This window comes from Neorhizobium sp. P12A, from assembly GCF_008365395.1.
In the GTDB taxonomy this organism is placed as follows: Bacteria; Pseudomonadota; Alphaproteobacteria; order Rhizobiales; family Rhizobiaceae; genus Rhizobium.
The window spans coordinates 115344-229771 of record NZ_QOVX01000004.1 but is presented as its reverse complement, the minus strand read 5'-3'; the positions used below and the strand labels follow the sequence as shown (position 1 = coordinate 229771).

Below are 114428 nucleotides of genomic sequence, written 5' to 3'. Positions count from 1 at the left end.
TCGCGGATGATACGGATCACCTCATCGATGTTGAGGTAGGCAATCAGCAAGCCACCGAGGATTTCCAGGCGCCTGTCGATGGCGGCAAGGCGGAAGCGGGAGCGGCGAACGAGGACTTCGCGCTGATGGTCCAGCCACTCCTTCAGCACATCGTTCAGCGCCATGACCTTAGGGATGCGCCCCATAGAAAGCACGTTCATGTTGAGCGGAAAGCGGCTTTCCAGCTCCGTCAGCTTGAACATGGATTCCATCAGGATGGTCGGATCGACGGTCCGGTTCTTCGGCACCAGAACGACGCGGACGTCCTCGGCAGATTCGTCTCGGACGTCTTCCAGCAGTGGCAGCTTGCGGGCAAGCAGCACCTCGGCGATCTTTTCGATCAGCCGCGACTTCTGCACCTGGAAGGGAATCTCGGTGACGATGATCTGATAGCCGCCGCGGCCAAGATCTTCGGTGTGCCACTTGGCGCGGGTGCGGAAGCCGCCGCGGCCGGTCTTGTAAGCCTCGATGATGCTTTCGCGGCTGTCGATGATGATACCGCCGGTCGGAAAATCCGGACCGGGAATGAAGTTTTCGACCAGCGTTTCGACCGTCGCATCCGGATGCTTGATCAGATGAAGCGCAGCGTCGCAAAGCTCATGCGCATTATGCGACGGAATAGAGGTCGCCATGCCGACGGCGATGCCGGACGAGCCGTTGGCGAGCAGGTTCGGAAACGCGCCCGGCAGAACGACGGGCTCGTCGTCTTCCTCGTTATAGGTCGGGCGGAAGTCGACGGCGTCCTGGTCGATGCCTTCGAGAAGCAGCGACGCGACCTCGGTCATGCGCGCTTCCGTGTAACGATAGGCGGCGGCGCTGTCGCCGTCGATATTGCCGAAATTGCCCTGCCCGTCGACGATCGGATATCGCTGCGAGAAGTCCTGCGCGAGACGCACCAGGGCGTCATAGACCGATTGGTCGCCATGCGGATGGAACTTACCGATGACGTCGCCGACGATACGGGCGCACTTCTTGAACGCGGAATTCGACCGGATGCCCATCTCGCTCATCGCGTGAATGATGCGGCGATGGACAGGCTTCAGGCCATCGCGGACGTCAGGCAGCGCGCGGTGCATGATGGTCGACAAGGCATAGGCGAGATAACGCTCTTCGAGCGCCGCCTTGAGGTCGACCGGATGAATACTATTGTCGTCTCCGCCAGAAGGCGGCAAAATCTCTTGTCCCATGGGCTATGTGACTAGCCGAGATGCGCCAAAACGGCAAGGAAACAAGGCTATGCGGCTGTGGATGACGCCATGCATTCGCCGCGTTAAGCGGGCAAAGCATGATTGAAACAATTGTAGGTCATTCTATTTTGCACTTTCATAAGACTTTTAGAAACGATCGAATATAAACCGCTCGACTATGAGCCAATCTCCGTTCAAATCTTTCGCCCCATACCAACGAGGAAACGCCATCATGAATTTTTACCGGACAACACGGCTGATGCTGTCGAGCGCCGCGATCCTGTCGTTCGCAAGCTCCGCTTTTGCGCTTGATGGCGTCGATCTTCTGAAGAAGATCAATGCTGCAAGCACTCTGCAGGGCAGCACGCTTGCAGCTGATGGCGTCGATGTCGAAGGCACCACTGTCACGCTCAAGGGCGCGACGATCAAGCCTGCCGCTACGCCCGATAAAGGCATCGCGCTCGGGAATGTGACGATGACCGGCGTCGCCGAGCAGAGCGATGGTGGCTACCACATCGACCAGGTGAGCTTTGCCGATACGGCCGTCACCGATGATGGCGTCAGCATCAGCGTTACCGACATGAAGCTTGGCGGCGTCAACGTTCCGGCCGATTCAACGAAGGGCGGGCTGGACTCCCTGCTGCTCTATCAGACCGCCCATATGGGTGCAGCGACGGTCACCAAGGACGGATCGCAGGTCTTTGCCATCAAGGAAATCAATGCCCACCTCAATCCGCGCGGCGATAAATCCGGCTTCGATTTCGATGCCGGCGTGACGGGCCTTATGGCAGACCTTTCCAAGGTCGACGATCCGAAGAGCAAGCAGGTCATCGAAGACATGAACCTGCAGCATCTCAACGGCAATATCAGCGTCAACGGCAACTGGGATCTCGGCCCGGGCACGATCAACGTCAAGCAATATGCCTTCGACTTCAAGGATATCGGCAAGCTCGATATCGCGCTGAGCATCTCCGGCTATACGCTGGACTTCATCAAATCGATCCAGGATGCCATCAAGGCTTCGGAAGCCAATCCGAACAAGGAAGAGGCGCAGCAAGCCATGGGTCTTGCCATGCTCGGCCTGATGCAGCAGCTGACGCTGAACAGCGCCCAGATCCGCTTCGACGATGCCTCGATCACGAAGCGCGCGCTCGACTATGCCGGCAAGCAGCAGGGTGTGACAGGGGAGCAGATGGCCAACACGCTGAAGGGCCTGACCCCGATCATGCTGGCGCAGCTCAACATTCCCGAGCTGCAGAATGCCGTGACCGCAGCCGTCAATACCTATCTCGACAGCCCGAAGAGCCTGACGGTCAGCGCTGCTCCGGACAAGCCGGTGCCGCTGCCGATGATCGTCGGCGCTGCGATGGGCGCCCCGAACACCATTCCGAAGGTCATTGGCCTCAAGGTCTCGGCAAACAACTGATCGCACTGGTTTTCCTGCTGAAAGGCCCGGCGGCCAAGCTGCCGGGCCTTTTCCATCTCCGTTAAATCGCTATAGTGCACGGCAAAGTTCAACTTCGATATTTTTCACTTATTACAGGCGGTTATCAGCACACGATGCTTTCATGGCTCGATCGCAAGACGGAGATCGTCGAAAGTCTCGACACCGGCCGCCGATTTTTCGAACCTGCCCATTCTGCATATTATAACGGAAAGCCAGGCCAGCCGATCCAGCTTCTGTTGCAGGCACGAAGTGACTTTCTTTCCATATGGCGGCGCGGCGACTATGTGGAAAAGATCACCGATTTCAAACTCTTGGGCCGGCAGCTTGTCGTCGTTAACTCACCTGAGGCGATCCGCTATGTCGTCGCCAAACGGCACCAGAATTTCGAGCGCAAGACGCCGCAGATGCGCCGAGCACTCGAACACCTCTTAGGCGACGGCCTGTTCATCTCCGATAAGGAAACGTGGAAACAGCGCCGTCCCCTCGTCTCCGACATCGTCCACAAAAACCGGGTGCCAGCCTTCGGCCCGGTCATGCAGAACACGACGAGCGAACTTGTCGGGCGCTGGCATGCACTGGGGGATGGCGCGAGTGTCAACGCGCTCCATGAAATGGCGGGACTGACGGCTGAAATCATTTCCCGCAGCATTTTCGGCAACCAGCTGGGCGAAGACGGCGCCAATGGCGTCACGGAAGGTTTCAGCAGCTATCAATCGCTGATTGATTCGATCAATATCGGCTATTTCCTCGGCTTTGACGAAGGCCTGCCTGTCCTGAAAACGCCGACGTTGCGGCGCTCGGTCAAACGCATCCATCGCATCATAGACAAGGTGATCGAGGATCATCTGGCCGGCAACGGCGATAACACCTCCATGCTTGATTTGCTGATCCGCCGCCAGCAGCGCAATCCGGAGCTGAAACTGGATGTCGTTGCGTTGCGCAACGAAGCGGCAACGATCTTCATGGCCGGCCATGAGACGACTGCAGCAACCCTGACCTGGGCCTGGTATCTGCTCTCAAAGGCCGCGTGGGTGGAAGAGGCAGTGCATGCGGAAATCGAAAGCGTCTGCGGCAGCAATGTACCAACCATAGATGACGTGCCTCGTCTCGACCGGTGTCGCGCCGTGATCGAGGAGACGCTGCGCCTCTATCCGCCCGTGCCGATCCTGGCGCGGCAGGCGACGGATGCCGACACGGTCGGCGGAGTTGACGTCAAGCCGGCGGCGTTGGTGCTGATCGTTCCATGGATACTGCACCGCACGGAATCGCTTTTCCCTAACCCGCATGAGTTCCGGCCAGAACGCTTCATGAGCGGCGATGGCCCGACGCCATACAGCTATATTCCCTTTGCCGCTGGGCCGCGCGTCTGCCCCGGACTGCAGTTCGGCCTGACAGAGGCGATCCTGTGCCTGGCAATACTCGCGCAACGTTTTCGCGTGCGCATTCCTGAGGGGCACAAGGTCGAGCCGCAATGCCGTCTCACGCTGCGCCCCAAAGGCGGCCTGCCGGCAACCATCCACCGACGTTGAGCCGAGACATGACTGAGCATCTCAGAAAACGGAAGGCTTGGACTTATGAGTCCCCTGTCGCGCCGCCATTCGCCGATTTTCGCGCCGGCGGAGAGCGGCGAAGGCTTTTCCTGAAATACTGGCTGCACGACAACATCGACAATGTTTTCGATATAGCAATGTTCTTCGCCCTGAAGCTGTTGCCGGCGCGCGACTGCTCGGATCTTGGTGCCTTTCTCGGCCGGTTCTCCGTTCCCCGCTGGCACAAGGCTCAGCAATCGCGCGCGAAGGAGAATTTGAAGGCGTTGCGGCCAGACGCGACCGAAGCTCAGATCGAGGCCCTGCTCCTTGCCTATGCCGAATCCCAGGGGCGGCAGATGACGGAATATTCCGTTGTCGACCGGCTGGCACGCAACGCATGCGGCATCCGTTTTCATGGCACGGAGAGATTCGCCGAACGCTGCGAACAGAGGCCGGTGATCTTGATCGCAGCGCATATCAGCAATTGGGAGGTTCTGACACACTGCCTCGTCAACCTGGGGCTTGTCGTCACGCTGAACTACGATCCGCCAAAACGCCGCGCCCGCCACTGGATCGTCAACCGTGTACGCAAGGGCGGAGGCCTTTGCCTCCTGAAGCCAGGCAGACATTCCGTGCGTCCCGCCCTGCGCGTTCTCGAAGAGAACGGCAATCTGCTTATCTTTTGCGACGAGGGTTTCAACGGGCGTATGCGTGCGCCCTTCTTCGGCAACCCGCTGCACCTCGAAGGGAACTACGCCTTGATCGCGCGCATGGCCAGAAAGACGGATGCCCTCATTTACCCCGTCTATCTCGAGCGCGATCATGGCGTGAACTTTTCGTTCCACGCGCTTGAGCCCTTTAAGTTGCCGCCGGAGGAGAAGCCCGGCGATCGGCTGGTCGATGACGTACTGCTTTTGAATTCCGTCATCGAGCCGATCGTCAGGAGCCATGCCGAGCAATGGTATTTCATCGACAATCGCATGCCGGACCGCCACAAGTCCTGACGTCGATCGCGGTGTTGATGCAGAAGGCGCAGGACCTCTTTGCACCCCGCCCGAAGGCATTCTATTGTCGGAAGGTTTTGACTGCTCTGGGAGTATTGAATGTTGTCACGGCCGCTCTCGAAATTCTCGATGTGGTTCTATGGAGCGGTGGCGGCAGTCGGGCTTTTGACGGTCGCAGCACTCACCGTGCCTGACATGGATGGGCAAACCAGGCTTGATCTGCGGGTTTTGCTCGTCGTCGTGTGGGCGATCTTTGTCCTGCAACTGATCCAGGCAATGGTCGTACCGCGGGCAAAAGGCGCTGAAGCCGGAATGCCCGTCATCGTGATCGACGTGCTTGCCGTCCTGGTTCCTCTCGCCGCATTCCTGTTCGTCAGCGGGGGTGATCAGAGCCTTTATTGCGCCGTCTGGCTGCTGAAACCGTTGCGCGATTCGATTTTTTTCCGGCTGCTTGGCAGGGTCGTGAAGAACGAAGCGCACAATCTCATCGGTGTCACCACGATCTTCGGCATCGTTCTCTTTGGTGCGGCGGTCGCGGCCTATGTCCTTGAGCGCGACGTTCAGCCCGATCAGTTCGGCAGCATACCCAAAGCGATGTGGTGGGCAGTGGTGACGCTGTCGACAACAGGCTATGGCGACGAGATCCCCCGAACCATTGCCGGACGCGTGCTTGCCGGACTGGTCATGATGAGCGGCATCGGCATATTTGGCCTCTGGGCCGGCCTGCTGGCCACCGGCTTTTACGAAGAGGTCCGGCGCCAGGATTTCGTGCGGAACTGGCAGCTGGTTGCGGCGGTGCCGCTGTTCCAGACGCTCGGTTCGGCCGCACTCGTCGAGATCGTGCGGGCGCTGAGGCCTCGCATCGTGCCAGCAGGCACGATCATCTGCCGCCAGGGCGAAAGCGGCGACCAGATGTATTTCATTGTCGAGGGCCGCGTCAGCGTCGCCACACCGAACCCCGTAGAGCTTGGGGCCGGCAGCTTTTTCGGCGAGATGGCCTTGATAACGGGAGAGCCACGCTCTGCTACGGTCAGCGCCGTCAGCGAAGTGTCGCTGCTCTCGCTCTTCTCCGTGGATTTCCAGATATTGTCGAGCAGCAACCCCGATATCGCCGACACCATCCGCAGGACCGCACTCGAGCGGCGTGGGGCAACGCCGAAGTCTTGAAGCCTTGCGGCGTTCAGCAAAACTGAAAGAAGTCCGTAAAATCCGGCATGAAAAACCGCCCGCAAAGTTCATTGCGGGCGGTTCAGCATTTCAGAATATCGGCCTTGGGCCGCGCCCCTGAGGCTAGCTCAATCCTTCTTGACCGGCGGGATCGGGCGGATCGCCAGTTCGCGCAGCTGCGTCGGGGTTGCCGGCGTCGGGGCGCCCATCAAGAGGTCCTGTGCCTGCTGGTTCATCGGGAACAGCGAGATTTCGCGCAGGTTCTTGGCGCCGACGAGCAGCATGACGATACGATCGATACCGAAGGCAGCGCCGCCGTGCGGAGGCGCGCCGTACTGGAAGGCGCGGTAGAGGCCACCGAACTGTTCTTCCACTTCCTGCGCCGACTTGCCGGTCAGCTCAAAGGCCTTGACCATGACTTCGGGAAGCTGGTTACGGATCGAGCCCGAGGCGATTTCGAAGCCGTTGCAGACAGCGTCGTACTGGAACGCCTTGATCGTCAGCGGATCCTGGTTCTGCAGCGCCTCAAGGCCACCCTGCGGCATCGAGAAGGGGTTATGCGCGAAGTCGATCTTCTTCTCGTCCTCCAGCCATTCGAAGAACGGGAAGTCGACGATCCAGCACAGCTCGAAACGGTCGCGGTCGACGAGGTTCAGTTCCTCGCCGGCGCGTGTGCGGGCTTCGCCTGCGAACTTGTAGAACTTGGCCGGCTCGCCGGCGACGAAGAAGCAGGCATCGCCAGCCTCAAGGCCGAGCTGCGTGCGGATCGCCTCGGTGCGCTCTTCGCCGATGTTCTTGGCGAGCGGGCCGGAGCCGGCGATCTTGCCGTCCTCTTCCTTCCAGAAGATATAGCCGAGGCCGGGCTGGCCGGTCGACTGCGCCCAGGCGTTCATGCGGTCGCAGAATGCGCGGGAGCCGCCGGTCTTGGCCGGGATCGCCCAGATTTCGACCTTCGGGTTGGAGGCGATCATGCCCGCAAACACCTTGAAGCCGGAACCGGCGAAATGCTCGGTCACGCCTTCCATGACGATCGGGTTGCGCAGATCGGGCTTGTCGGAGCCGTACTTGCGGATCGCCTCGTCATAGGGGATGCGCGGCCATTCCTTGGTGACCGGCTTGCCGTCGGCGAATTCTTCGAAGACCGAAGTCATCAGCGGACCCATCGTGTTCCAGACGTCTTCCTGGGTCACGAAGCTCATTTCGAGGTCGAGCTGGTAGAATTCGCCCGGCAGGCGGTCGGCGCGCGGGTCTTCGTCGCGAAAGCACGGCGCGATCTGGAAATAGCGGTCGAAGCCGGCGACCATCAACAGCTGCTTGTACTGCTGCGGCGCCTGCGGCAGGGCATAGAAATTGCCGGGGTGGATGCGCGACGGCACGAGGAAGTCGCGCGCGCCTTCCGGCGAGGACGCCGTCAGGATCGGCGTCGTATATTCCGTGAAGCCGGCAGAGCCCATCTCGCGGCGCATGGCCGAGATCACCTGCGTGCGCTTGACGATGTTCTTGTGCAGCGTCTCGCGGCGCAGGTCGAGGAAGCGATACTTGAGACGAACATCTTCCGGATAGTCCGGCTCGCCGAAGACGGGGAGCGGCAATTCCTTGGCAGCCGAGAGAACCTCGATTTCCTGGGCGTAGAGCTCGATCTCGCCCGTCGGCATCGTCTTGTTGACGGTGTCTTCGGTGCGGGCCTTGACCAGGCCGTCGATGCGGATGACCCACTCGCCGCGGACGGTCTCGGCCGCCTTGAAGGCCGGGCTATCGGGATCGGCGACGATCTGGGTGATGCCGTAGTGATCACGAAGATCGATGAACAGCACGCCGCCATGATCTCGGACGCGATGGACCCAGCCGGAGATGCGGACGGTCGAACCGACGTCGGACTTGCGCAGGGCGGCGCATGTGTGGCTGCGATAGCGATGCATAGTATCAATCCTGGGCTTGGCGGCCGGTGGCGAAAGCGCATAAAAGCACCTCGCCTGCCGACGATAAAATCCGGCGGAAAAGCGCATGACCCGCCTGATTTGTCAAGGCTTGAACGCGGTTGCGCACCGTAAGTCGCCTTTGGGCTTTCCGCTTCACAAATACGACAACGGCCTGGAATGCGGCAGTTTGGCGGCCCCGGGGCTATTGCTGAAAGTTCTGCTCAACTTTAAACAGGGGCGAATTCCTGACTGCCGGAGCGCCCAATGCCCATTCTCACCCGCCGCAACCTGCTGAAAGCTTCCGCCGTCGCCGGCGCCTATGGTGTTGGCCTCGGGCTTGCGGGCAGGTTTACCGCAGCGCAAGCGGCGCCCGAACCCATGGTGCTCAAGACGCAGAAGACCGAGGCCAAGATCATGGATGTCGGCCCCACGAAAAACATGCTGACCTGGGGCGAACACGGCATGCCGCCCGTTATCAGAATGAAGAAGGGCGAACCCTTTGCCGCGCGCCTCATCAACGGCATCGACGACCCGACGACGATCCACTGGCATGGGTTGCGCATTCCAAACAAGATGGACGGCGTGCCCTTCCTCACCCAGCCCTACGTCTATCTGAACGACGCGTTCGACTACGCCTTCACGCCGCCTGATGCCGGCACCTTCTGGTATCATCCGCATTGCAACACGATGACGCAGATGGGGCACGGCATGACCGGCGTGATCGTGGTGGAGAATCCGAAAGATCCGGTCTTCGACGCCGAGATCGTTCTCAATCTGCGCGACTGGCGCCTCGGCGGTGACGGGCAGTTCATCCAGCAGTTCAAGCCTCGCGACGCCGCCCGTGCCGGCACATTCGGCACAGTGCGCTCCGCCAACTGGCAGCAGCAGCCGCAATATGACGCACCGGCCGGTGGCCTCCTGCGACTGCGGCTGGCGATTACCGATGTCACGCGCATCTATTCCTTCAAGCTCGACGGTGCGGCCGGAACGGTCATCGCCATCGACGGCAATCCGGTGCCCGAGCGCTTCACGCTCGATACGCTCGATCTCGGGCCGGGCGAGCGGCTGGAGCTTGCCATCCGCATGCCCGACGACGAGGGCGCCATTGTCTCGCTCAGCGACATCCACAGCACCAACCCGGCCGTGCTCGCCACCTTCCGCGCCGTCGGCAATTCGCTGAAGCGCGACGTGCGCGATCTCGGACCGCTCGACGCCAATCCCGTCGCCAAGGCCGATCTTTCATCCGCCGAGCACATTCCGCTGCAGCTCAGCGCCTCGGCCGACAAGGGTCCGAGCGACAGCATCTGCGGCTCGCTCGGCTATACGTTCTGGGCGATCAACAAGGTGGCCTGGCAAGGCGATACGCCCGATCCGACGGCGCCGCTCGCCGAGCTCAAGTTGGGCAAAAGCTATGTCATCGACATGGAAAACCTGACGCCGCATCTGCACCCCATTCACCTGCACGGAATGAGCTTCACGACCGTCTCTTCCAATACCAAGCAGGTGATGCCCCTGGTGTCGGACACCTATCTGATCGAGCCGAACGAAAAGGTGCAGCTGAGCTTCGTTGCCGACAATCCGGGCGACTGGCTGCTGCATTGTCACATCATTGAGCACCAAAAAACTGGTATGACGAGCTATCTGCGCGTCGTTTAGCCAGATGAGGCTTGCTTCATATTGACATATCGGACCGAAAGAGGAAGGAAGGTTAATCGAACTGTTTTCCGATGAATGTGTTGAGATGATCGAAACTACCGCCGAATTGGAGGCGGCCTGCAAAGAGCTGGCCAAGTCAGAATTCATTACCATCGATACCGAGTTCCTTCGCGAGACCACTTTCTGGCCCGTGCTTTGCCTCATCCAGATGGCAAGCCCGACCACCGAAGTTCTCGTAGACCCCCTCGCCCCGGGCCTTGATCTTGCGCCCTTCTTCGAGTTGATGGGCAATTCTTCGGTGCTGAAGGTATTTCATGCTGCCCGGCAGGACATTGAAATCATCTTCAATCGCGGCAATCTCATCCCGCATCCAATATTCGACACGCAGGTCGCGGCCATGGTCTGCGGTTTCGGCGACAGCGTCTCCTACGATCAACTCGTCAGCCGCATCAAGAACGTTAATATCGACAAGTCGTCGCGTTTCACGGACTGGAGCCGCCGGCCGCTTTCGGAAAAGCAGCTCGACTATGCGCTGGCCGACGTCACGCATCTGCGCGACGTCTATCTGGCGCTGCAGGCGCAGCTCGACCGCGAAGGCCGCTCTTCCTGGCTTGCCGAGGAAATGGCGATCCTGGAATCGCGCGAGACCTATGATATGCATCCCGACGATGCCTGGCAGCGGCTGAAGATGCGGCTGCGCAAGCCGCAGGAGCTGGCGGTGCTGAAATATGTCGCCGCATGGCGTGAGCGCGAGGCGCGCAACCGCAACGTTCCCCGTTCACGCGTGCTCAAGGACGATGCAATCTATGAGATTGCCCAGCAGCAGCCGAAGGACAGCGAGGCGCTGAGTCGCCTGCGCACGATCCCCAAGGGCTGGGAACGGTCCGCCGCAGGCAATGCCGTGCTGGAAGCGATCAACGAGGCGCTTGCGCTGCCCAAGGCTGACATGCCGCATGTGCCGCGCCACACGCAGGCGCCCGAGGGAACCGCGGCAGCGGCCGAACTCCTGAAGGTGCTGCTGAAGCTCACGGCGGAGAAGCATGGCGTCGCGCCGAAGGTTATCGCCAACAGCGAGGATCTCGACAAGATCGCGGCGGAAGGCGAAAGCGCCGAAGTCGCGGCTCTGCACGGTTGGCGGCGCGATCTTTTCGGCGAAACGGCATTGCAACTGATCCAGGGACAGGTGGCGCTGCGCTTCGTCGGCAAGAAGGTTGAAACCGTCAGTCTCTGAGGGCTACAGGGAGCAGTTACTCCTTTTCGCCGAAATAGCGGAACAGAGTCTGCTTCCATTTTTCGTCATGGATGGCCTGAAGGATCGCGACGTCGATCGTGCGGCGGTAGTTGCTGTTCAGCGGCATCGCCATGGCATAGCTCTGAGGCTCGAAGACGCCGTCGAGCACACGCACGCTGCCTGAAAACTGCTGCTCCACCGTCCAGGCGAGCAGCGGCTTGTCATAGACGAAGGCGTCGAGCGCTCCTGATGTCAGCGCTCTCAGCCCATCCCGCACGGTGTTGAAATCGCGATGCTTGATGCGCTCCGCGTCAAGAAACCCTGTTGTCGCCGATCCCGCCAGCGCGCCAACCCGTACGGTCGGCAAATCTTCGACGCCGTTGACAAGCCCCCGGATCTGCCGTGTCGTCAGGGCCGAGGTAACGCTGGCGGTGAAAACAGCGATGGTGATGATGGACACGACCATCCAGATAATCGCAAGCGCCCGCCCGGCGATCGTCACCGGAGCCCGATGGCCGGTGCTTGCCTGGGTCATCGCTTCGGCCGACCACCAGATGCTCGCGCCCAGACCCTTGGCTGCAGTCCCGCCAAAATGTTCATTGTGACGACGCTCGAAGAGCCAGATCAGCGCGCCCACCAGAAGCGAAATGCCGATCAATGCGCCGGCCGCCTGCAGAAACCCGAAAGACGTCATCGTGCGGATGATCTCATGCCACACGGAAACGCTATCTGCCGGGACGGCGATGCCGAGACCCGTGTCGTAGAAGGGCTGCGAGAAATCGACCATTCGCGCACGCTCGGCCGTCACGGTGATTGCCGCGACCGACAGGTCGTAGTCTCCACGCGTGGTTGCCTCGACGAGGCTCTGTACGGTGGGTTCCTCTACGAGCCTGAACTTGACGCCGAGTGTTTGGGCAACCTGCGTCCAGAGATCGATGGAAATGCCGGTCCACGTTCCGTCGGGACCTTTCATCGCAAAGGGAGGAGCCTGTTTGGTGCCGATGACGAGTTCGCGATTTGGGAAGTTTTCCGCGCCTCCGGGATCTGATGGCGTCTTTCCTTGACCGAGGGCCGGCGTCGCGAGCGCGATTGCGACGAGAAAGAATGGCAGGAGGGCCGGGCACGACAGCAATGGCCGCCGACGCCCGCTCATTTGGCGCCCGCGACCTTCGTTGACATGATAGTCGACGGCCACGCCGAGACGACCGGAAAGACAGGTTGCCTGTCAGAAGTTATATGAGCGGATAGAGGGGAGAAGCTGATAAATCCGATTGCCGGTAGAGCGGAGCATATCGTTTTCACAACACGTCTTCCTTGTGGTTACGATTAACTCTACTCCGCGTATGTCCATGTCGCAACTCGGCAGTGCATCGTGCTGTCGACACGGCAATTCGGGTTTCAGGGTTTGGCGCGCCCCCTGCCCCTTGGATGTGTCCGAGAGCATTCACTATATGATACCCGAAAGACGGCCCGGTTCCGCCATATGCTCGCCACTTGACGATTGCATCACGATGGCAAGGATAGAATTGGCAGGCGGACCGGGATCGGTCGGCCAAGGGATCGGACAGCATGGGTAGAGTACCATCAGCATTCAGCTGGGTTTTCATTGCGGTCTTCATCGCGGCAACGGGGTTTGCCTATAATTTCATATTCGCAGGACCGGCTCATCCTGCCATCGCCGTCGTATACGCCCTCTTCTGCGGCATGCCGCTGGTCGCCTTCGAGCGCGGCGCCATTCTGCCGCGCCTTTACCACTGGATGCACCGGCTGCCGACGCCGGTCTACGTCATCGTCGCCCTCGTTCTGGATTTCATCCTGATCAGTGTCGGCTTTGCCGCTGCCGGAACGGTTTTGAAATCCGTCGGGCTGATGTCAGCGACCTGGTCGGAGGTTACGATGTTGCCCGCAAGGGTGCTCATCTACGCGCTGACGATGACTGCCATTCTCATTCTGGTGCTCAGGGTCCGCGAGCTTCTCGGCCGCGATATTTTCCTCAGCCTGCTGACGGCCCGTTATCGCAAGCCGGTTGCGGAGGAGCGCGTTTTCCTTTTCGTCGATCTCGTCGGATCGACATCCTTCGCGGAGGAATTCGGGGATATCAGGGCACAGCAATATCTGGCATCGCTGTTTTCGGATTTTGCAAGATCGGTTCGGCGCCACAAAGGCGCCATCGACGACTATGTCGGCGACGCGGCTATCATTACCTGGCCAATGGCACGCGGCGTAAAGGACGCCCGCTGCGTCCGCTGCATCTTCGACATATTTGACGATATCAAAACACATGAGGCCATGTGGCTTCAGACATACGGGCGCGTGCCGCAGCTTCGCGCCTCGCTGCATGGCGGCCCGATCATCACCGCGGAAATCGGCGTCGACCACCACAAGATCACCTATTTCGGCGACACGGTGAACACCGCAGCGCGGCTCGAGAGCCTTTGCAAGGTGCTGGACAAGCGCATCCTGATGTCGACAGATCTTGCCCGGCGGATGACGCTTCCCGGCAACGTGCTTGCCGAGGACTTGGGCGAACATGCCGTCAAAGGCCGGGACCAGACCGTTGGCGTAGTGGCGTTGCGAGGTCTCGGCGAAGAGACCAGTGTCGCTCCCCTTGGCCGAAACGAGCGTTTCCGCTCATCGGTCAGAACCGCCCCAGCCTGAGGTTGATCGACGCTTCGTAGGCCTTACCAACAGTCACTCAAGCTTCACCTAAGCGTTAATCGGCCGACACTACTCGCCTGTTAAGCGAGGAACGTTCATCATTCCTCATACACAGGTGACACGATGTCCAAATTCCTTTTTGCCTCCACGGCGCTCTTCATGCTGATTGCTGCTTCGGCCTCCGCCGAAGAGAAAGCCTTTCCCGCGACATTGACCTCGCAGGCCATCCTGCCGGCCAACACGATCGTTCCCGCACCGGCAGATGCGCCGGAATTCCTCAAGACCTCGGGCAAGTTCACGACACCGGACCGCAAGCGTACCGAAGCCCTCGGCACGATTCCCGGCATGGACGGCAATCGGCCGACCGGCCTTTCCCTGCCCTTCGCCGGCCAGGCCGTCCAAGGTTTTTCCGGCATCAAGACCATGCCTGACGGCACGTTCTGGACGCTGACGGACAACGGTTTCGGCTCCAAGGCCAACTCCAGCGACTCCGCGCTCTTCCTGCACAACATCAAGTTCGATTGGGACAAGGGCACGGTCGAGATCGTCAAGAACGTCTTCCTGTCGGATCCGAACAAGAAGGCTCCCTTCCCGATCGTTCTCGAAGGCGCCGAGAAGCGTTATCTGACCGGTGCCGATTTCGACATCGAATCCATCCAGCCGGTCGCCGACGGTTTCTGGATCGGCGACGAATTCGGACCCTACCTCCTGAAGGTCGATAGCGAAGGCCATCTGACCGACGTCATTTCGACCACGGTCGACAGCAAGCCCGTCATGTCGCCCGACAATGCCATCCTCAGCCTGCCCGGCAGCCCCACCGGCAAGATGCCTGCCTTCAACCTGCGTCGTTCCGGCGGCTTCGAAGGCCTTGCCATGTCCAAGGACCGTAAAAAGCTCTACGGCCTGCTCGAAGGCGCGCTCGTCAAGGACGACGGCACGCTGGAACAGGCTGACGGCCACACCGCGCTGCGCATCATCGAATTCGATATCGCCTCCAAGGCCTGGACCGGCCGCACCTGGTTCTACCCCTTCAGCGATCTCGGCGAATCCATCGGCGATTTCAACATGATGGACGACACGACCGCCCTCGTCATCGAGCGCGACAATGGCGAAGGCACCGCCGACAAGGCCTGCCCGGATCCGAAGAACCCGAAGCCGGATTGCTTTGCGACGCCTGCCAAGCACAAGAAGATCTACAAGATCGAAATGACCGACGCCAATGTCGGCAAGGCAGTGCGCAAGATCGGCTATATCGACCTGATGCACATCAGCGATCCTGACCACAAGCGTCGCCAGGGCGGCGGCGAAGGCTTCTACGACATGCCTTTCGTGACTATCGAGAATGTCGACCGCATCGACGCGACCCACATCATCGTCGGCAACGACAACAACCTGCCCTATTCCGCAGGCCGTGCCCTCGACAAGGCTGACGACAACGAGTTCAGCATCCTCGAAGTCGGTGAATTCCTGAACGCGAAGTAGGTCCCATAAGCGGAGGCGCCATTCTGCAGTTATTGCGGAACGGCGCCTCCGGCGTGATCCCGACCTGAAGACCATCATAGAATGCAGGCGCTTTCGGAAGCATTCAGTCACCTGTCAGGAGAAACAACTATCTCCGACCCGGGCTGAAGCTGGCAGAAAGGCCGATTAAATGATGAAATTATCGCATTATGTTCTGGCTACATTCACCATTCTTTCCCTCGCCGCACCAACGTGGGCGGCCGGCACCATCAAGGTGATGGAGGGAGGCGAAGGCGGCGGACCGATGACGCTGACGCTCGATCAGTCGACCGTCAAAGCCGGGGATACGATATTTCTCGTCCACAACGACGCTATGACTGAAAATCATGAGATGGTTCTTGTGAAGCTGAAGTCTTCCGACCAAAACATCCCGTTCATCAATACCAAGCATCGCGTCGACGAGAAGCAGTTGAAGAGCATCGGCGAGGTTTCTGATTTGAAGCCGGGCGCAGATGGCCAAATGAAGGCCAAGCTTGTGCCTGGTTCATATCTCCTGCTCTGCAACATCAAAGGCCATTACGAGGCCGGCATGCACGCGAAGCTGACGGTTACGGAATAGCGAGACCACTCAGGCCAGGGCTCGCGATCCAATGCGAGCCCTGGATCAACGGCGGCGGACTACTCGACCCGTCGAACGCAAATGCCGCTGTCGATCGGCATCAATCAGATCATAGGAGCCATCACTTTGGAATCCTTCTCCATCCCGCAGCGTATTCTGCACTGGCTCACAGCCGCGCTCGTCCTGTTCAATCTGTTGCTGCCAGATGGCATGAACGAATGGAAGCGCGCCATCAGGCACACAGGCACGGCAACGGCCGATCAGGTCGCAGGCGCCAATATTCATGCCTATGTCGGCATCGGAATCCTGCTTCTGGTGATTGTCCGTCTTCTGCTTCGCCACAAATCGGGCGTGCCGGACGCCCCGGCAGAAGAGCCGGCGATCTTTACCTTCGCCTCAAAGCTTGCCCACGCCATCCTCTATCTGCTGCTGATCGCCATGCCGCTGACGGGCATGGCGGCCTACTATCTCGGCTATAACAGCGCCGGCAATATTCATGCCGATGTCCTGAAGGTCATTCTTTGGGCGGTCATCGGTACCCATGTTCTCGGCGCATTGGTCCACCAGTTCTACTGGAAGACCAACGTCTTGCGTCGCATGACGATCGGTTGAAGCGGGCGGCGTCCCGTCAGGCGTCCGACATGGCCGAGAACGAGCCTTCTTCCTCCGGCTGCTGGAACTTGAAGGTGAGCCGGCGGTTGGTGAGCTTGGCGAGTTGCTGCAGGCGGCCCTCGATGCGCTCTCCGGCGAAATCGTGATATTCCGGCGGCACGACGAATTCGAGGTCGATATCCGGGTTCGCCGAACGCTGGAAGGTCAGGTTGCGGACGACGCCGGGCATCGAGGCGGAGAACAGGTAAACGACCCGCAGGAGCCCGCCAAGCAGCTTGGCCCGCTCGATCAACTGCGGAGTTGCGATCGTCGCTAGCGGTCCGGTGGCGCTGTCATCGCTCAGTCCCTCGAAGCGATAGTAGTTCGCAAGCGCAATGAAGGCGCGGCCGGCATGGGTGATGCCAACGAAGGACGTATGGGCGATGATATTCAGCGCCTGCAGCCCGCGGTAGTCAGGATGCGCGCGCCAGCTGATATCTGCCAGAAGGCACGCGGCCTGACGATAACGGCTTTCCTCTTCGGTTTCGGTGATGCCGAAGAAGGGCATCATCCGGCCGGTCCAATCCGCCAGCTCTCTCGCATGCTCCGGCGAGCGGGCGCGCAATATAGCAAGCTCGGCGGCTGCGGACAGAAGCGGATCACTGGCGCGTTCTGCCTCGCTCAAGAGCGAATAGAGATAGCCTTCGCGCACGCCTTGCGCCGAGAAGGAGACTACTGACGGCTTCATGGCCGTCAGCACTTCCCTCATTGCGACGGCGCCGAAGGGAAGCAGCGCACGCCGGTGCTTCGAGACCGACTGGAAGGCCGGCTCCTTGCTGTCCTTTGCCTGCTCGACCAGTTCGAGAAAGCGCAGCATCTCGTCGAGCGGCACTTCGTAGCCCTGCATCATGTGCAGCGGGTACTTGCGGATTTCCATGTGCAGCTTGGCGATGTTTCGCCATGTGCCGCCCACGGCGTAGAAAGTCCGGCCCTCGCCCTTTGCCAGCAGTTTTGCGGTCTTGACGTGCTTGCGGGCAAAACTGTGAGCCTTGCTGATGGAACCGCCGGCATATTCCGACAGCCGCAAACCGCCGAGCGGCAGGGTGATACCCTGGCCGATCTGCTTTCCCTTGATGTCGATGAGTTCCAGGGATCCGCCGCCCAGGTCGCCGGCGATGCCGTCGGCATTGAAAAAGCCGCTGACAATGCCGAGCGCGGAGAACAGGGCTTCCTCTTCGCCCGACAGAACACGAACCTTGCGTTGAAGGATCGTTTCGGCCTTGTGGATGAAGTCCGGCCCATTGCTCGCCTCGCGGGCAGCGGCTGTCGCCAGCACGTACATGGTGGCAGACCGCGCCTGGTCGGAGAGCGCCTTGAAGCGATGCAGGGCGCCGAGCGCGCGTGCGACGCTGTCCTCGTCCATCTTGCCCGTCAGCGCGATCCCCTTGCCGAGACCACACAGGACCTTTTCGTTGAACAGGATCGTCGGCGAGCGCGAATGGCCCTCGTAAACAACGAGACGGACAGAGTTCGAGCCGATGTCGACGACGGAGACAGGGGCGACACCGGGAAGACGCCCCTGGGCTTCGGATTCAACCATGCAGTTCCAGTTTTATAGCTTGCGGCCTGAAAGCAGGCCGGCGATGAGTTTCGGCGCGCTGGATTTCAAGGCCTCGCCGCGCCCCGAAAGGCTCGGATTGGTCATGAAATACTGCTGCGCGTTGAACGGTTCCTCTCCCTTGCGCACCTCCATGCGCCTGGATGTACCGTCGGGCAATATCTCGTAGCTTTGCTGGTTGTCAATGATGTTGCCGAGCATGATCTGGGACAAAACCTGCTCATGCACAGTCGGATTCGTCAGCGGAACGAGCGTTTCGACGCGCCGATCGAGGTTTCGAGGCATCATATCGGCCGAGCCGATATAGACCAGCGCCTTGTCGGACGGCAGGCCGTAACCATTGCCGAAGCAGAAGATGCGGCTGTGTTCGAGGAAGCGTCCGATGATCGATTTGACGCGGATATGCTCCGACAGGCCAGGCACTTGCGGGCGCAGGCAGCAGATGCCGCGCACGACAAGATCGATCTCGACGCCGGCCTGGCTGGCGCGATAGAGCGCGTCGATGATATCCGGGTCGACCAGCGAATTCATCTTCATCCAGATCGCGGCCGGCGCACCGTTCCCGGCGTGCTCGATTTCCTGCTCGATGTGCTTCAGGATGCGCGCGCGCAGCGTATAGGGCGAAACGGCGATCTTCATGCCCTTCTCTTCCGGCTCGCCATAGCCGGTGATGAAGTTGAAGATATTCGCCATATCATGGGCGATCTTCGGATCGCAAGTGAAGTAGGACAGGTCGGTGTAGATCTTTGCCGTGACCGGATGGTAGTTGCCGGTACCTAGGTGGCAATAAGTTCGCAGCTTGCCCTCTTCGCGGCGCACGACCATCGACATCTTGGCGTGTGTCTTGAGCTCGATGAAGCCGAAGACGACCTGCACGCCGGCTCGCTCCAGATCCCGCGCCCAGCGGATGTTAGCTTCTTCGTCGAAGCGAGCCTTCAGCTCGACCAGCGCCGTCACCGATTTGCCGAGGTCGGCAGCGTCGATCAGGGCGCGCACGATCGGGCTGTCGTTGGAGGTGCGGTACAGGGTCTGCTTTATCGCCAGAACGTCAGGATCGCGCGCAGCTTGGAGCAAAAACTGAACCACCACGTCGAACGATTCATATGGATGATGGACGACCATATCCTTTTCGCGAATGGCGGCGAGGCAGTCGCCGGCGTGCTCGCGGACACGTTCGGGAAATCGCGCATTGTAGGGTTCGAAGCGCAGGTCGTCGCGCGGCGCCTTGGCGATTTCCGAGAGGGTGTTGAGTGCCAGGAGGCCAGGGAGAACGGCCACGCGATTATCCGGAACGCCGAGTGCGGCAACGACGAAATGGCGCAGCGAGGCCGGCATTTCGGAATCAGTTTCGATGCGGATGACAGAACCGCGGCGGCGGCGCTTCAGCGCGGTCTCGAAGAACCGAACGAGATCTTCAGCCTCTTCCTCGACTTCGATATCGCTGTCTCGGATGATGCGGAAAGTACCTGAACCCTTCACTTCATAGCCGGGATAGAGCCGGTGGATGAAGATGTTCACTACGTCTTCCAGCGTGATGTAGCGAATGACGTTGGTTGAATCAGGCAGGCGGATGAAACGGTCAAGCGCCGGCGGCAGGCGCAAGAGCGCCGTCATCGGCTCACGGCCGTTCATGCTGGTGAGCTGCAGGGCGATCGAGAAGCCGAGATTGGGGATGAAGGGGAACGGGTGCGCCGGGTCGATGGAGAGCGGCGTCAGCACCGGGAAGATCGCGGCGTCGAACTCGCCGGCCAGCCACTGGCGATCGGTCTCCGACAGCGCGGCCGGACGGACGATCAGGATGTCTTCCTTGGCAAGATATTGCTGCAGAACGGCCAGCGATGCCTGCTGCTCCATCTGCAGATTGTCGATCTCGCGGAGGATGTCGTCGAGCTGTTCGGCCGGCGTCTTGCCGTCGGGGCTGCGAACGACGATCTTCTGGCGGACCTGGCCTTCGAGGCCGGCGACGCGCACCATGAAGAATTCGTCGAGGTTGGCGGCCGATATCGATAGGAAACGGATGCGCTCCAGGAGCGGGTGCGCCGTGTTCAGCGTTTCCTCGAGCACGCGACGATTGAACTGCAGCCAGGAGAATTCCCGGTTGATGAAACGCTGCGGACTGTTGAAAAGCTCGCTGACCGAGGGCTGAACCTCTGGCGCCAGAGCATTGGAGTCCTGATGTTCCGCGACTGTCGAGTCCATATTTCACCCACCTCCATTAGCTTCTCAGCGACCTATTACAGTTTGACGACGGAACTGTGACAGTCAATCCGAGGAGCCGGAATTTCCCAATTCATTCAATACTTCAGCGGCCAGCAGCCGCGTAATTCTCGTGCCGCGCGCCAAGGCCAGCCGATCGAGCCGCTCGACGATGGTCTGCGCGGCATTCAGGGACCGTTCCATCCTGTTGACAATGTAAAGTACAAGTTTGTCATCGATGTAAAGCTGGCGATCCGCAAAGAGCTTGACGATGACCTGCGCCAGCAGGTCCTCGTCCGGTTCGCCGATCTCGACGACGGTCGCAGCCTTCAGCCGCGAACGGAGATCGGGCAATGTCACCGTCCACGACATCGGCCAGAGACGGCTGGTCATCATCAGGCTCGTACCATTCTCCCGCACGCTGTTGATGACGTGGAAAAGCTCGGTGTCGTCGAAACCCTGCCGGTCCACATCCTCGAAAATGACGGGACTGTTGGCGGCAACGACGGCAGCACCAGAGCCGGCGTTCGGACGAATGTCCAAAGCGCCGCTTCTTTGACGCCAGATGCTGGCCAGATGCGACTTTCCTGAGCCAACCGGGCCGGTCAGGATGACGACCGGCGACGGCCAACTGGGCCAGGAATCGACGATTGTCACAGCCGCACTCAGGGGATCGGAGATCAGCAGGTCGTCCCTGCCGCTCGCGGGATCGTGGGTAAAGGCCAGGGGAAGCTGCTCGGCGCCCTTCCACCTTGATCCAGCGCTCTTCGGATCGTTCATATTATTTAGTCTCGGGATTGCGAGCCTTCGTCCTCTGGACGGGCTCTTCGGGCGTGCGTCCGTGATAAAGGTCGCTTTCAAGGTAACGCGAAATGGCAAACCGGACAAGGACGCCACAGGCAGCCGCTGCCGGCACCGCCACCAGAAGGCCGACGAAACCAAAGAGCGCGCCGAAGGCAAAGAGGGCAAACATCAGCCAGACAGGATGCAGTCCGACGCTTTCGCCCACCAGCTTCGGCTGCAGCACGTTGCCTTCCAGGAACTGGCCGGTGAAGAAGACAACGAGCACGAGGCCGACCCAGAGATATTCCGGCCAGAACTGCACCAGCGCGACGCTCAACGCCAGAACGAGGCCGACCATCGAGCCGACATAGGGGATGAAGCTGATCATACCGGCGAAGAGGCCGATCAGCAGGCCGAAATTGAGACCGACAAGCGACAGGCCGACGCCATAGTAGACGCCGAGGATTATGCAGAGCGAACCTTGGCCGCGAATAAAGCCGGCGATCGCCTGATCGACTTCGCTGGCGATCTGACGGACGGTCGCCACATGGTCGCGCGGAATCCAGGCGTCTACTTTGGCAATCATGCGGTCCCAGTCGAGCAGCATATAAAAGGCAACGACAGGGGTCACGATCAACAGCGAGATGATGTTGACCAGCGCCTTGCCCGAACTCCAGATCTGCGCAAACAGGCCGGCAATGAAGCTGAGGCCCTCCGACATGAGATTTGAGAAATTGTCCTTCAACGCACCGGCCTGGCTGCGGATCCATGGCGGCAGGAAAGAAGTCTGCGCGTGTTCGACGAATTGCTGCAGCTGCCGCACATATTCGGGCACATGCTGCACGAAATCATTGAACTGGCTGACGATGATCGGAATGAAGATGGTGAGTGCCAGCGCGAAGATCAGGATAAAGGCGATCAGGATCACGACCGTTGCCATCATGCGGCTGAGACCGAGCTTTTGCAGGCGGTCCGCCACCGGATCGAGGAAATAGGCAACCGCCATGCCGGCGATGAAGGGCAGCAGGATCGAGCTGAAAAGATAGAGAAAAACGATAAAGGCGGCGAGCACCAGCAGCCAGAAGACAACCTGCTGCTTTAGGCCCGAACCGCTGACCTTATGTTCCATCATCTTCCCCGATTGCCGTTCAGCCGAGGTTAAGCACATAGGATGGCGCCTTTATTATGGTCAAGCGAGTTTACGCGCCGTCAGCTACAGGACTTGGGGGTGGTCAGCTACGTCGAATGGCCGAGTTGCTACCATGCTGATCGAGCGTAAGATTTGCTTTACCTGGGGGACCAGGTAGCCGCCGAGATTCCGCGACGCCGCACCTCCTGCCAAAGTCTCGGCGGCTCCCTCCCCATCCTCGAAAGCGGGCTATTTCTCTTGCTCAGTTGCCGCGCTGATCGTTCGATGCGCAGTTTGAAGTATTCGTCGAGAACGCACCGCAGAAGCCGCGCCATAAAAATTTGAACACCGGCGGCGGCTTTGGCGATTGAGTACGGCCCGATACCTCTTAAAGGTGACCAGGCTTCCCAAAAGTTTCCCTACCAAAGCCGTGGCCATCCGCAATGATGGGTCAGCCGCACTCTCGCGGCGCAGGGCTCGTTGCGCGTCCCCACGCAATCCGTTCAAGCCGCGGATAGGCGAGCCCTGTCATTCCTGTTTGAGCCAACAGCAGCCGGTCAAAGCCGGTGAGCCCGACATGAGAGGAATGTGCGAAGGGAACGGAAAGCCTTCTCCGTACCCTTCGCGGTGTCAGATCAAGGCCAAGTTCGGGAGATGGTCAGGCTGCAGCGCTGAACCGAACTTCGCCGTCGTTCAGGAAGCACGTCTTGTTGAACAAGGTCAGATCCACCGGGTTCGGCAACCGGACGTCGTCCATATCGGGGCATGGTTTTTTCGACGGATCATAGGAACGGTCGATCTGGGAAATGAAGACCATGATCAGTCCCCTCTCCCGAGCAAAGGATTTCAGCGCGCAAACCTGAACCATCAATTCAGGATTTTCGCGCCTCTGATCGAGCAGCTGTAGATAATCCACGGCGACCAGCATGCCGCGGGGCGCCAAGGCCAATTGCTCCATCATGTAGCCGGCGCTGACCGCATCGGAATCATCGAACAAGAAGCGATCGGCAAAACGCGCCGGGTCGACCCCGATCGCGTTGAATCGGCTGAGGACATCTCCCTTTGTGTAATCAAGGGAGAAGAAGGCGCTGCGGTGGCCGGCCTTCATGGCTTCCACCGCCAGTTCGAGGCTCAGCAGGGTTTTGCCGTGCCCCGGCCGGGCGCCGACCAGCACCAGATCGCCCGGCGCAAGCCGCGGAAACAGCTTGCCGGCCGGTGCTGTCTCCGATGCTTTCGAGACCAATAGGCTCCAGCCTGCGAATCCTTCCTTGGCCGCAATGCGCTCAAGCGCCTCATGCAGCGGGATTTTTTCGTCACGGGACAGGAGTTTTGCTTTTCGCTTCAAATGATAGATAGGCGCAGACAGTTTCATCCAGAAACCTCCTATTGCGAGCCATGATCGCAACCCCTCCTTATGCATTGTGCTCGAACAGTCGGTTTGGAGATCGACCAGCCCTGCATGAATGATACTTTCCCGGACGGAGGGGGGAGGCGTGGGCAGCGCCAGAATCAGATGATAGCTGAAACCAGGTTCGTGGAACATCCGCGCAACTGATGGAGTTGAAAAAATCGAGCTGGCTGGACACTCTCTTTTCAACCTGTCTTCCGCCCGGAACGCACGTTGACAAGCCGGCATGAATGGACGACGACCGCAAGCGGAAGGTTGGCCAGCGTCGCTTCAGGTTACCTCCGATCATAACGAGAGCCCCGCCCCTGGACATGCATATCCCTCCTGCCCACAACGCCGCCCGTCTACCTCTCCTCGCAGAGACCATGCGATGAGCACGACGGCCACGGACAGAATAATGCATGATATCGCCGCTGTCGGCGAACTGACGCGGTTGGCCGCCGAGCGCTATGACGGGGTCTACGTTTCTCTGCGCGCGGCGATGATGGAAGCGCTTTCGCGGGCCGCCGATCTCGGCGACGGCGCGCGTGCCGTCATGGACATGGCGGATGCCGCCGCCGGCGCCATCATGGAGCATTATCCCAACCAGCCCGCGCGTGCCTGTCGCGCCGGCTGCGATGCCTGCTGCCACCTCTATGTCATGATCCCGCCGGGCATTGCCGAGGCGATCGCCGCCTATCTGACGGAGCGGTTGGAGCCGGAAGCCCTTTTGAAGCTGCGGGGCGAATTGCAGAAAGCGGCGGATGCGGCAGCGGGTCTCGCCGATCCCTCGACACTTGTGCATCGCTGTCCGCTGCTCGGGTCTGATGGGCTCTGTACGATCTATGAAGTACGGCCGCTGACCTGCCGCGCCTTCACCTCGAAATCCGCAGCCGCGTGTCGCTCGATGGTCTTCGATCCCGAAAGCGCGGTGACGACGATCACGCAGAACCCGGCGCAATTCCGCGTTTATGTCGAGGCAACCAGCGCACTCCAACAGGCTGCGCGCCTGCGGGGCCTGTCTGCGCAACAGAAAGGTCTTTCGGCGGCACTGCTCGAGATTTTGCCTGACTGAGATATTTTCGAACTGCCGGGAACGGGGAAAATACGCCCCTTTTGCCCTCAATCCCTTGCATAACAGCCCCCATCGTGCAATTGCGACCCGCATGTGACGCCGGTACATTGGCGTCTGGCGGACATCGGAGATCAGCATGAGCCAGTCTGGAAAAAACGGCCTGACCTATAGCGACGCGGGCGTGGATATCGATGCCGGCAATCTGCTGGTGGAGAAGATCAAGCCTGCCGTGCGCTCGACGCGCCGGCCCGGTGCAGATGGCGAGATCGGCGGCTTCGGGGGGTTGTTCGACCTGAAGGCGGCGGGCTTCACCGATCCGGTCCTCGTTGCCGCCAATGACGGCGTCGGCACCAAGCTCAAGATCGCCATCGACGCGGATTATCACGACACTGTCGGCATCGACCTCGTCGCCATGTGCGTCAACGATCTCGTCGTCCAGGGCGCCGAACCGCTGTTCTTTCTCGACTATTTCGCAACCGGTAAGCTCGACCCTGATCAGGGCGCGGCTATCGTCTCCGGTATCGCCGCCGGCTGCCGCGAGGCAGGCTGCGCGCTGATCGGCGGCGAGACGGCCGAAATGCCGGGCATGTATTCGGATGGCGATTATGACCTTGCCGGTTTTGCGGTCGGTGCGGCCGAACGCGGCCAGTTGCTGCCGTCGGGCGATATCTCGGAAGGCGACGTTATTCTCGGCCTCTCCTCCTCGGGCGTTCATTCCAACGGCTTCTCGCTGGTGCGCAAGATCGTTGCGCTTTCGGGCCTTGCCTGGGACGCGCCTGCTCCCTTCGCCGAGGGCAAGACGCTCGGCGAAGCGTTGCTGACGCCGACCCGCATCTATGTGAAGCCGCTTCTCAAGGCGATCCGCGAGACCAAGGCGCTGAAGGCGCTCGCCCACATCACCGGCGGCGGTTTTCCGGAGAACATTCCGCGCGTGCTGCCGAGGCATCTGGCTGCCGAGATCGATCTCGCCGCCGTCAAGGTTCCCGCCGTCTTCTCATGGCTTGCCAGGATCGGCGGCGTCGAGGCGAAGGAAATGCTGCGCACCTTCAATTGCGGCATCGGCATGATCGTCGTCGTCGCCGCGGAGAACGTGGCTGCCGTCTCCTCGGCCCTGGAAGCGGAAGGCGAAACCGTGGTGACGCTCGGCCGCATGGTCGCCCGAGCCGAAGGTTCTGCGGGCACGATCTACAAGGGTACGCTCGCGCTATGAGCGGTTCCGGCGTCAGCGGGGCGCGCAAACGCGTCGTCGTCTTCATTTCCGGCGGCGGCTCCAACATGCTGGCGCTCGTCAAGGCAGCGCAGGCGGCCGACTACCCGGCCGAGATCGTCGGCGTCATTTCCGACAAGGCGGATGCGGGCGGGCTTGCGAAGGCAGAAGCACAAGGCATCAGGACCTTTGCTTTCGTGCGCAAGGATTTCGCCAGCAAGGATGCGCATGAGGCAGCGATCTTTGCATGCCTCGATGAATTGCAGCCGGATATCCTTTGCCTTGCCGGGTATATGCGTCTTCTGACCGGCGAGTTCATCCGCCGCTACGAGGGCCGGATCATCAATATCCACCCTTCCCTGCTGCCGCTCTTTCCCGGCCTGCATACGCATCAGCGCGCCATCGACGCCGGAATGCGTATCGCCGGTTGCACGGTTCATTTCGTGACCGAAGGCATGGATGAAGGCCCGGTTATCGGCCAGGCGGCTGTACCTGTCCTGTCGGGCGACAGCGCCGAGACGCTGGCAGGACGCGTGCTGACCGTTGAGCACCAGCTCTATCCGCAGGCGCTGCGCCTGTTGGCGGAGGGCAAGGTGCGGATGGAAGGTGGCAAGGCGGTGAGCGACGGTGCGGGCGCCGGCTCGGCCTCAACGCAGCAGGTTATTTCGCTGCCGGTTAGTGACTAAGCTGCTGGCTTAGAATGGATGACTTCGGGGCTATGTCGTGAGAACCCCTCATCCGCCCTTCGGGCACCTTCTCCCCAGGGGAGAAGACACTTGCGGCCTCAACATCGATCACATTGAACGTTTTTTGGTAGAGGTGCCGGCAGTGCGGCATATATCTTCTCCCCTTGGGGAGAAGTCCCCGGCAGGGGATGAGGGGTTCCAATAGCCAACCCCGTCACCAACACCCGCCTCAAGCAACCATCAAGCAGCCGCCAGAGCCTGTAGCGGATGCAGCGTGCCGTCGCTGTAAATCACCCGGCCGCCACGGAAGGTGGCGCGAATGCGATGGACGGCGCCGTGCTCGATTGCCACGAGATCGGCTTTCTGGCCGATGGCGATTTCGCCGCGGTCGGTCCAGCCTGCGGCGCGAGCGGCATTCTTGGTTGCCATGGCCACGGCGGCGGCGAGGCCGCCCTTGGCGACTTCGGCAAGCTTGAAGATGGCGGGGACGAAGGCTGCCGGGTGATAATCGGCAGCGATGATGCCGAGAACGCCGGCGCTGGCAGCATCCTGTGCGCTCAAATTGCCGGACATGGATTTGCCGCGTAGCGCATTCGGCGCGCCCATCAGTGTCCAGAGACCGCGACGGCAGGCTTCCTCGGCAGCGTCCATGCTCACGGGGAATTCGCTGATGGTCACGTTGAAGTCGTGCATTTCCGCGACCTTGGCGGCGCTATCATCATCATGCGAGGCCAGCGACAGCTTGTGCTTCAGCGACAGCGCGACGATCTCGCGAAGCTTGGCTTCGATCTCGGGATTGCTGCGCAGCGCGATGCGCTTGGCGAGGATTTCCTCGGCCTGCGCGCGCGAGATGGAACGGCGCTCGGACATGCTGAGCAGATAGGCCTCGATATTGTTGTACTGCCCCTGCCCCGGCGTGTGGTCGGTCAGCGAGACCATGTCGACTTGGCCGGCATCGATCAGTCGCTCCAGCGTGGGTGCAGCACCGACATTGGTGATCTCGTAGCGGGCGTGGACGCGGTGGTCGATCAGCAGCTGGCCGTGCAGGCGCTTGATGCCTTCGATGACGGCCGATGTGGTCTCAAGCGACCGAACGTGGCCGTAGACGCTTTCGGTCGCGAAGGAGACGGCGGCGAAGGCGGTCGTGACGCCCGATGCGGCGAGCTTCTTGTCCAACTCGTGGATGCCGAAATCGATTGGCATCGTCGCATTCGGCCTCGGCGCGATTTCGCGCTCGATCATGTCGCCGTGAAGGTCGACAAAGCCCGGCATCAGAAAGCGGTTGCCACCCTCGAAGGTCGCTGACGCTACCGGCTCGGGCCGGATCTCGGCAATGACGCCGTCCTCAACCCGCACGGATCCGTTTTCGATCACCTCATCGGGCAGGACGAGGGTAAAATTGCTGAGCCACATCGATTTTCTCCTGAAATCCATAGGGTCGCACTATGCGACAAAGAGTTGAATGCGTTGAGACAACAACAGGAAATCCGCGCTATCCGGCATCGGCTGCCGTCATGTCGCCGATCTCCAGGCTGTTGTCTATGGTGAACTGAATGCGGTCTCCCGGCCACATGGCCTCGCTATAGGCAATCGGCACGCCGTTCAGATCGGCGTCGACCTTGCGGGTGACGAGGACCGGCTGGCGCGGTGGCAGGCGAAGGACGCGTGCGGTCTCTGCCGTCGGCATAGCGGTCGAGATGGCAGTCTTCAGCCTGATATAATCATGCACGCCATAGGTCTTGTAGATTTCCGTCAGGCGCTGCCGGCTGCGGCGGGCCTTGTCGATATCGGGAAAGCGATCGACAGGATGGTAGCTGACCGACATGTTGATCGGCACATCATCGGCGAAGGCGTAGCGAACGATCATGTAAACCGGCGCCCCCGTCTCGATATGCAACGCCGCGGCGACGTTCTGCGGCGCAGGGACCATTTCTTCCCTTACCGGCTGGTCGGACGAGACGCGCCCCAGTTCAGCCAGATTGTTCGAGGCGCGCGTGCGCAGGGAAATGCGGTAGTCAAGCACGCCTGTACGCTGGACAAAGCTGCCCTTGCCGTGTTCGGTGCGGATCAAGCCTTGATGCGCGAGTTCCGCCAGCGCGCGACGCAGGCTGTGCCGACCGCCGCCGAAGCGTTCGATGAGCTTCGGCTCGCTCGGCAAGCGACTGCCATCGGGAAACGCGCCCGCTTCGATCCCCTCGCGGAGGCCGTTGTACAGTTCCTGCCATTCCACAACGGCGTTGCGTGCCACGGACAACTCATTCGAATGTCTTTATCGATGGTCCGGACGAGTAGACCGGATTCGTGACAGAAGAATGAAGGCTTCGCGGATTTTCGTGCTCCGGGCGGCACCGAATGCTCGGCGTAACGTATCGAATGTTGCATTTACCGTAACGTACTTCCGCGATGTCCAAGGCCGATGCAGTCTTTCCCAGCAAAATGGCGATCCCGTCCCCGGCAGCGCCAAACCTCTGCAAAAAGGAGAGCAAGATGTTGGACAACCGGAAGAATATCGGGAGGATGCCATGAAAATCGCATTTTCCAGGAGCCTTCGAGCAGCGACTGCGGCCGTCGCGATCAGTTTGACCTCTGTGGGCATCGCTCCCCTGGCATCCTATGCCCAGCAGGCAGCCCCCGCTTCTCCGACGCCGGCTCCGGCTGCCACCGCCCCCGATCAAACCGAGAAAACCGATAGCTCGAAGCCCAACATCCTTGTCATCTTTGGCGACGATATCGGCCAGACGAACATCAGCGCCTATTCCTTCGGTCTCATGGGATATCGCACGCCGAACATCGACCGCATCGCCAAAGAAGGGTTGATGTTCACCGACTACTATGCGGAAAACAGTTGTACGGCTGGCCGCTCGACCTTCATTACCGGCCAGGTCTGCCTGCGCACCGGCCTTTGCAAGGTGGGCATCCCCGGCGCAACCGTCGGCCTGCAGCCGCGCGACATCACCATCGCCCAGGCGCTGAAGCCACTCGGCTATGCCACCGGCCAGTTCGGCAAGAACCATCTCGGAGATCGCGACGAGTTCCTGCCGACCAAGCACGGTTTCGACGAATTCTTCGGCAACCTCTACCATCTGAATGCGGAGGAAGAGCCGGAGCGGCCCTACTATCCGAAGGACGATCAGGAGTTCGTCAGGACGAACTCGCCACGCGGCGTCATCCACTCCTATGCCGACGGCCGGGTGGAAGACACCGGCGCGCTGAACACGAAGCGCATGGAGACCATCGACGACGAGACGACGGCAGCCGCGATCGATTTCATGGGGCGGCAGGTCAAGCAGGGCAAGCCGTTCTTCACCTGGATGAACACCACGCGCATGCACGTTTTCACGCATGTCAGGCCCTCGATGCAGGGCCAAAGCGGCATGCCGGGCAACGAATATGCCGATGGCATGGTAGAGCATGACGGCGACGTCGGAAAGCTACTCAAGGCACTCGACGATCTCAAGATCGCCGACAATACGATCGTCATCTACACAACGGATAACGGCCCGAATCAATGGTCATGGCCGGATGCCGCCACCACGGCCTTCCGAAGCGAAAAGGACACCAATTGGGAAGGCGCCTTCCGCGTTCCCGCGCTGGTCCGCTGGCCCGGACACATCAAGGCCGGCGAGGTTTCCAACGAGATGATGTCGGGCCTTGACTGGTTCCCGACGCTTGTCGCAGCCGGTGGCGATCCGAACATCAAGGACGAACTGCTGAAGGGAACGAGCATCGGCGGAAACCAGTTCAAGGTTCACCTCGACGGCTATAACCAGCTTCCCTATCTCACAGGCAAGGAACCCAAATCGGCACGTCAGGACTTCTATTACTTCGACGATGACGGGCAGATGGTGGCCTATCGCTACAACAATTGGAAAATCGTCTTTTGCGAGCAGCGCCAGCCGGGCGGCTTCCAGGTCTGGGCCGACCCGTTCGTCTGCCTGCGTGCGCCGAAGGTCTTCAATCTGCGCATGGATCCTTACGAGCGTGCAGATGTCGTCTCCGACCAGTATTATGACTGGCTGGCGAAGAACGCCTATCTTATCCAATACGGCGTCTGGCGCGTGGCGCCCTTCCTGCAGACCTTCCGCGACTATCCGCCGAGCCAGCGTCCGGCGAGCTTCAGCATCGATCAGATGATCGATAGCCTGATGTCCTCCCTGGAGCATGGCCCGGCATCGGCTGGACAATAGAAGAAATCGAACGGGCGCGGTCGATGAGCCGCGCCCGTTCGGCAACCGCTGGCATTCCACGGCGACCTCTCGTGCCAAAGGCAACTCATTCGAGTGTCATTGTTCAAACGGGTGGGCCGAATTCGGGACAAAAGACGAGGGGCCGACGATGCCAGACTTCAGAAATGAACGACTAGGCCAAGTATCGGCCCGTGCTCGACGATATCGTTCGTAAGGCTTCCATTCGAATAGTTGACGCCAAGCGCCCTGTAGCCGGCGACGGCGGAAATCGACTGCTTGAACTTGTAGCCGAGACCCGCCATCACGTCCCAATCCAGATCGGCTCCGCCGGCGCCGATCATGCCCCAGCCGGTCAGATAGAATTGCGGCGTAATCGAGTAGACGCCTTTAAATCCGGCGAGACCATCGACCCACGTCGCATCGTCGCGTGCCGAACGTCCGCCCAGCGGACCTCCGCTGAAGGATATGGTCGTTTCCGTCCACCAGAGCTTTGCGCCACCGACCGCGTCCAAGTGGCTATCTTCGTTACCCAGGATCGTATAGCCGGCACCCAGAAAGCCCGTGAATGTTTCCTGCTTGAGGTCCACCGAGTCCGCCAACACACCTCGCGGCGTCGCAGAGTCGGTTGTTATGCGCGTATAGATTAGGTCAGTGACGACACTGAACTTTCCATATCTGGCTTCGCCAGCCCCCATGAAGCCAAAATCGAGGTCCTTCAGAATATCCCCGAAGTTTTCGTCGATATGGACTTCCGGGAGCCCGAAGACGCCGGTGTCGCCATTGATCCCCGCGGCCCAGAAATAAGGCGCGAAGGAGAAGGTCAAGTGATCCGGCTGTTCCTGGGCAGGTTGGGGTGCCGTGACCGGAAGAAGATCGGCGGCGTCTGCCGGTATGGTCGCCATGAGCGTGGCGCTGATCGGAAGTAGACCGTAGACGATCCAGCCGAGCAAAAACCTCGTAGAACGGCCGCCCGGTTGATGGCTTGCTTGCCTTCCGAAGTCGCCCTCTTTCATCGCACGCTCCCCTCAGACGCAGTACGCGATTAAGTGTGCGGTAATGGTTACACGACGGAAAGTTGAATGTCGATTGTGTATATTAGTGAAACAAATCAACGTCACCGATAGTGTTAAATCCGCAACGGGCCAATAGCGGAGGGTCGTTCTGCCTCAATTTTGATATTTGTATACACGGCCCATTCTGCTGGCCATCATGTATAGTTCCTCCATCCGGCCAAAGCCTGCGCTGTTTCCCAATGCAGCCCAATCCGCCTTGCTCTCGGGATAATCAGCGGCCCTGATATGGGTATCGACGGCTGCAAATTCCTCGTCGGTGAGCGCGCTCCATTCCGTGCGGATCGCCGTGAAACGATCGAGCCATGCCGCCCGATCCTCGTCTTCGAGCAGCGTCGGCTCCCAGATGAGGAACAGACCGTTGCGGGGCAATATCGCGCGGATACGCTGCATGAACGGAAGCTTTTCGGCCGATGGCAGGTGGTGAAGAGACATGCCGACCCACACGACATCAACGGGCTCAGACCACTGATCGATGGCGTCGGCGAAGTTCTGGCAGCGCAACTCCACCGGGCACGGAAGCATCGCGAGTGCCTGTTTGGCGACGTCAAGAGATTGCGTGGAAATGTCGATGCCGATGTAGCGTCCGATATCCGTGCCGATCAGGGCAGCCGCAGACGAAGACGCCGTTCCACACGCCACATCCAGAAACCTGAATTGCTTCGGTGCCTCCCTGACCAGAATATCGTGAAGCTTCCCATAGACCTCCCGGTGAAACATCAGATTTTCACGGACGATCTTCTGATAAATGGCGAGTCCTGCGGCAAACAGTTCCTGATCAGTCGACATATGCGCCCCCACGCTTTGTGACTTTGCCGTTGGGGATCATATCCCAGATTTGCCGATGTGACACCAAGGTTGCATTAGTCTTTTTGCATATAAATGCAATGCCGTCTCGGACCGACCACGTTTGACGATCGCCAGCCGTCGAGCAATTACCTTCCATACGTCGTTTGCCGGTGGTGCAGTAATCACTTTTATGGAAAAGTGATTACTGCACGTTCAGAGGTAAAGCATGCTTCCCAATCCGTTCGATGACAAGCGGTCCGAGGTTAAGACCAAGGCGGCGATAACCTATATCCTTCTCATCACCGCGAACGTTGCGGCCTGGGCATGGGCCTGGATCGCCTTCGCGGAGCAGCCGGTCCTGCTCGGCACGGCGTTCCTTGCCTATATGTTCGGGCTGCGTCACGCATTCGATGCCGATCATATCGCTGCAATCGACAATGTCGTGCGAAAGCTGATGCAGGAGAAAAAGAGCCCCTATTCCGTCGGGTTCTTCTTTTCGCTCGGGCATTCCAGCATCGTCGTTCTCGCCTCGGTCGCAATCGCGGCGACGGCGGCGACCATGCAGAACAGACTGGGCGATTTCCACGACATCGGCGGCGTGATCGGCACGACGGTCTCGGCGGCGTTCCTGCTTGTCATCGGCCTTGCCAATCTCTTCGTCCTCAGGGGCATCTGGTCAGCGTTCGATCGCGCCCGTCGCGGCGAAAAGATCGTCGATGAGGATCTGGACGCGCTTCTCGCTGGGCGCGGCCTCATCGCCCGCATCTTTCGTCCCGTGTTTCGCGTCGTCTCCCGCTCCTGGCATATGTATCCGATCGGGTTCCTGTTCGGCCTCGGCTTCGATACGGCAACCGAAATAGGCCTGCTCGGCATATCGGCGAGCCAGGCGGCGCAAGGCATGTCCTTCTGGACGATCCTGGTCTTTCCGGCACTGTTTACCGCCGGCATGTCGCTCATGGATACGACAGACAGCGTTCTGATGACGGGAGCCTATGGCTGGGCATTCGTCAAACCGATCCGCAAGCTCTGGTACAATCTGACGATAACGGCCGCCTCGGTCGTGGTTGCCGTCTTCATCGGCGGACTGGAAGCGCTCGGGCTGATTGCCGACAAGCTTGGCCTGGAGGGCGGTTTCTGGGGTTTCGTCGGCGAGATGAACGACAATCTCGCCAATTTCGGCTACGCGGTCGTCGGCATATTCATCGTAAGCTGGATCGTCTCTGCCATCGTCTATCGATCCAAGGGCTACGACAGCCTGCAGGCCGGATAGGCTCGATCGCGACGTGAGCGGCTTACCGACAGAGTCGCCCGCCGACGCGGAAACGCCACCCCGCGCAGAGAGCGCCCAAAGGGTGGCGTCAGCCTTTCGATCAGTTTGAGCAATCAGACTGGGCCTGGCCCAAATCCGTGCAAGCCGCCCAGCAGCCAAAGGATGAGCAAGACGACAATGACCAACCCCAGGACGCCTCCGAGGCCTCTGCCGCCGTATGAGCGATGCGCGTAATAACCGCCGCCGCCGCCAAACAGCAGGATCAGGACAATAATCAGAAGAATCAATCCCATACTGGCAGTTCCTTTCCGTCAAAACACGGGATTGAAACGCTGTGAGATGCTGAAAGGTTCCTGGCACAGCCGACGAATTGCCGTTCGACCGGTAGGTTGGGGCACACCTGTCAATCGCCGTGTCGATGCAGTTTTTCTGTGGTCGGGTGTCGGCTAGAAGAAGCTCAGTGTCCGCGATGTCAGCCTTCAAGGCTTTCCCTATTGAGCATCGCCCATTGCAGCAGCATGATCGTCTTGGCGTCGAATATCTCGCCGGTCTCGACCATCCGCATGGCATCCACGAGCGGCACTTCCAGCACTTCGATATCCTCATGCTCGGAGGCAAGGCCACCACCGGATGCGATACGATCCGACGTATCGACCGAGGCTGCGAAGAAGTGGACGATTTCAGTGATGGCGCCCGGAGCGGTCATGGCCTTGAAGAGGAAGCGAACGCCGCGGACGCGGTAGCCGGTTTCCTCCATCGCCTCACGGCGGATCGCCTCTTCGGGTTGTTCTCCATCGAGCAGGCCGGCCGGCACCTCGATCATCCAGCCAGCATGGCCTTCCAGGCAGGCCGCGAGGCGAAACTGGCGGACAAGGACGACAGTCTCACGCTTGACGTCGTAGAGCAGAATGCAGGCGGCCGGCGTGCGGTGATAGATCTCCCGCCTCAGCCGATGCGTTTCGCCCCTGGAATCCCGATAGTCGATGTCGTAACTCGAAAGCTTGGTCCATTCGTTCGACAGCGTCCTGTCGCTGACGATTTTTACGCGCGCCTTGTCCTCGGTCATATCCTGCCTTCGCATTTGCTGTAGTCGGTGCTGCTCGCCTCCCTGCCCTGTATCAGACGGCGTCGCGGCGAAGCCAGACCTTGTTGTCGTGGACGGCGGCACCGCCAAAGGGTGCAATCGGATCGGCTCCGGTCAGGATATTGATCCCCTCGCCATCCACATGCGCCTTGTTCGGCCACAGACCCTCGGCAATCAGCACGCCGGGCTTCACCTCGGTCGTGACACGCGCGTGGATGCGAAGGTCGCCGCGGGTGTTGCCGATGCGGACGAGATCGCCATGTGCGATGCCATGGGCTTCCGCATCCTGCGGATTGACCATCACGTCAGGCCGACCTTCCTTCTGGCGGGAGGTCTTGGTTTCTGAGAAGCTGGAATTCAGGAAGTTGCGCGCTGGCGAAGTGGCAAGCCGGAAAGGATGCTCCGGATCGGCAAGCTCGATCACGTCGACCTGGTCGGGGAAAACCGGCAGCTCGACATGCGGGCCGAGCATGCCGATCGAGGCCGGCGGACGGTTCGATGCCGGTTGATTGACCCAGTCCGGGCGGAAATGGAACTTGCGGTCCGCATGGGCAAAGCCGTTGAGGAAATGCGCATCCTCGAAATCCGGTTGGCGGTCGAACCATTTGTGTTCGAGGAAATGGTCGTAGTCAGGCAGGCCGCTTTTTTCGAGCATGCGATCGACCATTTCGCGGGCGGTAAAGCCGAAGCCGGGGCGATCGGCAACGCCGAGCCGCTTGGCCAGTTCCTCGATGACGAAGAGATTGGTGCGCACGGTCGGCGGCGGTTCGACCAGCTCGGGGCCGAGCAGGATATGGCTCTGGCCACCGGCCTTGTAGATGTCGTCATGCTCGACGAACATGGTGGCGGGTAGGACGATATCGGCCATTTCGGCCGTCTCGGTCATGAACTGCTCGTGGACGGCGACGAAGAGATCGCTCCGGGCAAAGCCGCGCTTCACCAGCCGCTGTTCGGGCGCGATATTCATCGGATTGGTGTTCTGTATCAGCATCGCCGTGACCGGGCCGCGATGACGCAGCGCCTCGGCATCGCCGGTCAGCGCGCGGCCGATCTGCGACTGGTCGATCATGCGGATATCGGGATCCTTCATCGAGCGGCCGATGACTTCCGAATTGTCCATCCGGAAGATATCGCCGTTGGAATAGAAGGCGCCGCCGCCCTCATATTGCCAGGAGCCAAGAACCGTGGCGACTGACGCAGCCGCATGCATGGCGACGGCACCGTTGCGCTGGCGGGTAAAGCCGTAGCCAAGACGGAAATAAGTCTTCCTGGTTCTGCCGATGAGACGAGCGAAGGCCTCGATTTCATCGACCGGCAGGCCGGTGATGCCGGCTGCCCATTGCGGCGTCTTCGATTTCAGATGCGCTTCGAGACCGGCGGGGTCATCGGCATATTTCGCCATATAGTCGCAGTCGGCATAGCCGTCGCGGAACGCGATGTGCATGACGGCGCAGGCAAGGGCCGCATCCGTGCCGGGCCTGACGATCAGCGCCATGTCGGCCTGCTTCATCGTCGGATTGTCGTAGACGTCGATGGCAACGATCTTTGCGCCGCGTTCCTTGCGCGACTTGATCGCGTGGGTCATCACGTTGACCTGGGTCGAGACCGCGTTGGTGCCCCAGAGCACGATGCAATCGGTGCGGGCCATCTCGCGCGGATCAGGACCGCGCAAGGTACCGGCCGCCATCAAGAAGCCAGTGGTTGCGGGCGCGGTACAGATCGAGGAGAAGAAGCCGGAATAGCGCTTGGCATGGCGCAGGCGCTCGATCGAATCGCGCTGCACCAGGCCCATCGTGCCGGCATAAAAATAGGGCCAGACCGCCTCGCTGCCATCCTTCGCCTCGGCCTTGATGAAAGCTTCGGCGATTTCATCAAGCGCGTCGTCCCAGGAGATCTGCTGCCACTGCCCCGCCCCCTTGGTGCCTGCGCGGCGCAGCGGATGCATCAGGCGATCGGGGTGATAGAGCCGCTCCGAATAGCGGGCGACCTTGGCGCAGATGACCCCCGACGTGTAGGAGTGATCGTTGGCCCCTCGCACCCTGCCGATCCTGCCATCCTCGGTCAGGTCGACCTCGAGCGCGCAGGTCGAGGGACAGTCATGGGGACAGGCCGTGTGGCCTATTTTCGCTTTGGCGTGAATGGGGGTCGCAATGTTCATGAGACTTCTATATTTCATGCCGGGACCGGCCAAAAGACCTCAAGCGGTCCATCACAACAAATCATGCGGGCTTCACTCGAAATGAACTACCGGCATATCTACCATGCGGGCAATTTCGCCGATGTGCTGAAGCACGCGATATTAGCGCGGCTCGTCCGCTACATGCAGAACAAGGACAAAGCTTTCCGCGTGCTCGACACCCATGGCGGCATCGGGCTCTACGATCTGTCCTCCGAGGAAGCGCAAAAGACCGGAGAATGGCGCGACGGCATCGGTCGCATCATGGAAGCCGAGCTTTCGCCGCAAGTGGCCGATCTGCTGGAGCCCTATCTGTCGGCCGTCCGCGAGCTCAATCCCAATGGCGGTGTGCGCTTCTATCCCGGTTCGCCGAAGCTTTCGCGCATGCTTTTCCGGCCGCAGGATCGCCTTTCGGCGATGGAGCTTCATCCCGAAGATTTCAACCGTCTGCACAGACTGTTCGAAGGCGACCATCATGTGCGCATCACCGAACTCGACGGCTGGCTGGCGCTCGGCGCGCATCTGCCGCCGAAGGAGAAGCGCGGCATCGTGCTGGTAGATCCGCCTTTCGAGGAGGACGGAGAATACGAACGGCTGGTGGACGGCCTGATCAAGGGCTACCGGCGCTTCCCGGGCGGCACCTATTGCCTGTGGTATCCGCTGAAGAAGGATGCGCCGATCAAGAAATTCCACGAAGCGCTGCAGGCATCCGATATTCCGAAGATGCTGTGCGCCGAGCTTGCCGTCCGGAGCGACCGCGATACGACGGGCATTACCGGCTCCGGCCTCATCATCGTCAATCCGCCCTTTACGCTGAAGGATGAGTTGCATGCTCTGCTGCCGGCGTTGAAAGACATGCTGGCGCAGGACCGTTTCGCCTCGCACCGCGCCTTCTGGCTGCGCGCGGAAAAATGAATAACGCATATGCGGCCAAAGGAACGGTCGTTACTCCAAAGGTGATTTAATGAAGCTCCTCTTTTCCTCCACCTCTCCCTTTTCCAGCAAGGTGCGGATGGCCGCGCGCTATCTCGACATCGAACTCATGGAAGTCCGTGTCGACACCAATGCCGGCCCGGCAATCCTCGTCGACAACAACCCACTCGGAAAGATTCCGACGCTTCTGACGGACGATGGCATTTCGATCTTCGACAGCCGCAGCATCACGCACTACTTCCACCGGATGAAGGGCAAGAAGCTCTATCCCTCGAAGGAAGCGAAGCGTACCGAAGCCGAGGTGTTGGAAGCCCTTTGCGATGGCGCTTGCGAATGCCTTCTCTCCATCGTCTACGAACGGCGTCTCCGCAGCGAGGAGAAAGTGTTCCAGCCCTGGATCGACCGGCAATGGATGAAGGTCAGCCGCACACTCAATCATCTGAGCGTCGACTACCCGAAAATCGGCAAGAAGCTGCACGGTGGGCATTTCGCGCTGGCGGCGCTGATCGGCTATCTGCAACTGCGCTTCGAGGGTCAGTGGGAAGAACATCACGGCGAACTCCTTGGCTGGGCCCGCGCCTTCGAGAAGGCCTTCCCTGACTACGCCGAATTGAAGCCGCAGGCCTGAGGCAAGACGGCTGCCGGGCCACAAGCAGGCTCAGCGGTTGCCGGGTTGTCGCGCCGTGTCTGTCTTCATGAAATCCACGAAGGCCCTCAGCGCCGTCGGCAATTGCCGACGGCTCGGATAATAGAGGAAGAAGCCCGGATAATAGGGGCACCAGTCCTCGAGCACACGGATGAGCTTCCCTTCGGCGATATGCGGCAATACCTGTTCTTCGAACAGATAGGCCAGCCCGGAGCCGGCAAGGACGGCCTCGACCATGATGTCCTGATCGCCGAGCGTCAGCGGCCCCTGCACTTCGATCTCCAGCTCGATACCGCCCCGCTCGAACTCCCATCGGTAAAACGAACCGCCGGCAAAGCGATAGCGGACACAGGGATGGTTCTTCAAATCGTGCGGCGTCAGCGGCTTTCCGTGGCGCTCGAAATGTGAGGGCGCGCCGACCACGGCAAAGCGGTGACGCGGCCCGAGGGGTACCGCAATCATATCGGCCGCAATGCTCTCCCCAAAGCGCACGCCGGCATCGAAGCCGGCCGTGACGGTGTCGACAAACGCGTCGTCGATCACCACCTCGACTTCGACCGCTGGGTACGCTTCCAGGAAACGTGACACGACCGGCAGAAGCGTCAGCCTTGCAGCGATGCGCGATGCATTGATGCGCAGCTTTCCGTAGGGCTCGCTGCGGAAATTATCCAGATCCTCCAACGCATCCTCGATGTCGAGAAAGGCGGGACGGATGCGGTCGAACAGCCTCTCGCCCGCTTCCGTCAATCCTACGCCGCGGGTCGTGCGATTGACGAGGCGCACATCCAGCCGCTCCTCGATCGCACGTAGGGAATGGCTGAGTGCGGAAGGCGTGACACCCAGCTCTACCGCTGCCTTGCGGAAGCTCCGGTGCTGGGCAATGGTCAGAAAGATGGCGAGGTCGCTGGATCGAACGCGTTTCATTGATGAGAAATTCTCAGCTCTTCATGGAAGAGAAAGTAGATTATCTCATCATGGCTCACAAGCTACCTTTCTCCTCGCAAGCAAATTCCAATCCTTGCCAACCCCTAAAGGAGAATGTCATGCGTGTTTGGTTCATCACTGGCGCTTCCCGCGGTTTCGGCGCCCTAATCACCCAGGAAGCCCTCAATGCCGGCGATGCAGTCGTTGCCACGGCCCGCAATCCGGAAGGCCTTGCCGCCAAATTCGGCAACCATGCAAACCTTTTGACCGTCTCGCTCGACGTGACGAACGAGGAGCAGGCCAACAAGGCCGCGGAACAGGCCGTCAAGCGCTTCGGCAGGATCGACATCCTCCTCAACAATGCCGGCTTCGGTCTGCTGGGCGCGGTCGAGGAAGCCAGCGCCGCAGAGATCGAAAGGGTCTATGCGACCAACGTCTTCGGCCTTCTGAAGGTGACGCGGGCGGTCCTCCCCCATATGCGCCGCCAGCGCTCGGGCCACGTGCTCAACGTCTCCTCGATCGGCGGCTATGTCAGCTATCCCGGCTGGGGCATCTATGGTTCGACCAAGTTTGCCGTCGAGTCGCTTTCGGAAGCCCTTGCCATGGAAGTCGAACCGCTCGGCATCAAGGTGACGGTCGTCGAGCCCGGCTTCTTCCGGACGGACTTCCTGGACGACAGCTCGCTCTCGATCAGCCCGAGCTCGATCGCCGACTATAACGAGACGCCAGTCGGCGCGATGCGCGCCTTCGCAGCCGATCACAATCATGCGCAGCCGGGCGACCCTGCCCGCTTTGCAAAGGCAATGATCACGCTCGCCCATTCCGAAAACCCGCCACTGCGCATGCCCTTCGGCAGCGACACGGTTGCGGCGATCGAAGCCAAGAACGTAAGCGTCGCGAAAGAGCTGGCTGCCTGGCGGGAGCTCGCGGTCTCCACGGATTTCCCGAAGGACGCCTAAGACAGTATCGAAAATAGAAAAAGCCGGGGCTCGCGCCCCGGCTTTTCACGATCAGCAATGATCGAAACTTAGAACTTGAGGCCGATACCGACCTTGACGCTGTTCTCGTCGTAGCCACGCGAAACGTTGCCGGAGTCGAGGTCGAAGTTCTTCTTCTGGTAGTCGGTGTAACGGTATTCAACACGAGCCGTGATGTTGTTCGTGATCATCGTTTCAGCGCCTACGCCTGCGGTCCAGCCGACTGCCGTTGCGCTGTCGGAAGAAGTGGCGTCTTCAACCTTGTTCTTGCCGAGAGCAAGACCAGCCGTGCCGTACAGCAGGAAGGGGTTGAAGTCGTAGCCGAGGCGGCCGCGAACCGAGCCGTTGAACTCGTTCTTGTTCTTGTAACCGTCATGGGTGTTGTCGAGACCGGAGTAGCCGAGATCTGCTTCAACGCCGTAAACGATGTTGCTCTGTTCCCAGTTGTAGCCGGTATAGACCTGACCGCCGAAGGCGTAGCCATCGTCACCACCATGGGTGAACTTGCCCATGTTGTAGGTGCCAGCGCCACCGAGGTAGAAGCCGGCCCAGTTGGCTGGCGGAGGTGCAACGTCCTGGGCGACGGGCGGCTGCGGGACCTGTTCGACAGCGTCAGCTGCGTGAGCAGCGGTAAAGCCTGCAATAGCAAAGGTCGAGGCCATGAGGGTCACGATAAGCGTACGCATATTCCATTCTCCTTTTCATCTCGTTTCGCCCGGCATACTGTCTCTACACCCTAAGCATCACGAGTAATCACCAGATGTCCCTCCCGGATCGAGTGTCAAATTGGCGTCCAATTGAGGAATTGGAAGAGCCAAATTATGATATCATTGTGGCACACACATGGCTGAATTTCGATGTTGCTTCATCGCAACACAGAATCTATTAACCTTAATCATCCGTAAATCCAAGAATACATAAATTTACCCAACTATTTCTAAAGTTTTACACAGAACAACAAAGGTATGCATCGAATAAGGACAGGCCTTTTCAGATGATGTACCGGCATCCTATATGTGTGGCGGTTGGGTAACGGCAGTGAAAAGGCAAGAACTTGAGCGACGGTAAACTGCGCAGCGCACTGATCACGGGCGCATCCAAAAGAATAGGCCGGGCGATTGCAGAAGATTTGGCGGCTAATGGCTTCGGCGTCGTCATTCATGCCAACCAATCGCTGAAAGAGGCCGATGCCTTGGTGACGGAATTGCGGCAAGCCGGCAAAAGGGCAATTTCGGCACGTGCGAATTTAAGTGATATTGCCGAAACATCGGCCCTCGTCGAAAAGGTCGTATCCGAGTTCGGACCGCTCGATCTTCTCGTCAATAACGCCTCCATCTTCCAGGGGGATACGGCCCACCAATTCGATGCCGCGGCATTCGACGCCCATTTCGCGGTTCATGTCCGCGCGCCCTCGATCCTTGCCGCAGCCTTCGCCCGCCAATTGCCGAAGGGTGCCCACGGCCTCATCGTCAACATCATCGACCAGCGCGTCTGGGCGCTCAATCCACGCTTCTATTCCTACATGCTGTCGAAGTCCGCGCTCTGGACGGCGACGCAGACCATGGCGCAGAGTTTTGCCCCCAATATCCGGGTCAACGCAATCGGGCCGGGGCCGACCATGCCGAGCGAGCGGCAATCGAAAGAGGATTTCCAGAGGCAGGTCGACGGGCTGATCCTGAAAGCCGGCCCGGGCCTCGACGAATTTGGGCGGACGATCCGCTTTCTTTTTGACACGCCCTCGATCACGGGCCAAATGATTGCCCTGGATGGCGGCCAGCATCTTGCCTGGCAGACCCCGGACATCTTGGAGAGCCTGGAATGAATGGACGAAAGCTGCCGGACGGCGGCGTTCTCTATGACGAATCGGAAGAGATCGAAGACGACATCGAGGTGGAAAGCGATGCCGCCCCCTCTCCCATTGCAGCCGTCGACTGGAACGAAGGCGGCAAGAACGAGAGCGGACTGAAAGGCGCCGACCTGATCGCCGAGTTCGTCAAGCGGCTGCCGAACAGCCCCGGCGTCTACCGCATGTTCAACGAGGCCGGCGACGTTCTCTATGTCGGCAAGGCCCGCAGCCTGAAGAAGCGCGTCGGCAACTATGCGATGGGTCGCGTCCACTCCAACCGCATCGCCCAGATGGTTCGCCAGACGGCAAACATGGAATTCGTGACGACACGCACGGAAACCGAAGCGCTGCTGCTGGAAGCCAACCTGATCAAGCGCTTGCGGCCGCGCTTCAACGTGCTGCTACGCGATGACAAGTCGTTTCCCTATATCCTGATCACAGGTGATCACCGCGCGCCTGCCATCTTCAAGCACCGTGGCGCGCGGGCGCGCAAGGGAGACTATTTCGGCCCCTTCGCCTCAGCGGGCGCCGTCGGGCGCACCATCAACTCGCTGCAGCGCGCCTTCCTGATCCGTACCTGCACCGACAGCGTCTTCGAGACGCGCACGCGGCCTTGCCTGCTCTACCAGATAAAGCGCTGTTCCGGCCCCTGCACGCACGAGGTCAGCGATGCGGGCTATGCCGAACTGGTGCAGGAAGCCAAGGACTTCCTTTCCGGCAAGAGCCAGAACGTCAAAGCGCACATGGCCGAGGAGATGAACGCGGCCGCCGAAGACCTCGATTTCGAGCGGGCGGCGATCTATCGCGATAGGCTTGCCGCGCTATCCCATGTGCAGAGTCATCAGGGCATCAATCCGGCCGGCGTCGAGGAAGCGGATGTCTTCGCGATCCATCACGAGGGCGGGATTTCCTGTATCCAGGTCTTCTTCTTCCGCACCGGGCAGAACTGGGGCAATCGCGCCTATTTCCCGAAGGCCGATCCGCAGCTCTCAGGCGCCGAAGTGCTCAACGCCTTCCTGGCGCAGTTCTACGACGACAAGCCGGTGCCGCGGCAGATCCTGCTGTCGGAGACGGTCGAGGAGATCGAACTGCTGGCGGCTGCTCTCGGCGAAAAGGCAGGCCACAAGGTCTCGATCCTGGTGCCACAGCGCGGAGAGAAGAAGGATCTCGTCGATCATGTCGTCGCCAATGCCCGCGAGGCGCATGGCCGCAAGCTTGCCGAAACGGCGTCGCAATCGCGACTCCTGGAAGGTTTCAAGGAAACGTTCAAGCTTCCCTACACCCCGCAGCGCATCGAGATCTACGATAACTCCCATATCATGGGCACGAATGCGGTCGGCGGCATGGTGGTTGCCGGGCCGGAAGGCTTCGTCAAAGGCCAGTATCGGAAGTTCAACATCAAATCGACCGACATCACCCCCGGCGACGACTTCGGCATGATGAAGGAAGTGATGACCCGGCGCTTCTCGCGCCTGCTGAAGGAAGAGGGAATTCCCGACCGCAGCGCTGTGCCTTCGGCGGCCGATGCGGCCGACCTGCCCTTCCCCGCCTGGCCCGACGTTATCCTCATCGACGGCGGCCAGGGACAGATGACTGCCGTACGGGCTATTCTCGAAGAGCTCGGCATCACCGACAGCGTGATCGCCATCGGCGTCGCCAAGGGCGTCGACCGCGAAGCAGGACGCGAACGCTTCTTCCCGCCGGGCGGCGATAATTTCACGCTGCCGCCGCGCGATCCGGTCCTCTACTTCATCCAGCGTATGCGCGACGAGGCGCACCGTTTCGCGATCGGCTCACATCGAGCACGACGCAAGAAGGAAATGGTGAAAAACCCGCTCGACGAGATCGGCGGGATCGGCCCGTCGAGAAAGAGAGCATTGCTGCAGCATTTCGGTACCGCGAAGGCGGTTTCGCGGGCGGCGCTTTCGGACCTGACGGCGGTCGAGGGTATCTCCGAGGCTGTCGCCAAGCAGGTTTACAATCACTTTCACGACGACGCCGCGAAATAAATCCGCGCAGTCGCAAATTCCACGCAATGGCGACGAAAAAACAGAAACAATGTTGACGCTAAAGCTCTAACACATCATCTACCGCTCCGACCCCAGAGAAAACGGTTTCCATGGCATCGCGCGCATACAATATCCCCAATCTGCTCACCTATGGCCGCATCCTTGCCGTGCCGCTGATCGTGCTGTGCTTCTTCCTCGAGGGGAAGCTGGCGATCAGCAACACATCGCGCTGGGTAGCCCTGTGGATCTTCATCATCGCCTCGATTACCGACTATCTCGACGGCTATCTCGCGCGCATCTGGAATCAGACGTCGAATATCGGCCGCATGCTCGATCCAATCGCCGACAAGCTTCTTGTCGCTGCGGTGCTACTGCTCGTCGCCGCCGACCAGACGATTGCGGGCTGGTCGATCTGGGCGGCCATCATCATTCTTTGCCGCGAGATTCTCGTTTCCGGCCTGCGCGAATATCTGGCGGCGCTGAAGGTCAGCGTGCCCGTGACACGGATCGCCAAGTGGAAGACGACCGCTCAGATGGTCGCCATCGCTTTCTTGCTGGCCGGGCCGGCAGGCGACGAGATTTTCCCTTATACGACATCGCTTGGTATATTGCTTTTGTGGGTCGCGGCGCTGCTGACGATGTATACCGGCTACGACTATTTCCGCGCCGGCCTGAAGCATATCGTGGATGACGAAGCATGACGCGACTTGTCTATTTCGCATGGGTGCGTGAACGCATCGGCAAGGCGGAGGAAGAAATGTCCCTGCCATCAGAAGTCGTGACCGTTGGCGATCTCTTGAATCATCTCAAGGGACTGGGCGAGGAATATGAGATGGCGCTTCAGTTTCCCGAAGCCATCCGCGTTGCGATCGACATGGAACATGCCGAACACGACGAGCCGATCGGGAATGCCCGCGAGATCGGGCTGTTCCCGCCGATGACGGGTGGGTGAGGAACGATCCGGCGGAGCCGGAGCAATCGATCCAGTGAATCGATTGCAGTGACGAACGCTCGTAGCCATGCGAAGGGCCGGGAAGTGTTGCATAGGAAACGCCCATGACCCCCACCATCCGCGTCCAACGCGAGGATTTCAACCTCCAAGCCGAAGTCGACAGACTGACCAACGGCCAACCCGGTATCGGCGCCGTCGTCACCTTCTCCGGCCTCTGCCGCGACGAAGGCGGCACGCTCGGGGCACTGGAGTTGGAGCACTACCCCGGCATGGCGGAGGCGGAGATCACGCGCATCGCCGAGATCGCCATCGAGCGCTTCCACCTGCTGGGACTGACGGCGATCCATCGCTACGGCAAGATCGTGCCCGGCGAAAACATCGTGCTGGTCATCGCTGCGGCGTCACACCGGCAAGCCGCTTTCGACGGCGCCAATTTCGTCATGGATTTCCTCAAGACCTCCGCGCCCTTCTGGAAGAAGGAGCACGGACGGGACGGCACGGAAGGCGACTGGGTGACGGCAAGAGACGCGGACCAGACCGCCCGGGACAAGTGGCATAAGCTCTAAAGTCTTTCTAGGGTATCGCCCGCTCGCGCCGACTAAGCACCAGAACCAGAACGAGCGCCGAGAAGATCACCATTTCACGCCACATGAGGGGGCCATAGGCACCCCAGAGGGTTTCGGCCACGCCGACCAATGCAGCCCCGCCCGCCGATTTCAGCGGATCGGAATAGCCGCCGGCGGCGGCAATCATCAGGACCTTGAGGCCGAATAGCAGGCCTACACTGAAATCCATCGTGCCGTAATAGGAGGTCGACAGGATGCCGCAGAGCGTGGCGATGAGCGTCGATGCCCCATAGGCCACGAGGAAGACACGGCCGGCGCTGGCGCCGCACAGTTCGGCGGCGAGCGCATCGTCGGTGACGGCACGCCAGATGCGGCCCCAGGACGTGTATCGCATGATGGCGGCTCCACAGAGAACGATTGCGGCCATCAGCCCAATATTGAGAAGCTGCAATTGGGTGAGCGCCACCTTGAAGGCGCCGTCGTCCCAGAAGACGATCGACCGGCTCATCAGCGGCGGCAGCCAGATGCTGCGCGCATTGGAAGCAAGCCGCGCCGTTTCGCCGAGGACGATGACCATGCCCAACGCTGCGACGATGACGGTGTTCGGCGATTTCTTCGCCAGCGGCTGCATGATCGTCCGGCCGATGAAGAGCCCTGCCCCGACAGTATAGACGGCGGCCAGCGCGCCTCCGAAGGCGATCGCGGCAGGCAGGACCAGAAACATCCGGTTGTAGCCGAAATCGGTAAAGAGCAGCAGGAGCTGGCCCGAGAAAGCAAAGAGCGCTCCATAGCTGATGTCGGCCCGGCGCGTGACGCCGAAGCCGATGGCATAACCGAAAGCAAGCGCCGCATAGAGCGCGGCGAGCGGAACGGCATTTGCCAACTGCTGCAATAGATAGGCCATGGAGAACTCCGGCGATCGTCAAATAATAACTGGCAAAATTGCTTTTACCAGTTATATTTTGACCATGAGCTTTTCCTGGACCCCTCACCGCTTTTCCGGCGGCGCGCTGGCGCTTGATGTCGCCAACAGCGTCATCCTGCGGCATGACGAGACGCGCCGGATCGATCGCTTCGAGGCACCGGGGCAGATGGAGAGTTTTCCAAAGGCGGCCGCCGATTTCTGTGCCGAGCGGGCGCTTTTCGGCGATATAATCCCAGTTCATGCGGACGGCAGACCGGGCTTCATCCGGCTGCGCGAGATGATCGACCGCTACTTCCGCGCCCGCGTTCTCAAAGAGCCGAGCAACGGATTGCTGGCCGAGCTGCTGGCGGCGCTGTCGGAAACCTTGAGCCGAGCGCAATCGCCCGAGGGACTGGATGCGGCAACCGTGCATTCGACGCTGCGGCTGATCGCGATGCCCGACGAGGAACGGATGAAGATCTGCGGCAATTGCGGCTGGCTCTTCATCGACCGCAGCAAGAACAAAAGCCGGACCTGGTGCGACATGGCGGTCTGCGGCAACCGCGCCAAGGCGAACCGGCACTATCGCCGCAAGAGGGAGGAGACGCCATGAGGAACCGTTTGATCACCATGATGGCTGCGGCCGGGCTGCTGCTCTCAGCCTGTCAGAGGCAGGCGGAAAACATGCTTGAGGTGACCGGTCATCTGTTCGTCTTCAACTATCGCGTGGCGAGCGCCACCTATCTCCTGACGCTGAAGAAGACGTCACCGATCCCCGATGGGTCGAAGCTCGTTGCCGAATTCGAAAATCCGCAGGGTGGCGCGCCTCTCGTCCTGGATCAGAAGGTTTTCCCGATCGATGAAAACATCTCGCTTCAGAGCGGGAACCTGCATTGCGTCCGCAAGGACCGGCCCTACTCAGTCAGCGTCAAACTGGTCGACAAGGACGGCAAGGTCCTGCAGGAGCTGAAGGCGGAGTTCAAATCCGACGTCGACCAGTCGATATTGCCGAGCAAGCCGCTCGTCGTCGGCGCCGGTTACGAAAAGAACCCTGAAGTCTTCAAGCCTGACGGCACGACCGACTTTTCCAATACCGACAAATGCCCGGCATAGGCTTCACGGCACAACGCAAAAAGCCGGGACGAGCCCGGCTTTGCGGAGTCAATTCAAGGCATTCGCGCGGAATGCTGAGAGGCTGAATCAGCCGACGATTTCGGTGTCGGAGAACCAGTACTTGATTTCCTCAGCAGCGGTTTCCGGAGCGTCGGAACCGTGAACCGAGTTTTCGCCGATCGAGAGGGCGTGAACCTTGCGGATCGTGCCGTCAGCGGCGTTGGCCGGGTTGGTTGCGCCCATGATTTCGCGGTTCTTCAGGATGGCGCCTTCGCCTTCGAGAACCTGAACGATCGTCGGGCCCGAAGTCATGCCTTCAACGAGTTCGCCGAAGAAAGGACGATCCTTGTGAACGGCGTAGAAGCCTTCAGCTTCGCGCTTGCTCATCCAGACGCGCTTGGAGGCGACGACGCGCAGGCCGGCATCTTCGAGCATCTTGGTGATGGCGCCCGTGAGGTTACGCTTGGTGGCATCAGGCTTGATCATCGAGAAGGTGCGTTCAATCGCCATGGGTCAAATCCTCTGTTTTACTGGAAAAGTGGGCGGTCTTTACCTGCCCCTTTGCCCGAAAACAAGGGGGATGCGCCAATTTCACGCCGCTGTCACAGTCGAGCGCATCGTCCCGTCAGGCAATTTCATGACTGGCGCCTGACACAACATTCAATTCATCCTTGAAATCATTTCATTGCCACGGAGGGAGCAAACAATGCCGAGACATCTACAAATGTTCGCGAACTATAACCGCTGGGCGAACCGGCTGCTTTTCGACGCCGCCGCCACACTGAAGGAGGACGAATACCATAGGGACATGGGCGCATTTTTCGGTTCGCTTCATCGCACGCTGGACCATCTGGTGGTTGCCGACATGATGTGGATGCGCCGCTTCACCGGGTCGGGCGACATGCCACAAACGCTCGGCGCCGCATTGTACGAGACGCTCGAAACGCTTGATGCCGCGCGGCAGCGGCTGGACCAGCGGATCATCGACTGGGTCGCGATACTGGACGAGGCCGCACTCTCCCGCGACATCACCTACAGGCCTGTCACCCGGCCGATGGAATTCACCCATCCGCTTGGCCCGACACTCTTTCATCTCTTCAACCACCAGACCCATCATCGTGGCCAATGCCATGCCATATTGACCGCGCTCGGCAAGCCGAGCCTGGAAATGGACCTGATCTATTTCCTGCGCGGCGATGGTCAGGAATGGCTCTACGGCTAAACCCGGACCTCATCGCCCAACCATCCCTGATGAGTGCAGATGACAGCGCCCGCAACTTCGCGTTAACTTCATCTGCTGATAGAGCAGGAAAATCATACCCGTAGCGCCCAGCGTTCATCCGGTTTTAACTGCCTACCCGGCTATTCTTATCGCAAAGAACCAGGGCCCTGAACCAGCGGGCCGATGCCGAACAGGGGGCAGGGATGGCTCATTCACATGCGGGCGCATTGGCGCACCATAGCGGAATACAGGACGCGGAAGCGCCGATCGATCTGCAGAAGATCGGCCACTACATGGCCAAGCTGAAGGTCCAGGGGCTGCCGCGCAACTATCAGCTCTTCCACGAAGCGCTTTTCGGCCATAACCGCGAGATCGCCGCCGAGATCGGCGCGCTCGGCTCCAATCCTTCCCAATCCATGCTCGACGAGATCGGCCTCAAGCATCGGCTCGTCAGCCATTGCGGGCTGGTGGCGGACAAATCCAATGCCGACGCCGCAGCGATGTTGCGCGAGGTTGCCAGCCAACTGAACGAGGGACTGCAAAAGAAGCAGGGTTTCATGCGCGCCGTCGAAACCGTCGCCCATTCGGTCGCGGAGGACCAGAACCAGAGCCTTGCCCAGTTCACCGCCGAGATGGATTTCCTCAACGCCTCGCTGACCAACCTCATGCTCTACGAAACCGAGCTGACGGAGAAGCTGAAGGACGAGATGGAAAAGCTGGAGGCGCTGGAGTCAGGCAATGCTGCAATCCGCGCCGCCGCTGCCTCCGATCGCATCACCGGGCTGCCGAACCAGATCGCCCTCATCAACCGGCTGACTGACCTTTACGAGGACGGTCGCCAGGCCGGCACCGCGCTCTTCCTCGTCGATATCGACGACTTCCGCGCCTTCAACAACAAATATGGCCCCCAGCCTGCCAATCATCTCCTGAAGAAGCTGGGCATGGTCTTCCGCAAGTCGGTAAAGAAGAACGATTTCGTGGCCCGCCTCGGTGGCGACGACTTCAGCTTCATCTTCAGCGATGTCGGAACGGAGGATGCGCTCGCAATCGCCACGCGCTTGCGCGCATCCGTCGAGGAAAATCTGGTCTATGCGACCTCCGACAAGACCGACCCCGGCAGGCTGACGATCTCGATCGGCATCGCGCTCGGCACGGACGCCTCATCGGCGGCCCAGCTGATGGGCCATGCCGAAAAGGCGCTCACCGCAGCCCAAGCCAATCGCCGCAAGCCGATCCAGATCTTCCAGCGATAAGGCGTCTGCCAGTCGGTGAAATTGCCTGAGCACCAGGGATTGATAATAAGGGCATGCACCGCTCTTCACGCGAGGAACTAAATCATTGCGAGATCGTTATGCGACCACCGCAACCGGGAGGTCCGCCATGCTCAAAGTTTCGCTCGCTGCCGCTTTAATAATAGTCGCCACACTGTCGTCCTGCGCCAATACCGCGAAAGGAATGGCAACCGATGCGAAACAGACCGGACAGGCGCTGGGTTCCAGCACAAGCGACGTCATGAAGGCGGGCGCAAAGGGCAACAAGGCTGCGCAATAAGCTGCGTCGACCGCGGCCCCCGTCCGCCGGGTGAACGGCGGGGACATAGCTTTACCTTGCCCGTCGACTTCGGCCAAGACCGCGCCATGATCACGATGTCAGCCATTGCGGCCCGTATTGTTGAGGCGCCTGCTTCTCGAAAATGCCAGCGTCTCGCTGCGCGCGGGGATGCTGGCGGGATGGCGTAGCGGCACTCACACTTTCCGCTCCATTTGCGAAATCATCGCCACCCGCTGAGAGCCTCCGGCGTGGTCGCTTCAAATAAGGCCGAATTTTGTTTTGACCGCCATTTACCGTTGATCATTTTTGCGATATTGACCAAATTAAAATTCTACCAGGGGCGGTAATTTTATCCGGGGTGGTATGGACAATATAGGCAAAGACTTCGTGTATATCGCCATTTATGTCCTATTGGCGTCGTTGCTGACATACACAGAGTACGTCTCACTATTCTCTTTCTTCGAGAATGATATAGAGGCCATTTGTGGTCTTTTCTTCTTGAATATGTTGGTGTGCTTTGGCTTAGAGAAAGCCACCAAAATAGTATCAGTAAAAAAGTCGGTGAAAATGATTAATAAGAAAGTCATTGCGCAGAACTCGCGGGCAAAATTCTACGGCATCGATGTCGTTAGAGGTTTCGCTACTTGCATGGTTGCACTGGCCCACGTTGCCTATAGAACGGGTGAACCTCAACTTGGTGGCCACAAGGCATTTTGGGGTACTCTCGACGGATTATTTATCTGCGTTGACTTCTTCTTTGTCCTGTCCGGATTTTTGATTGCGTGGGTACATTTCAAGGATTTTGGGAATCCCGCTCGCGTGCCTAACTACTTTAAGAGGCGCTTTTCCAGAATCTTCCCGGTTTACTGGATTGTTTTGACCTTGTTCATCATCGGTCAGTTCATTCAGCCATCGACAGCGCATCCACATGAATTCACGCCAAAGCTTATTCTGACGTCCTATTTCCTGCTTCCGAATTCCGGCCCGACCCTGATGGAAGTGGCGTGGACCTTATACTACGAGATCGTGGGCTATCTCGCCTTTGCGCTGCTGCTCTGCTTCGGCCGCATCGGAGGCGCAATCCTGGCCGCATGGGCAGCCTGGATAATCATCGCGAACATCATTGCCCAACCGACTGAGTTTCCAGCAAACTTCTATCTCAATGCTTTCCATCTGGAGTTCCTGATGGGCATCGGAGGCGCCGTGCTTCTCCGCAAAGGGTCAATTCCGTTCCCCCGGGTTATGGCCACGGTGGGAACAATTGTTTTCGTTTCAATGATCTATTTCAGGGTCGATGCTCTGACAGATAGCAGCAACCTTGCCATGCGTCTCATTGTCGGAACTTCCGCCAGCATGGTCATTTTGGGGCTCATTCAGGCAGAGCGAACGGGCAAGCTTTCCATCCCGCCGTCGCTGCAGACCTTCGGAGCTGCTTCCTATAGCATCTATCTGACGCACACGATCATTCAGGCGCCCACGATCAAGTTCGGCTGGCGCTTCTTTTCCCATTTCCCCTCGGAGATCTGGATGTTCATGGTGGCGGGAATATCGATTGCCGTCGGGTACATCTTCCACCGCCTTGTCGAGCTTCCAGCCACAGAACTCGTCAAGAACCTGGTGATGCGCGAGCCGGCAGTCGCGGCGGAATAGATCAAGCATCTTTCGCAACGGGAAGATTATCGCACTCGCCCCTTTGTCAGGGCCGGCGTTAGCCGAGCAAACGCGATCTCAGCGAATCTGATCACGAAATGCATTTCGATTGGAGACGCTTTTGGCAAATACCCCGCTCTACATGGACATCCGCAAAATGCTGACTGAGATCGCCTCCTTGGGAGGCGAGACGCGCTACGAAGGTGATAAGCCTTTCCCGCAAGCGATTGTCGACTAGGCGCAGGATCTTGGCCTTTTGGTCGAGATTCCCGCTGGCGGCCTAGGGAGTATCGCCGAGATACTTCAGCTGGCGCCACTCGGGCGTGCCCGCGCGGGGCGGGTGCCACGCCCGCAACGGATTGGCGGGCAAACAAGCTATTCGCGTCCACCAGCTGAGCCCTTGCCTTCCCCGCCGACTTCGGCCAAAACCGCGGCATGATCACGATATCAGACATTTCCGCCCGTATTGCCGGGCGCCTGCTTCTCGACAATGCCAGCGTCTCGCTGCCCTCGGGCACGAAGGCAGGTCTGGTCGGGCGCAATGGCGCGGGCAAGTCGACGCTTTTCCGCATCATCACCGGCGATCTCGGCGCGGAGACGGGGTCGGTCTCGATCCCGAAGAATGCGCGCATCGGCCAGGTGGCGCAGGAAGCGCCGGGCACCGAGGATTCGCTGATCGAGATCGTTCTCTCAGCCGACAAGGAGCGCACCGCGCTGATGGCGGAATCGGAAACCGCGACCGATCCCCACCGCATCGCCGAAATCCAGATGCGGCTCGTCGATATCGATGCACATTCGGCGGAAGCCCGCGCGGCGAGCATTCTTGCCGGCCTCGGTTTCAGCCAGGAGGCGCAGGCACGCCCGGCATCCGCCTTTTCCGGCGGCTGGCGCATGCGCGTGGCGTTGGCCTCCGTGCTCTTTGCCGAGCCGGATCTTTTGCTGCTCGACGAACCGACTAACTATCTCGACTTGGAAGGCACGATGTGGCTGGAGGATTATATCCGCCGCTATCCGCACACCGTCATCATCATCAGCCACGACCGCGACCTTCTGAACAACGCCGTCAACTCGATCGTGCATCTGGACCAGAAGAAGCTCACCTTCTATCGCGGCGGCTACGACCAGTTCGAGCGGCAGAAGGCCGAGAACGACGAGCTGCAGATGAAGGCCAAGGCGAAGAACGAGGCCGCCCGCAAGCATCTGCAGAGCTTCATCGACCGCTTCAAAGCGAAGGCCTCCAAGGCCCGGCAGGCACAGAGCCGCGTGAAGGCCTTGGAACGCATGGGCACGGTTGCATCAGTCATCGAGGATCACGTCCAGCCGATCACATTCCCGGAACCCGAGAAGCAGCCCGCCTCTCCGATCATCGCGGTCCAGGGCGGCGCGGTCGGCTACACGCCGGGCAATCCCATTCTGAAGGGCCTCAATCTGCGCATCGACAATGATGACCGCATCGCCCTTCTCGGTTCGAACGGCAACGGCAAGTCGACTTTCGCCAAATTCATTTCCGGACGGCTCGAGCCGGAGGGTGGCGTGGTCAAGCTCGCGCCCAGCCTGAAGATCGGCTTCTTCGCGCAACACCAGCTCGACGACCTCGTTCCCAACGAGACCCCGGTCGAACATGTGCGCCGCCTGATGCCTGATGCGCCCGAGGCGAAGGTACGCTCCCGCGTGGCGCAGATGGGCCTGGCGACCGAGAAGATGGCGACGGCCGCCAAGGACCTTTCGGGCGGCGAGAAGGCGCGCCTGCTGATGGGCCTTGCCGCCTTCCATGCACCGAACCTTCTGATCCTCGACGAGCCGACGAACCATCTGGACATCGACAGCCGCCGGGCCCTGATCGAGGCGCTGAACGATTACGAGGGCGCCGTCATCCTGATCTCGCACGATCGGTATCTGATCGAAGCAACCGTCGACCGGCTCTGGCTCGTCAATAACGGCACGGTCACAACATTCGAAGGCGATATGGACGAGTATCGCGACCTGATCGTTTCCTCCGGTAAAAAAAAAGAAGAAAAGCCGCAGCTAGCTGAGGACGCAGGCTCGAAGGCCGACCAGCGTAAACTGAATGCGGACCGCCGCGCCTCGCTCGCGCCGCTCAAGAAAAAGATCAACGAAATCGAATCCTTGACGGCGAAGCTGGAGAAACAGATTCAGGCGCTTGATGCAGAACTTGCAGATCCGGCGCTCTATGAAAAGACCCCGGCAAAGGCTGCAGACAAGGCCAAGCAGCGTGGCGAAGCCGCCGCAAAGCTGGCGGCGGCGGAAGAGCAGTGGCTGGAACTTTCGTCGGAATATGAAACGGCGATGGCTGGTTAAGTCCGGAGGTTTACGGGCTCTTGCGGTCCCGCAGGCGGCAGGCAGCCTCTTCACCGTGGATCAAAAATCGCGATTCACGAAGGAGTGAATGGCATGATTTGGAGAAATTTGATCCGAATCACGCTATCCGGTTCCATCACGGGTGGCGGCGCACGGCTGCCGAGCCCGCTTTTTTGGGAAAGCTGATCACGTGCGGTCGACCTCAAGCCACTGGACTATTCGCAAGACTATCGGCCTCGCCGGCGTGGCGGCCCTCCTCTTCGGTGGCCCGCAAGCCTCTGTCGCGGCACAGCAGCCGAGCGTTCCGGCCTGGCTCAGCGCGCATGTCGGCTTCGGGCCGGGGCAGATCGCCTGGCCTGTGCTTTCGAGGGCGCGCGCGCTCTACATGCAGCGCGTCAGCGAAGGCAAGGTGAAGAACCCCTGCTACTTCGCGATGGACGCGACGAAGCCGAACGATCCGAGCGGCGAGAAGACAGGCGGCCGGTTCTACGTCATCTGCGAGGCCAGCCAGTCGTTTCGCGCCATTTCGGCCGGGCACGGCAGTGGCCGCGACCTGAAGGGTGCCGCCGATTTCTCCAATGGGCGGGAATGCGCACGGAACTTCGGCAACGCCATGGATTCAAACCTGACGACCGGCGGCTCCTATATGACCAGCGAGGTCAAGACCACGTTCAAGGGCTATTACCGAGCCTCGGGCATGAAGGATGCAGCCTACGTGCGCTCGTTTCTGCAGTTTGACGGGGAAGGCGAAACCGCCAATGCCCGCCAGCGCGCCATCGGCGGCCATGCGGCTGCAAAGGTCTCGGGCATATGCATGATGAAGAACCCGGAAAGCCCCTATGCGAACCACGACGGATATGTTCCGTTCGGCACGCTGGTGACCTATGCCGGCGGCCGCAGCGACGGCTGCACCAGTTGGACACCCGCCGACGCCACGCAAGTCATGTCCATGACGAAGGACAATCCGACGACGCTTTATATCTACCCTGAATCGGCAGATATCGCTGCAGTCGCCAAGGCTGTGGGAACGCACGCCTCGCTGACCCAGGCCGGGCTCTACTGGAACGACGATTGCCTGAAGGAAATCAGCACTCCGAAATTCTGGCCGAAGACGACGCTCGAGCCAATCATTGTCAAATATAAGCAGGACCATCCGCCACCGCCGAGCAAGCCTATTCCGATCTGCGCGACGCAGTGACGGCGAGGCTCCAGGAGCAATCTTTAACGGCTGCAATGTCTGACCGCTGCCCGCCGACCGGCACGGGCGCGCATCGTATTGGCCATTCGTTGCGTCTGAAAATCGGCAGGAAGCGTCCCGTATGCCCCAAAGACACACTCCCTGTTTTGGTCCGCGTCTAAGGCCGGTTTCCCGCTCCATTTAAACCGAACGTTAACCATAATCGGAAAAATTACGCCCAACATTCATTGATTTATATGTTGAACGGTTCCGATGTCTTTTCGCGTACTGCTGGCAAGCCTTGCCATTTCCCTCTCCGTTGCCGGCTGTGCGACCAAACCTCCGGAATCAGCGGCTTCGCTGAAGACGGCCTATGCGGCGTCCCCCACCGAAACGAAGGCTCTGAAAGCCAACGATCCCGTTTCGATGGAGCCCTCGTCCTGGGGCGGCACACAAACCGCAGAGCTGGACCCGGTCACCACGCATTCCGTCTTCGGTCATCATCTCGCGGGGCGCACGCTCTACGTTTCCTCGCTCAGCGACATCAAGCTTGCCGACAAAGAAGTCATCCTGACCTTCGACGACGGCCCGATGCCTGGGAAAACCGAGCATATTCTGGCCGCACTCGACGAATTCGGCGTGAAGGCCTCCTTCATGATGGTCGGCGAGATGGCGCAGGCCCATCCGGAGATCGCCCGCAAGGTCGCCGAGGACGGCAATACGATCGGCAGCCATACGTTCAAGCACCCCGATCTCGACAAGATGAGCTTCGACCAGGCGATGGCCGAGATCCAGCGCGGCGAAAACGCCGTGGTGAAGGCCGTCGGATCAGACGTCAATTTCTTCCGCTTTCCCTATCTCGCCGATTCGAAGAAGCTGCGCGCTGCCGTTGCGATGCGCGATCTTGTCGTCATGGATGTCGATGTCGACAGCAAGGACTATTTCAGCGTGACGCCCGTCGCTGTCATGCAGCGGACCATGAACGAGCTGCACAAGCGCGGCCGCGGCATCATCCTGATGCACGACATCCACACGCGCACCGCAGCCATGTTGCCGACCCTGCTCAACCGGCTCGAAAGAGAAGGATACAAGGTCGTCACGCTGCGCTATAACAAGCGGCCCGTGTCCTCGGACGTCGTCGCGCAGGCGGACACCCGGACGATCCGCTGATCGCCGCGGAGAAACGTTTGCCGGCCTTGCTCGCGGCCGGCTTTCTGCTACAACACCCGCAATAATCATACTTTTCGAGTGAACCATTCAGAGCGAGCAAGCCCATGTCTGCCATCAACCTTGCCATCGTCGGCGTCGGCAAGATCGTCCGCGATCAGCATCTTCCCTCCATTGCAGCCAATGGCGATTTCAAGCTTGTGGCGACCGCGAGCCGGCACGGCACCGTCGACGGGATTCCCGCCTATACCTCGATCGAAGCCATGCTTGAGGCAGAGCCCTCTATCGATGCCGTCTCGCTCTGCATGCCGCCGCAGTATCGCTATGAGGCTGCCTACAAGGCGCTGGTCGCCGGCAAGCACGTCTTCCTTGAAAAGCCGCCGGGCGCGACGCTTTCTGAAGTGGCCGACCTGCAGGAGCTTGCGGACAAGCAGGGCGCCTCGCTCTTTGCCAGCTGGCATTCGCGCTATGCGGCCGCCGTCGAAGCGGCCAAAAGCTTTCTCGCCTCGACGACGATGAAGAACATGCATGTCATCTGGAAGGAAGACGTGCGCCACTGGCACCCGAACCAGGAATGGATCTGGCAGGCCGGCGGCCTCGGCGTCTTCGACCCAGGCATCAATGCGCTGTCGATCGTCACCCACATCCTGCCGAAGCCGATGTTCCTCACCGCCGCGACGCTGGAATTCCCGGAAAATCGCGACGCGCCGGTTGCCGCCGACCTCTATTTCCGCAATGCCGATCACGTGCCGGTCCATGCCGAATTCGACTGGCTCCAGACAGGCAAGCAGAGCTGGGATATCATCGCCGAAACCGAGGCGGGCCGCATGGAACTCAACGAGGGCGGCTCGAAGCTGTCGGTCAATGGCGAGCTGAAATTCTCCGCACCCGAGGCCGAGTATCCGGCCCTCTACCGCCGCTTCGCCGAGATCATCAAGGCCGGCACGTCAGACGTCGACCTTGCACCCCTCCGCCACGTAGCCGACGCCTTCATGCTCGGCAAGCGCAAGGTCGTGGACGCGTTCTACGACTGAGAAGACCGCAGAGGTTGAAAAGGCCCGGGATCGACCCGGGCCTTTTGTCGTTTTGCCGCCGAAATCCTGGAACCAGCCGACGGCGACATCAGCCCGCCCTTACGCCTTTTTGCGCACTGGTACCCACCTTGCGAAGAATCACGGCCACGGGCATTTTCCGGATATGGCGTTTTTCCTGAAAGAGCTCTCCATCGCGATCGGTCTTCTGACCAGTGACCATTCGCCCGTCGCCAATGCCGACGGCTGGAAAGACTATGTCTGGAGAATTCGGCCCGTTGATCAGTGCATTGCCAAGGATAAGAGGGGCTTCTGCCGGATCGTCGATGACAAGTGGGACTGGAAAAGGGACCAGCACTACAGCTTTGCTTTTCATATGGATCCGAAGTCAAACACGCTGACCGGCAATCTTAGCCTGGACAATCGCGATCCCACCGACGACGACTTTGTCTGCGTCGTTGCCATCTTCGCCGACAAGAACGATGATGAAGTCGCTGTTCTCTATCAGAACTGGCATTCGCTGCATGGCCGCTCGATCGAACGGGACGTGCCCGTGCGCCCCTCCCTGCCGGTGAGTTCGATCGTCAAGGTCGCGGTCGGATCGAAGCAGTGCGATGTTCATGCATCGCCCGATGCGGCAAATTTCTATCGGACACGGCTGCAGCTGAACCAGCGGTGAGTTGCCGGGCATCATTGCCGGTCGTTCACTTAGCCAGCCGTTCACCTAGAACGTCTGCAGAATTTCGTCATGGGTTGAGCCTGCGATGAAGCACTGGCCGGCTTCGCCGAGCATTTGCTGAAACTCGATATCAGTGTTGATTTTTTGATGGTCGCGTTCATAGGCTTGCAGATCGTCGTGCTGGGCGTACCAGAATATCCGGGTCGGATTGCCGACAAGCGGACGGCTTGCAACTATCTTGATGGCATACTTCTCTTCGATCAGCTTTGCCGCCTTTTTGACGAAGGCAAATGCGTCCGGGACTTTCCCCGGGGCGATCGCTGCACTGCGAATCCATGTGATCATGGAAGCTCCCTTTGGCTCTTGATGAAGACTTTGCGGGGAGGACACTAGGTCAGCCTGCTGTCAGATTTTGTCAGCAGCCTCAGGAGAATGATTGGGCAAAGTTTAAGCTATCTAGCTTCGAGTGCGGATCCCGTATCTGGCGGGCGACGTCAAGGTCGACGCTTGAGATTCGCGTCCTCGGGCTTTCCCCGGACAAATTCCAGCGCCACCGAACCCGCTCGTATGACTCCGTTCAAGCCGTAAATCGGCACGAACTCTATCTCCACGTCGGTATTCAACCATTTTCTCGGGTAATAGATACTACGTTCACACCGCTCCAGCAGGGGACGGATGATCAGGTCGCCGATCACATTCTGGTGGCTGAAATTCTCGAGTTCGAGATCAATGATGTCGTCTATCAACAAGGTCACGACAGCGTGCTTGCCAACCTCGCCATTCCCCATGCCCCAAATGTGAATTGAGATCCGGCTTGTGCTGCGTCTGTTGAGAATGACCTGCGTTATCTCGCCGTCGTGGAATATCGGGATATGGCCGAAATAGGCTGTAAGCTCATCGCCGCCGGGAAAGGCTTTCCAAGCATGTTCGTCCATGCGCTCCATGCCCTGTCGTCCACCTTTTTGAAGCCCTACGCCTTCTTCTCCCAGCGCCCTTCCGGGGTCTGCTGCCAGTAGGTGAGCTTATGCCCCTCGCCTTTCAGCTTCTTCCATTGCGTGCGGGCGCCTTCCAATTGGCCCTGGTCGTAGCCATCAAACATGAAGACCACGCGATCATAGGCCTCGACCGTCGACGCATCCGCACCGTCGACGAGGAAGCGGACGGTTGCGGCGTTAAGGTTGCCGGTGGTGGCCGTCAGCAACACCGGTTGCTCTTCCGGCATGTCGCCTTCGTCGGTGCCGTGCGGCAGAAAGCTGTCCTCGCGAAAGGTCCAGAGATGGGCATCGAGCAGATCGCGTCTTGCCGTCTCCCGCGTCTGGACGGCAACGCGCCAGCCCCGCTCGACGCTCTTGTCGAGCAGCGGGGGCAGCGCGTCTTCCATCTTCGATTCCGTCAGGTGGTAGAAAAGGACCTCGGTCACGCCGCAGCCTAGTTCTCGCTTCCTGATTCGTAATTTGCCCGAACCAGCTCATCGAGCAAGCGGACGCCGAAACCGGAGCCCCAGGACTGGTTGATCTCGTCCTGAATGGAACCCATCGCCGTGCCTGCGATATCGAGATGGGCCCAGGGCGTTTCCTGGACGAAGCGCTTGAGGAACTGCGCAGCCGTGATCGAGCCGCCATTGCGGCCGCCGGTATTCTTCATGTCGGCGAACTTGCTGTCGATCAGCTTGTCGTAGTCCCGGCCGAGCGGCATGCGCCAGAGGCGTTCATTCGTGGTCAGTCCTGCCGCCGTCAACTGGTTCGCCAACTGGTCGTCGTTGGAGAACAGGCCGGCATGCAGGTTGCCAAGCGCGACCATGATCGCGCCCGTCAGCGTGGCGAGGTTGATCATGAATTGCGGCTTGAAGCGGTCGTTGGTGTACCAGAGCGCATCGCTGAGTACGAGGCGACCTTCAGCATCCGTGTTGATGATTTCAATGGTTTGGCCCGACATCGACGTGACGATGTCGCCGGGACGCTGCGCATTGCCATCAGGCATGTTTTCGACAAGGCCGATGACACCGATAGCGTTGACCTTGGCCTGGCGGGCAGCAAGCGTGTGCATCAGGCCGGTCACCGCGGCCGCGCCGCCCATGTCGCCCTTCATGTCTTCCATGCCGGCTGCCGGCTTGATCGAAATACCGCCCGTATCGAAGACAACGCCCTTGCCGATGAAGGCGACCGGCTTGTCCTTTGCCTTGGCGCCCTTCCACTGCATGATCGCCAGGCGCGGCGGGCGAACGGAGCCTTGCGCCACGCCGAGAAGCGCGCCCATACCGAGGCGGCGCATTTCGCGCTCCGTCAGGATTTCCACTTCGACGCCGAGCTTTTCGAGCTCCTTTGCCTTGGCCGCGAATTCGACTGGACCGAGGACATTCGGTGGCTCGTTGACGAGTTCGCGGGCAAGGTTGACGCCCGATGCGATCGCCTCGGAGTCGGAGAAGACTTTCTTTGCCGCAGAGGCATTCGCAACGACGATCGTCACCTTGACCGATTTTGAACTCGCCTTGTCTTCGTCGTCATTCTTCTTGGTCTTGTAGGTATCGAAGCTGTAGGCACGCAACAGCATGCCCAGAGCGAAATCGGCTGCTGCCTTTCCGCTTGCCTCAGCGCCCGGCGTATCCAGGAAGATTGCGACCTTCTCGACATTCTTTATACGCGCTGCGGCGGCGCCACCGAGCTTCAGCCAATCATGGGCGTTGAGATCGGCCACCTTCCCGCCGCCGATGACAAATATGCGATCCGCGGGCGAACCTTCCGGCGCGACGATGTCGAGCGCGTTCAGCCCCTTGGCAGAATAGCGGGCAATCCGCGCCGCCTTCGCGAAAACATTTGCCGGATCCGCGATCGCGGCACCCGCCGGCAACTCGTTGTCGATATCTTTCAAGAGAATGGCAAGACCGCCGCTCAGCCGTACTGACTTTGCGAAGGTAATCTCGAATTTTGCTGACATATCTGCTCCGGGGGAAGGCACTGAAAGTAATTGGACCTTATTAGCCTCGATCATTCAGGGTTTCCGCATCGAATACAAGCTGCTGGCGAATCTTTCGACCGGGAAATCCACCGAAGACCTTCAAATCCCTGTCATTTGGAGCTGCTAAAGGAACCCAGAAGCTTGTCTGCTGCGATGCAGCGAGTATCGCTTTTCGACGGAATTACCTTGATCATCAATTTTGAAAGCGCAGAACGAGGGGGGCTTTTACCGACCCTTTTGCGCCCGCAGACGGCTGGAGATGCTTTCATCCTCCTATTCTGTCTCTGGTGGCTGCTGCTGGCTATTTTCGCCACCTTCCCTCAGATCGATCTGAGCGTCGCAGGGCTTTTCTTCAAACCCGAGCAGTGTTCGGCTGCGGTCAAAAAGATTTGCGGCGATTTCCCCTATGGTGAAGATCCGCATCTGCGTATTCTGCGCGAAGTCTTCTTCCAGCTGCCCTACATCGTCGCCATTGCCCTTTGCTGGATGCTGTTCGACTGTCTGCAGCATCATGGTGCGACCTTCAATGTCGTGCGTGCCCGCAACCTCAAGATCGCGCTCGGCTCGCTGATCGTAGGTCCTGTGATCATCGTCAATCTCTGGCTCAAGGCGTTTTCCGGTCGCCCCCGCCCGCGGCAGACGGACCTTTTCGGTGGAATGCTCGATTTCGTGCATGCCGGTTCCTTTGCCGGCAAATGCGTGAGCAACTGCTCCTTCATATCCGGAGAGGCGGCCTCAGCGGGCTGGATGTTCTGCCTGATTTTCCTGATTCCGCAGCCGGCCCGCTCGGCTCTTGCATTGCCGATCGGCGTCGTATCGATCCTCATCCCTGCCCTTCGGGTCGCCTTCGGCGGACATTATCTTTCAGACGCCGTGCTCGGCTGGCTTTCATCGCCCGTCATATTTCTGGCTCTTTTCGCGCTATCCCAAACGACACACAGCAGAAAAATTTCTGAATTTTAACGAAATTTTTTCAATCGGGTTGTCGCAAAAAAATATCAAACATCGTAGAGCAATGAATCTCTGCCGGGCCATCGTGCTGCGGTGGGGCATTGTATCCAAGGGCCGGCATGAAACTACTCGAGATATATATCATTCGGCGTGTCGGCCAAATGTTCCTGGTAGCCCTGCTGCCGGTTCTCGCGATCATCTGGACCACCCAGGTGTTGCAGCGCATCAATCTCGTGACCGATAGCGGTCAGTCGATCGGCTCCTTCGCGAAGCTCGCCACCCTCATCCTGCCGACCATCATTCCGGTCGTGCTGCCCTTTGCCATGGTGATCGGTATCGCTCAGACGCTGACAGCGATGAACAATGATTCGGAGCTGACGGTCATGGAAGCCGCGGGCGCGAATCGCAGCGTGATCATCCGACCGATCATGCTGCTTGCCCTTGCAGTGAGCGTCTTTTCCTTCTTCGTGGACAACATGGTCGAGCCTCGGGCGAAGGTTGCGGCGCGCCAGATGGTGGCTGCCGCCTATGCGGATCTGCTGTCTACCGTTATCGAGGAAAAGAATTTCCGGCGTATCGAAGACGGACTTTACGTCCAGATATCGCAGCGCCTGTCGGGACGTATCCTCAAGGGCCTTTTCGTCGCGGATTCCCGCGATCCGGCCTCCGATCTCATCTATTATGCCAAGGAAGGTGCGGTCGATCCCTCCGGCACGTCGCTGCTGATGAAGGATGGAGAAGTCCACCGCAAGACGCCCGACGGCAACGTTTCCATCGTCAAGTTCGCTTCCTATTCGTTCGATCTTTCGGATATGACGGCAAACAAGGGTCAGGCGACGCTGCGCTCGAGCGACCGTGATCTCGGATTCCTGCTTCACCCTGATCCAAACGATCCGGATTATCGGGCAAAGCCGGGCGGCTATCGGGCCGAACTTCACCGACGCCTCACGGATTGGGCTCTGCCCGCGGTCTTCGCACTCATTTCGCTTGTCATTGCCGGGGACGCGCGTTCGCACCGCGAAGCACGCCTGCATCCGCTGGTCTCGGCGCTAACGATCGCATTCGCGCTGCGTTGGGCGGATTTCTATGCCGCGAACCAGATCGAGAATTCGCCTTTCTATATATTCGTGCTTTACGCACTGAATATCGGGGCAGCCCTCATCGCGATTCTGTTGCTCAGTCGTTCGAAGCGGCAAATGATGCCGGCCACGATCGGCAGCCGCCTTTCCGCCGTCTGGGTTGCGATACAGGGGCGCATGCCGAAGAGATCGAGCGGAGGCGAAGTATGATCTTCGATATGCTCGGCCGCTACTTCTTTATCTTCACGACGCTCGGTCGCTACTTCTTCGTCCGCTATATGCTGACGACCTTCTGGTTCTTCCTCGGCGTCATTTCGATCGTCTTTCTGGTCGACTTCAGCGAAACCGCCGGCCGCCTTGCCGGTCTGCCGGGCTACACGGTAACGGTCGGCCTGATAATGACAGCGGTGCGGCTTCCGCTGATCATACAGCAGACAGTACCGTTCATCGCGCTGTTCGTGGGGATGACGGTGCTGATCGCGCTCAACAGGCGTCTGGAACTGGTCGTGGCGCGCGCAGCCGGCGTTTCGGTCTGGCAGTTCATGACGCCCTTCGTGGGTGGTGCAATCGTTGTCGGCCTGTTGACCATGCTGGCGCTCAATCCGGTGGCTGCCTGGGGACAAAGACAGGCGGAAGCCATCGAGGGGGACCTGCGCGGCGACCCCTCCTACCGCAATACGCTCACCGTTCCATGGCTGCGCCAGATTAGCGGCAAGGACGACGTGATCATCGGCGCCAAGGCCATCCAGAACAATGGATTAACGCTCATCAACCCGGTGTTTATCCACTTTGATTCACAGGGGAACATCGTGCTGCGGCAGGATGCTGCCATGGCAAAATTAGAAGATGGTTACTGGCTTCTTAACAACGTCGTCGAGCGGGCGCCGGGTGAAATCCCGGCTCACAAGACAACGGTACAGGTTCGTACGAATCTGAAACAGGACTTCGTCTCCCAGCGCTTGGTAGATCCGGAAACCATTGCTTTTTATGATCTTTCTAATCGAATTGCGATTGCAAAAGATTTCGGCATCTCAACCAAAGCGTTGGAGACACAATTTCACTCGTTGCTGTCGCAGCCATTCCTTCTGGTGGCAATGACGCTGATCGCAGCAACCGTGTCCCTAAAATTCAGTAGATTCAACCAATCACGTTCGGTGATTCTGGGTGGCATCATTTCAGGCTTCGTGCTTTATGTGGTCACCGTGCTTGTAAAGGCATTCGGAAGCAGCGGCGTGGTTCCCCCCTTCGTAGCGACCTGGATACCAGTCATCGTCGCGTTGGCTCTCGGGGCAACGATTCTGCTTCATCAGGAGGACGGCTAGTGGCGGTCAGTAACCGCAAGCGTATTGGCAAAATCGTAGCTGCCCTGCTCTCGGGTGCGGCTGCCTATGTGTTCGTCGTGGCGAGCCCGGTTGTCGTCTATGCACAGGCAAATGACGCAGCGGCAACAACGCCAGGCACGAAAGTTAAGGTTCCTGAAGGATCGAAGCTCGTTCTGTCCTCGAACGAGCTCATCTATAACAAGGATACGCAGATCGTAACGGCGAGCGGCGCCGTGCAGATCAATTACGGCGGCTACCGCATGGTGTCGCAGCGCGTCGAATATAATCAGAAGACCGGCAGGATGACGGCGACAGGCAATGTCGAACTGATCACGCCTGACGGCAACCGCATGTACGGTGACCACATGGATGTCACCGACAATTTCTCGGATGGTTTCGTTGACGCATTGCGTCTGGAAATGCCCGACAATACCCGCCTTGCCGCTGAAAAGGGCGAGCGCGTGGGCGGCACCCAGATGATCCTGACCAAGGGCGTCTATACCGCCTGTCTGCCGTGCTCTGCGGTCGGTCGTGCCCCGCTGTGGCAGGTCAAGGCACAGCGTGTCGTGCAGGATGGCAAGACGCATACCGTCACCCTGCATCACGCCCGGATGGAGCTTTTCGGTCAGCCGATCGCCTATGTCCCGTGGATGCAGGTTCCGGATAATACCGTCAAGCGGAAGTCAGGCTTCCTGTTCCCGAGCTTCGGCATCAACGAAAATCTCGGTTTCAGCGCCTCCGTTCCCTACTATTACGTGATCTCGCCAAGCATGGATGCGACGGTCACCGGCACGTATTATACGAGCCAGGGGTTCCTTCTGCAGGGCGAGGTTCGCAACCGCTTCGAAAACGGCACCCACACGCTGCGTTTCGCTGGGATAGATCAATCGAATCCCAACCAGTTCAACTCGGGCACGACTGACTCGAAGCAGACAACGCGCGGATTTGTAGCGTCCAAGGGCGACTTCAAGATCAATCCGCGCTGGGCGTTCGGCTGGGATGCGATGTTGCAGAGCGACAACGATTTTGCTCGCACCTACAACTTGACCGGCTTCAACCAGAGCACACATACCAACCAGGCCTATTTGACGGGCATTGGCAAGCGTAACTATTTCGACGCGCGGGCCTACTATTTCGACGTGCAGAATGCAGCGACGGACCCGGATCTTTCGGCCGTGACCGCCGAGAAGCAGCAGTCGATCGTCTATCCTGTCATCGACTATCATTATGTCGCGCCGGAATCCGTGGAAGGCGGCGAACTTTCCGCCACCGTGAACTTCACGAACCTGTCCCGCGATACGGCGAGCACGCTCAGTCCGGCAGACTTCAACAACAGATTCCTAGGTTTGTCCGGAACTGACACGCGCCTGACGACGGAAGTGCAGTGGCAGAGAACGTTTACGACTGACGAAGGCTTGCAACTGACACCGTTGCTTGCAGCACGTGGCGACGCGTTTGGCCTTGGTATGGATTCACCGAGTTCGCAGGGTCTATCCTATACGGGTAGCTTCGATGACAACAGCACTGCCACGCGCGGGATGCTGACTGCAGGGCTTGAGGCGAAGTATCCGATCCTCGTTTCGACCAGCAACAGCACGCATGTGTTCGAACCGATCGCGCAGATCTATGCCCGTCCGAACGAACAGCTTGCGGGCGAGCTTCCCAACGAGGATGCGCAGAGCTTCGTCTTCGACGCCACCAATCTGTTCGACCGCGACAAATTCTCCGGCTACGATCGGGTGGAAGGCGGCACGCGCGCCAATCTCGGTATTCGCTATACCGGCAGCTTCGACAGCGGCTACAAGCTGCAGAGTATTGCCGGTCAATCTTATCAGGTTGCGGGCATGAATTCCTTTGCGTCGCCCGATCTGGCGGGTACCGGGGCGGAATCCGGTCTGGAAACGCGGAGTTCCGACTATGTCGGAATGGTGGGAGTGACGACGCCGCAGGGCATTTCGCTTTCGACCTCCTACCGCCTGGATGAACAAGATCTAAGCTATAAGCGCGGTGATACGGCCGTCAGCTATAGCAATCCGGATTTCCAGAGTTCGCTGGTCTATACCCACATTGCAGCTCAGCCGAACTATGGGTTCCTGGAGAACCAGGACGAAATCCAGGGCAGCGCCAAGTACAAGTTCAAGGACTACTGGTCGATCTTCGGTACGGTTTCGTATGACTTGAACAACGACGAGATAACCCGCGAGGGGGTTGGACTTTCCTACGAGGACGAGTGCACCATTTTCACCCTCGCCTTTCTCTCGCGCAAGGACTCAACCAATGAGACGGCCAGCGACTGGTCGATTGGCGCTCGCATCACCTTCCGTACGCTGGGTGATATCAACTTGGGTGACACTCAGAACACAACGTTCTGATCCAGAGGAGACGACCTAGCGGCTGCCGCCTGGTCGTCTCTTCCGTCGCGCGATTATAATCCACACTGGATGTCATTGTTTCGCCGCAAGGATTGTGCAATTCACGGTCCTTGCTGTAGATGTATGGCTCAAAATCGCCGGTGTCGTTCGACTTAATCCGTAGATGTGACGATGCCCGATACGCGACCTTTGGGAAGGGGTAATTGATGTTTTCTGCAAGGACACCGATGCGCGCCATGGTGATTGGAGCCGCCATAATGGCGATGGCGGCAGTTGCGGTGCCGCAGGCCTACGCGGCGACCGGTGGTGGTGGCAGCGAAGTGAAGGCTGTCGTCAACAACACCGCGATTACCAGCGGCGATGTCGCGAAACGCGTCAACTTCCTGAAGCTGCAACACCAGAAGGGCGATCTCGGCAAGCTTGCGGTACAGCAGCTTGTCGATGAAACGCTGAAGCGCCAGGAAATAACGCGCGTCCACATGTCTGTCAGCACACAGGATGTCGATGCAGCCTTCGGCCGTTTCGCCACGAGCAACAAGATGTCCACCGAACAGCTTGGCCAGATTTTGGACAAGATGGGCGTCGGCGTCGACCATTTCAAATCCTATATCGCCGTTTCCATGAGTTGGTCCCGTGTTATCAATGCGCGCTACGGATCGGCCAAGATGTCGAATGACGACCTCGTCAAGCGCATGACCGAGAACAAGGAAAAGCCTGCCACAACGGAATATTTCCTGAAGCAGGTCATCTTCGTCATCCCGGCGGCCAAGAGGAATGCGATCACCGCGCAACGAAAAGCCGAAGCAGAAGCGTCGCGCGCGAAATTCCCCGGCTGCGACCAGGCCAAGGTCTTTGCTGCCACCATGCACGATGTCTCCGTTCGAGACCTCGGTCGTGTGCTGGCGCCTGAGCTGCCGGACGGCTGGAAGCCGCTGATCGAAAAGGCGTCGGGCAATACGACACCGACGCTGGTCACCGATCGTGGCATCGAATACCTCGCCATCTGCTCGCAGCGGCAGGTCAATGACGACGTTGCTGCTGCCGCAGTCTTCCGCGCCGAAGATATTGGCAAGGGCGGCGATCAGGCGGTCAGCGCCAACGACAAGAAGTATATGGACGAACTGCGCTCCAAGGCCCAGATCCTCTATCGCTGATCGAGTTCATGTCGTCGCTCTTTTCGCGCCCCCTCGCCCTCACTCAGGGCGATCCCGCCGGCATAGGTCCGGACATCACGCTTGTGGCATGGACACGGCGTACGGAGCTTGGATTACCGCCCTTTCTTTTCATCGGCGACCCAAAAGTCCTTGAGAGCAGGATGCGGCAGCTCGGCTTGACCGTGCCTTTGCGTGATGCGGACGCCGCGACCGCTTGCAGCGCCTTTGCCAGCGCCCTGCCCGTGCTCCCCATTGCATCAGGCGTGGATGTCGTTGCCGGCGAACCGCATATGGCAACAGCCAAGGGAACGATTGCTGCGATCGAGACAGCTGTTTCCCTCAGCATGGCGGGCGAGGCGCTAGGGGTCGTGACCAATCCGATCGCGAAATCGGTTCTTTACGAAGCGGGTTTCGGCTTCCCGGGACATACGGAATTTCTGGCCGATCTTGCGATGCGGGCAACAGGAAAGCCCGTCATGCCGGTCATGCTTTTGGCCGGGCCGAAGCTTCGGGCGATCCCCGTCACCATCCATATCCCGCTGAAGGACGTTCCGGGTGCTCTGACGACCGATCTTATCGTCGAGACGTGCCGGATCACCTATGCGGACCTCAAGGCGCGCTTCGGCATTGCCCACCCCAGACTTGCGGTCGCCGGGCTCAATCCTCATGCGGGAGAGAACGGGGCGCTCGGTAAAGAAGACGATGCGATCATCCTGCCGGCGATCCAGACATTGCGGGCGGAGGGCATCGACGCTTTCGGTCCGCTGCCGGCCGACACGATGTTTCACGACGACGCCCGCCGCAGATACGATGTGGCGATCTGCATGTATCACGACCAGGCGCTTATTCCCGCCAAGGCTTTGGGCTTCGATGATTCCGTTAATGTAACACTGGGTCTGCCCTTCGTTCGCACGTCGCCAGATCACGGCACCGCATTCGGTATCGCCGGCAAAGGCGTTGCCAAAGAGCACAGCCTCGTCGCTGCGCTCAAGCTTGCGGCCGAGATCAGCCGCGCATCCGGAAGCCGTCTCTGATGGCAGCACTTGACGGCCTTCCGCCGCTGCGTGACGTCATCCAGCGTTACGGTCTGGATGCTCGAAAGGCGCTCGGCCAGAATTTCCTTCTCGATCTGAACCTGACGCAGAAGGTCGCCCGACAGGCCGGACCGCTCGAAGGCGTCACCGTTTTCGAGGTCGGGCCTGGCCCCGGCGGGCTGACCCGTGCAATCCTGGCGCTCGGCGCCAAGAAGGTCATCGCCGTTGAGCGGGACTCGCGCTGCTTACCGGCTCTGGCGGAGATCGCGGACCATTATCCCAGCAGGCTCGAGGTAATCGAAGGCGATGCGCTGAAGACCGATTTTGCCACGCTCGCTGCAGGCGAGCCGGTGCGCATTATCGCCAATCTTCCCTATAATGTCGGGACGCAGTTGCTGGTCAACTGGCTCCTGCCACCGCAATGGCCACCGTTCTGGCAGTCGCTGACCCTGATGTTCCAGAAGGAAGTGGGCCAGCGCATCGTCGCTCGCGAGGATGACGATCATTATGGCCGTCTCGGCGTGCTCTGCGGCTGGCGAACGGAGGCCCACATGACCTTCGACATCTCGCCCCAGGCCTTCACGCCGCCGCCAAAGGTGACCTCGACCGTCGTGCACCTCACGCCGAAGGCAAATCCCATCCCCTGCCCGGTCGCCAAGCTGGAAAAGGTGACGGAAGCTGCGTTCGGCCAGCGGCGCAAGATGCTGCGCCAAAGCCTGAAATCGATTGGCGGCGAAGCTTTGCTTGTCAAAGCCGATATCGATCCGACGCGACGCGCTGAGACGCTGTCGATCGAGGAATTCTGCCGTCTGGCGAACTTCCTTTAAAGCTGGGCGATTTTAGAGCTTCGGCTCTTCTTCCAGCAGCCCGCGAACGAAATCGAACATGCCATGGCGGCGGTCACGACGCAGGCGCTCGGCGCGGACAATGGACTGCACCGCTTCGAAGGCAGCATTCAGATCGTCGTTGACGATGACGTAGTCGTATTCTCGCCAATGCTCGATTTCCGATCGCGAATTGGCAAGGCGCGTCTGGATGACAGCTTCGGAGTCCTCCGCGCGGCGATGCAATCGAGATTGCAGTTCGGTCATAGTCGGCGGCAGGATGAAGACCGAGACGACGTCGGCCGACATCTTTTCCTGAAGCTGCTGGGCGCCCTGCCAATCGATATCGAACAGCATGTCGCGGCCATCGGCCATCGCCGTTTCGACAGGCTCGCGCGGCGTTCCATAGAAATTTCCATGGACTTCTGCCCATTCGAGCAAAGCGTCGGAATCGCGCATCCGTTCGAATTCGCGCACGCTCTTGAAATGATAATGAATGTCCTCGATTTCGCTCGGACGGCGCTGGCGCGTGGTGACGCTGACGGACAGGCTGATCTGCTTGTCCGTTTCCAGCAGAGTACGGGCGATCGTCGACTTGCCGGCACCCGATGGCGATGAAATGACAAGCATCAACCCTCGACGGGCGATCTGAGTACGCGAGGTTGATACCGGCTTCATACCTACTCCAAATTCTGAACCTGCTCACGAAACTGGTCGATAACGACCTTGAGATCGATGCCTGCAGTTGTGACGGCGGCAGAGTTCGATTTCGAGCAGATTGTATTCGATTCCCGGTTAAATTCCTGTGCAAGGAAATCAAGCTTGCGGCCGACGGGGCCACCCTTTGCAAGCAACTCGCGGGCGGCCGCAATGTGGCCTTTCAGGCGGTCGATTTCCTCGCGCAGATCAGCCTTGGTGGCCAACAGGGCCACCTCGGCATGCAGGCGTTCGCGGTCGAGGCCGGATGCGCCATCCAGAAGCACGGCCACCTGGGCGACCAGTCTCGAAGCGATCTCGGATGGAGAGCGCGAAGGATCGCGCTCCACGGTCGCAGTCAACGTCTCGATGGTCTCGACATGACCAAGCAGCACCTGACCGAGCGCCCGGCCCTCATGCTGGCGCATGGTCCGCAAATCGTAGAGGGCGCCTTCGAGGCCAGCCATGATATCCGCGTCTCGTGCTGCAGCCGCCTCTTCGCCCTCTTCCGTCTCGCGGAATTCGACAATGCCGCGGATCGACAGAAGCGTGTCCAGCTTCAACGGAGCCGGGTCGATAACGCCCGCGAGTTGCTCGCGTACCGCCATGACGGCAGAGAGGGCCTGCTGGTTCAGAACAGCCTCGAAACGGCTCTCATCGGCGGACAGGGAGAGGGAAGCCTGGAGATTGCCACGCGCGAATTGTTCAGCGATCAGTCGGCGAATATCGGTTTCCAGCCGGTCTACGCCGGGCGGCAACCGCAGCCGCAGGTCAAGGCCCTTGCCGTTGACCGATCGCAACTCCCATGCCCAGCGATAACGCCCGCTTGTGCCTTCGCGCCGCGCAAAACCGGTCATGGACTGCAGTGCCATCCGAGCCTCCGTTAAATGCTATGAGGTCAAGTCTCAATTCGTCTTCTTCCTGGGCTGTGCCCCGCCGCCGCTCGCACCCGCAGCGCTGCTGGCGTCATCGGGCTGGCCGTCGACCGCGATCGCGCTCGGGTCCTGGCCCTTCTCCGCCAGTATCTTACGCCACCGCTTCACGTTCGCATTGTGCTCTTCGAGCGTCGCGGCGAAGACATGGCCGCCCGAGCCGTCAGCCACGAAATAGAGATCCTGCGACTTCCAGGGGTTGGCGACGGCCTCGAGCGCATCCTTGCCTGGATTGGCGATCGGCGTCGGCGGCAGACCCTTTATGATGTAGGTATTGTAAGGCGTCTCTTTCTTGAGATCCGACTGGTAGATCGGGCGATCGGTCGGCTTGCCGTCACCACCGAACAGGCCGTAGATGATCGTCGGATCGGATTGCAGACGCATGTTCTTGCCAAGACGATTGAGGAAAACGGACGCGACATGAGCGCGCTCGTCGGCAAGTCCGGTCTCCTTCTCCACGATCGACGCAAGGGTCACGAAATCCTGCTTGTTGGCGATCGGAAGATTCTGATCACGCTTCTCCCAGATCTCGTCTACGAGCTTCTGCTGGGCCGCCTGCATCTGGTCGACGATTTCCGACCGCTTCGTTCCGCGCGAGAACTTGTAAGTGTCCGGCCTGAGGCTGCCTTCCGGAGGCAGCGCCGAGGGCAGATCGCCTTCGAGGACCGGATCGGCCTGCAGCTTGTTAAACATCTGGCGAACCGTCAGTCCTTCCGGCAGCGAGACCGAGTAGAGGATCGACTTGCCTGATTTCAGCAGTTCCATGATATCGCGCATGGAAGCGCCAGCCTTGATCTCATATTCGCCTGATTTCAGCGTCTCGCCGTCGTGCAGATGTGTGGCGGTCAGGTAGCGGAAGACACGCGCATCGGAGATGATGTTGCTCGCTTCCAGACGGGAGGAGATCTCGCTGATACCCGCACCATTGCGGACGATGAAATTGGTATTCGTCGTCAACGGGCCGGCCGCCTGATAGACCGAAAGGGCATAGTAGGTGCCGGCAATCGCCAATGCGAAGGCGAAGACGACCAGCGTCATGAGGAAGTTCAGGAAAATGACGGTCTGGCTGCGTGCCTTCCGGGAGCGCTTCGGAGGCTCGGGGACACGTTCAGGGCGCAAAGCTTCGCTGGCCGATTTTGGAATGATCGGCCCTTTCTGCCCCGTCTGGCCTTCGTGGCCGTTCGGGGCGCCGCCGCCCTGGTTCGTATCGCTCACCAGCAATCCCTTCTTTTTGTCATTGCCTGCTCTTTGGCCAAGCAATGCGGCAAAAACAGGTTCAGGAGACATGGAGGCCCCGTTAGCCTCCATCTCGAGCCGATCAGGACCTGTCGTTATGCCTCATAGCGACGCAGCACAAGTGACGCATTGGTGCCGCCGAATCCGAACGAGTTGGACAGCGCTACGTTTATTTCTCGCTCACGAGCCTTGTGCGGGACAAGATCGATCGCCGATTCCCGTTCGGGATTGTCGAGGTTGAGTGTCGGCGGCGCAATATTATCGCGGATTGCCAGCGTCGCAAAGATCGCCTCGATTGCACCGGCGGCCCCCAGCAGATGGCCGGTGGCCGACTTGGTGGAAGACATGGAGATGCGCGAGGCGGCATTGCCGACGAGGCGCTCAACCGCGCCGAGCTCGATCGTATCGGCCATGGTCGAGGTGCCATGGGCATTGATATAGTCGATGTCGCCCGGCGTGATGCCGGCACGCTTCAGAGCCGAGGTCATGCAGCGGAAGGCGCCCTCGCCGTCTTCCGACGGAGCGGTGATGTGATAGGCGTCGCCGGACAGGCCGTAGCCAACGACTTCGGCATAGATCTTGGCGCCACGCGCCTTGGCATGTTCCAGTTCTTCGAGCACCACGATGCCCGCACCTTCGCCCATGACAAAGCCGTCGCGGTCGCGATCATAGGGTCGCGATGCCTTCTGCGGATCATCGTTATGCTGGGTAGAAAGCGCCTTGCAGGCGGCAAAACCGGCCAGCGAAATACGGCAGACAGGCGCTTCAGCGCCGCCGGCCACCATGACATCGGCATCGCCGAGCATGATCAGCCGTGCTGCGTCGCCGATCGCATGGGCGCCAGTCGAGCAAGCGGTGACGACGGCGTGGTTCGGGCCACGCAGCTTGTGACGGATCGAAACCTGGCCGGATACGAGATTGATCAGGCGACCGGGAATGAAGAAGGGAGAAATGCGGCGAGGACCCTTGTCGCGAAGCGTATAGCCCGCCTCGACAATGCCTTCGAGACCGCCGATGCCGGAGCCGATCATGACGCCCGTCGCAATCTGATCTTCGTCGGTGGCAGGGTGCCAGTTCGCATCGGCCAGCGCCATGTCGGCAGCGGCCATGCCATAGATGATGAAGGGATCGACCTTGCGTTGCTCCTTCGGCTCCATCCAGTCATCGACATTGAATGTGCCGTCGGTACCATCGCCAACGGGAATGCGGCAGGCGATTTTGGCGGGGAGATCCTCGACCTCGAATTCGGTGACAAGACGCGCGCCGTTGTGGCCAGCGATCAGCCGTGACCAGGACACTTCAGTGCCGCAACCCAATGGCGATACCATGCCGGTACCAGTGATAACGACACGTCTCATCGACTGCGGGCCCCCGTCTTTTTCTTCATGTCATGCGTCGCAAAATACATCCGGCACCCCCGGACGAAAAAGGGCGGACTCCCGGAGCCCGCCCTTTTCAACCACAAGCGATTAAGCCTGGGCCTTTTCAATGAACTTTACAGCGTCGCCAACCGTCAGGATGGAGTCGGCAGCGTCGTCCGGAATTTCTACGCCAAATTCTTCTTCGAAAGCCATGACGAGTTCAACGGTGTCGAGCGAGTCCGCACCGAGGTCATCAATGAAGCTGGCGCTTTCAACAACCTTGTCGGCATCGACGCCAAGATGATCAATAACAATTTTCTTCACGCGTTCTGCGATATCGCTCATGTCGGTTTTCCTCGACCTTATATCCTAATCAGAATGCCGTATGACATCCCTACCCTGTTTCAACCTGCGGCGCCTAAGCACCGCCGCTGGCAAACTCGTTCAACCCGGCTTTCATATCCGGACCAGCCATTGAAAAACCGGCCGATCCGTCTGCATCATTCGGGCGACTGTTCACAGTCATGGCCCGCTTAACACGGTTTAAGTCTGTCGCAAAGCCAGAAAATCAAACGTGTTGCGTTGCTCAACATGCTATTGGAACGAAAAAACCTCCCAACAGCCAATTCCTTTTTAGATCATAGCCATGCCGCCGTTGACGTGCAGAGTCTGGCCCGTCACGTAGGCTGCTTCAGACGAGGCGAGATAGGCGACAGCCGAGGCGATTTCGCCGCCGGTTCCCATCCGCTTCATCGGGATGGCGCCCATGATCGCTTCCTTCTGCTTGTCGTTCAGCTTGCCTGTCATCGCGCTTTCGATAAAGCCCGGCGCCACGCAGTTGACGGTCACGTTGCGCGTTGCGATTTCCTGCGCCAGTGACTTGGTGAAGCCGATCATACCTGCCTTGGAGGCACAGTAGTTTGCCTGGCCCGGATTGCCGGTTACCGCAACGACTGACGTGATGTTGATGATACGGCCGTAACGGCGGCGCATCATCGGATGCGTCAGCTCGCGCGTCAGGCGGAAGGTCGAGGTCAGGTTGACTTCCAGCACGGCGTCCCAATCCTCGTCGCTCATGCGCACGAAGAGACCGTCCTTGGTGATGCCGGCATTGTTGACGAGGATGTCGACGCCTTCCAGCTCTTCCTCGGCCTTGGCGCCCAGCGCCTTGACTTCGGCGCGGTCCGACAGGTTGGCCGGAAAGATCTTGACGCGATCGCCCAGCTCGCCTGCCAGTGCCTCCAGCTTTTCGACGCGCGTGCCATGCAGGCCGACGATCGCGCCTTGGCGATGCAAGAGCCGGGCGATCTCTTCGCCGATCCCGCCGGATGCGCCGGTTACCAGGGCCTTGCGGCCGCTCAAGTCAAACATCGTGTTGTCCCTCTTTTTCGAGTTTCGGCTCAGCCGAGCAAGCCGGCAAGCGCTGCGTCGATATCGGCAGGCGTGTTGACCGCAACGCCGTTGACCGATTTGTCGATGCGGCGGGCGAGACCCGTCAGCACCTTACCTGCGCCGATTTCATACAAAGTTGTCACATTGTTGGCGGCGAACCATTCAACGGTCTCGCGCCAGCGAACCTGTCCTGTCACCTGCTCGACGAGCAGGCCGGCAATCTCCGCGGCATCGGTGACAGGTGCTGCGCGAACGTTGGCGATGACGGGCACGACCGGGTTCGACTTGGCAACGCCGGCCAGCGCCTCGCGCATGGCCTCGGCTGCCGGCTTCATCAGGGTCGAATGGAAGGGCGCGGAGACCGGCAGCAGGATGGCGCGCTTGGCACCCTTGACCGTTGCAAGCTCGGCCGCTTTTTCAACAGCCGCCTTTTCGCCCGACACGACGATCTGGCCGCCGCCATTGTCATTGGCGATCTGGCAGGCGCCGACAGCAGAAGCTTCTTCGCAGACGGCCATCACATCAGCATGTTCCAGCCCGATGATTGCGGCCATCGCGCCGACGCCGACCGGAACCGCCGCCTGCATGGCATTGCCACGGATGCGCAGCAGACGTGCCGTGTCCGCAACAGAGAAAGTGCCGGCTGCGCAAAGGGCGGAATATTCGCCGAGCGAATGGCCGGCCACATAAGCAACGTTTGCCTTCAGATCGAGGCCGCGCGCATGCAGCACGTGAACGACTGCCATCGAGACGGCCATCAGCGCCGGCTGGGCGTTGGCGGTCAGCGTCAGCTTGTCTTCGGGGCCGTTGAAAATGACGTCGGAGAGCTTTTCCCCGAGCGCGTCGTCCACTTCTTCAAAGACGGCGCGGGCTTCTGCGTAGTTGTCGGCGAGGTCCTTGCCCATGCCGACGGCCTGGCTTCCCTGGCCGGGAAATGTGAAAGCAACGGTCATTATATTGGCTTCCTTGGGGTCGTTTTGCTCCCAATTGACATTCTTCCTCCCGGAGTCAATAGCGCAAGGCCTGCTTTTCCAGGCTTTTGCCGTTGCGAAGGCAGTAGATTTTCCTATTGCGCTTGCGTCTTTCCTGTCTTACTTCGCCTGATCCTCCCAGATCGAGTTTTCCCGATATGACCAAGGTTTTCCCATGAAATATAGGAATTTAGGCCGCACCGGCATCTCCGTTTCCGAAATCTGCCTGGGCACCATGACCTGGGGCACGCAGAATAGCGAAGCCGAAGCACATGACCAGATGCACTACGCCGTCGAAAAAGGCGTCAATTTCTTCGATACAGCCGAACTCTATCCGACAACGCCCGTCTCGGCCGAGACGCAGGGCCGCACCGAAGAATATATCGGCACCTGGTTCGAAAAGACCGGCAAGCGCAGCGACATCGTGCTTGCAACCAAGGTTGCCGGCACGGGCCGTGAGTACCTGCGCGGCGGCGAAGGCGCCGACGCCAAGAACATCCGCCTTGCGATCGACGCCAGCCTGATGCGTCTGAAGACGGACTACATCGACCTCTACCAGGTGCATTGGCCGAGCCGCGGCCATTTCCACTTCCGCCAGAACTGGCACTACAACCCGTTCGGCCAGGATCGCGAAGCCGCAATCGCGAATATCACGGAAATCCTTGAAACTTTGGGCGAGCACGTGAAGGCCGGCAAAATCCGCGCGATCGGGCTTTCCAACGAGACGACCTGGGGTATCCAGAAATACCTGACGATCGCTGAGCAGAAGGGCCTGCCGCGCGTCGCCACGACACAGAACGAGTATAATCTTCTCTACCGGCACTTCGATCTCGATCTGGCGGAGCTTTCACACTATGAGGATGTCGGCCTTCTCGCCTATTCGCCGCTCGCTGGCGGCATTCTCTCCGGCAAGTATGTCGGGGGCGCACGCCCGGAAGGTTCGCGCGGCTCGATCAACCGCGATATCGGCGGACGCCTGCAGCCGCTGCAGGAACCGCCTGTGAAGGCCTATCTCGAGATCGCCGCCAAGTATAATCTCGACCCGTCGAAGATGGCGCTGGCTTACTGCCTGACCAAGCCCTTCATGGCTTCCGTCATCATCGGCGCCACCACGATGGGCCAGTTGGAGACCGATATCGCATCGGTCAACGTGACGCTCAGCGACGAAATCCTGGCCGAGATCGAAAAGGTGCACCGGCTCTACCCGATGCCGATGTAACGGAGTTCGCCTTATCCCTCTCCCGCAATCAGGGAGAGGGAATTCGCGCTGTTGGGGCTTCGGTGGCGCATGCCCTGAGCTCGAACAGCTCCGTCTCTCCTGTGCGCCCCTTGACGCTGACTGTCCCGATGGGAGCGAGCTCGAACATTTCGCCGACCAGACAGCGGACCTCGCCGCTTACAAGGATCGAAGTTCCATACTGCCGATTGAGGCCCTCGAGACGCGAAGCGACGTTCACCGTGTCTCCAATGGCGGTATATTGCCGACGTGTCTCGGCGCCAAAACTGCCCACAACGGCCGGTCCGGTATGCAGGCCGAAGCGGGTGAAGAGTATGGAGCGGCCGGCCGCCTCATTGGCGGCGTTCATGACGTCGATCGCCGCTTTCATCGCAAGAGCGCAGCGGCAGGCATTTTCGACATGCCGATCATCGGGAAGCGGAGCGTTCCACATGGCAAAAAGCCCATCTCCCATATACTGAACAATCGTGCCGCCGTGGCGCTCGATGATATCGTTGAGGGCTTCGAAATAGCTCGATAGAAGGGCGACGACTTCCTCTGGCGAGCGCTGTTCCGCAATGGTGGTGAAATCGCGTATATCGGTGAAGAGCACCGTGATCTCCTGCCGGACCGCTGCACCCACGACGGCCTGGCCTGCAGCGACGATCCTGCGCACAAGCTCCCGCGGCACATAGAGAGAAAAGGTCCTGATGGCATTGCGTGCGGAGCTCTGCGCCTTTGCGAGTGCATTGACCTCAGAAATGAAGGAATGCGTGACACGGCTTTCGCCAAATTCGAGCTTGCCCATGTGCCTGGCTTCCTCGGCAAGTGCATACAACGATCTGCTGATCAATCGGGAGATGACGATTGCTGCCAACACACCTCCGGCCAGAAAGGCCACCGCTATCGCAAGGTTGCGCCTGAGCCGCCGCTCGACCGGGGCGACCAGCTCGTCGAGCGGCGCAGCTATGACGACCGAATATTTGCCAGCCAGCCCGGCGACCTCCTGGCGAAAGATCTGCGCCAGATATTCGCGCCCGTGTACCGGAAAATGCACGACCTCGCCCGTTCCCACGCCGTTCGCTGATGCGACTAGTTTGGCAATTGGCGGAATTGCGGGATCCGCCTGCGCCAAGGTTGTAACCGACGGTTCCTGACCGCGACGCAGCTCGCTCCTGATTTCATTCATGACATCCTTGTCGGAATGAGCGATCAGGCGGCCTCTCGGGTCAAAGACGTAGCCGAGGGCCCGCTTCGAAAGCGCGCTCACGTCGACAATCTCGCCCAGAGTTAGCAACAACACATCGGCCGCGATCACCACGCGGTCGCCCTCCCCTGCGGGCGTCGCCAGCGTCATCGTCAACAACCTGGTCGATGCCGAGACGTAGGGGCCGACCGATACCGTCTTGCCCTCGCCAAGGGCTGCGAGATACCACGGCCGATAACGTGGATCGAAGATATCATCACGGTCGGCGTGGCTGCTGATCGGACGCGTATCCCTGTCGTAGAACGTCCAGGTCGTATTGGACCCCCCATCAATCTTCGTGATCACTCGGATTGCAAATGCTGTCTCCTTGGGCGTGTCCAGATCATTTCGCCATTCCGGATTTGCTGCGACATTGACAGCCTGCACGAAGCTCCCATCTGGATAAGCCGCATATACGCCGTCGATGCGGAAGGATGACTGCAAGATTTTCAGCAGAAAGTCCTGTTTTGCCTTCAGATCCTCTGGTGGCGCAGTCAGCATTTCCGGAACGACCGAGCCGGTTCCGATCGCAGCGTTTCCGCTGTTGAACACCTGAGTGTAATCCTCGATCGCGCGAAGCCCAAGCTGGCGCATCTCGGCCTCGCCGGTCGACAAGGCCGTAAACTTTCCTTGTTCGTAACCCATCCATACGAGTGGAAGCGAGGTGCAGGCGAGCAGCCCCATGATGATGACGCTCAGATGCAGCCGTAACGGCAAGGCCCACTCAGAGAGTGTGTCCTTCTTCTCGCTCCGGGCCTGCATCGCATGGCGTTTCATGCTCGACCATCCAGTACCACTGCAACTGCAACCAGAACCCGCATCAGGCCGGGGCCTACGATCAAGTTGTATTAGCAGGTCCAGAACTACAATTGAATATCCCGAAAGTACTCCAACTGATGCTTTCCGCGTGTTGAGCGGCGATTAGATCAATCCCGCTCTTGCCTTTCATTCAAAAATCCGTATAAGCCGCCCTGTTCGCAAACCCGGTCTTCTGGCTGGTGGCTGAACGGAGGGCCGGTCTCACCATGGTGAGATCGTTCGGAACGGAAGCGTTCCAGCCTCCCGTGTCTCCGCTCTCGACCGTCTCGGAAACGCTTTTCTTGCCTGGGTCCGCCCATCAGGAGCAGTCGTTGAGGCTTAGCCGCCGAATATCGGGTTGAACCAACGCAAGAAAGGCAAAGCTGTCATGGCTCTTTATGAACATGTATTCCTTGCCCGGCAGGATATTTCCGCTCAGCAGGTCGATGCCCTCGTAGAACAGTACAAGGGCGTGATCGAAGCAAACGGCGGCAAAGTCGGGCGTATCGAGAACTGGGGCCTCAAGTCCCTCACCTACCGCATCAAGAAGAACCGCAAGGCTCACTACGCCCTGATGGACATCGACGCTCCGGCGGCTGCCATCCAGGAAATGGAACGCCAGATGCGCATCAGCGAAGACGTCCTGCGCTACATGACGATCGCTGTCGAGAAGCACGAAGAAGGCCCGTCTGCCATGATGCAGAAGCGCGATCGTGACGACCGTCCGCGCCGCGATGGCGACGATCGTGGCCCGCGCCGCGACTTCGGCGACCGTGGTCCGCGCCCGCCGCGCGAAGGTGGCTTCGGTGACCGTGAAGACCGTCCGCGCCGTCCGCGCGAAGACCGCGTATAAGGAGATCTGAGAATGTCTGAAGCTTCCTCCGCACCGGTCCGCCGCCCGTTCCATCGCCGCCGCAAGACCTGCCCGTTCTCGGGCGCAAACGCTCCGCGGATCGACTACAAGGACGTCCGTCTTCTGCAGCGCTACATTTCCGAGCGCGGCAAGATCGTTCCTTCGCGTATCACGGCCGTTTCCCAGAAGAAGCAGCGCGAACTCGCTCAGGCGATCAAGCGCGCCCGCTTCCTCGGCCTGCTGCCGTACGTCGTCGCGTAAGCGACCGACAACTTAGAATTCGAGGGAAGGCATCCGTGCCTTGCCTCACTCCTTCCACGATGGGCGTGGATCGAGACCGTTAAACCCCATGTTGAGGCTCTTCCGAGATTGAATCGGAAACTTCCTCTAACTGCTTGAACAAGCAGGACAGCGACGTGAACAGATTGAACCCAAGATTGCTGATGATCGGCGCGCTCGCCGGCCTGACCGCCACCCTGCTCGTGCTCGGTGCGGATGCGCAGCCGTCTTTCAGTGCGGTTCTCTACGCTGCTTCGGCACTTCCTATCCTGATCGCCGGCCTCGGCTGGGGCAATGTCGCAGCGATCGTTTCGATCGTTACCGCGTTCGTGCTCGGTGCGATTGCCATTTCGCCTTCCTTTGCCCTGGTCATGACGCTGGTGACGCTTGCGCCGGCCGGGTGGCTCAGCCACCTCGCCAACCTGGCGCGGCCTGCTTCCGAGCTTGGCGGACCGGACCATCTGACGGCCTGGTATCCGCTTTCGGATATCCTGCTTCACCTTTGCGCTCTCGTCACGGTCGCAGTCATCGTGGTCGGCTTCATGATCGGCTATGGCCCGGGCCTCACCGACCAGATGGTCGATGCGCTGATGGATTCGGTCAAGCAGCAGGAGCCGGCCTTCACGCCAGACCCGGCCTCGATTGCTCAGACGAAGTCGCTGGTGGTCTTGATGCTGCCGGCACTGCAGGGTGCGATCTGGGTTCTCATGCTCTTTGCCGCCTACTATGTCGCGACGCGCATCGTCACGGCGTCGGGCAGCAATCTTCGCCCGCGCGAGGATATTCCCTCCACGCTGCGGATGAACCGGAATTCGATCTTCGTCTTCCTCGCCGGCCTGCTTGCCTGCTTTGCCGGCGGTGTTCCGGCAATGATCGGCGCCACGCTGTTTGGCGCTTTCGGTGCCGGTTTCCTGCTTGCGGGATTTGCAGCACTTCACTTCCGCACCCGCGGAAAGGAATGGCGGCTGCCGGCCCTGATCCTCTGCTACCTGGCATCGACCATGGTCATGCCGATCCTCTTCATCCTCGTTCTGGGGCTCGCCGACACGCGCAAGGCGATCGCGCTGACCCCGAACAAGGATGGCAATGCCTCGAAACAACCTGATACGAAACTCTGAAATCGAAAGGACAAGAACATGCAAGTCATCCTCCTCGAACGCGTACCGAAGCTCGGCCAGATGGGCGAAGTGGTCAAGGTTCGCGACGGCTTTGCCCGTAACTACCTGCTGCCGCTCGGCAAGGCCCTGCGCGCCAACGACGCCAACAAGAAGCGCTTCGAATCCGAGCGTGCTACGCTCGAAGCCCGCAACCTCGAGCGCAAGAGCGAAGCTCAGACCGTAGCCGACGTTCTCGCCGGCAAGTCCTTCATCGTCGTGCGCTCCGCCGGCGAAACCGGCCAGCTCTACGGCTCGGTTGCTGCCCGTGACGTCGTCGACATCCTGGCTGCCGAAGGCTTCAACATCGGCCGCAACCAGGTTCACCTGAACACGCCGATCAAGGCTATCGGCCTGCACAAGGTCACGATCGCGCTTCACTCCGAAGTCGAAATCGAAATCGAACTCAACGTTGCCCGTTCCGCTGAAGAAGCAGAGCGCCAGTCCAAGGGCGAAACCCTCACCTCTGCCGACGCCATCTACGGCGTCGACGAAGATGCACTTCGTCCGGAAGATTTCTTCGATCCGGAAGCTGACGGCATCGAAGACGAAGAAGCTTGATCGCTTCTCAGTTTTAGAAATGCGAAAGCCCGGCCATGTGCCGGGCTTTTTGTTGATCGGAAAGATTCAGCGGCTACCGCGCGGCCCCGGCCGGCTGGGGTTGCGAATTCTTGTCGATCGAGACGACGACGGACATACCAGGCGACAGAGATGCCGCAAGCGGCTGGCCTGGGTCGATGGAAATGCGAACGCCGACGCGCTGGGCAATCTTGGTGAAATTGCCTGTTGCATTGTCCGGGCGGATGACGGCGAATTCGGAGCCTGCGGCTGGCGAGAAGCTCTCGACATGCCCGGTCATTCGCTCATGCTGCAGCGCATCGACGGTAAAGTAGGCCGGCTGGCCGACCTTCATGCCGTCGAGCTGCGTTTCCTTGAAATTGGCGATGATCCAGACGTCCTGGGGCACCAGCGACATCAGCTGTGTGCCCGCCGTCACATACTGGCCGATGCGCACACCCACTTCGCCGACACGGCCGTCTTTCGGAGCGACAACCGTCGCATTTTCCAGGTCGATGTTCGCGAGCTGAACGGCAGCCTCCGCATTGCTGACACCCGCTTCGAGCGAGGCGCGGTTGACGATGATGGTCGTAAGGTTCTCGTTGGACACTTCGACCGCCGCCTGCGCCTGATTGACCGAGGCTTTCGCCTGCTCCAGCGTTGCCTGCGCGGTCTCAGAGTCGCTGGTGGTCGAGACACCCTTGGCGACCAATGTTGCCACACGATCCCAAGCGAGCTGCGCCCGCTTTTGAGCGGCATCGGCGCTGTCGACCTGGGCTTTGCTTGAGGCGATGCCGGCCTTTGCAGCAAGTTCCTGCTGTCTCGAATTGGCCAGGGCGGCCTTCTGGCCATCGAGCGCTGCCTGCGCTTGCGCTACCCTTTGCACATAGATGCGGTCGTCGATCTTCACCAGGATCTGGCCCTGCTTCACGACTTCGTAGTCCTTGACCGGCACGTCGGTGACGTAGCCGCTTACTTGGGGGCTGATCGTGGTGACATAGCCTTTGACATAGGCGTTGTCCGTTACCTCCACCGAGGTCTTGAAGGGCGGCAGATGCCAGGCATAGAGCACCAGCATCACTCCTCCCACTCCGGCGAGAACGGCAACGACTTCAATCGGGGAACGGACGAGCTTCGACATGGAGCGCTTTCATTTCCTCATGCGTTGGATGTCGCTTCAGCCACCGGCTCTGTTACCAGACGGGCTTTCACGGCTCTGAAGACGAGATGCAGGATTAGACCGGCCAGCGCCAGCACAGCGATGACGCCGGCAACGAAGAAGGCGTCGCCATACGCAAGCGCATTGGCCTGAAGCGTGACCTGGATGCCGAGAAGCGCCACCCCCTCGCCCTTCAGGAGCGCGGCGTCGCCGATAACCTTGCTGTAGGCAGCAGAAAGCTGGCTGGCACGCAGGGCGACGTTGGGATCGGTGAGCAGCACGTGTTCAACCAGGACGTTCGAATGGAATTTTTCCCGGATGGTGATCAGCGTGCCGAAGAAGGCCGACCCGATCAGGCCTCCGATGCTCTGAGTGAAAAGAAAGATCACGAAGAAACTGACGAGATAGGGTGGCCCCTTGGCGAAGGCGGCTTTGAATCCGTCCGATATGGTCGGCGGCAGGAAGAGCGCGGCACCCGCCGACATCAGGGCCTGGCTCAGATACATTTGCTCGGGCCGCGTCAGGCTGGTCAATTGACTGTCCATGAAAGCGCCTGTCGCCATCATGATCAGCGCGGGGATCTGAATCTGCCAGGTGAGACCGTAATTCATCAGTGCCGCGCAGATGAAGCCACCCACCAGCGAAAAGGCCAGGATGATCCAATAGAGGGTCATCAGCTGATCGTAGAGCAGGTTCGCGACGTTCTGGTAGTAGGTCCAGACGCTGTACGTTTGTTCGGCGATGATCAGGCGAAAGACCAGCAGAACACCCGTCATGTGGATATTCGGCCAACTACAGAGCCAGCGGACGTCTATCAGCGGCAGACGCCGGTGCAGGTCGATCACCATCGCCAGCACGATCGTTACGATGGAGACGACCAGGACGATGCCAAGCCAAGGTACTTCGAGCCACCAGTAGACGCGTCCGACCGAGAGCGCGACCGCCAACGCGCCGAAGCCGACCGCGATCAGCAGGTAGACGAGGATATCGCCGGGTACGATGACCTTGACCCTCGGCGGCGCGGTCAGCGGCAGCAGGTAGATGATCGGGATGACGAGCAGCGCCAGCCCCATCTCCAGCGTATAAAGGCCGCGCCATTCGCCGAAATCGAGGAGCGACGGCGAGACCAGGCGCGTGACGGGAGCGGCAAGCGTCGTGTTCATCATCGCGAGGCTGACGCCGACCGTCAACTTCTTGGCCGGCGTAAAGGCCTCCAGCATGTAAAGAAAGCCGAGCGTGGAGAGCGGCGCCGAGGCAATGCCGCTGAGGAAGCGCACGACGATCGCCGACTGCAGATCCGATACGAAGAGATTGAGCAGCGAGGCAATGACGAAGCCCATGATGCTGATCTCGGCGAAATTACGGATACCGTACTGCATCCGGATTTTCACCAGGGCGATGGCGAGGCTGACATTCGGCGCGAGATAGGCTGCCGACAACCACACGGATTCCGTGGTCGTCGCGGCGATCGAGCCCTGGATCTGGGTGAGATTGGCGAAGGCGAGGTTCAGACCCAGTCCCTGGGTCAGGAAAAACAGGACAGAGGATAAAAAGTAGAGAAACGCCTTCCATTTCGGAACAGGCGGCGGCGCGGGCGGAACAGCCGGTTCAACAGGTGCGGCCTCTTTCGCTTCCTCTTGTGGAAGCTCGACTATCCGGGCCGCCTCGGCACTCATGCCTTCACCTCACCCTTTGCCGACATTCGGAAGGTTCGCGGCCATGGCGCGGATGACCTTTAGCGCCACGGCGATATCCTCATCCGATATTCCTTCCAAAATATCCGAGCGGACACTTGTCGCAAGCGCATCTATCTCGGCGGCGATCACTTTTCCGGAATCGGTGGTGTGAATGAGCTTGGCGCGCCGGTCCGCCTGAGCAGCACGGCGCTCGATGAAATTCTGCGCTTCCATCGCATCGAGGATGCGAACCAAAGTTGGCGTCTCGAGTTCGAGCTCGTCGGCAAGCTCGCGCTGATTGATGCCATCGCGTTTCGAGAGCGCAAAAAACACCCGTGCCCGCGCCAATGTCATGCCATGCTCGCGCACGAGAGCATCGAAGCTCGCCCGCAACTTTCTGTTGAAGGACGACAGTTCATCGAACAGTTGGCGGTTCGTCGGCTTCCCGGACATTATGGCCGTTTCATATGATTAGTATGCTAATTTATACCAGTCGATGTAACCGGCTTCCAATTCACATTCAAGGAAGTTTATCACATGGGCGGGTGCAAGCATCCCTAGATCCGGCTAATATCCCGCTGTGGTTGGTGTGCGCAGCGATTCGCCTGAAACGACCCGTTGCAAGGAAGCGACAACAGCCTTTTTTGTTTATTTGGCTGCTCCCTGTGGATGAGTGGAACAACGTGGAATAGGTCGGGTGAACGAAGCCCACGCGCTCGTTATTCCCCTGGTGCTGTTGACCCGGCGGCGCTATGGCCGCAAACCTCGGACCCACAAAAAGAGATCGAGACAAACGACGATGAATGAAACCGCGCGAAAGATCGCCGCCGTTGCCACCACTGAACAGCACTACCGCGAAGCGCCGAACAATATCGAAGCCGAGCAGGCGCTTCTGGGCGCGATCCTGGTCAACAACGACGCCTATTATCGTGTTTCGGATTTCCTGAAGCCGGTTCATCTCTATGAGCCGCTGCATCGCAAGATCTTCGAGGTTGCCGGCGACATCATCCGCATGGGCAAGACCGCGAACCCCGTCACCATCAAGACATTCCTGGCGGCCGACGACAAGGTCGGCGACCTGACCGTCGCGCAATATCTCGCCCGCCTTGCCGCCGAAGCCGTCTCCATCATCAATGCCGAGGACTATGGCCGCGCGATCTATGATCTTGCGCTACGCCGCGCGCTGATCACCATCGGCGAGGACGTCGTCAACATCGCCTATGACGCCCCCCTCGACATGCCGCCACAGGCGCAGATCGAGGATACGGAGCGCCGTCTTTTCGAACTGGCCGAAAACGGCCGCTACGACGGCGGCTTCCAGTCCTTCAACGATGCCGTGGCGCTTGCGATCGACATGGCGGCGGTTGCCAAGGAGCGCGATGGTGGCCTCTCCGGCATTTCGACCGGCATCCATACGCTCGACAGCAAGATGGGCGGATTGCAGCGTTCGGACTTGATCATCCTTGCCGGCCGCCCTGGCATGGGCAAGACCTCGCTTGCGACCAACATCGCCTATAACATTGCGGCTTCCTACGAGGGCGAAGTGCAGTCGGACGGCTCGATGAAGGCGAAGAACGGTGGCGTCGTCGGCTTCTACTCGCTGGAAATGTCGTCGGAACAGCTCGCTACCCGTATCATCTCCGAGCAGACGGAGGTTTCCTCCTCCAAGATCCGCCGCGGCGACATCAACGATGCCGATTTCGAAAAGCTGGTCGCCTGCTCGATGATGATGCAGAAGGTGCCGCTCTATATTGACCAGACCGGTGGTATCTCGATTGCACAGCTATCGGCCCGCGCGCGTCGCCTGAAGCGTCAGCGCGGCCTCGATGTCCTCGTCGTCGACTACGTCCAGCTGATGACCGGCTCGGGCAAGTCGAACGAAAACCGCGTTCAGGAAATCACCCAGATCACCACCGGCCTGAAGGCGCTCGGCAAGGAACTCAACGTTCCGATCATCGCGCTGTCCCAGCTCTCACGTCAGGTCGAAAGCCGCGACGACAAGCGGCCCCAGCTCTCCGACCTTCGCGAATCGGGCTCGATCGAGCAGGACGCCGACGTCGTGCTCTTCGTGTTCCGCGAGGAATACTATGTGAAAAACTCCGAACCCCGCGATCCGGCCGATCCGAAATATGCGGAATGGGAAGCGCAGTTCGAAAAGGTGAAGGGCACGGCTGACGTCATCATCGCCAAGCAGCGCCACGGACCGACCGGCACGGTGAGGCTCGCCTTCCAGGCCGAGTTCACCCGGTTTGCCGACCTCGCCGATTCGTCCTTCATCCAGTACGAGGAACATTGAAAATGCTTAGCGGCGCAGAGCAGTCATGCGCCGCTTGAGACTTTCTATCGACAGAAATCATCTTTACTCTGGCCGGAGATCATCCCCCTCCGGCCACTTTTTTTATTCAAGGCGATTCCATGACAGATTTCTCCGACGACTACGATGCCTTTGACACCGCCGGCGTGCGTCTGACAGTCGATCTGGGAGCCATCGTCGAGAACTGGCGTGATCTGGCCCGCCGCTCCGGACGGGCGCGCACGGCCGCCGTCCTGAAGGCTGACGCCTATGGACTCGGCACGGAAGATGTCGGTGAAGCGCTCTATCTTGCCGGCGCGCGCGACTTCTTCGTTGCGACGGCGGAGGAAGGGGCAACGCTTCGCCTCTATGCGCCGGACGCGCGCATCTTCGTACTGTCAGGCATCTGGCCCGGCATGGAACGGCTCTTCTTCGAAAACGATCTCGTTCCCGTCATCGCGTCGGAAGAACAGCTCAGCTTCTGGACGGCCGTGCTTGCCGATTATGGCGACTACCCCTGCGCTTTGCAGGTCGACACCGGCTTCAACCGCCTTGGCCTGTCTGTCGACGAGGCGCTCATGCTTGCCGACGACGTATCCCGGCCGGCAAGCCTGGCGCCGGTGCTGATCATGAGCCACCTTGCCTGTGGCGACGATCCCTCCCATCAGATGAACAGGCAGCAGCTTGAATCATTCCGGAAGGTTAGCGCTGCATTCGAAGGTATCGAATCAAGCCTGGCAGCCTCGGCCGGCATCTTCCTGGGCCCGGAATATCACTTCGATCTCACCCGCCCCGGTATTGCGCTCTATGGCGGCGAGGCAGTCAGAGGCATTGCAAATCCGATGCGGCCGGTCGCAACCGCCGAGGCCAGGATCATCCAGACGCGCTCAGCCAAGGCGGGCGAAGGCGTCGGCTACGGCCAAGCTCTCCAGCTGACGCGCGACAGTCGGCTCGCGGTCGTCGCCGCGGGCTATGCCGACGGTTATCTCCGCAGCTTCTCGAGCGGCGGCGTGCCCCTGCGCGACGCGCTTCCGCAGGGTGGCCAGGGCTTCATTGCCGGCCACCGTGTCCCGGTCGCCGGTCGTATCGCCATGGACATGACGATCTTCGACATCACCGATGTTCCAGAACATCTGGTGCGGGCCGGCGACTATATCGAGCTTTTCGGCAGCAACATCCTCGTCGACAATGCAGCCCGTGCGGCGGGTACGATCGGTTACGAGTTGCTGGCCAATATGGGGCTGAGGCACCAGCGGCGCTATATGGCCGAGGAGCAGGAATAGAGCCGGAAATTTCCTAGCGTGTGCTGATCGCAAGCCGGATGCCGAGGGCGACGAACAGCGTCCCGAGGCCGCGATGCAGCCAAAGCCCGAATTTGCGATTTCGCCGGAGCGCTCCGGCCAGGCGCCCGCCGAGCAGAACGAGCGGCGGCTCTATGAAGGCGGCAACCGCGATGATCAGGCTGCCATGCAAAAGCAACTGAGCCCAGGCGGGACCGGCGCCCTCGACGACGAACTGCGGCAGGAAGGCCAGGAAGAAGATCGCCACCTTGGGATTGAGCAGGGATACGAGAATTCCCTGCCGATAGATGCGGCTTTTGACAGGCGCTTGATCCGTCTCCCTGATCCAGCCGCCCTCGCCCGTTGAGCGCAGTGCCTGTATCCCCAGCCATATCAGATAGGCGGCACCAATCCATTTGACCGCCGAGAACGCAAGCGCCGATGCGGCCAGTATCGCCGACAGGCCGGCCGCGGTCATCAACACGTGAATGCAGGCGCCGCTCCATACGCCGAAAAGTGCGGCAAAGCCGGAACGAATTCCGCTTTTGATCGTATGACCCAGTATGAAGGCGATATCCGGACCCGGAGAGAGATTGAGCAATACCGCGGCCGATACAAACGTTACCCAATGTGCAAGCGTGTAATCGAACATCCGTCACCATCCATTCCGTCCCCATGGAATGCTGTCACGAACGCCGTTGATACGGAAATCATTAGTTTTGATCCTTCAGGAAAGTCATTATCTGGCAGTCAGCAGCGATTCGGACCGATTTCCGGAGCGCTCGAAAGTGAAAGCGGCATTTAATGGCGAAGAGCCGAACCCAATTCATCTGCCAGAACTGCGGCGCGGTCCATAATCGCTGGGCCGGCAAATGCGATGCCTGCGGCGCATGGAACACCATCGTCGAGGAAGACCCGATGGGCGGCATCGGCGGCGGTCCCACAAGGACGCCGCGCAAGGGCAAGCCTGTCACGCTGACCGCGCTTTCCGGCGAGATCGAGGAAGCCCCCCGCATCCATACCGGCATTTCGGAACTCGACCGGGCGACCGGCGGTGGCTTCGTGCGCGGTTCCGCGGTACTTGTCGGCGGCGATCCCGGCATCGGCAAGTCGACGCTGCTGATGCAGGCGGCCGCCGCCCTTTCGCGACGGGGCCACAAGATCGTCTACGTCTCGGGCGAAGAGGCCGTCGCGCAGGTTCGTCTGCGCGCCCAGCGGCTGAAGGCTGATGATACCGACGTGATGCTGGCTGCAGAGACCAATGTCGAGGATATCCTCGCGACGCTTGCCGAGGGCAAGCGGCCCGATCTCGTTATCATCGATTCCATCCAGACACTGTGGAGCGAACTTGCCGAATCCGCGCCCGGCACCGTCACTCAGGTTCGCACCGGCGTGCAGGCCATGATCCGTTTTGCCAAGCAGACCGGCTCCGCCATGGTGCTGGTCGGGCATGTGACCAAGGACGGCCAGATCGCAGGCCCGCGCGTCGTCGAGCATATGGTCGACGCCGTGCTCTATTTCGAAGGCGATCGCGGCCACCACTATCGCATCCTGCGCACCGTCAAGAACCGCTTCGGCCCGACCGACGAGATCGGCGTTTTCGAAATGTCCGACATCGGGCTTCGGGAGGTCGCCAATCCGTCCGAGCTTTTCCTTGGGGAGCGCAATTCCAAATCGCCAGGTGCTGCCGTCTTTGCCGGCATGGAGGGCACGCGTCCGATCCTGGTCGAAGTGCAGGCACTGGTTGCGCCGACATCGCTCGGCACGCCGCGCCGTGCGGTCGTCGGCTGGGATTCGGCAAGGCTGTCGATGATTCTCGCCGTGCTCGAAGCGCATTGCGGCGTGCGGCTCGGCCAGCACGACGTTTATCTCAATATTGCCGGTGGTTATCGCATTTCCGAGCCCGCAGCGGACCTTGCGGTAGCCTCTGCACTGGTTTCATCCCTGGCCGGTCTTGCCCTTCCGGCGGATTGCGTCTATTTCGGCGAAGTCAGCCTGTCGGGCGCCGTTCGGCCGGTTGCGCATACCGCTCAGCGCCTCAAGGAAGCCGAGAAGCTGGGCTTCTCTGCGGCGCTTCTGCCGACCGCTTCTGCCGAACTGCCGAAGGGCAATGGCGGACGCTGGAGCGAGATCGACAGCCTGCCGGATCTGGTGGCGCGTATCGCCGGATCGAAGGGCGCGCTCAGGCAGGCGGAAGACGACGATTGATTCTTTCATCGCCCGCAGGCGATGATACGGAATAGGCATTGAGGCAGACGGCGGCCATGCCCGTCATGGCAAGTCTTGGAGTGGATTGTATATGCCCATTACGATTTTCGACGGCATTGTTATCGGCGTCGTATTGTTTTCCGCCGTCCTGGCGATGGTGCGCGGTTTTTCCCGCGAAATTCTCTCGATCGTAAGCTGGGGCGGCTCGGCGGCCGCTGCCTATTACCTCTATCCCCTGCTCGTGCCCTATGCGAAGCGCTATACGGATGATGAACGCATCGCGATCGTCGGATCGGCCGCAGTCGTCTTCCTGATTGCGCTGATCGTCATTTCCTTCATTACGATGCGGATCGCCGATTTCATCATCGACAGTCGCATCGGCGCGCTCGACCGGACGCTCGGCTTCCTGTTCGGCGCGGCCCGTGGCCTGCTGCTTCTCGTCGTTGCTGTCGCCTTCTGGAACTGGCTGGTCGATCCGGCCCATCGTCCGGCCTGGGTCAACAATGCAAAGTCGAAGCCATTCCTGGATTCGATGGTCGTGAAGCTGGAATCGGCGCTGCCGGAGCAGCTGGCGCAGATGATCCGCACAAACGTCATCGACAAGATCCAGCCGGAAAAGGGCGGACAGCAGCAGGATGACGAGGACAATGGCGCGGGCAACGATAGCGCGCCGTCCGACGATGCGCCTGCGCAACCCGCGGCACCGACCGCACCGCAGAACAGCAATTGATAGTGTTTGGCGCTTGACCCCAAGGGAAACAATCGCCATTTGAGCGAAACCGACGACAGCCATCCGGCCAGGCATTTTGCCCGGCCGGATTTTCAGCTATTTTAGACACAGCCGTGATGCTGCCAACCGACCCCATCGAGAGCAAAGGCCCGCACCTATGAACGAGTCCCATTCCTTTTCGATCAAGGACGATCTCGACGGCGACACGCTGCATGAAGAGTGTGGCGTCTTCGGTATCCTGGGACATCCGGATGCGGCTACGCTGACTGCCCTTGGCCTTCACGCCTTGCAGCATCGTGGCCAGGAAGCGGCCGGTATCGTCACATTCGACGGCAAACAGTTCCATACCGAAAAGCATATGGGCCTGGTAGGCGACCATTATACGAACCCGGCCGTGCTCGCGAAGCTCCCCGGCTCGATATCGATCGGCCATACGCGCTATTCCACGACGGGCGAAGTGGCGCTGCGCAACGTCCAGCCGCTCTTTGCCGAGCTCGAAGTCGGCGGTATCGCGATCGCCCACAACGGCAACTTCACCAACGGCCTGACGCTGCGCCGCCAGATCATCGCGACCGGCGCGATCTGCCAGTCGACGTCGGACACGGAAGTTGTCCTGCACCTGATCGCCCGCTCACGCCATGCCTCCACGACCGACCGCTTCATCGACGCCATCCGCCAGATGGAGGGCGGCTATGCGATGGTGGCCCTCACCCGCACGAAGCTGATCGCCGCGCGCGATCCGATCGGCATCCGCCCGCTGGTCATGGGCGAGCTCGACGGCAAGCCGATCTTCTGTTCGGAAACCTGCGCGCTTGATATCATCGGCGCCAAATATATCCGCGACGTGGAAAACGGCGAAGTCATCATCTGCGAGATCCAGCCGGACGGCTCGATTGCCATCGATGCTCGCAAGCCTGCCAATCCGCAGCCCGAGAGCCTCTGCCTGTTTGAATATGTCTACTTCGCCCGGCCCGATTCGGTTGTCGGCGGCCGCAGCATCTATGTCGCTCGCAAGAACATGGGCATCAATCTCGCCAAGGAAGCGCCCGTCGACGCCGATGTGGTCGTGCCTGTGCCCGATGGCGGCACGCCGGCAGCGCTCGGTTATGCGCAGCAGAGCGGCATCCCCTTCGAATACGGCATCATTCGCAACCACTATGTCGGCCGCACCTTCATCGAGCCGACGCAGCAGATCCGCGCCTTCGGCGTCAAGCTCAAGCATTCGGCCAACCGGGCGATGATCGCAGGCAAGCGCGTCGTGCTCGTCGACGATTCGATCGTGCGCGGCACGACGTCGCTCAAGATCGTGCAGATGATCCGCGATGCCGGCGCCAAGGAAGTGCATATTCGCGTCGCAAGCCCGAAGATCTTCTATCCGGATTTCTACGGCATCGACACGCCTGACGCCGACAAGCTGCTGGCCAACCAATATGCCGACACGGAAGCCATGGCGAAATATATCGGCGCCGACTCGCTGGAATTCCTCAGCATCGACGGCCTTTACCGCGCCGTCGGCGGCGAGGATCGTAATTCCGCCCGCCCGCAATTCACCGATCACTATTTCACCGGCGACTATCCGACGCGGCTTCTCGACAAGAATGGCGAGACCGCGGGCCTCAAGCTTTCCGTCATGGCCAGCAACGGTTGATGTCTCGACTCTTTGGCTGATATGGGGCATTCCCTTGCCCCGCATCTCGGAGGAATGAGGCATCATGACGGTCAATCTGAAGGACAAAATCGCGCTGGTGACAGGCGCGTCGCGCGGCATCGGTTATTTCACCGCGCTGGAACTCGCCAAGGCGGGCGCGCATGTGATTGCCTGTGCCCGCACCGTGGGCGGCCTCGAAGATCTCGATGATGCGATCAAGGCTGCCGGCGGTTCCGCCACGCTCGTTCCTTTCGACCTTGCCGACATGAAGGCCATCGATGCGCTGGGCGGCTCGATCTTCGAGCGCTGGGGCAAGCTCGATATTCTCATTGCCAATGCGGGCGTGCTCGGCACGATCTCGCCGATCGGCCATGTCGAAGCGAAGGTGTTCGAGAGGGTCATGAACATCAACGTGACAGCCACCTGGCGGCTGATCCGCTCGACGGAGCCGCTTTTGATGCGCTCCGACGCCGGCCGCGTCGTGATCCTGTCGTCCAGCGTTGCGCATACGGCTCGTCCGTTCTGGGGTCCCTACGCCGCCTCCAAGGCAGCCGTCGAAGTGCTGGCCCGCACCTGGGCCGGAGAGACGCAGCGCACGGCGCTGAAGATCACCAGCGTCGATCCCGGCGCCACCCGCACCGCCATGCGCGCGCAGGCAATGCCCGGCGAGGATCCGGACACGCTGCCGCATCCGCGCGAAGTCGCACAGGCACTGCTGCCTCTCGTTTCACCCGACTGGACGGAGACGGGCAAGCTGTTCGTCATCAAGGAGAATGCCCTGAAGGACTACCGCCTGCCGGAATAGGCGGCAGCACCAAAGGCGTCAGCCGCCCGTAAGCGTGCTCGTCGTGACCAAACTGGCACCGGCGGAAGCAAATTCGCGATTGTGCCGCCGGATGATTTCGGCGGCATTTTCGACCGGGCTATCCAAGGTACTGTGGGCATCGGAAACGATCGTTACCCCCAGTCCCGCACCCATTGCGCCCTTCATCGTTGCCGCCACGCAGAAATCGGTCTGTGCGCCCAGCAAGATAACCTCTCTGGCGCCCTGCCCCATAACCCATTCACCAAGCGCTGGATTGCTGAAAGCATCGCCCACGCTCTTGGAAAACGTCGGTTCATCCTTTGCCTGACCGAGGGCAGGCCATATCGGCCAGCCCGGTTCGCCAGGAGCCAAAGGGTCTCCTTCCGGGCCGTCATGCCTGACGAACGCGATCTTGCGTCCCTCCGATCGAGCCCAGCCGATGATATCTTTCGCACGAGCTACCGTGCCGTCGGCATCATGGATCGGCGGTTCGAGGAGACCGTCGAACATGCCGGTCTGCAGGTCGATGACGATCACGGGTGCGAGGGTGGGTGCTTCTTGCTGTGACATGGTCGGGAAGCTAACGCCGTTGGTTCTTGCGTCAAGGATGAGAGTGGTAAGAAAGAGGACGGCAGAATTTGCGTTCGCGGCGCCCCCGGCCCTTCGCTTGGGCTTCGGGCGTTCGGCGCTGCAATCGATTCGCCGGATCGATTGCTCAGGCTTCTCCCGACCGCTTTTCCCCCCCTTGACCAGCCCCGGCTTCCGCGCCATAACGCTGCTCATGAAAACGGTCGTCTGCATTATTTGCCGGAAGATTATTCGCTAGCGTTACCGCTGGCCTGGCCGTTTTCGTCTCCCAGATACCCAAGATGACAAACGTCCCGGTCCGCCGGTGGATGCATTTTGAATTGCATTTGGGAGATGGGAATGGGCACGGTGCTCAAGCTTTACAACACGCTGACACGCGAAAAGGTCGATTTCAAGCCGATCGATGCGGACAATGTCCGCCTGTATGTCTGCGGCCCGACCGTCTATGACTTCGCCCATATCGGCAACGCCCGCCCGGTCATCGTCTTCGACGTACTGTTCCGGCTTCTGCGGCATGTCTATGGCGAAGCCCATGTCACCTATGCCCGCAACATCACCGACGTTGACGACAAGATCAACGCGCGGGCTCTGCGTGATTTTCCGGGCCTGCCGCTGAACGAGGCCATCCGCGCCGTCACCGAAAAGACGGAGACGCAGTTCCTCGAGGATGCCAAAGCGCTGGGAAGCCTGGAGCCGACGATCCAGCCGCGTGCGACCGATAACATCGCGCAGATGGTCGAGATCATCGAAAAGCTGATCGCCAAGGGCCATGCCTACCAGGCGGAAGGCGAAGTGCTGTTCGATACGAAATCCATGGCGGATTACGGCCAGCTCTCGAAGCGCAATCTCGACGAACAGCAGGCCGGCGCCCGCATCGCCGTCGATGCGCACAAGAAGAGTCCGGGCGATTTCGTGCTCTGGAAGCTGTCAGACGAGAAGGAGCCGGGCTGGGAAAGCCCCTGGGGTCGCGGCCGTCCGGGCTGGCACATCGAATGCTCCGCCATGAGCGGTCGCTATCTCGGCGACGTCTTCGACATCCATGGCGGCGGGCTGGACCTGATCTTCCCGCACCATGAGAACGAGATCGCCCAGTCGCGTTGCGCTCACGGCACGGATGTGATGGCGAATGTCTGGATGCACAACGGCTTCCTGCAGGTCGAAGGCCGCAAGATGTCGAAATCCGAAGGCAATTTCGTCACCATCTACGAGCTGCTCCACACGGAGAAATTCGGCGGCCGCAAGTGGCCGGGCGAAGTGCTGCGGCTGGCAATGCTGATGACGCATTACCGTGAGCCCATCGATTTTTCGGTAAAGCGGCTGGAAGAGGCTGAGCGGCTGCTGGCGAAATGGCCGGCTGCAGAGGCAGGGGACGCTACGCCTGATGCAACGGTGCTGGCGGCACTCGCGGACGACTTGAACACCGTGGCTGCGGTGCAGGCGCTGCATGCACTGGCGCAGGCTGCAAATGCCGACCCGGCCCAGCTCCCCGCCTTTGCCGCCAGTGCTGCCCTTCTCGGCGTCCTGCCGGTCAAGGCGGAGGTGGACGAAGCGGTCGCCGAAGCCGTCGATGCGCTGGTTCAGATGCGGTTGGAAATGCTGAAGGCGAAGAACTTCGCCGAGGCGGACAAGATCCGCAACGACCTTGTCGCCAAGGGCATCCAGCTGAAGGACGGCAAGGATGCCGCGACCGGTGAGCGGGTGACGACTTGGGAGTTGAAGCGGTGAGGTTGTGCGGGCGATAATTTTGGCCTATGCTAAGGCATATGCCAACGGGAGAGCGTCATGGATACCGAACGGCATGTGAAGCTATTCAGGAACGGCCGCAACCAGGCCGTTCGCATTCCCGTGGAATTCGAGCTTCCGGGCAATGATGCGATCATGCGCAAGGATGGGGATCGGCTGATTATCGAGCCGGCCAAGACATCAGGCCTGTTGCAATGGCTTGCCACGATCGAACCGTGGGACGAAGAGTTTCCCGATGTCGACGAGGGACAACTCCCGCTTGAGGATGTCGAGTTGTGAGCGATCGCCGCTATATGCTCGATACGAATATCGTGTCGCACATGATCCGCTATCCGGATGGCCCGGCCGTGAAACAGGCGTCGCTCGCGGGCGAGGAGAACCTTTGTGTCAGCGCCCTTGTGGCATCAGAATTGCGCTATGGCGCCGCGAAGCGCGGATCTAAGAGACTGACGGCTCTGATCGAGAACATTCTGAAAAGATTGGACGTCATTCCTTATGATGATCTGGCGTCACACCGCTACGCCGCGATTCGCAGCGAACTCGCGCGCAGCAGCAATCTCATAGGTCCTGTTGATCTCTTTATCGCCGCCCATGCTCTCGCCCTCGACTTGACCCTGATCACCGACAACGTGCGCGAATTTTCAGGCGTTGGCGGCCTTGCAGTCGAAAACTGGCTGGCGGAGGAGGCGTAACATGACCGACCGACCCCACACCGGCGGCTGCCAATGCGGAGCCATCCGCTTCCGCGTCACGGGCACGCTCACGGATTCCTCCATTTGCCATTGCCGCATGTGCCAAAAGGCGTTCGGCGCCTATTATGCGCCCCTGGTTTCCACCCGCGGCGCGGAACTCACGTGGACGCGGGGGACGCGCAAGACGTTCCGCTCCTCGAATTTCGTCGAGCGCGGCTTCTGCGCCGATTGCGGCACGCCGCTGACCTATGAGGCGCCCGACGGCATTGCAATCGCGGCCGGAGCCTTCGACGATCCTTCGGCGTTGCCGCCCGTCGTGCAGTTCGGCACTGAGGCAAAGATCGGCTTCGTCGACCACCTGCACGAGCTGCCGGGACATGCGACCGAAGAGGATGCCGAAGCGGCTCCCTTTGTGCTGAAGATCGTCTCCTATCAGCATCCCGATCACGATACCGAAACTTGGCTACCGGAGAACCATCATGACTGACGTTGTGCGAACAGGCGGCTGCCAATGCGGCGCCGTGCGCTTTCGCATCAGGGGAGCGCTCGGCCGCCCCTCCATCTGCCATTGCCGGATGTGCCAGAAACAGTTCGGCGGCTTCTTTTCCGCGCTGGTCACCGCGCCCGAGGAAGGTTTCGAATGGTCCCGCGGAGAGCCGACCTATTTCCAGTCCTCGGTCAACATCGAGCGCGGTTTTTGCAAGGATTGCGGTACGCCGCTAACCTATCGCCATCCCGGCGGGCTCGAGCTTGCCATCGGCAGTTTTGACGACCGAAGCGACCTTGCCCCGCAAATCCAAGTAAACCACGGCGCGCGCCTGCCCTGGGTCGAAACGATCTTCGACCAGCCGCTGCATCAAGACCCCGATTTCTACGCCCGGCAGGAGGCCATCATCTCCTTCCAGCACCCCGACCACGACACCGATGTCTGGCCCCAGCAAGGTTTGAAACTATGACCGAACTCCTGCGCACGCTCTATCCCGAAATCGAGCCCTATGCCTCCGGCCATCTTGATGTCGGCGACGGCCATGTCATCTATTGGGAGCGTTGCGGCACGCCCGGCGCAAAGCCGGCCGTCTTCCTGCATGGCGGCCCCGGCGGCGGCATCTCGCCCAGCCACCGCCGCGCTTTCGATCCTGATCTCTATGACGTCACGCTGTTCGACCAGCGCGGTTGCGGCAAGTCGACGCCGCATGCGGACCTCAACGCCAACACGACCTGGCATCTGGTTGCCGACATCGAGCGGCTGCGCGAGATGGCAGGCGCCGAGAAATGGCTCGTTTTCGGCGGCTCCTGGGGGTCGACGCTGGCGCTCGCCTATGCCGAGAAGCATCCGGAGCGGGTTTCCGAACTCGTGCTGCGCGGCATCTACACGCTGACGCGGGCGGAACTCGACTGGTACTATCAGTTCGGCGTCTCGGAAATGTTCCCGGACAAATGGGAGCGCTTCATCGCGCCGATCCCGCCGGAAGAGCGGCACGAGATGATGGCTGCCTATAACCGCCGCCTGACGCATGCCGAAAAGGCGATGCGCCTGGAGGCCGCCAAGGCCTGGGCGATCTGGGAAGGCGAAACGATCACTCTGCTGCCCGAGCCCTCGACCAGCAGCAAGTTCGAAGACGCTGAATTCGCTCATGCCTTTGCCCGCATCGAGAACCACTTCTTCGTCAATGCCGGCTGGATGGACGAAGGCCAGTTGATCCGCGATGCCTACAAGCTCAAGGATATTCCCGGCGTCATCGTCCACGGGCGCTACGACATGCCCTGCCCGGCCAAATATGCCTGGGCCCTGCACAAGGCCTGGCCCAAGGCGGAATTCCACCTGATCGAAGGCGCCGGCCATTCCTTCTCCGAACCCGGCATCCTGGACCAGTTGATCCGGGCGACGGACAAGTTTGCTGGGAAGTAAGCACGACACCTGCATGCTCGCGGCCCCGTCTCTCTAAGACGTGGGGCCGCGACACATGACGACAATCAATGCCCGGGAGGCATCGCGGTGACCAAGGAAAGAATCTACCTCTTCGACACGACCCTGCGTGACGGGCAGCAGACGCCCGGCATCGATTTTTCGGTCGAGGACAAGATTGCGATCGCCACCATGCTGGACGAATTCGGCATCGACTATGTCGAAGGCGGCTATCCGGGCGCGAACCCGACGGACACAAGCTTCTTCAGCGAGAAGAGGACGCAGAAATCCTCCTTCGTCGCCTTCGGCATGACCAAGCGCGCCGGCGTCTCGGCATCGAACGATCCCGGACTTGCAAGCCTGATCCAGGCCAAGAGCGACGCGATCTGTTTCGTCGCCAAGAGCTGGGACTACCATGTCGAAGTCGCGCTCGGCATTTCCAACCAGGAAAACCTCGACTGCATCGCCGAGAGCGTCAAGGCGGCGGTCGCGGCCGGCAAGGAGGCGATGGTCGATTGCGAGCATTTCTTCGATGGCTACAAGGCGAACCCCGCCTATGCGCTGGATTGCGCCAGGACAGCCTATGAGGCCGGAGCACGCTGGGTCGTGCTCTGCGACACCAACGGCGGCACGCAGCCGCCCGAAGTGCGCGCCATCGTCGAATCCGTCATCGCCCACGGCATTCCGGGACGCTGTCTCGGCATCCATGCGCATAACGATACCGGCCAGGCGATCGCCAATTCGCTCGCCGCTGTGGATGCCGGCGTGCGACAGGTCCAGGGCACTCTCAACGGCATCGGCGAGCGCTGCGGCAATGCCAATCTTGTCACGCTGATCCCGACGCTGGCGCTGAAGAACAGCTACAACGAATTCTACGAGATGGCTATCGACGCGGAGCGGTTGCAGGGACTGACCGGGCTATCACATGCCTTCGATGAGTTGCTCAACCGTTCGCCCGATCATCAGGCGCCCTATGTCGGCGCTTCGGCCTTTGCCACCAAGGCCGGCATCCACGCTTCGGCGCTGCTGAAGGATCCGCGCACCTACGAACACGTGCCCCCGGAGAGCGTCGGCAATTTCCGCAAGGTCATGGTTTCGGACCAGGGCGGCAAGGCCAATTTCATCAATGCCCTGAAGCGTCGCGGCATCGAGGTCTCGAAGGACGATCCGAAGCTCGACATGCTGATCTCCATCGTCAAGGAGCGCGAGGCCTCGGGCTATGCCTACGAAGGGGCGGATGCAAGCTTCGAGCTTCTGGCGCGCCGGACGCTGGGCACCATCCCCGAATTCTTCGCCATCGACGGCTTCCGCGTCATGGTCGAGCGCCGCTTCGATTCCCATGGCCGCATAAAGGTCGTCTCCGAGGCGGTGGTGAAGATCGTGATCGACGGGCAGACGCTGATGTCTGTTGCGGAAGCCGAGGGCCCTGTCAACGCGCTCGACCTGGCGCTGCGCAAGGATTTCGGCAAGTACCAGCACGAAATCGACGATCTTGTTCTCGCCGACTTCAAGGTTCGTATCCTCAACGGCGGCACCGAGGCAATCACCCGCGTCCTGATCGAATCCATCGATTCCAGCGGCGTGCGCTGGTGGACGGTCGGCGTTTCGGAAAACATCATAGACGCCTCCTTCCAGGCGCTGATGGATTCCGTCATCTACAAGCTGATGAAGAACCGGCACATGGCAGGCAGGATCGCGGCGGAATAGACACGTCCGCCGCATCAACGGCCTTGAAGGCATCGTCAAGGAAATGAATTGGTCCATTAGCAGTAATTGAGATACACCCGGCCGCAAAAGATCGGGATGGAACACCTCAATGACGAGCGATATCTCCACGCCGGCCGCCAGGAGCGACGACGGGACACGCGGCTTTCTCTATGTGCTGACGGCCTACCTGCTTTGGGGCGTGCTGCCCTTCTACATGAAGGCGCTGGGGCACATTCCGGCCATGGAGGTCATTGCGCACCGGATCGTCTGGTCCGTGCCCGTGGCGGGCACCGTTCTCCTCTCGCTCGGGCGATTGGGTGACCTGAAGGTCGCATTGCGCACGCCGCGCACCCTTGCGATGGCGTCGATGACGGCCATCCTCGTCACCATCAACTGGGGCACCTATGTCTGGGCAATCGGCAACGGCCATTCGCTGGATGCGGCCCTCGGCTATTTCATCAATCCGCTCTTCAGCATCGCACTCGGCGCCATTCTGCTGAAGGAGAAGCTCGGAAAGGCGCAAATCGCCGCGATCGTGCTTGCCGCTGTTGCGGTCGTGATCCTTGCGGTCGATGCCGGCAGCCTTCCCTGGGTTGCCGTTGCGCTGACACTGTCTTGGGGATTCTACGGCTTCTTTCGCAAGACGCTTCCCATCGGGCCGAACCAGGGCTTTCTGCTCGAGGTCCTGCTGCTCAGCCTGCCGGCGCTTGCCTATATCGTCTATCTCGAAGCACAGGGCGAAGGGCATCTCTTTCGGACCGGCACCTACGACACGTCGCTGCTCGTCGGCTGCGGGCTGGTCACCGCCCTGCCCCTGATGATCTTTGCCAATGGCGCCAAGCTGCTGCGGCTCTCGACGATCGGCATCATGCAATACATCGTGCCGACCATGATCTTCCTGATCGCCGTCTTCGTTTTCCAGGAGCCGCTCGGCACAGCGCGGACGATCGCCTTTCCGCTCATCTGGGCGGGGCTCGTCCTCTATAGCTGGTCGATCCTGCGTCAGAGCCGCAAGCGCTGACGCGGACCAGACAGCGTTAACGAAACCTTTTCAGAGCTTGGCGAGAACGTCTGCCGCGCCGCTGCGGCTGCCGCGGATCTCGTCCGCCTGCTTGCGAATCGCCGGGATGATTTCGGGGACCGTATCGATGACCAGCGGCTGGACGCGATGGGCGGTATGGATGAAGCCCGACTCGTTCATATGCCGAATCAGCTCCATCATCGGATCCCAGAAACCGTTCACATTGGCAAAGACCATCGGCTTCTCGTGCTGGCCGAGCTGTGCCCATGTCATGATCTCGACGATCTCTTCCAGCGTGCCGATGCCGCCCGGCAGGGCCACGAAGGCATCCGAGCGCTCGAACATGGTGTGTTTGCGCGTATGCATGTCAGGGGTTATGATGAGCTCGTCCAATTGACCCAGCGAATGGCGAGTCGCTTCCATGTCGACGAGGAATTCCGGGATGATCCCGGTCACCTGACCGCCATTGGAAAGAACGCCGCTTGCGACCGCACCCATGATTCCTTTGGTGCCGCCGCCATAGACCAGCCGCAGTCCGCTTTCGGCGATAGCTTTGCCCAGTTCACGGCCTGCAGAGATATGGGAAGGATCGCGTCCCGGCTGAGAGCCGCAGTAGACGCAGATGGATCGAATTGGCACAGATTCTTTTGTCATGTGACCAAACAACTATGCTGCAAGTGCTCCGTCAAGAAAATTAAAGGAAAACTTGCGTGCAAGCATTCGGAAATAGCTGAGAAAGCTTGTAAAAAACGCGGAAATCGTTAGCAATTTCAGAAGTTGCTGCGGCGATGCCGCCTGGAGAGGAATGATGATGAAAAACCGCGCCGGCTTGCTGGCATTGTTGGTCTTGGTGATAGCGAGCGTGATCATGATCTTTTTCGTCATGCCGAGGCTCGGCATCGACAAAAAGCCGGTCGGCGATGCCATCAACCAGGCAGGCGACGCGGTCAAGAACATCATTGCCGATACCCAGAAGGCAGGCGATGCGGCAAAGGACACCGCGAAGGCCGTTCAGAACGACGCGACCAATGCTGCAGATGCGACTGATACCGCGACCAAGCTGGGCGGACTGACCACGACTGCGGCGAAATCCCTGGCGGACCTGAAAACGCTGTTCAGCGCCGGCAATAGCCCGGCAGCCGAGGCTCTGGCCACCGCCAAGACGAATACCGTCTCGGCGCTGCAGGCGATCGTCGACTTCGCGCTGCCGCAAGGCTCCAATGCCGCGACATCAGCGCTCGTCACCCAGGCGCATAGTGGTGCCGGGAGGGCGCTCGGGATCATCAAGGCTCTTCCGGACAATGTCGCCGACGCGCTCGCGGCAATCACCAAGGCAGAGGCCGACCTCTTCGGCAAGCCGGAGCCGCAGGCACAGGCCAATGCCGGCCCGCGCAAGCCCTCTTTCGACGTCCTGCGCGTCGAGCCTGATGGTTCGACCGTCGTTGCCGGGTCTGCCGAACCCAATTCCAAGCTGCAGATCATGGACGGCGACAAGGTCATCACCACGACCGATGTCGGCCCAAGCGGCGATTTCGCCGCCGTGCTCGACAATCCGCTGCCGCCCGGCGACCACGAGCTGGTGCTGAAGGCGATCGGCAAGGACGGCAATGCGCTGACATCAGAGGAAGTTGCCACCGTTTCCGTGCCCAAGGACGGCAGCACGCAATTGCTTGCGATGGTCTCCAAGCCGGGTACGGCAAGCCGCATCATCACGGCACCGACCGCCAAGCAGCAGCGGGTCGCATCGGACGCACAGCCGGCCAATAACGGCAACGGCAATGCCGGCAGCGACAAGGCAGATACCACGATGGCATCGGCATCGCCGACGACCAATCCGCCGCCGACCGCAACCGCTCCGGACAATGGCGTGACGACGGATACTCCCGACGTCATGGTCAATGCGGTCGAGATCGAGAACGACAAGATATTCGTGGCCGGCAGCACACGGCCCCGCGCCAAGGTCCGCGCCTATGCCGACGACAAGCTCATCGGCGAGGCAGCAGCGGGGGTGGACGGCCATTTCGTCATCGACGGGACGATGCCGCTCGCCGTTGGCGATCACAAGATCCGCGTCGATATCGTCGACGCAGCCGGCAAGGTCCTGGCGCGCACCGCGGTCAACTTCAACCGGCCTGCGGGCAACCAGGTGACCGTGGCCGCGCAGACGCCGCCGGCAGCAGGCAATCAGCAAACCGCAGATGCTTCGATGGTGCCGCTGGATGAAGGCGAGCTGGGCAAGCTGAAGAACGATACCAACAAGGCCTTCGGCCTGCTGAAGAAGCTTTATGCCGATGGCAAGACGCCCGGACAGGAGGAGCTTGCCGCGGCTCGTTCGGGCACCGAGATTGCCCTGAAGTCGCTTGCGGACTTCCGGCCGGCGATCGACGCCAGCGTTGCTCTCAGAGACGCATCCGCGATGGTTTCGAGCAGCGCCGCCAAGGCACTTGCCTATCTGCATGCTCTGCCGGGCGATCCGAAGTCGGTGGGCAATGCGCTGGCTCGGCTCGACCAGATGATCGCCGAGATCACCAAGCCGGTTGCCGATGTGCCCGCCCAGGCGTCGGTACAAACGGCATCGAACGATCCGGACGGAACCAAGACCTATCAGCAGGCGCCGCTCTCTCAGAGCAACAGCGCCGTCATCATCCGCCGCGGCGATACGCTCTGGCAGATCTCCCGCCGCACCTACGGGCTCGGCGTCCGCTACACGACGATCTATCTCGCCAACGAAGACAAGATCAACAACCCGGACCGCATTCTGCCTGGCCAGGTCTTCGGCGTGCCGAAGGACGCGCTGCCGAACTCGGAAGAGCTGCATCGCAAGCGTATGTCCGGGCAGCATCTGTAAGCCGGATTTTTCCGATCAGGCCGGTGTTTAGACACCGGCCTGTCATTTCCTTACCTATAAAAATGATATAAGCGTGCCGCCGACCTCCCGGCCCGCCGAATTCCCGACGCGGCCCTCAGGTGCGCCGCGCGATGAGCAAGCTGCCATCCGGCGCCTTAGACATCGTGCCGGAGACCCCTGATGGCAGAGCGCAAGAAGACCATATCGGCGGATTCGAAGAATCCCCTGCAGACGATCATCAATCTCTGGCCTTACATGTGGCCGGAGGGGCGCATGGATCTAAGGATGCGCGTCGTCTGGGCTTCGGTATACCTGCTCATCTCGAAATTCGTGCTGCTGCTCGTCCCCTATTTCTTCAAGTGGTCGATCGATGCGCTGAACGGCAAGCTGGACATGCAGGGCATCCTGCCGACCTTCATGATCGGCGCTATCGCCCTTGTCATCGCGACCAACATCACGCGCCTGCTGCAGCTCGGCCTCAACCAGCTTCGCGATTCGCTCTTTGCCAGCGTCGGGCAATATGCTGTGCGCCAGCTCGCTTTTAGAACCTTTGTCCACATGCACCAGTTGTCGCTGCGCTTCCATCTCGAGCGCAAGACCGGCGGTCTCTCGCGCATCATCGAGCGCGGCACAAAGGGCATCGAGACGATCGTCCGCTTCACGATCCTCAATACCATCCCGACCTTCATCGAATTCCTGCTGACGGCGATCATCTTCTGGCGCGGCTACGGTTTCTCCTATCTGGCGATAACGGCCGCAACCGTCTGGCTCTACATCTGGTTCACTGTGCGGGCGAGCGACTGGCGTATTTCCATCCGCCGCTCGATGAACGACAGCGACACCGAAGCGAATACCAAGGCGATCGACTCGCTGCTCAACTTCGAAACCGTCAAATATTTCGGCAACGAGGAGATGGAGGCGCGGCGCTTCGATCAATCGATGGAGCGCTACGAAAAGGCCGCAACTGACGTCTGGACGTCGCTCGGCTGGCTGAACTTCGGCCAGGGCGTGATCTTCGGTCTTGGTACCACCGTCATGATGGTGCTGTCGGCCTATGCGGTTCTCAACGGCAAGCAGACGGTCGGCGATTTCGTTTTCGTCAACTCCCTGCTGCTGCAGCTTTCCGTGCCCCTCAACTTCATCGGCTTCGTCTACCGCGAAATCCGCCAGGGCCTGACTGATATCGAGGCGATGTTCGATCTGCTCGAAGTCGAGCCCGAGGTGAAGGATGCGCCCGACGCGGTGGACCTGGATATCAGCCGGGGCGCGATTGCCTTTAACGACGTGCATTTCGCCTATGATCCGGCCCGTCCCATCCTCAAGGGTATTTCATTCGAAGTGCCGGCGGGAAAGACAGTGGCTGTCGTCGGCCCATCGGGTGCGGGAAAGTCGACGCTATCGCGACTGCTCTACCGGTTCTATGACGTGCAGGAAGGCGCAATCACCATCGACGGCCAGGATGTGCGCAAGGTGACGCAGAAGAGCCTGCGCACGGCGATCGGCATGGTGCCGCAGGACACGGTGCTCTTCAACGACACCATCGCCTACAACATCCGCTATGGCCGGCCGGGAGCTGATGAGGCAGCGGTCATGGCTGCGGCCGACGCTGCCCAGATCAGCCATTTCATTCGCATCCTGCCCGAGGGTTTCGACACCAAAGTCGGCGAGCGCGGGTTGAAGCTCTCCGGCGGCGAGAAGCAGCGCGTTGCCATTGCCCGCACGATCCTGAAGGCTCCGCCCGTTCTCATCCTCGACGAGGCGACGTCGGCGCTCGACACGACGACGGAGCGGGAAATTCAGGCGGCGCTCGACGTGGTCTCGAAGAATCGCACGACGCTGGTCATCGCGCATCGTCTCTCCACCGTCATCGGCGCCGACGAGATCATCGTGCTGAAAAGCGGCGAGATCGCCGAGCGCGGTACGCATGCGGAACTGCTGGCGCGAAATGGCCTCTACGCCTCGATGTGGGACCGCCAGCGCGAGGCAACGCAGGCCGAAGAGCATCTCAAGCAAGTTCGCGAGAACGACGAACTTGGCGTCGTCAACAGGCTTGCTCCGGCAACGTAAGGGGCTGGTGAAGATCGGCACAGGGGGTGACGGCCCCTCCAGCATTGCTCATGACGGCGTTTGCCTGTAGTCAGCGTCTTCCGGAACAATTGCAGGAGTTCGCGCTCGATGAGTTTGTACAATACCATACGCAACACGATAGTCCCCGTGCACAAGGAGGGTTATCCCTTTGTCTTGGGGTTCTTCGTCGTGTCGCTGGTGTTGGGCTGGCTCTTCAAGCCGCTCTTCTGGATCGGCCTCATCCTGACGCTCTGGTGCGCCTATTTCTTCCGCGACCCTGAACGGATGACGCCGCAGGACGACGATCTCGTCATCTCGCCGGCGGACGGAAAGGTCTCGGGCGTACAGATGGCCACCCCGCCTGCCGAGCTCAATCTCGGCTACGAGCCGATGCTGCGCATCTCCATCTTTATGAACGTCTTCGACTGCCATGTGAACCGTTCGCCGATGCGCGGCCGCATCGAGAGCATCGCCTATCGCGAAGGCAGCTTCCTCAATGCGGATCTCGACAAGGCAAGCGAACAGAACGAGCGCAACGGCCTCGTCATCGAGACACGCCACGGTCAGGTCGGCGTTGTACAGATCGCCGGCTTCGTCGCGCGCCGCATCCTTTGCTTCGTTCACCCGAGCGAGCCCATCGATGCCGGCGAGCGTATCGGCCTCATCCGCTTCGGATCGCGCGTCGACGTCTTCCTGCCGGCCGGAGCGGTCGCGCGGGTTTCCCTCGGCCAGAAGGCGGTCGCCGGTGAAACGGTGCTTGCGGAGTTCGGCTCCACAAAGGGTCCGATCGTCAGCCGACGCAGCTAGCCGGCAGCGGGAGAACACGAGATGAAGACGCCCTTCCCACCCTTCGAGCCCAATGGTCCCATCGGTCCCAACGATGAGGCGCGCGGGCCGCGTCTTCGGGAAATTCCCTTGCGGCTGATGGTGCCTAACCTCATCACCGTGCTTGCCATCTGTGCCGGACTGACCGGCATCCGGCTCGCCTTCGAAAACCGCTTCGAGCTTGCCGTCACCATGGTACTGGTCGCGGCCTTCCTGGATGGCATCGACGGGCGCGTGGCGCGCCTCATGAAGGCATCGTCAAAGTTCGGCGCGCAGATGGATTCGCTGGCCGACATCGTCAATTTCGGCGTCGCGCCTGCCCTCGTCGTCTATGTCTTCGTACTCGATCAGGCGCGTACTCTCGGCTGGATCGCCGCACTAATCTATGCGATCGCCGCCGGTCTGAGGCTCGCCCGCTTCAACGTGATGGCTGAGCGGGAGAACAAGGCGTCGTGGCAATCGGAATATTTCGTCGGCGTCCCTGCGCCGGCCGGCGCAATGCTGGTGCTATTACCTGTCTATGTCGGGTTCCTGGGCTTCGAGCAGACTAGAGCCTTTGCGCTCGGATCGTCCGCCTATACCGTTATCATCGCCTTCCTGCTCGTCAGCCGGCTCCCGGTCTGGTCGGGGAAAAGCGGCAGCCGCATCCGTCGCGACTTCGTGCTGCCGATGATGCTCGGCGTGGTCGTCTATGTGGCGCTGCTGATGAGCTACACATGGCAAGTCATGGTCGTGACGGTGGTTTGCTATCTTCTGTCGCTGCCTTACGGCGCGCGCCTATGGCAGAAGAAATACGGCACCTACACGATCAACGGACCTGCGGATCCGGATGTCGACGATGCCAATGACGACATCGGTCGTCATATTTAACGGAAAATAAACTTCTAAATTAGACATTTATAGACTTCGTTCCCAACCGCGTGGCTCGCGGAATGTGGTGTGCAGTCACAAAAGCTGATTGGCAAATGCCTCGGTTTTGTCGCGATTTACGATGAAAAGCACGATCACAAAACGATTCTAGGGAACACGTAAAGGAGAGAGTATCGTGACCTCGATTAAGGATAGCATCGTCCGCCTCGTTGAGCAGCAGCCGGCGAAGACCGATCTTGCAGCACTCTATCGTCCGCTCGGCCTCAAGGCCGTTCTGGCAGCCCATGTCGTGCTGAAGAGCAAGCCGCTCAATAAGCAGACCGCCTGAACCCGGCTCCTAGTCGCCGGCAAAGAAACGGACGAGCAGGCTCAGCGCCAGCAACCCCATGACAATGCCGATCACGATATCCAGAACCCGCCATGCGGCGGGTCTGGCGAAAACCGGCTGAAGCAGCCGGGCGCCATATCCAAGCGCAAAGAACCAGACGAACGACGCCAAGGCCGCGCCGGCGCCATAGGCCACTCGGCCCGCGCCCTGATAGGCGGCCGAGAGGCTGCCGAGCAGCACCACGGTATCCAGATAGACATGCGGGTTGAGGAAGGTGAAGGCCAGGCAGGTCGCAACGGCCGCCCGCAGGCTCAATCCATTGCCGGTTTCGGCGCGCATCGCATGCGGCTTCATGGCGCGGCGAAATGCGATCACGGAATAGCTGCCGAGGAAGATCGCGCCGCCGAGGGTCACGACCTCGATCAGTACCGGCGACCGCGAGACCAGGGTGCCGAGACCGCCGACGCCGGCCGCGATCAGCAAAGCATCCGACAACGCGCAGATCAGGCAAAGTACGAAGACATGCGAGCGCAGGAGACCCTGGCGCAGGATGAAGGCATTCTGCGCGCCGATTGCAATAATCAGGGACGCGCCGAGGAAGAAGCCGGAGACGGCAGCGGACAAAGACAACATAAAGAGAATTCCGTGGAAGACAGGGACTGCAGCGGATCAGAGAAGGCTCAACTGGCCATCATCGGGATCGCGCTTCTTCGGCGGTTTCGTCGGCGGCTGGATGGCGACAGGCTCCTGGAGCTCCGGCCCCATATTGGCGACCTTGTTGACGCGATCGGAAACCGGGATCACCTCGAAGAAATCCTCCTGCACCGGCGCCATGAGATCGGCGACGTCGCGAGGTTCCTGCGTCTTGCAGTCCAGCCAGCGGGAGAAATCCTGCGGCTGAATGACAACAGGCATCCGGTCATGGATGGATGCCATCATGCCGTTGGCGGCCGATGTCAGGATCGCGCCGGTATCGACTTCCGAACCGTCGGCGGATGACCAGGTTTCCATCAGCCCGGCAAAGGCGACGACACCGCCGTGACGCGGCCGGACCCAATAGGCCTGCCCCTTGCCGCCCTCTTCTTTCGAGGGGCGATGCCATTCGTAAAACCCCGATGCGGGTACCAGGATGCGCCGGTGGCGCATGGCGGCGCGGAAGGAGGCCTTGCCGACAGCGGTCTCCGCACGGGCATTGATTAGCAGCGGAAATTCCTTCGGGTTCTTGACCCAGGAGGGCGTCAGGCCCCAGCGCACCAATAAGGCTCGGCGCTCCGGAAGATTGCTGCCCGGCTCTTGCCGCTCGCCCGATATGACGATGAGGATGGGCTGTGTCGGGGCAATGTTGTAGCGCGCGGGAAAGCCTTCGAGCTCATGGAGATCGAAATACTCCGCCACGTTTCCGGGCACCGCCGTCAATGCATATCGTCCGCACATGCCGTTTCTCTTGCATCGCTGGCACGTCAGGTCAAGGATCGCGGCTCAGCCGCGGGGTCCAAACAGGATGATTGCCGTCCCGGCAAGGCAGACGGCCGCACCCGACATGTCCCAGCGATCCGGCGTGCGCCCCTCCGCCGGCCAGAGCCAGAGGACAGACGCAGCGATGTAGATGCCGCCATAGGCCGCGAACGTCCGCCCCGCCGCCTCGCTCGGCACCAGCGCCAGCAACCAGGCAAACAGCGCCAGCGAGACCATGCCCGGCGCAAGCCACCAGACAGGCTTCGAAAGCCGAAGCCATGCCCAAAAGGAGAAGCAGCCGGCGATTTCGGCCAAGGCCGCGAGGGCATAAAGTCCATAGGTGATCATCATGGCTGGATCGGCGTCCCGTCGGCTTTTGCTTGTCAGCTTGTAGCGCATAGGCTACAGTAATTCCATGCTTGAAATCCGGGAAACTGCAATCTACGCCGCATGGTTTTCCCGGTTGCGGGATGCGCGGGCGCAAGCCAGGATCAACGCGCGTATATTTCGCTTGGCAAACGGCAACCCTGGCGACGTCAAGCCGGTCGGAGACGGCGTTAGCGAAATGCGAATAGACTACGGGCCAGGCTATCGCGTCTATTTCATCCGTACGGGACAGGTGGTCTTGTTGCTGCTGTGCGGCGGAGACAAGAGCACTCAGGATTCCGATATCGACCGTGCAAAGGAATTGGCGAGACTGGCCAAAGGATAAGGCAATGACGTTGAAGACAGAGAGATGGGATATCGGCAAACATCTCGACAGCGACGAGAAGATTGCCCTGTTTCTGGAAGCGATATTCGAGGAAGGCGATCCCTCGACGATCGCTGCAGCCATCGGCGAAGTCGCCCGCGCAAAGGGGATGAGCCAGATTGCGAAAGACGCAGGACTGTCGCGAGAGAATCTCTACCGCGCGCTAAGCAGCGAAGGGAATCCGGAATTCGGCACGATCATGCGCGTCATAAAGGCGATGGGTTTCGATCTTCATGTAACGCCGCATGTCTCGGCTTAGTCTGACATCGTGACATCGCTCCCCCGCCCCGCCTCGTCAGCCATCCTGCAGCGCGATGGTCGCTTCTTGCTGGTGCTTCGCCGCAATCCGCCTTCGGCCGACATGTATGCTTTTCCCGGCGGCCGCGCCGAAGAAGGCGAGATGCCTGACGAGACGGCGTTGCGCGAATTTGCGGAGGAGACCGGGATCATGGCACGCAATCCCCGGCTTTTCAGGACCTACGACCTGCTGACGCGCGCCGAAGACGGGACCGTCAGCAGCCATTTCTTCCTCTCGGTTTTTCTCGTCGATGCCGATGAGGATCAGGTGGCGGTCGCGGCCGATGATGCGGCCGATATCGGCTGGTTTACGCTGGAGGAAATCCGCCGACTGCCGGTCCCGCCCAGCGTGTTGGAATGTGCGGAACTCATCATCAGCAGCTAATAAGCGTGGAGAATCGGGGTTCTGCCTTGCTCAGGTCATGTGCGGGGTATCAACTGTGGATATGATTCTCTGCCGCACTGTCGCCGCATCTCTGCTGTTGTCTGCCCTCGTCGTAGCGGCGGGGCCCGCATTTGCTCAGCCCAAGGCTGATACGGCGACCGTGGCGACGCCGCCGCCCGATATCGAGCGTCCGGCGCCTTATGACGACGATCTGCTGCGGCTCGCCGAAGTACTTGGTTCCGTCCACTACCTCCGCAATCTGTGCAATCCTGGCAAGGAAGATCACTGGCGCGCGGAGATGCAGCAACTGCTGGATTCGGAAACGAAAGACGAGCCGAAACGCAAGGAACGCCTGACCGCAGCTTTCAATCGAGGCTACCGGTCCTTCGCATCGGTCTATACCGATTGCACGCAGCAAGCCATCGTGGCAGAGGAGCGCTACCGTAACGAAGGTGCAACACTTGCCACAGAAATAACCGCGCGCTTTGGAAATTGACGTTTTATTAACCCCTTTTCACGGCGAGCCGTGTCGTTTTAGGAAAAGGCTGATAAAGTCGTTAACCGAGCGGTAAGGACATGGACGCCTCAAGGAAAGAAGCAATGGAACCAAGCCTCAACGACATCGACGACATGATCGTCCACGAAAAGATGCAGGCGGCTCTGGAGTATCAGAACGAAGCATGGGCGGACGGCATGGCCGATGGAATCGAGCCGGAAATTATCGCTGATGCAGCGATCGCACATGCGATCCGCGAAACGATCCGCATCAAGGGTGAACAGGGCGCTGAGGCCTTGCTCGAATCGTTGCGGGAACGCATGCTTGCCGGCGAGTTCTCAATGAGCCGCACCCTGCAATAACCGCAAGAGATGTTCCATGCGTCGCTTAAAGGGCAATGATCTGCAACGATCGGTCGCCTCGCTTCTGGCTGCAACCACTGTTGTGGCCGGCTTTGCCTCCCCATTACCCGCCCTTGCCTTTTCCTCGCTGCATGTGAGTCCCCTTGCGCCTGCGCAGGCAGGTAAGGAAAAGCCTGTGGAGCAGGCGCTGGAAACGCCTTCCAAGGGCATTCCCATGCCGGATCCGCTGGTCAACAATCAGGCGGGTCAGGCCGCGTCGAGCGACAGTTCCGCAAACCCGACGCCCGATGGCAAGCCCGCCGAAGTGCTGTTCGATATCAACAAGGCTCCGGAGCCGGTGCGCAAGTTGCGCGAGGCGATCGTCGAAGCGGCTGCATCCGGCGATCTCGAGCGGTTACGCCCCCTTATGAATATCGGCGGCGGCCTCAATCAGACACAGGTCTCGGCAGACGATCCGGGCGAAGACCCGATCAAGACGCTGCATGATCTCTCGGGCGATCCTGACGGCATCGAGGTTTTGTCCATCCTACTGGATGTCATGTCGACCGGCTTTGCGCATGTCGGACAGGGTACGCCCAACGAAATGTATGTCTGGCCCTATTTTGCCGAGAAGGACATCAAGACGCTCAGCGCCCCGGAGAAGGTCGACCTGATGCGCATCGTCACGGCCGGCGACTATTCCGACATGCTGGAATTCGGCGGATACAATTTCTACCGGGTCGGCATCACGCCCGATGGAAAGTGGAAATTCTTCACCGCCGGCGAATGACGCTGGCGGCTCCGGTGAAAACCTGAAATCGAGAATCGATTCAAGGGCAAGGCCTCCTTGCCTCAGGCTTTGATTCATCCTGCTCAACCGCCACTTCATGCTCGCTGCCGGAACTTGCGGTTCAGGCGTTGAGCGCTTACCTGTTGCTTAAAGACATGAACACGATGGATCGACCATGACCGCCGTATTTCTTGAAGGCCGCCGACTGCTCCATGTAATTGGTGCGGATGCCGAAAGTTTTCTGCAGAATTTGATCACCACCGATCTTTCCGCGCTCGGCACCGATGATGCAAAGCCGGGGGCGT

General features: G+C 60.1%; 112 protein-coding genes (2 of these 112 cut by a window edge). 72 read left to right on the top strand and 40 right to left on the bottom strand.

Going from position 1 to position 114428, the window contains the following annotated elements; translation table 11 throughout:
* Positions 1–1226, bottom strand: partial view of a DNA topoisomerase IV subunit A gene (gene parC / locus DTW90_RS15395; RefSeq protein WP_132517048.1) — the 5' portion only. Its footprint begins 1033 nt before the window's first position; 1226 of the gene's 2259 nt are visible here — the first part of the coding sequence; its start codon is at positions 1224–1226; its stop codon lies off the left edge, out of view.
* 232 nt (positions 1227–1458) lie between these two features.
* Here parC and DTW90_RS15390 point away from each other — a divergent pair, with 232 nt between their 5' ends.
* The 4 genes from DTW90_RS15390 (at position 1459) to DTW90_RS15375 (ending at position 6373) form a co-directional block, all read left to right on the top strand.
* Positions 1459–2652, top strand: coding sequence for a hypothetical protein (locus tag DTW90_RS15390; RefSeq protein WP_149339413.1), 1194 nt, complete (start codon positions 1459–1461; stop codon positions 2650–2652).
* A 134-nt stretch (positions 2653–2786) separates the two neighbouring features.
* The gene (locus DTW90_RS15385) at positions 2787–4202 is read left to right on the top strand and encodes a cytochrome P450 (protein WP_149339411.1); all 1416 of its coding nucleotides are present in this window, start codon (positions 2787–2789) and stop codon (positions 4200–4202) included.
* 8 nt (positions 4203–4210) lie between these two features.
* Positions 4211–5206: a lipid A biosynthesis lauroyl acyltransferase gene (locus tag DTW90_RS15380; RefSeq protein ID WP_149339410.1), complete on the top strand. Its 996-nt coding sequence runs from the start codon at positions 4211–4213 to the stop codon at positions 5204–5206.
* A gap of 99 nt (positions 5207–5305) precedes the next feature.
* Positions 5306–6373, top strand: coding sequence for a cyclic nucleotide-gated ion channel (locus DTW90_RS15375; RefSeq protein ID WP_149339408.1), 1068 nt, complete (start codon positions 5306–5308; stop codon positions 6371–6373).
* A gap of 128 nt (positions 6374–6501) precedes the next feature.
* Here DTW90_RS15375 and aspS read toward each other — a convergent pair whose 3' ends face one another.
* The gene (gene aspS / locus DTW90_RS15370; RefSeq protein ID WP_132517058.1) at positions 6502–8292 is read right to left on the bottom strand and encodes an aspartate--tRNA ligase; all 1791 of its coding nucleotides are present in this window, start codon (positions 8290–8292) and stop codon (positions 6502–6504) included.
* Positions 8293–8556: 264 nt separating this feature from the next.
* Here aspS and DTW90_RS15365 point away from each other — a divergent pair, with 264 nt between their 5' ends.
* Together DTW90_RS15365 and rnd are read left to right on the top strand one after the other, a co-directional pair.
* Positions 8557–9948: a multicopper oxidase family protein gene (locus DTW90_RS15365; RefSeq protein ID WP_149339407.1), complete on the top strand. Its 1392-nt coding sequence runs from the start codon at positions 8557–8559 to the stop codon at positions 9946–9948.
* Positions 9949–10033: 85 nt separating this feature from the next.
* The gene (gene rnd / locus DTW90_RS15360; RefSeq protein WP_149339405.1) at positions 10034–11179 is read left to right on the top strand and encodes a ribonuclease D; all 1146 of its coding nucleotides are present in this window, start codon (positions 10034–10036) and stop codon (positions 11177–11179) included.
* A 16-nt stretch (positions 11180–11195) separates the two neighbouring features.
* Here rnd and DTW90_RS15355 read toward each other — a convergent pair whose 3' ends face one another.
* Positions 11196–12332, bottom strand: coding sequence for a transporter substrate-binding domain-containing protein (locus tag DTW90_RS15355; protein WP_149339403.1), 1137 nt, complete (start codon positions 12330–12332; stop codon positions 11196–11198).
* Positions 12333–12748: 416 nt separating this feature from the next.
* Between DTW90_RS15355 and DTW90_RS15350 the strand changes: the two genes are divergently transcribed.
* The 4 genes from DTW90_RS15350 to DTW90_RS15335 all read left to right on the top strand — a co-directional run bounded on the left by DTW90_RS15350 (position 12749) and on the right by DTW90_RS15335 (position 16529).
* Positions 12749–13837 (top strand): adenylate/guanylate cyclase domain-containing protein, encoded by a 1089-nt coding sequence (locus tag DTW90_RS15350; RefSeq protein ID WP_149339402.1) that lies wholly within the window; start codon positions 12749–12751, stop codon positions 13835–13837.
* A gap of 123 nt (positions 13838–13960) precedes the next feature.
* Positions 13961–15319 carry an esterase-like activity of phytase family protein gene (locus DTW90_RS15345; protein WP_149339401.1) on the top strand — a complete coding sequence of 453 codons (1359 nt, stop codon included), beginning with the start codon at positions 13961–13963 and terminating at the stop codon, positions 15317–15319.
* Between the two features lie 169 nt (positions 15320–15488).
* Positions 15489–15917: a plastocyanin/azurin family copper-binding protein gene (locus tag DTW90_RS15340; protein ID WP_149339399.1), complete on the top strand. Its 429-nt coding sequence runs from the start codon at positions 15489–15491 to the stop codon at positions 15915–15917.
* 81 nt (positions 15918–15998) lie between these two features.
* Positions 15999–16529: a cytochrome b/b6 domain-containing protein gene (locus DTW90_RS15335; protein ID WP_132517072.1), complete on the top strand. Its 531-nt coding sequence runs from the start codon at positions 15999–16001 to the stop codon at positions 16527–16529.
* A gap of 16 nt (positions 16530–16545) precedes the next feature.
* Here the strand turns inward: DTW90_RS15335 and ppx are convergent, their stop codons facing one another.
* The 5 genes from ppx to DTW90_RS15310 all read right to left on the bottom strand — a co-directional run bounded on the left by ppx (position 16546) and on the right by DTW90_RS15310 (position 23606).
* Entirely contained in the window at positions 16546–18108 is a 1563-nt protein-coding gene (gene ppx, locus DTW90_RS15330; protein WP_149339398.1) for an exopolyphosphatase, read from the bottom strand.
* Positions 18109–18120: 12 nt separating this feature from the next.
* Positions 18121–20325, bottom strand: a complete 2205-nt coding sequence (locus DTW90_RS15325; protein WP_132517076.1) for an RNA degradosome polyphosphate kinase — start codon at positions 20323–20325, stop codon at positions 18121–18123.
* A 63-nt stretch (positions 20326–20388) separates the two neighbouring features.
* On the bottom strand, positions 20389–21102 hold the full coding sequence (gene hdaA / locus DTW90_RS15320) for a DnaA regulatory inactivator HdaA (RefSeq protein ID WP_149339397.1): 714 nt from the start codon (positions 21100–21102) through the stop codon (positions 20389–20391).
* Position 21103: 1 nt separating this feature from the next.
* Entirely contained in the window at positions 21104–22234 is a 1131-nt protein-coding gene (locus DTW90_RS15315; protein WP_149339395.1) for an AI-2E family transporter, read from the bottom strand.
* Positions 22235–22892: 658 nt separating this feature from the next.
* Positions 22893–23606, bottom strand: coding sequence for a DNA helicase (locus DTW90_RS15310; protein ID WP_149339394.1), 714 nt, complete (start codon positions 23604–23606; stop codon positions 22893–22895).
* A 433-nt stretch (positions 23607–24039) separates the two neighbouring features.
* Between DTW90_RS15310 and DTW90_RS15305 the strand changes: the two genes are divergently transcribed.
* The 3 genes from DTW90_RS15305 (at position 24040) to purN (ending at position 26589) form a co-directional block, all read left to right on the top strand.
* On the top strand, positions 24040–24696 hold the full coding sequence (locus DTW90_RS15305) for a YkgJ family cysteine cluster protein (protein WP_210251411.1): 657 nt from the start codon (positions 24040–24042) through the stop codon (positions 24694–24696).
* Positions 24697–24832: 136 nt separating this feature from the next.
* The gene (purM, locus tag DTW90_RS15300; RefSeq protein ID WP_149339392.1) at positions 24833–25906 is read left to right on the top strand and encodes a phosphoribosylformylglycinamidine cyclo-ligase; all 1074 of its coding nucleotides are present in this window, start codon (positions 24833–24835) and stop codon (positions 25904–25906) included.
* Positions 25903–26589: a phosphoribosylglycinamide formyltransferase gene (purN, locus tag DTW90_RS15295; protein ID WP_149339390.1), complete on the top strand. Its 687-nt coding sequence runs from the start codon at positions 25903–25905 to the stop codon at positions 26587–26589. Before purM ends, purN begins: the two co-directional genes overlap by 4 nt.
* 240 nt (positions 26590–26829) lie before the next feature.
* Here purN and DTW90_RS15290 read toward each other — a convergent pair whose 3' ends face one another.
* Positions 26830–28002: an alpha-D-ribose 1-methylphosphonate 5-triphosphate diphosphatase gene (locus DTW90_RS15290; RefSeq protein WP_149339389.1), complete on the bottom strand. Its 1173-nt coding sequence runs from the start codon at positions 28000–28002 to the stop codon at positions 26830–26832.
* 79 nt (positions 28003–28081) lie between these two features.
* On the bottom strand, positions 28082–28837 hold the full coding sequence (gene phnF / locus DTW90_RS15285; protein ID WP_188079951.1) for a phosphonate metabolism transcriptional regulator PhnF: 756 nt from the start codon (positions 28835–28837) through the stop codon (positions 28082–28084).
* 274 nt (positions 28838–29111) lie between these two features.
* On the opposite strand from phnF, the gene DTW90_RS15280 reads away from it, so the two are divergent.
* Entirely contained in the window at positions 29112–30776 is a 1665-nt protein-coding gene (locus DTW90_RS15280; protein ID WP_149339386.1) for an arylsulfatase, read from the top strand.
* Between the two features lie 158 nt (positions 30777–30934).
* On the opposite strand, the gene DTW90_RS15275 is transcribed toward DTW90_RS15280, so the two are convergent.
* Together DTW90_RS15275 and DTW90_RS15270 are read right to left on the bottom strand one after the other, a co-directional pair.
* Complete coding sequence (locus DTW90_RS15275) at positions 30935–31678, bottom strand: hypothetical protein (protein WP_149339607.1); 744 nt, start codon at positions 31676–31678, stop codon at positions 30935–30937.
* A 264-nt stretch (positions 31679–31942) separates the two neighbouring features.
* Positions 31943–32635 (bottom strand): class I SAM-dependent methyltransferase, encoded by a 693-nt coding sequence (locus DTW90_RS15270; RefSeq protein WP_149339385.1) that lies wholly within the window; start codon positions 32633–32635, stop codon positions 31943–31945.
* Positions 32636–32861: 226 nt separating this feature from the next.
* On the opposite strand from DTW90_RS15270, the gene DTW90_RS15265 reads away from it, so the two are divergent.
* On the top strand, positions 32862–33905 hold the full coding sequence (locus tag DTW90_RS15265; RefSeq protein WP_149339384.1) for a HoxN/HupN/NixA family nickel/cobalt transporter: 1044 nt from the start codon (positions 32862–32864) through the stop codon (positions 33903–33905).
* Positions 33906–34018: 113 nt separating this feature from the next.
* On the opposite strand, the gene DTW90_RS15260 is transcribed toward DTW90_RS15265, so the two are convergent.
* The 3 genes from DTW90_RS15260 to DTW90_RS15250 all read right to left on the bottom strand — a co-directional run bounded on the left by DTW90_RS15260 (position 34019) and on the right by DTW90_RS15250 (position 37147).
* Positions 34019–34198, bottom strand: coding sequence for a DUF3309 domain-containing protein (locus tag DTW90_RS15260; RefSeq protein ID WP_132517100.1), 180 nt, complete (start codon positions 34196–34198; stop codon positions 34019–34021).
* 179 nt (positions 34199–34377) lie between these two features.
* A complete protein-coding gene (locus DTW90_RS15255) occupies positions 34378–34971 on the bottom strand; it encodes an NUDIX domain-containing protein (RefSeq protein ID WP_149339383.1) in 594 nt (197 codons plus the stop codon).
* Between the two features lie 52 nt (positions 34972–35023).
* Positions 35024–37147, bottom strand: coding sequence for a molybdopterin oxidoreductase family protein (locus DTW90_RS15250; protein WP_149339381.1), 2124 nt, complete (start codon positions 37145–37147; stop codon positions 35024–35026).
* Positions 37148–37228: 81 nt separating this feature from the next.
* Here DTW90_RS15250 and DTW90_RS15245 point away from each other — a divergent pair, with 81 nt between their 5' ends.
* Together DTW90_RS15245 and DTW90_RS15240 are read left to right on the top strand one after the other, a co-directional pair.
* Positions 37229–38080: a 23S rRNA (adenine(2030)-N(6))-methyltransferase RlmJ gene (locus DTW90_RS15245; protein ID WP_149339379.1), complete on the top strand. Its 852-nt coding sequence runs from the start codon at positions 37229–37231 to the stop codon at positions 38078–38080.
* A gap of 49 nt (positions 38081–38129) precedes the next feature.
* A complete protein-coding gene (locus DTW90_RS15240; RefSeq protein ID WP_149339377.1) occupies positions 38130–38726 on the top strand; it encodes a glutathione S-transferase family protein in 597 nt (198 codons plus the stop codon).
* A 30-nt stretch (positions 38727–38756) separates the two neighbouring features.
* On the opposite strand, the gene DTW90_RS15235 is transcribed toward DTW90_RS15240, so the two are convergent.
* The gene (locus tag DTW90_RS15235; RefSeq protein WP_149339376.1) at positions 38757–39668 is read right to left on the bottom strand and encodes a LysR family transcriptional regulator; all 912 of its coding nucleotides are present in this window, start codon (positions 39666–39668) and stop codon (positions 38757–38759) included.
* A gap of 119 nt (positions 39669–39787) precedes the next feature.
* Here DTW90_RS15235 and DTW90_RS15230 point away from each other — a divergent pair, with 119 nt between their 5' ends.
* Positions 39788–40627 carry an oxidoreductase gene (locus DTW90_RS15230; protein ID WP_149339374.1) on the top strand — a complete coding sequence of 280 codons (840 nt, stop codon included), beginning with the start codon at positions 39788–39790 and terminating at the stop codon, positions 40625–40627.
* Between the two features lie 68 nt (positions 40628–40695).
* Here DTW90_RS15230 and DTW90_RS15225 read toward each other — a convergent pair whose 3' ends face one another.
* Positions 40696–41331 (bottom strand): outer membrane protein, encoded by a 636-nt coding sequence (locus tag DTW90_RS15225; RefSeq protein ID WP_149339372.1) that lies wholly within the window; start codon positions 41329–41331, stop codon positions 40696–40698.
* Between the two features lie 368 nt (positions 41332–41699).
* Here DTW90_RS15225 and DTW90_RS15220 point away from each other — a divergent pair, with 368 nt between their 5' ends.
* The 5 genes from DTW90_RS15220 to DTW90_RS15200 all read left to right on the top strand — a co-directional run bounded on the left by DTW90_RS15220 (position 41700) and on the right by DTW90_RS15200 (position 46018).
* Positions 41700–42467: an SDR family oxidoreductase gene (locus tag DTW90_RS15220; protein ID WP_149339370.1), complete on the top strand. Its 768-nt coding sequence runs from the start codon at positions 41700–41702 to the stop codon at positions 42465–42467.
* Positions 42464–44500, top strand: a complete 2037-nt coding sequence (gene uvrC, locus DTW90_RS15215; RefSeq protein ID WP_149339368.1) for an excinuclease ABC subunit UvrC — start codon at positions 42464–42466, stop codon at positions 44498–44500. The genes DTW90_RS15220 and uvrC overlap by 4 nt, the downstream gene beginning before the upstream one ends.
* A 110-nt stretch (positions 44501–44610) precedes the next feature.
* The gene (gene pgsA, locus DTW90_RS15210) at positions 44611–45201 is read left to right on the top strand and encodes a CDP-diacylglycerol--glycerol-3-phosphate 3-phosphatidyltransferase (protein WP_149339366.1); all 591 of its coding nucleotides are present in this window, start codon (positions 44611–44613) and stop codon (positions 45199–45201) included.
* Complete coding sequence (gene moaD / locus DTW90_RS15205) at positions 45198–45452, top strand: molybdopterin converting factor subunit 1 (RefSeq protein WP_149339364.1); 255 nt, start codon at positions 45198–45200, stop codon at positions 45450–45452. The genes pgsA and moaD overlap by 4 nt, the downstream gene beginning before the upstream one ends.
* Before the next feature lie 104 nt (positions 45453–45556).
* Positions 45557–46018 carry a molybdenum cofactor biosynthesis protein MoaE gene (locus DTW90_RS15200; RefSeq protein WP_132517123.1) on the top strand — a complete coding sequence of 154 codons (462 nt, stop codon included), beginning with the start codon at positions 45557–45559 and terminating at the stop codon, positions 46016–46018.
* 7 nt (positions 46019–46025) lie between these two features.
* Here the strand turns inward: DTW90_RS15200 and DTW90_RS15195 are convergent, their stop codons facing one another.
* Positions 46026–46922, bottom strand: a complete 897-nt coding sequence (locus DTW90_RS15195; protein ID WP_149339362.1) for a branched-chain amino acid ABC transporter permease — start codon at positions 46920–46922, stop codon at positions 46026–46028.
* Between the two features lie 64 nt (positions 46923–46986).
* Here DTW90_RS15195 and DTW90_RS15190 point away from each other — a divergent pair, with 64 nt between their 5' ends.
* Together DTW90_RS15190 and DTW90_RS15185 are read left to right on the top strand one after the other, a co-directional pair.
* The gene (locus DTW90_RS15190) at positions 46987–47535 is read left to right on the top strand and encodes a CGNR zinc finger domain-containing protein (RefSeq protein WP_149339360.1); all 549 of its coding nucleotides are present in this window, start codon (positions 46987–46989) and stop codon (positions 47533–47535) included.
* On the top strand, positions 47532–48035 hold the full coding sequence (locus DTW90_RS15185; RefSeq protein WP_149339358.1) for a hypothetical protein: 504 nt from the start codon (positions 47532–47534) through the stop codon (positions 48033–48035). The genes DTW90_RS15190 and DTW90_RS15185 overlap by 4 nt, the downstream gene beginning before the upstream one ends.
* 87 nt (positions 48036–48122) lie before the next feature.
* On the opposite strand, the gene ndk is transcribed toward DTW90_RS15185, so the two are convergent.
* Entirely contained in the window at positions 48123–48545 is a 423-nt protein-coding gene (gene ndk / locus DTW90_RS15180; RefSeq protein WP_132517131.1) for a nucleoside-diphosphate kinase, read from the bottom strand.
* 196 nt (positions 48546–48741) lie between these two features.
* Between ndk and DTW90_RS15175 the strand changes: the two genes are divergently transcribed.
* From DTW90_RS15175 to DTW90_RS15135, 9 genes are all read left to right on the top strand, one after another.
* Entirely contained in the window at positions 48742–49257 is a 516-nt protein-coding gene (locus tag DTW90_RS15175) for a DinB family protein (protein WP_149339356.1), read from the top strand.
* A 203-nt stretch (positions 49258–49460) separates the two neighbouring features.
* The gene (locus tag DTW90_RS15170; protein WP_149339354.1) at positions 49461–50510 is read left to right on the top strand and encodes a GGDEF domain-containing protein; all 1050 of its coding nucleotides are present in this window, start codon (positions 49461–49463) and stop codon (positions 50508–50510) included.
* A gap of 127 nt (positions 50511–50637) precedes the next feature.
* Positions 50638–50808: an entericidin gene (locus DTW90_RS15165; protein ID WP_132517137.1), complete on the top strand. Its 171-nt coding sequence runs from the start codon at positions 50638–50640 to the stop codon at positions 50806–50808.
* Between the two features lie 387 nt (positions 50809–51195).
* On the top strand, positions 51196–52458 hold the full coding sequence (locus DTW90_RS15160; RefSeq protein ID WP_188079950.1) for an acyltransferase: 1263 nt from the start codon (positions 51196–51198) through the stop codon (positions 52456–52458).
* A gap of 435 nt (positions 52459–52893) precedes the next feature.
* The gene (locus DTW90_RS15155) at positions 52894–54777 is read left to right on the top strand and encodes an ABC-F family ATP-binding cassette domain-containing protein (RefSeq protein WP_149339350.1); all 1884 of its coding nucleotides are present in this window, start codon (positions 52894–52896) and stop codon (positions 54775–54777) included.
* A gap of 244 nt (positions 54778–55021) precedes the next feature.
* Complete coding sequence (locus DTW90_RS15150) at positions 55022–55975, top strand: murein L,D-transpeptidase catalytic domain family protein (protein ID WP_246664960.1); 954 nt, start codon at positions 55022–55024, stop codon at positions 55973–55975.
* 252 nt (positions 55976–56227) lie between these two features.
* The gene (locus tag DTW90_RS15145; RefSeq protein ID WP_149339347.1) at positions 56228–57124 is read left to right on the top strand and encodes a polysaccharide deacetylase family protein; all 897 of its coding nucleotides are present in this window, start codon (positions 56228–56230) and stop codon (positions 57122–57124) included.
* Positions 57125–57228: 104 nt separating this feature from the next.
* Positions 57229–58155, top strand: a complete 927-nt coding sequence (locus tag DTW90_RS15140) for a Gfo/Idh/MocA family oxidoreductase (RefSeq protein ID WP_149339345.1) — start codon at positions 57229–57231, stop codon at positions 58153–58155.
* 163 nt (positions 58156–58318) lie between these two features.
* Positions 58319–58831 carry a hypothetical protein gene (locus DTW90_RS15135; protein WP_149339343.1) on the top strand — a complete coding sequence of 171 codons (513 nt, stop codon included), beginning with the start codon at positions 58319–58321 and terminating at the stop codon, positions 58829–58831.
* A gap of 45 nt (positions 58832–58876) precedes the next feature.
* Here the strand turns inward: DTW90_RS15135 and DTW90_RS15130 are convergent, their stop codons facing one another.
* The 4 genes from DTW90_RS15130 to DTW90_RS15115 form a co-directional block, all read right to left on the bottom strand.
* Entirely contained in the window at positions 58877–59221 is a 345-nt protein-coding gene (locus DTW90_RS15130) for an NIPSNAP family protein (protein ID WP_149339341.1), read from the bottom strand.
* 104 nt (positions 59222–59325) lie between these two features.
* Positions 59326–59775, bottom strand: a complete 450-nt coding sequence (locus DTW90_RS15125; RefSeq protein ID WP_245512563.1) for an Imm50 family immunity protein — start codon at positions 59773–59775, stop codon at positions 59326–59328.
* Positions 59776–59801: 26 nt separating this feature from the next.
* Positions 59802–60251, bottom strand: coding sequence for a DNA polymerase III subunit chi (locus DTW90_RS15120; RefSeq protein ID WP_149339339.1), 450 nt, complete (start codon positions 60249–60251; stop codon positions 59802–59804).
* Between the two features lie 8 nt (positions 60252–60259).
* Entirely contained in the window at positions 60260–61765 is a 1506-nt protein-coding gene (locus DTW90_RS15115; protein WP_149339337.1) for a leucyl aminopeptidase, read from the bottom strand.
* 207 nt (positions 61766–61972) lie between these two features.
* On the opposite strand from DTW90_RS15115, the gene DTW90_RS15110 reads away from it, so the two are divergent.
* From DTW90_RS15110 to rsmA, 7 genes are all read left to right on the top strand, one after another.
* Complete coding sequence (locus DTW90_RS15110) at positions 61973–62749, top strand: phosphatase PAP2 family protein (protein ID WP_149339335.1); 777 nt, start codon at positions 61973–61975, stop codon at positions 62747–62749.
* Between the two features lie 107 nt (positions 62750–62856).
* Entirely contained in the window at positions 62857–64026 is a 1170-nt protein-coding gene (locus DTW90_RS15105) for an LptF/LptG family permease (protein WP_149339334.1), read from the top strand.
* The gene (gene lptG, locus DTW90_RS15100; protein ID WP_246664955.1) at positions 64023–65138 is read left to right on the top strand and encodes an LPS export ABC transporter permease LptG; all 1116 of its coding nucleotides are present in this window, start codon (positions 64023–64025) and stop codon (positions 65136–65138) included. The genes DTW90_RS15105 and lptG overlap by 4 nt, the downstream gene beginning before the upstream one ends.
* On the top strand, positions 65138–67510 hold the full coding sequence (locus tag DTW90_RS15095; protein WP_149339332.1) for an LPS-assembly protein LptD: 2373 nt from the start codon (positions 65138–65140) through the stop codon (positions 67508–67510). The genes lptG and DTW90_RS15095 overlap by 1 nt, the downstream gene beginning before the upstream one ends.
* Before the next feature lie 206 nt (positions 67511–67716).
* Positions 67717–68664, top strand: coding sequence for a peptidylprolyl isomerase (locus tag DTW90_RS15090; protein ID WP_149339330.1), 948 nt, complete (start codon positions 67717–67719; stop codon positions 68662–68664).
* Positions 68665–68672: 8 nt separating this feature from the next.
* Positions 68673–69698, top strand: a complete 1026-nt coding sequence (gene pdxA, locus DTW90_RS15085) for a 4-hydroxythreonine-4-phosphate dehydrogenase PdxA (protein WP_132517164.1) — start codon at positions 68673–68675, stop codon at positions 69696–69698.
* A complete protein-coding gene (rsmA, locus tag DTW90_RS15080; protein ID WP_149339328.1) occupies positions 69698–70525 on the top strand; it encodes a 16S rRNA (adenine(1518)-N(6)/adenine(1519)-N(6))-dimethyltransferase RsmA in 828 nt (275 codons plus the stop codon). Before pdxA ends, rsmA begins: the two co-directional genes overlap by 1 nt.
* Positions 70526–70537: 12 nt before the next feature.
* Here rsmA and gmk read toward each other — a convergent pair whose 3' ends face one another.
* The 7 genes from gmk to fabD form a co-directional block, all read right to left on the bottom strand.
* Positions 70538–71200 carry a guanylate kinase gene (gene gmk, locus DTW90_RS15075; RefSeq protein ID WP_149339326.1) on the bottom strand — a complete coding sequence of 221 codons (663 nt, stop codon included), beginning with the start codon at positions 71198–71200 and terminating at the stop codon, positions 70538–70540.
* A 2-nt stretch (positions 71201–71202) separates the two neighbouring features.
* Positions 71203–72090, bottom strand: coding sequence for a YicC/YloC family endoribonuclease (locus DTW90_RS15070; RefSeq protein ID WP_132517169.1), 888 nt, complete (start codon positions 72088–72090; stop codon positions 71203–71205).
* A gap of 33 nt (positions 72091–72123) precedes the next feature.
* Positions 72124–73365 (bottom strand): endolytic transglycosylase MltG, encoded by a 1242-nt coding sequence (gene mltG, locus DTW90_RS15065; RefSeq protein ID WP_245512564.1) that lies wholly within the window; start codon positions 73363–73365, stop codon positions 72124–72126.
* Between the two features lie 116 nt (positions 73366–73481).
* The gene (gene fabF / locus DTW90_RS15060; RefSeq protein ID WP_132517173.1) at positions 73482–74744 is read right to left on the bottom strand and encodes a beta-ketoacyl-ACP synthase II; all 1263 of its coding nucleotides are present in this window, start codon (positions 74742–74744) and stop codon (positions 73482–73484) included.
* Between the two features lie 111 nt (positions 74745–74855).
* Positions 74856–75092, bottom strand: a complete 237-nt coding sequence (locus DTW90_RS15055; RefSeq protein ID WP_003547058.1) for an acyl carrier protein — start codon at positions 75090–75092, stop codon at positions 74856–74858.
* Positions 75093–75380: 288 nt separating this feature from the next.
* Positions 75381–76118: a 3-oxoacyl-[acyl-carrier-protein] reductase gene (gene fabG / locus DTW90_RS15050; protein ID WP_132517175.1), complete on the bottom strand. Its 738-nt coding sequence runs from the start codon at positions 76116–76118 to the stop codon at positions 75381–75383.
* A gap of 29 nt (positions 76119–76147) precedes the next feature.
* Complete coding sequence (fabD, locus tag DTW90_RS15045) at positions 76148–77092, bottom strand: ACP S-malonyltransferase (RefSeq protein ID WP_132517177.1); 945 nt, start codon at positions 77090–77092, stop codon at positions 76148–76150.
* A 193-nt stretch (positions 77093–77285) separates the two neighbouring features.
* On the opposite strand from fabD, the gene DTW90_RS15040 reads away from it, so the two are divergent.
* Positions 77286–78329, top strand: a complete 1044-nt coding sequence (locus tag DTW90_RS15040) for an aldo/keto reductase (RefSeq protein WP_132517179.1) — start codon at positions 77286–77288, stop codon at positions 78327–78329.
* 28 nt (positions 78330–78357) lie between these two features.
* On the opposite strand, the gene DTW90_RS15035 is transcribed toward DTW90_RS15040, so the two are convergent.
* Complete coding sequence (locus DTW90_RS15035; protein WP_246664954.1) at positions 78358–80349, bottom strand: adenylate/guanylate cyclase domain-containing protein; 1992 nt, start codon at positions 80347–80349, stop codon at positions 78358–78360.
* A gap of 409 nt (positions 80350–80758) precedes the next feature.
* Between DTW90_RS15035 and rpsF the strand changes: the two genes are divergently transcribed.
* The 4 genes from rpsF to rplI all read left to right on the top strand — a co-directional run bounded on the left by rpsF (position 80759) and on the right by rplI (position 83217).
* Entirely contained in the window at positions 80759–81223 is a 465-nt protein-coding gene (gene rpsF, locus DTW90_RS15030; protein WP_132517181.1) for a 30S ribosomal protein S6, read from the top strand.
* A gap of 12 nt (positions 81224–81235) precedes the next feature.
* Positions 81236–81484, top strand: coding sequence for a 30S ribosomal protein S18 (rpsR, locus tag DTW90_RS15025; RefSeq protein ID WP_004680498.1), 249 nt, complete (start codon positions 81236–81238; stop codon positions 81482–81484).
* A 155-nt stretch (positions 81485–81639) separates the two neighbouring features.
* Positions 81640–82620 (top strand): DUF2232 domain-containing protein, encoded by a 981-nt coding sequence (locus tag DTW90_RS15020; RefSeq protein ID WP_149339324.1) that lies wholly within the window; start codon positions 81640–81642, stop codon positions 82618–82620.
* Between the two features lie 18 nt (positions 82621–82638).
* The gene (rplI, locus tag DTW90_RS15015) at positions 82639–83217 is read left to right on the top strand and encodes a 50S ribosomal protein L9 (protein ID WP_132517185.1); all 579 of its coding nucleotides are present in this window, start codon (positions 82639–82641) and stop codon (positions 83215–83217) included.
* 73 nt (positions 83218–83290) lie between these two features.
* Here rplI and DTW90_RS15010 read toward each other — a convergent pair whose 3' ends face one another.
* The 3 genes from DTW90_RS15010 to DTW90_RS15000 are packed head-to-tail and all read right to left on the bottom strand — an operon-like array spanning position 83291 to position 86502.
* Positions 83291–84355: an HlyD family secretion protein gene (locus DTW90_RS15010; RefSeq protein ID WP_132517187.1), complete on the bottom strand. Its 1065-nt coding sequence runs from the start codon at positions 84353–84355 to the stop codon at positions 83291–83293.
* A 17-nt stretch (positions 84356–84372) separates the two neighbouring features.
* Entirely contained in the window at positions 84373–86049 is a 1677-nt protein-coding gene (locus DTW90_RS15005; protein ID WP_246664953.1) for an MFS transporter, read from the bottom strand.
* A gap of 9 nt (positions 86050–86058) precedes the next feature.
* Positions 86059–86502 carry a MarR family winged helix-turn-helix transcriptional regulator gene (locus DTW90_RS15000; RefSeq protein ID WP_132517189.1) on the bottom strand — a complete coding sequence of 148 codons (444 nt, stop codon included), beginning with the start codon at positions 86500–86502 and terminating at the stop codon, positions 86059–86061.
* Positions 86503–86848: 346 nt separating this feature from the next.
* On the opposite strand from DTW90_RS15000, the gene DTW90_RS14995 reads away from it, so the two are divergent.
* A complete protein-coding gene (locus DTW90_RS14995; RefSeq protein ID WP_149339323.1) occupies positions 86849–88345 on the top strand; it encodes a replicative DNA helicase in 1497 nt (498 codons plus the stop codon).
* A gap of 119 nt (positions 88346–88464) precedes the next feature.
* Entirely contained in the window at positions 88465–89625 is a 1161-nt protein-coding gene (alr, locus tag DTW90_RS14990; protein WP_149339321.1) for an alanine racemase, read from the top strand.
* A gap of 13 nt (positions 89626–89638) precedes the next feature.
* On the opposite strand, the gene DTW90_RS14985 is transcribed toward alr, so the two are convergent.
* Positions 89639–90274 (bottom strand): LysE family translocator, encoded by a 636-nt coding sequence (locus DTW90_RS14985; RefSeq protein WP_149339319.1) that lies wholly within the window; start codon positions 90272–90274, stop codon positions 89639–89641.
* A 152-nt stretch (positions 90275–90426) separates the two neighbouring features.
* Between DTW90_RS14985 and radA the strand changes: the two genes are divergently transcribed.
* From radA to DTW90_RS14965, 4 genes are all read left to right on the top strand, one after another.
* Positions 90427–91830 (top strand): DNA repair protein RadA, encoded by a 1404-nt coding sequence (radA, locus tag DTW90_RS14980; protein WP_132517197.1) that lies wholly within the window; start codon positions 90427–90429, stop codon positions 91828–91830.
* Positions 91831–91921: 91 nt separating this feature from the next.
* Positions 91922–92560, top strand: a complete 639-nt coding sequence (locus DTW90_RS14975) for a CvpA family protein (RefSeq protein ID WP_149339317.1) — start codon at positions 91922–91924, stop codon at positions 92558–92560.
* Positions 92561–92717: 157 nt separating this feature from the next.
* On the top strand, positions 92718–94208 hold the full coding sequence (gene purF, locus DTW90_RS14970; RefSeq protein WP_149339315.1) for an amidophosphoribosyltransferase: 1491 nt from the start codon (positions 92718–92720) through the stop codon (positions 94206–94208).
* Positions 94209–94272: 64 nt separating this feature from the next.
* A complete protein-coding gene (locus DTW90_RS14965; RefSeq protein WP_149339313.1) occupies positions 94273–95013 on the top strand; it encodes an SDR family NAD(P)-dependent oxidoreductase in 741 nt (246 codons plus the stop codon).
* 18 nt (positions 95014–95031) lie between these two features.
* Here DTW90_RS14965 and DTW90_RS14960 read toward each other — a convergent pair whose 3' ends face one another.
* Positions 95032–95583, bottom strand: coding sequence for an isochorismatase family protein (locus DTW90_RS14960; RefSeq protein WP_149339311.1), 552 nt, complete (start codon positions 95581–95583; stop codon positions 95032–95034).
* A gap of 357 nt (positions 95584–95940) precedes the next feature.
* On the opposite strand from DTW90_RS14960, the gene cysS reads away from it, so the two are divergent.
* The 8 genes from cysS to rarD all read left to right on the top strand — a co-directional run bounded on the left by cysS (position 95941) and on the right by rarD (position 102670).
* Positions 95941–97326: a cysteine--tRNA ligase gene (gene cysS, locus DTW90_RS14955; protein ID WP_149339309.1), complete on the top strand. Its 1386-nt coding sequence runs from the start codon at positions 95941–95943 to the stop codon at positions 97324–97326.
* A 57-nt stretch (positions 97327–97383) separates the two neighbouring features.
* Positions 97384–97623, top strand: a complete 240-nt coding sequence (locus DTW90_RS14950) for an AbrB/MazE/SpoVT family DNA-binding domain-containing protein (protein WP_149339307.1) — start codon at positions 97384–97386, stop codon at positions 97621–97623.
* Positions 97624–97637: 14 nt separating this feature from the next.
* Positions 97638–98036, top strand: a complete 399-nt coding sequence (locus tag DTW90_RS14945; protein ID WP_149339599.1) for a type II toxin-antitoxin system VapC family toxin — start codon at positions 97638–97640, stop codon at positions 98034–98036.
* A gap of 1 nt (position 98037) precedes the next feature.
* On the top strand, positions 98038–98523 hold the full coding sequence (locus DTW90_RS14940) for a GFA family protein (protein ID WP_149339306.1): 486 nt from the start codon (positions 98038–98040) through the stop codon (positions 98521–98523).
* Positions 98516–98992: a GFA family protein gene (locus DTW90_RS14935; RefSeq protein ID WP_132517213.1), complete on the top strand. Its 477-nt coding sequence runs from the start codon at positions 98516–98518 to the stop codon at positions 98990–98992. The genes DTW90_RS14940 and DTW90_RS14935 overlap by 8 nt, the downstream gene beginning before the upstream one ends.
* A complete protein-coding gene (gene pip, locus DTW90_RS14930) occupies positions 98989–99945 on the top strand; it encodes a prolyl aminopeptidase (protein WP_149339304.1) in 957 nt (318 codons plus the stop codon). The genes DTW90_RS14935 and pip overlap by 4 nt, the downstream gene beginning before the upstream one ends.
* Positions 99946–100032: 87 nt before the next feature.
* Positions 100033–101649: a citramalate synthase gene (gene cimA / locus DTW90_RS14925; protein ID WP_149339302.1), complete on the top strand. Its 1617-nt coding sequence runs from the start codon at positions 100033–100035 to the stop codon at positions 101647–101649.
* A 109-nt stretch (positions 101650–101758) separates the two neighbouring features.
* The gene (gene rarD, locus DTW90_RS14920; protein ID WP_149339300.1) at positions 101759–102670 is read left to right on the top strand and encodes an EamA family transporter RarD; all 912 of its coding nucleotides are present in this window, start codon (positions 101759–101761) and stop codon (positions 102668–102670) included.
* A 30-nt stretch (positions 102671–102700) separates the two neighbouring features.
* Here the strand turns inward: rarD and DTW90_RS14915 are convergent, their stop codons facing one another.
* A complete protein-coding gene (locus DTW90_RS14915) occupies positions 102701–103324 on the bottom strand; it encodes a TIGR00730 family Rossman fold protein (RefSeq protein WP_149339298.1) in 624 nt (207 codons plus the stop codon).
* A gap of 154 nt (positions 103325–103478) precedes the next feature.
* Between DTW90_RS14915 and DTW90_RS14910 the strand changes: the two genes are divergently transcribed.
* The 5 genes from DTW90_RS14910 to DTW90_RS37130 all read left to right on the top strand — a co-directional run bounded on the left by DTW90_RS14910 (position 103479) and on the right by DTW90_RS37130 (position 109608).
* Positions 103479–105518, top strand: coding sequence for a LysM peptidoglycan-binding domain-containing protein (locus DTW90_RS14910; protein ID WP_149339296.1), 2040 nt, complete (start codon positions 103479–103481; stop codon positions 105516–105518).
* Positions 105519–105698: 180 nt separating this feature from the next.
* Complete coding sequence (locus tag DTW90_RS14905; RefSeq protein WP_149339294.1) at positions 105699–107585, top strand: ABC transporter ATP-binding protein/permease; 1887 nt, start codon at positions 105699–105701, stop codon at positions 107583–107585.
* 60 nt (positions 107586–107645) lie between these two features.
* Positions 107646–108392 carry a phosphatidylserine decarboxylase gene (locus DTW90_RS14900; protein ID WP_281407571.1) on the top strand — a complete coding sequence of 249 codons (747 nt, stop codon included), beginning with the start codon at positions 107646–107648 and terminating at the stop codon, positions 108390–108392.
* A 21-nt stretch (positions 108393–108413) separates the two neighbouring features.
* Positions 108414–109280 carry a CDP-diacylglycerol--serine O-phosphatidyltransferase gene (gene pssA / locus DTW90_RS14895; protein WP_149339290.1) on the top strand — a complete coding sequence of 289 codons (867 nt, stop codon included), beginning with the start codon at positions 108414–108416 and terminating at the stop codon, positions 109278–109280.
* Between the two features lie 175 nt (positions 109281–109455).
* A complete protein-coding gene (locus tag DTW90_RS37130) occupies positions 109456–109608 on the top strand; it encodes a hypothetical protein (RefSeq protein WP_188079960.1) in 153 nt (50 codons plus the stop codon).
* A gap of 9 nt (positions 109609–109617) precedes the next feature.
* On the opposite strand, the gene DTW90_RS14890 is transcribed toward DTW90_RS37130, so the two are convergent.
* Genes DTW90_RS14890 through DTW90_RS14880 form a run of 3 tightly spaced genes read right to left on the bottom strand, consistent with a single transcriptional unit; the run spans position 109618 to position 111408 of the window.
* The gene (locus DTW90_RS14890; protein ID WP_149339288.1) at positions 109618–110241 is read right to left on the bottom strand and encodes a LysE/ArgO family amino acid transporter; all 624 of its coding nucleotides are present in this window, start codon (positions 110239–110241) and stop codon (positions 109618–109620) included.
* Positions 110242–110277: 36 nt separating this feature from the next.
* Positions 110278–111042, bottom strand: a complete 765-nt coding sequence (locus DTW90_RS14885; protein ID WP_149339287.1) for an SOS response-associated peptidase — start codon at positions 111040–111042, stop codon at positions 110278–110280.
* A gap of 45 nt (positions 111043–111087) precedes the next feature.
* Complete coding sequence (locus DTW90_RS14880; RefSeq protein WP_149339597.1) at positions 111088–111408, bottom strand: YnfA family protein; 321 nt, start codon at positions 111406–111408, stop codon at positions 111088–111090.
* A 70-nt stretch (positions 111409–111478) separates the two neighbouring features.
* Between DTW90_RS14880 and DTW90_RS14875 the strand changes: the two genes are divergently transcribed.
* The 7 genes from DTW90_RS14875 to DTW90_RS14845 all read left to right on the top strand — a co-directional run.
* Positions 111479–111775, top strand: a complete 297-nt coding sequence (locus tag DTW90_RS14875; protein WP_149339285.1) for a type II toxin-antitoxin system RelE/ParE family toxin — start codon at positions 111479–111481, stop codon at positions 111773–111775.
* 4 nt (positions 111776–111779) lie between these two features.
* Positions 111780–112073: an addiction module antidote protein gene (locus DTW90_RS14870; RefSeq protein ID WP_149339283.1), complete on the top strand. Its 294-nt coding sequence runs from the start codon at positions 111780–111782 to the stop codon at positions 112071–112073.
* Positions 112074–112082: 9 nt separating this feature from the next.
* Positions 112083–112496, top strand: coding sequence for an NUDIX domain-containing protein (locus DTW90_RS14865; protein WP_149339281.1), 414 nt, complete (start codon positions 112083–112085; stop codon positions 112494–112496).
* A 37-nt stretch (positions 112497–112533) separates the two neighbouring features.
* Positions 112534–112992 (top strand): TIGR02301 family protein, encoded by a 459-nt coding sequence (locus DTW90_RS14860; protein ID WP_149339279.1) that lies wholly within the window; start codon positions 112534–112536, stop codon positions 112990–112992.
* A gap of 104 nt (positions 112993–113096) precedes the next feature.
* The gene (locus DTW90_RS14855; RefSeq protein WP_132517237.1) at positions 113097–113354 is read left to right on the top strand and encodes a hypothetical protein; all 258 of its coding nucleotides are present in this window, start codon (positions 113097–113099) and stop codon (positions 113352–113354) included.
* A gap of 16 nt (positions 113355–113370) precedes the next feature.
* Complete coding sequence (locus DTW90_RS14850) at positions 113371–114123, top strand: hypothetical protein (RefSeq protein WP_149339277.1); 753 nt, start codon at positions 113371–113373, stop codon at positions 114121–114123.
* 175 nt (positions 114124–114298) lie between these two features.
* A protein-coding gene (locus DTW90_RS14845) for a folate-binding protein YgfZ (RefSeq protein ID WP_149339275.1) crosses the window boundary here: on the top strand, positions 114299–114428 show its start. 710 nt of this gene lie beyond the right edge of the window; only the first 130 of its 840 coding nucleotides appear in the window; its start codon is at positions 114299–114301; its stop codon lies beyond the right edge, outside the window.

Excerpts from the sequence above, each read along its gene's own strand:
- DTW90_RS15170 (WP_149339354.1), top strand. The coding sequence starts at position 49,461 with ATGGCTCATTCACATGCGGGCGCATTGGCGCACCATAGCGGAATACAG.
- cysS (WP_149339309.1), top strand. The coding sequence starts at position 95,941 with ATGGGCACGGTGCTCAAGCTTTACAACACGCTGACACGCGAAAAGGTC.
- ppx (WP_149339398.1), bottom strand. The coding sequence starts at position 18,108 with ATGGTTGAATCCGAAGCCCAGGGGCGTCTTCCCGGTGTCGCCCCTGTC.
- DTW90_RS15315 (WP_149339395.1), bottom strand. The coding sequence starts at position 22,234 with ATGGAACATAAGGTCAGCGGTTCGGGCCTAAAGCAGCAGGTTGTCTTC.
- pdxA (WP_132517164.1), top strand. The coding sequence starts at position 68,673 with ATGTCGTCGCTCTTTTCGCGCCCCCTCGCCCTCACTCAGGGCGATCCC.
- DTW90_RS15125 (WP_245512563.1), bottom strand. The coding sequence starts at position 59,775 with ATGGAGCGCATGGACGAACATGCTTGGAAAGCCTTTCCCGGCGGCGAT.
- DTW90_RS14975 (WP_149339317.1), top strand. The coding sequence starts at position 91,922 with ATGCCCATTACGATTTTCGACGGCATTGTTATCGGCGTCGTATTGTTT.
- fabG (WP_132517175.1), bottom strand. The coding sequence starts at position 76,118 with ATGTTTGACTTGAGCGGCCGCAAGGCCCTGGTAACCGGCGCATCCGGC.
- DTW90_RS15375 (WP_149339408.1), top strand. The coding sequence starts at position 5,306 with ATGTTGTCACGGCCGCTCTCGAAATTCTCGATGTGGTTCTATGGAGCG.
- DTW90_RS15225 (WP_149339372.1), bottom strand. The coding sequence starts at position 41,331 with ATGCGTACGCTTATCGTGACCCTCATGGCCTCGACCTTTGCTATTGCA.
- radA (WP_132517197.1), top strand. The coding sequence starts at position 90,427 with ATGGCGAAGAGCCGAACCCAATTCATCTGCCAGAACTGCGGCGCGGTC.
- DTW90_RS15070 (WP_132517169.1), bottom strand. The coding sequence starts at position 72,090 with ATGGCACTGCAGTCCATGACCGGTTTTGCGCGGCGCGAAGGCACAAGC.
- DTW90_RS15260 (WP_132517100.1), bottom strand. The coding sequence starts at position 34,198 with ATGGGATTGATTCTTCTGATTATTGTCCTGATCCTGCTGTTTGGCGGC.
- DTW90_RS14915 (WP_149339298.1), bottom strand. The coding sequence starts at position 103,324 with ATGACAAAAGAATCTGTGCCAATTCGATCCATCTGCGTCTACTGCGGC.
- DTW90_RS14885 (WP_149339287.1), bottom strand. The coding sequence starts at position 111,042 with ATGTGCGGACGATATGCATTGACGGCGGTGCCCGGAAACGTGGCGGAG.
- DTW90_RS15350 (WP_149339402.1), top strand. The coding sequence starts at position 12,749 with ATGGGTAGAGTACCATCAGCATTCAGCTGGGTTTTCATTGCGGTCTTC.
- DTW90_RS15310 (WP_149339394.1), bottom strand. The coding sequence starts at position 23,606 with ATGAAACTGTCTGCGCCTATCTATCATTTGAAGCGAAAAGCAAAACTC.
- purF (WP_149339315.1), top strand. The coding sequence starts at position 92,718 with ATGAACGAGTCCCATTCCTTTTCGATCAAGGACGATCTCGACGGCGAC.
- DTW90_RS15335 (WP_132517072.1), top strand. The coding sequence starts at position 15,999 with ATGCCGCTGTCGATCGGCATCAATCAGATCATAGGAGCCATCACTTTG.
- DTW90_RS15240 (WP_149339377.1), top strand. The coding sequence starts at position 38,130 with ATGAAGCTCCTCTTTTCCTCCACCTCTCCCTTTTCCAGCAAGGTGCGG.
- DTW90_RS15380 (WP_149339410.1), top strand. The coding sequence starts at position 4,211 with ATGACTGAGCATCTCAGAAAACGGAAGGCTTGGACTTATGAGTCCCCT.
- rsmA (WP_149339328.1), top strand. The coding sequence starts at position 69,698 with ATGGCAGCACTTGACGGCCTTCCGCCGCTGCGTGACGTCATCCAGCGT.
- rarD (WP_149339300.1), top strand. The coding sequence starts at position 101,759 with ATGACGAGCGATATCTCCACGCCGGCCGCCAGGAGCGACGACGGGACA.
- fabD (WP_132517177.1), bottom strand. The coding sequence starts at position 77,092 with ATGACCGTTGCTTTCACATTTCCCGGCCAGGGAAGCCAGGCCGTCGGC.
- DTW90_RS15290 (WP_149339389.1), bottom strand. The coding sequence starts at position 28,002 with ATGTGGCTCAGCAATTTTACCCTCGTCCTGCCCGATGAGGTGATCGAA.
- gmk (WP_149339326.1), bottom strand. The coding sequence starts at position 71,200 with ATGAAGCCGGTATCAACCTCGCGTACTCAGATCGCCCGTCGAGGGTTG.
- DTW90_RS15005 (WP_246664953.1), bottom strand. The coding sequence starts at position 86,049 with ATGAGTGCCGAGGCGGCCCGGATAGTCGAGCTTCCACAAGAGGAAGCG.
- DTW90_RS15165 (WP_132517137.1), top strand. The coding sequence starts at position 50,638 with ATGCTCAAAGTTTCGCTCGCTGCCGCTTTAATAATAGTCGCCACACTG.
- DTW90_RS15345 (WP_149339401.1), top strand. The coding sequence starts at position 13,961 with ATGTCCAAATTCCTTTTTGCCTCCACGGCGCTCTTCATGCTGATTGCT.
- DTW90_RS14945 (WP_149339599.1), top strand. The coding sequence starts at position 97,638 with ATGCTCGATACGAATATCGTGTCGCACATGATCCGCTATCCGGATGGC.
- DTW90_RS14860 (WP_149339279.1), top strand. The coding sequence starts at position 112,534 with ATGTGCGGGGTATCAACTGTGGATATGATTCTCTGCCGCACTGTCGCC.
- DTW90_RS15230 (WP_149339374.1), top strand. The coding sequence starts at position 39,788 with ATGCGTGTTTGGTTCATCACTGGCGCTTCCCGCGGTTTCGGCGCCCTA.
- DTW90_RS15250 (WP_149339381.1), bottom strand. The coding sequence starts at position 37,147 with ATGAACATTGCGACCCCCATTCACGCCAAAGCGAAAATAGGCCACACG.
- DTW90_RS15270 (WP_149339385.1), bottom strand. The coding sequence starts at position 32,635 with ATGTCGACTGATCAGGAACTGTTTGCCGCAGGACTCGCCATTTATCAG.
- DTW90_RS14935 (WP_132517213.1), top strand. The coding sequence starts at position 98,516 with ATGACTGACGTTGTGCGAACAGGCGGCTGCCAATGCGGCGCCGTGCGC.
- rplI (WP_132517185.1), top strand. The coding sequence starts at position 82,639 with ATGCAAGTCATCCTCCTCGAACGCGTACCGAAGCTCGGCCAGATGGGC.
- DTW90_RS15305 (WP_210251411.1), top strand. The coding sequence starts at position 24,040 with ATGCATGATATCGCCGCTGTCGGCGAACTGACGCGGTTGGCCGCCGAG.
- DTW90_RS15090 (WP_149339330.1), top strand. The coding sequence starts at position 67,717 with ATGTTTTCTGCAAGGACACCGATGCGCGCCATGGTGATTGGAGCCGCC.
- DTW90_RS14855 (WP_132517237.1), top strand. The coding sequence starts at position 113,097 with ATGGAACCAAGCCTCAACGACATCGACGACATGATCGTCCACGAAAAG.
- DTW90_RS15195 (WP_149339362.1), bottom strand. The coding sequence starts at position 46,922 with ATGGCCTATCTATTGCAGCAGTTGGCAAATGCCGTTCCGCTCGCCGCG.
- DTW90_RS15175 (WP_149339356.1), top strand. The coding sequence starts at position 48,742 with ATGCCGAGACATCTACAAATGTTCGCGAACTATAACCGCTGGGCGAAC.
- alr (WP_149339321.1), top strand. The coding sequence starts at position 88,465 with ATGACAGATTTCTCCGACGACTACGATGCCTTTGACACCGCCGGCGTG.
- DTW90_RS15235 (WP_149339376.1), bottom strand. The coding sequence starts at position 39,668 with ATGAAACGCGTTCGATCCAGCGACCTCGCCATCTTTCTGACCATTGCC.
- DTW90_RS14890 (WP_149339288.1), bottom strand. The coding sequence starts at position 110,241 with ATGTTGTCTTTGTCCGCTGCCGTCTCCGGCTTCTTCCTCGGCGCGTCC.
- DTW90_RS15145 (WP_149339347.1), top strand. The coding sequence starts at position 56,228 with ATGTCTTTTCGCGTACTGCTGGCAAGCCTTGCCATTTCCCTCTCCGTT.
- DTW90_RS15040 (WP_132517179.1), top strand. The coding sequence starts at position 77,286 with ATGAAATATAGGAATTTAGGCCGCACCGGCATCTCCGTTTCCGAAATC.
- DTW90_RS15200 (WP_132517123.1), top strand. The coding sequence starts at position 45,557 with ATGACCCCCACCATCCGCGTCCAACGCGAGGATTTCAACCTCCAAGCC.
- purN (WP_149339390.1), top strand. The coding sequence starts at position 25,903 with ATGAGCGGTTCCGGCGTCAGCGGGGCGCGCAAACGCGTCGTCGTCTTC.
- DTW90_RS15245 (WP_149339379.1), top strand. The coding sequence starts at position 37,229 with ATGAACTACCGGCATATCTACCATGCGGGCAATTTCGCCGATGTGCTG.
- uvrC (WP_149339368.1), top strand. The coding sequence starts at position 42,464 with ATGAATGGACGAAAGCTGCCGGACGGCGGCGTTCTCTATGACGAATCG.
- moaD (WP_149339364.1), top strand. The coding sequence starts at position 45,198 with ATGACGCGACTTGTCTATTTCGCATGGGTGCGTGAACGCATCGGCAAG.
- DTW90_RS15275 (WP_149339607.1), bottom strand. The coding sequence starts at position 31,678 with ATGGCGACCATACCGGCAGACGCCGCCGATCTTCTTCCGGTCACGGCA.
- aspS (WP_132517058.1), bottom strand. The coding sequence starts at position 8,292 with ATGCATCGCTATCGCAGCCACACATGCGCCGCCCTGCGCAAGTCCGAC.
- fabF (WP_132517173.1), bottom strand. The coding sequence starts at position 74,744 with ATGAGACGTGTCGTTATCACTGGTACCGGCATGGTATCGCCATTGGGT.
- DTW90_RS15135 (WP_149339343.1), top strand. The coding sequence starts at position 58,319 with ATGGCGTTTTTCCTGAAAGAGCTCTCCATCGCGATCGGTCTTCTGACC.
- ndk (WP_132517131.1), bottom strand. The coding sequence starts at position 48,545 with ATGGCGATTGAACGCACCTTCTCGATGATCAAGCCTGATGCCACCAAG.
- pssA (WP_149339290.1), top strand. The coding sequence starts at position 108,414 with ATGAAGACGCCCTTCCCACCCTTCGAGCCCAATGGTCCCATCGGTCCC.
- DTW90_RS15390 (WP_149339413.1), top strand. The coding sequence starts at position 1,459 with ATGAATTTTTACCGGACAACACGGCTGATGCTGTCGAGCGCCGCGATC.
- DTW90_RS14960 (WP_149339311.1), bottom strand. The coding sequence starts at position 95,583 with ATGTCACAGCAAGAAGCACCCACCCTCGCACCCGTGATCGTCATCGAC.
- DTW90_RS14870 (WP_149339283.1), top strand. The coding sequence starts at position 111,780 with ATGACGTTGAAGACAGAGAGATGGGATATCGGCAAACATCTCGACAGC.
- hdaA (WP_149339397.1), bottom strand. The coding sequence starts at position 21,102 with ATGAACGATCCGAAGAGCGCTGGATCAAGGTGGAAGGGCGCCGAGCAG.
- DTW90_RS14910 (WP_149339296.1), top strand. The coding sequence starts at position 103,479 with ATGATGAAAAACCGCGCCGGCTTGCTGGCATTGTTGGTCTTGGTGATA.
- DTW90_RS15280 (WP_149339386.1), top strand. The coding sequence starts at position 29,112 with ATGAAAATCGCATTTTCCAGGAGCCTTCGAGCAGCGACTGCGGCCGTC.
- DTW90_RS15355 (WP_149339403.1), bottom strand. The coding sequence starts at position 12,332 with ATGAGCGGGCGTCGGCGGCCATTGCTGTCGTGCCCGGCCCTCCTGCCA.
- DTW90_RS14940 (WP_149339306.1), top strand. The coding sequence starts at position 98,038 with ATGACCGACCGACCCCACACCGGCGGCTGCCAATGCGGAGCCATCCGC.
- pgsA (WP_149339366.1), top strand. The coding sequence starts at position 44,611 with ATGGCATCGCGCGCATACAATATCCCCAATCTGCTCACCTATGGCCGC.
- DTW90_RS15185 (WP_149339358.1), top strand. The coding sequence starts at position 47,532 with ATGAGGAACCGTTTGATCACCATGATGGCTGCGGCCGGGCTGCTGCTC.
- DTW90_RS15140 (WP_149339345.1), top strand. The coding sequence starts at position 57,229 with ATGTCTGCCATCAACCTTGCCATCGTCGGCGTCGGCAAGATCGTCCGC.
- DTW90_RS14995 (WP_149339323.1), top strand. The coding sequence starts at position 86,849 with ATGAATGAAACCGCGCGAAAGATCGCCGCCGTTGCCACCACTGAACAG.
- DTW90_RS15010 (WP_132517187.1), bottom strand. The coding sequence starts at position 84,355 with ATGTCGAAGCTCGTCCGTTCCCCGATTGAAGTCGTTGCCGTTCTCGCC.
- DTW90_RS14875 (WP_149339285.1), top strand. The coding sequence starts at position 111,479 with ATGCTTGAAATCCGGGAAACTGCAATCTACGCCGCATGGTTTTCCCGG.
- DTW90_RS15255 (WP_149339383.1), bottom strand. The coding sequence starts at position 34,971 with ATGACCGAGGACAAGGCGCGCGTAAAAATCGTCAGCGACAGGACGCTG.
- DTW90_RS15265 (WP_149339384.1), top strand. The coding sequence starts at position 32,862 with ATGCTTCCCAATCCGTTCGATGACAAGCGGTCCGAGGTTAAGACCAAG.
- DTW90_RS15055 (WP_003547058.1), bottom strand. The coding sequence starts at position 75,092 with ATGAGCGATATCGCAGAACGCGTGAAGAAAATTGTTATTGATCATCTT.
- DTW90_RS15035 (WP_246664954.1), bottom strand. The coding sequence starts at position 80,349 with ATGAAACGCCATGCGATGCAGGCCCGGAGCGAGAAGAAGGACACACTC.
- DTW90_RS15385 (WP_149339411.1), top strand. The coding sequence starts at position 2,787 with ATGCTTTCATGGCTCGATCGCAAGACGGAGATCGTCGAAAGTCTCGAC.
- rpsR (WP_004680498.1), top strand. The coding sequence starts at position 81,236 with ATGTCTGAAGCTTCCTCCGCACCGGTCCGCCGCCCGTTCCATCGCCGC.
- DTW90_RS15325 (WP_132517076.1), bottom strand. The coding sequence starts at position 20,325 with ATGGACTCGACAGTCGCGGAACATCAGGACTCCAATGCTCTGGCGCCA.
- DTW90_RS15105 (WP_149339334.1), top strand. The coding sequence starts at position 62,857 with ATGAAACTACTCGAGATATATATCATTCGGCGTGTCGGCCAAATGTTC.
- DTW90_RS14905 (WP_149339294.1), top strand. The coding sequence starts at position 105,699 with ATGGCAGAGCGCAAGAAGACCATATCGGCGGATTCGAAGAATCCCCTG.
- pip (WP_149339304.1), top strand. The coding sequence starts at position 98,989 with ATGACCGAACTCCTGCGCACGCTCTATCCCGAAATCGAGCCCTATGCC.
- DTW90_RS14950 (WP_149339307.1), top strand. The coding sequence starts at position 97,384 with ATGGATACCGAACGGCATGTGAAGCTATTCAGGAACGGCCGCAACCAG.
- DTW90_RS14985 (WP_149339319.1), bottom strand. The coding sequence starts at position 90,274 with ATGTTCGATTACACGCTTGCACATTGGGTAACGTTTGTATCGGCCGCG.
- DTW90_RS15365 (WP_149339407.1), top strand. The coding sequence starts at position 8,557 with ATGCCCATTCTCACCCGCCGCAACCTGCTGAAAGCTTCCGCCGTCGCC.
- DTW90_RS15115 (WP_149339337.1), bottom strand. The coding sequence starts at position 61,765 with ATGTCAGCAAAATTCGAGATTACCTTCGCAAAGTCAGTACGGCTGAGC.
- DTW90_RS15000 (WP_132517189.1), bottom strand. The coding sequence starts at position 86,502 with ATGTCCGGGAAGCCGACGAACCGCCAACTGTTCGATGAACTGTCGTCC.
- lptG (WP_246664955.1), top strand. The coding sequence starts at position 64,023 with ATGATCTTCGATATGCTCGGCCGCTACTTCTTTATCTTCACGACGCTC.
- DTW90_RS15190 (WP_149339360.1), top strand. The coding sequence starts at position 46,987 with ATGAGCTTTTCCTGGACCCCTCACCGCTTTTCCGGCGGCGCGCTGGCG.
- rpsF (WP_132517181.1), top strand. The coding sequence starts at position 80,759 with ATGGCTCTTTATGAACATGTATTCCTTGCCCGGCAGGATATTTCCGCT.
- DTW90_RS15155 (WP_149339350.1), top strand. The coding sequence starts at position 52,894 with ATGATCACGATATCAGACATTTCCGCCCGTATTGCCGGGCGCCTGCTT.
- purM (WP_149339392.1), top strand. The coding sequence starts at position 24,833 with ATGAGCCAGTCTGGAAAAAACGGCCTGACCTATAGCGACGCGGGCGTG.
- DTW90_RS14850 (WP_149339277.1), top strand. The coding sequence starts at position 113,371 with ATGCGTCGCTTAAAGGGCAATGATCTGCAACGATCGGTCGCCTCGCTT.
- DTW90_RS14965 (WP_149339313.1), top strand. The coding sequence starts at position 94,273 with ATGACGGTCAATCTGAAGGACAAAATCGCGCTGGTGACAGGCGCGTCG.
- rnd (WP_149339405.1), top strand. The coding sequence starts at position 10,034 with ATGATCGAAACTACCGCCGAATTGGAGGCGGCCTGCAAAGAGCTGGCC.
- DTW90_RS15340 (WP_149339399.1), top strand. The coding sequence starts at position 15,489 with ATGATGAAATTATCGCATTATGTTCTGGCTACATTCACCATTCTTTCC.